The organism is Streptomyces chlorus (assembly GCF_042655885.1).
Lineage (GTDB): Bacteria > Actinomycetota > Actinomycetes > Streptomycetales > Streptomycetaceae > Streptomyces > Streptomyces chlorus.
In genome coordinates, this window is the sequence record NZ_JBHSOA010000044.1 from 1 (window position 1) to 113,185 (window position 113,185).

At 71.9% G+C, this 113,185-nt stretch carries 98 protein-coding genes and 10 pseudogenes (1 of these 108 cut by a window edge); 53 read left to right on the forward strand and 55 right to left on the reverse strand.

Features of this window, described 5'->3' with window-relative positions:
• Positions 1-181: 181 nt before the first annotated feature.
• The 4 genes and pseudogenes from ACFPZI_RS20985 to ACFPZI_RS21000 all read left to right on the forward strand — a co-directional run.
• Positions 182-435 (forward strand): annotated as a pseudogene (locus ACFPZI_RS20985) (hypothetical protein); the annotation flags it as partial.
• Between the two features lie 455 nt (positions 436-890).
• On the forward strand, positions 891-1,961 hold the full coding sequence (locus ACFPZI_RS20990; protein ID WP_381365083.1) for a zinc-dependent alcohol dehydrogenase family protein: 1,071 nt from the start codon (positions 891-893) through the stop codon (positions 1,959-1,961).
• Positions 1,962-2,822: 861 nt separating this feature from the next.
• The gene (locus ACFPZI_RS20995; RefSeq protein WP_381365086.1) at positions 2,823-3,692 is read left to right on the forward strand and encodes a universal stress protein; all 870 of its coding nucleotides are present in this window, start codon (positions 2,823-2,825) and stop codon (positions 3,690-3,692) included.
• A gap of 447 nt (positions 3,693-4,139) precedes the next feature.
• The gene (locus ACFPZI_RS21000; protein ID WP_381365089.1) at positions 4,140-4,358 is read left to right on the forward strand and encodes an EF-hand domain-containing protein; all 219 of its coding nucleotides are present in this window, start codon (positions 4,140-4,142) and stop codon (positions 4,356-4,358) included.
• A 1,396-nt stretch (positions 4,359-5,754) separates the two neighbouring features.
• Here the strand turns inward: ACFPZI_RS21000 and ligA are convergent.
• Positions 5,755-7,845: an NAD-dependent DNA ligase LigA gene (gene ligA / locus ACFPZI_RS21005; protein ID WP_381365092.1), complete on the reverse strand. Its 2,091-nt coding sequence runs from the start codon at positions 7,843-7,845 to the stop codon at positions 5,755-5,757.
• A gap of 314 nt (positions 7,846-8,159) precedes the next feature.
• On the opposite strand from ligA, the gene ACFPZI_RS21010 reads away from it, so the two are divergent.
• Together ACFPZI_RS21010 and ACFPZI_RS21015 are read left to right on the forward strand one after the other, a co-directional pair.
• Positions 8,160-9,143: a PstS family phosphate ABC transporter substrate-binding protein gene (locus ACFPZI_RS21010; protein ID WP_381365095.1), complete on the forward strand. Its 984-nt coding sequence runs from the start codon at positions 8,160-8,162 to the stop codon at positions 9,141-9,143.
• A 163-nt stretch (positions 9,144-9,306) separates the two neighbouring features.
• The gene (locus tag ACFPZI_RS21015; RefSeq protein WP_381365097.1) at positions 9,307-9,696 is read left to right on the forward strand and encodes an ArsR/SmtB family transcription factor; all 390 of its coding nucleotides are present in this window, start codon (positions 9,307-9,309) and stop codon (positions 9,694-9,696) included.
• Positions 9,697-9,744: 48 nt separating this feature from the next.
• Here the strand turns inward: ACFPZI_RS21015 and ACFPZI_RS21020 are convergent.
• Positions 9,745-10,157: pseudogene (locus tag ACFPZI_RS21020) on the reverse strand (arsenate reductase ArsC).
• An 86-nt stretch (positions 10,158-10,243) separates the two neighbouring features.
• Between ACFPZI_RS21020 and ACFPZI_RS21025 the strand changes: the two are divergent.
• Complete coding sequence (locus ACFPZI_RS21025; protein ID WP_381365100.1) at positions 10,244-10,531, forward strand: ArsR/SmtB family transcription factor; 288 nt, start codon at positions 10,244-10,246, stop codon at positions 10,529-10,531.
• A 72-nt stretch (positions 10,532-10,603) separates the two neighbouring features.
• Here the strand turns inward: ACFPZI_RS21025 and ACFPZI_RS21030 are convergent, their stop codons facing one another.
• Positions 10,604-11,011 (reverse strand): DUF6479 family protein, encoded by a 408-nt coding sequence (locus tag ACFPZI_RS21030; protein WP_381365103.1) that lies wholly within the window; start codon positions 11,009-11,011, stop codon positions 10,604-10,606.
• A gap of 109 nt (positions 11,012-11,120) precedes the next feature.
• Between ACFPZI_RS21030 and ACFPZI_RS21035 the strand changes: the two genes are divergently transcribed.
• The 4 genes and pseudogenes from ACFPZI_RS21035 (at position 11,121) to ACFPZI_RS21050 (ending at position 16,216) form a co-directional block, all read left to right on the forward strand.
• Positions 11,121-11,522 (forward strand): four-helix bundle copper-binding protein, encoded by a 402-nt coding sequence (locus tag ACFPZI_RS21035; protein ID WP_381365106.1) that lies wholly within the window; start codon positions 11,121-11,123, stop codon positions 11,520-11,522.
• Between the two features lie 141 nt (positions 11,523-11,663).
• Positions 11,664-11,831: pseudogene (locus ACFPZI_RS21040) on the forward strand (acyl-CoA dehydrogenase); the annotation flags it as partial.
• Between the two features lie 394 nt (positions 11,832-12,225).
• Positions 12,226-14,511 carry a serine/threonine-protein kinase gene (locus ACFPZI_RS21045; RefSeq protein WP_381365109.1) on the forward strand — a complete coding sequence of 762 codons (2,286 nt, stop codon included), beginning with the start codon at positions 12,226-12,228 and terminating at the stop codon, positions 14,509-14,511.
• Between the two features lie 142 nt (positions 14,512-14,653).
• The gene (locus ACFPZI_RS21050; RefSeq protein ID WP_381365112.1) at positions 14,654-16,216 is read left to right on the forward strand and encodes a phytoene desaturase family protein; all 1,563 of its coding nucleotides are present in this window, start codon (positions 14,654-14,656) and stop codon (positions 16,214-16,216) included.
• A 23-nt stretch (positions 16,217-16,239) separates the two neighbouring features.
• Here ACFPZI_RS21050 and ACFPZI_RS21055 read toward each other — a convergent pair whose 3' ends face one another.
• Positions 16,240-18,075 (reverse strand): serine hydrolase, encoded by a 1,836-nt coding sequence (locus ACFPZI_RS21055; RefSeq protein ID WP_381365114.1) that lies wholly within the window; start codon positions 18,073-18,075, stop codon positions 16,240-16,242.
• Between the two features lie 386 nt (positions 18,076-18,461).
• Between ACFPZI_RS21055 and ACFPZI_RS21060 the strand changes: the two genes are divergently transcribed.
• Entirely contained in the window at positions 18,462-19,958 is a 1,497-nt protein-coding gene (locus tag ACFPZI_RS21060) for an acyl-CoA synthetase (protein WP_381365117.1), read from the forward strand.
• Positions 19,959-19,992: 34 nt separating this feature from the next.
• Here ACFPZI_RS21060 and paaK read toward each other — a convergent pair whose 3' ends face one another.
• On the reverse strand, positions 19,993-21,288 hold the full coding sequence (paaK, locus tag ACFPZI_RS21065; protein WP_381365330.1) for a phenylacetate--CoA ligase PaaK: 1,296 nt from the start codon (positions 21,286-21,288) through the stop codon (positions 19,993-19,995).
• Between the two features lie 197 nt (positions 21,289-21,485).
• Entirely contained in the window at positions 21,486-23,330 is a 1,845-nt protein-coding gene (locus ACFPZI_RS21070; protein ID WP_381365120.1) for an alkaline phosphatase family protein, read from the reverse strand.
• Between the two features lie 343 nt (positions 23,331-23,673).
• Here ACFPZI_RS21070 and ACFPZI_RS21075 point away from each other — a divergent pair, with 343 nt between their 5' ends.
• From ACFPZI_RS21075 to ACFPZI_RS21085, 3 genes are all read left to right on the forward strand, one after another.
• Entirely contained in the window at positions 23,674-23,916 is a 243-nt protein-coding gene (locus ACFPZI_RS21075; RefSeq protein WP_042172421.1) for a DUF397 domain-containing protein, read from the forward strand.
• Positions 23,917-24,098: 182 nt separating this feature from the next.
• Entirely contained in the window at positions 24,099-25,004 is a 906-nt protein-coding gene (locus tag ACFPZI_RS21080) for a universal stress protein (RefSeq protein WP_381365123.1), read from the forward strand.
• A 127-nt stretch (positions 25,005-25,131) separates the two neighbouring features.
• Positions 25,132-25,629, forward strand: a complete 498-nt coding sequence (locus ACFPZI_RS21085; protein WP_381365126.1) for a hypothetical protein — start codon at positions 25,132-25,134, stop codon at positions 25,627-25,629.
• A gap of 69 nt (positions 25,630-25,698) precedes the next feature.
• Here ACFPZI_RS21085 and ACFPZI_RS21090 read toward each other — a convergent pair whose 3' ends face one another.
• Together ACFPZI_RS21090 and ACFPZI_RS21095 are read right to left on the reverse strand one after the other, a co-directional pair.
• The gene (locus tag ACFPZI_RS21090; RefSeq protein WP_381365128.1) at positions 25,699-27,690 is read right to left on the reverse strand and encodes an N-acetylmuramoyl-L-alanine amidase; all 1,992 of its coding nucleotides are present in this window, start codon (positions 27,688-27,690) and stop codon (positions 25,699-25,701) included.
• 340 nt (positions 27,691-28,030) lie between these two features.
• A complete protein-coding gene (locus ACFPZI_RS21095) occupies positions 28,031-29,170 on the reverse strand; it encodes an aminoglycoside phosphotransferase family protein (RefSeq protein ID WP_381365131.1) in 1,140 nt (379 codons plus the stop codon).
• Positions 29,171-29,404: 234 nt separating this feature from the next.
• Between ACFPZI_RS21095 and ACFPZI_RS21100 the strand changes: the two genes are divergently transcribed.
• The gene (locus ACFPZI_RS21100) at positions 29,405-30,898 is read left to right on the forward strand and encodes a DNA-binding protein NsdB (protein ID WP_381365134.1); all 1,494 of its coding nucleotides are present in this window, start codon (positions 29,405-29,407) and stop codon (positions 30,896-30,898) included.
• Between the two features lie 88 nt (positions 30,899-30,986).
• Here the strand turns inward: ACFPZI_RS21100 and ACFPZI_RS21105 are convergent, their stop codons facing one another.
• The 3 genes from ACFPZI_RS21105 to ACFPZI_RS21115 all read right to left on the reverse strand — a co-directional run bounded on the left by ACFPZI_RS21105 (position 30,987) and on the right by ACFPZI_RS21115 (position 35,545).
• Positions 30,987-32,411 (reverse strand): PP2C family protein-serine/threonine phosphatase, encoded by a 1,425-nt coding sequence (locus ACFPZI_RS21105; protein ID WP_381365137.1) that lies wholly within the window; start codon positions 32,409-32,411, stop codon positions 30,987-30,989.
• A 396-nt stretch (positions 32,412-32,807) separates the two neighbouring features.
• Entirely contained in the window at positions 32,808-33,902 is a 1,095-nt protein-coding gene (locus ACFPZI_RS21110; RefSeq protein WP_381365140.1) for a baeRF3 domain-containing protein, read from the reverse strand.
• A gap of 68 nt (positions 33,903-33,970) precedes the next feature.
• Complete coding sequence (locus ACFPZI_RS21115) at positions 33,971-35,545, reverse strand: alpha/beta fold hydrolase (protein WP_381365143.1); 1,575 nt, start codon at positions 35,543-35,545, stop codon at positions 33,971-33,973.
• Between the two features lie 272 nt (positions 35,546-35,817).
• On the opposite strand from ACFPZI_RS21115, the gene ACFPZI_RS21120 reads away from it, so the two are divergent.
• Complete coding sequence (locus ACFPZI_RS21120) at positions 35,818-35,985, forward strand: LPXTG cell wall anchor domain-containing protein (protein WP_381365146.1); 168 nt, start codon at positions 35,818-35,820, stop codon at positions 35,983-35,985.
• A gap of 48 nt (positions 35,986-36,033) precedes the next feature.
• Here ACFPZI_RS21120 and ACFPZI_RS21125 read toward each other — a convergent pair whose 3' ends face one another.
• The gene (locus ACFPZI_RS21125; protein ID WP_381365149.1) at positions 36,034-36,519 is read right to left on the reverse strand and encodes a nucleoside deaminase; all 486 of its coding nucleotides are present in this window, start codon (positions 36,517-36,519) and stop codon (positions 36,034-36,036) included.
• Between the two features lie 117 nt (positions 36,520-36,636).
• Between ACFPZI_RS21125 and ACFPZI_RS21130 the strand changes: the two genes are divergently transcribed.
• On the forward strand, positions 36,637-37,455 hold the full coding sequence (locus ACFPZI_RS21130; RefSeq protein WP_381365152.1) for a GNAT family N-acetyltransferase: 819 nt from the start codon (positions 36,637-36,639) through the stop codon (positions 37,453-37,455).
• A gap of 446 nt (positions 37,456-37,901) precedes the next feature.
• Here the strand turns inward: ACFPZI_RS21130 and ACFPZI_RS21135 are convergent, their stop codons facing one another.
• The 3 genes from ACFPZI_RS21135 to ACFPZI_RS21145 form a co-directional block, all read right to left on the reverse strand.
• Entirely contained in the window at positions 37,902-38,165 is a 264-nt protein-coding gene (locus ACFPZI_RS21135; RefSeq protein WP_381365155.1) for a GlsB/YeaQ/YmgE family stress response membrane protein, read from the reverse strand.
• 285 nt (positions 38,166-38,450) lie between these two features.
• Positions 38,451-38,891: an SPW repeat protein gene (locus ACFPZI_RS21140; RefSeq protein WP_381365157.1), complete on the reverse strand. Its 441-nt coding sequence runs from the start codon at positions 38,889-38,891 to the stop codon at positions 38,451-38,453.
• Between the two features lie 78 nt (positions 38,892-38,969).
• Positions 38,970-39,962, reverse strand: a complete 993-nt coding sequence (locus ACFPZI_RS21145; RefSeq protein ID WP_381365160.1) for a LysR family transcriptional regulator — start codon at positions 39,960-39,962, stop codon at positions 38,970-38,972.
• 137 nt (positions 39,963-40,099) lie between these two features.
• Between ACFPZI_RS21145 and ACFPZI_RS21150 the strand changes: the two genes are divergently transcribed.
• From ACFPZI_RS21150 to ACFPZI_RS21185, 8 genes are all read left to right on the forward strand, one after another.
• The gene (locus ACFPZI_RS21150) at positions 40,100-40,183 is read left to right on the forward strand and encodes a putative leader peptide (RefSeq protein ID WP_350851021.1); all 84 of its coding nucleotides are present in this window, start codon (positions 40,100-40,102) and stop codon (positions 40,181-40,183) included.
• Positions 40,184-40,358: 175 nt separating this feature from the next.
• Entirely contained in the window at positions 40,359-41,477 is a 1,119-nt protein-coding gene (gene sfnG / locus ACFPZI_RS21155) for a dimethylsulfone monooxygenase SfnG (RefSeq protein WP_381365162.1), read from the forward strand.
• A gap of 50 nt (positions 41,478-41,527) precedes the next feature.
• Positions 41,528-42,745 (forward strand): acyl-CoA dehydrogenase family protein, encoded by a 1,218-nt coding sequence (locus ACFPZI_RS21160; RefSeq protein WP_381365333.1) that lies wholly within the window; start codon positions 41,528-41,530, stop codon positions 42,743-42,745.
• A gap of 132 nt (positions 42,746-42,877) precedes the next feature.
• Positions 42,878-43,438, forward strand: a complete 561-nt coding sequence (gene ssuE, locus ACFPZI_RS21165; RefSeq protein ID WP_381365165.1) for an NADPH-dependent FMN reductase — start codon at positions 42,878-42,880, stop codon at positions 43,436-43,438.
• Positions 43,435-44,628, forward strand: coding sequence for an SfnB family sulfur acquisition oxidoreductase (locus tag ACFPZI_RS21170; protein ID WP_381365168.1), 1,194 nt, complete (start codon positions 43,435-43,437; stop codon positions 44,626-44,628). The genes ssuE and ACFPZI_RS21170 overlap by 4 nt, the downstream gene beginning before the upstream one ends.
• Positions 44,629-44,654: 26 nt before the next feature.
• Positions 44,655-45,803 carry an LLM class flavin-dependent oxidoreductase gene (locus tag ACFPZI_RS21175; protein WP_381365170.1) on the forward strand — a complete coding sequence of 383 codons (1,149 nt, stop codon included), beginning with the start codon at positions 44,655-44,657 and terminating at the stop codon, positions 45,801-45,803.
• Between the two features lie 268 nt (positions 45,804-46,071).
• Entirely contained in the window at positions 46,072-46,974 is a 903-nt protein-coding gene (locus ACFPZI_RS21180) for a glycoside hydrolase family 19 protein (RefSeq protein WP_381365172.1), read from the forward strand.
• Positions 46,975-47,096: 122 nt separating this feature from the next.
• Positions 47,097-48,476, forward strand: coding sequence for a PI-PLC domain-containing protein (locus ACFPZI_RS21185; protein ID WP_381365175.1), 1,380 nt, complete (start codon positions 47,097-47,099; stop codon positions 48,474-48,476).
• Between the two features lie 50 nt (positions 48,477-48,526).
• Here the strand turns inward: ACFPZI_RS21185 and ACFPZI_RS21190 are convergent, their stop codons facing one another.
• Positions 48,527-48,988: a pyridoxamine 5'-phosphate oxidase family protein gene (locus ACFPZI_RS21190; RefSeq protein WP_381365178.1), complete on the reverse strand. Its 462-nt coding sequence runs from the start codon at positions 48,986-48,988 to the stop codon at positions 48,527-48,529.
• Between the two features lie 154 nt (positions 48,989-49,142).
• On the opposite strand from ACFPZI_RS21190, the gene ACFPZI_RS21195 reads away from it, so the two are divergent.
• On the forward strand, positions 49,143-49,535 hold the full coding sequence (locus tag ACFPZI_RS21195) for a VOC family protein (protein ID WP_381365180.1): 393 nt from the start codon (positions 49,143-49,145) through the stop codon (positions 49,533-49,535).
• 87 nt (positions 49,536-49,622) lie between these two features.
• Complete coding sequence (locus ACFPZI_RS21200; RefSeq protein WP_381365183.1) at positions 49,623-50,699, forward strand: adenosine deaminase; 1,077 nt, start codon at positions 49,623-49,625, stop codon at positions 50,697-50,699.
• Here ACFPZI_RS21200 and ACFPZI_RS21205 read toward each other — a convergent pair.
• Positions 50,681-51,196, reverse strand: coding sequence for a mycothiol transferase (locus ACFPZI_RS21205; RefSeq protein ID WP_381365185.1), 516 nt, complete (start codon positions 51,194-51,196; stop codon positions 50,681-50,683). The genes ACFPZI_RS21200 and ACFPZI_RS21205 overlap by 19 nt on opposite strands.
• Before the next feature lie 105 nt (positions 51,197-51,301).
• Positions 51,302-52,186: a LysR family transcriptional regulator gene (locus ACFPZI_RS21210; RefSeq protein WP_381365188.1), complete on the reverse strand. Its 885-nt coding sequence runs from the start codon at positions 52,184-52,186 to the stop codon at positions 51,302-51,304.
• A 144-nt stretch (positions 52,187-52,330) separates the two neighbouring features.
• On the opposite strand from ACFPZI_RS21210, the gene mgrA reads away from it, so the two are divergent.
• The 5 genes from mgrA to ACFPZI_RS21235 all read left to right on the forward strand — a co-directional run bounded on the left by mgrA (position 52,331) and on the right by ACFPZI_RS21235 (position 58,181).
• A complete protein-coding gene (gene mgrA, locus ACFPZI_RS21215) occupies positions 52,331-53,323 on the forward strand; it encodes an L-glyceraldehyde 3-phosphate reductase (protein WP_381365191.1) in 993 nt (330 codons plus the stop codon).
• Positions 53,324-53,622: 299 nt separating this feature from the next.
• Positions 53,623-54,033: a hypothetical protein gene (locus ACFPZI_RS21220; protein ID WP_381365193.1), complete on the forward strand. Its 411-nt coding sequence runs from the start codon at positions 53,623-53,625 to the stop codon at positions 54,031-54,033.
• A gap of 68 nt (positions 54,034-54,101) precedes the next feature.
• On the forward strand, positions 54,102-56,435 hold the full coding sequence (locus tag ACFPZI_RS21225; RefSeq protein ID WP_381365195.1) for an ABC transporter ATP-binding protein/permease: 2,334 nt from the start codon (positions 54,102-54,104) through the stop codon (positions 56,433-56,435).
• 7 nt (positions 56,436-56,442) lie between these two features.
• A complete protein-coding gene (locus ACFPZI_RS21230) occupies positions 56,443-57,102 on the forward strand; it encodes a hypothetical protein (protein ID WP_381365197.1) in 660 nt (219 codons plus the stop codon).
• A complete protein-coding gene (locus ACFPZI_RS21235) occupies positions 57,099-58,181 on the forward strand; it encodes a serine/threonine-protein kinase (RefSeq protein ID WP_381365199.1) in 1,083 nt (360 codons plus the stop codon). The genes ACFPZI_RS21230 and ACFPZI_RS21235 overlap by 4 nt, the downstream gene beginning before the upstream one ends.
• A gap of 56 nt (positions 58,182-58,237) precedes the next feature.
• Here ACFPZI_RS21235 and ACFPZI_RS21240 read toward each other — a convergent pair whose 3' ends face one another.
• Positions 58,238-59,527: a streptophobe family protein gene (locus tag ACFPZI_RS21240; protein WP_381365201.1), complete on the reverse strand. Its 1,290-nt coding sequence runs from the start codon at positions 59,525-59,527 to the stop codon at positions 58,238-58,240.
• A 168-nt stretch (positions 59,528-59,695) separates the two neighbouring features.
• Here ACFPZI_RS21240 and ACFPZI_RS21245 point away from each other — a divergent pair.
• A pseudogene (locus ACFPZI_RS21245) lies at positions 59,696-60,880 on the forward strand (DUF6777 domain-containing protein); the annotation flags it as partial.
• A 97-nt stretch (positions 60,881-60,977) separates the two neighbouring features.
• Here the strand turns inward: ACFPZI_RS21245 and ACFPZI_RS21250 are convergent.
• Positions 60,978-61,424 carry a PRC-barrel domain-containing protein gene (locus tag ACFPZI_RS21250; RefSeq protein WP_381365204.1) on the reverse strand — a complete coding sequence of 149 codons (447 nt, stop codon included), beginning with the start codon at positions 61,422-61,424 and terminating at the stop codon, positions 60,978-60,980.
• Positions 61,421-62,005: a PRC-barrel domain-containing protein gene (locus tag ACFPZI_RS21255; protein WP_381365207.1), complete on the reverse strand. Its 585-nt coding sequence runs from the start codon at positions 62,003-62,005 to the stop codon at positions 61,421-61,423. The genes ACFPZI_RS21250 and ACFPZI_RS21255 overlap by 4 nt, the downstream gene beginning before the upstream one ends.
• A 201-nt stretch (positions 62,006-62,206) precedes the next feature.
• Here ACFPZI_RS21255 and ACFPZI_RS21260 point away from each other — a divergent pair, with 201 nt between their 5' ends.
• Complete coding sequence (locus tag ACFPZI_RS21260; protein WP_381365209.1) at positions 62,207-62,662, forward strand: ATP-binding protein; 456 nt, start codon at positions 62,207-62,209, stop codon at positions 62,660-62,662.
• 131 nt (positions 62,663-62,793) lie between these two features.
• Here ACFPZI_RS21260 and ACFPZI_RS21265 read toward each other — a convergent pair whose 3' ends face one another.
• Complete coding sequence (locus ACFPZI_RS21265; RefSeq protein ID WP_381365336.1) at positions 62,794-63,681, reverse strand: RNA polymerase sigma factor SigF; 888 nt, start codon at positions 63,679-63,681, stop codon at positions 62,794-62,796.
• Positions 63,682-63,867: 186 nt separating this feature from the next.
• On the opposite strand from ACFPZI_RS21265, the gene ACFPZI_RS21270 reads away from it, so the two are divergent.
• Entirely contained in the window at positions 63,868-64,290 is a 423-nt protein-coding gene (locus ACFPZI_RS21270; RefSeq protein ID WP_381365212.1) for a helix-turn-helix domain-containing protein, read from the forward strand.
• A gap of 24 nt (positions 64,291-64,314) precedes the next feature.
• Here ACFPZI_RS21270 and ACFPZI_RS21275 read toward each other — a convergent pair whose 3' ends face one another.
• Positions 64,315-64,917, reverse strand: coding sequence for a ClpP family protease (locus ACFPZI_RS21275; protein WP_381365338.1), 603 nt, complete (start codon positions 64,915-64,917; stop codon positions 64,315-64,317).
• A gap of 2 nt (positions 64,918-64,919) precedes the next feature.
• Positions 64,920-65,633, reverse strand: coding sequence for an ATP-dependent Clp protease proteolytic subunit (locus tag ACFPZI_RS21280; protein ID WP_381365215.1), 714 nt, complete (start codon positions 65,631-65,633; stop codon positions 64,920-64,922).
• Positions 65,634-65,909: 276 nt separating this feature from the next.
• Between ACFPZI_RS21280 and ACFPZI_RS21285 the strand changes: the two genes are divergently transcribed.
• Positions 65,910-66,392 (forward strand): VOC family protein, encoded by a 483-nt coding sequence (locus ACFPZI_RS21285; protein WP_381365218.1) that lies wholly within the window; start codon positions 65,910-65,912, stop codon positions 66,390-66,392.
• Positions 66,393-66,485: 93 nt separating this feature from the next.
• Here ACFPZI_RS21285 and ACFPZI_RS21290 read toward each other — a convergent pair whose 3' ends face one another.
• Complete coding sequence (locus tag ACFPZI_RS21290; protein ID WP_381365221.1) at positions 66,486-67,457, reverse strand: SGNH/GDSL hydrolase family protein; 972 nt, start codon at positions 67,455-67,457, stop codon at positions 66,486-66,488.
• 193 nt (positions 67,458-67,650) lie between these two features.
• Between ACFPZI_RS21290 and ACFPZI_RS21295 the strand changes: the two genes are divergently transcribed.
• From ACFPZI_RS21295 to ACFPZI_RS21320, 6 genes and pseudogenes are all read left to right on the forward strand, one after another.
• On the forward strand, positions 67,651-68,454 hold the full coding sequence (locus ACFPZI_RS21295; protein ID WP_381365224.1) for a VOC family protein: 804 nt from the start codon (positions 67,651-67,653) through the stop codon (positions 68,452-68,454).
• A 107-nt stretch (positions 68,455-68,561) separates the two neighbouring features.
• Positions 68,562-69,272 (forward strand): ribonuclease H family protein, encoded by a 711-nt coding sequence (locus tag ACFPZI_RS21300; protein ID WP_381365226.1) that lies wholly within the window; start codon positions 68,562-68,564, stop codon positions 69,270-69,272.
• A gap of 51 nt (positions 69,273-69,323) precedes the next feature.
• Positions 69,324-69,542 carry a hypothetical protein gene (locus ACFPZI_RS21305; protein WP_381365229.1) on the forward strand — a complete coding sequence of 73 codons (219 nt, stop codon included), beginning with the start codon at positions 69,324-69,326 and terminating at the stop codon, positions 69,540-69,542.
• A pseudogene (locus ACFPZI_RS21310) lies at positions 69,539-70,209 on the forward strand (TetR/AcrR family transcriptional regulator). Before ACFPZI_RS21305 ends, ACFPZI_RS21310 begins: the two are co-directional and overlap by 4 nt.
• A gap of 19 nt (positions 70,210-70,228) precedes the next feature.
• The gene (locus ACFPZI_RS21315) at positions 70,229-71,212 is read left to right on the forward strand and encodes an aldo/keto reductase (protein WP_381365232.1); all 984 of its coding nucleotides are present in this window, start codon (positions 70,229-70,231) and stop codon (positions 71,210-71,212) included.
• A gap of 163 nt (positions 71,213-71,375) precedes the next feature.
• Entirely contained in the window at positions 71,376-71,873 is a 498-nt protein-coding gene (locus ACFPZI_RS21320) for a DUF6328 family protein (RefSeq protein WP_381365234.1), read from the forward strand.
• Positions 71,874-71,924: 51 nt separating this feature from the next.
• On the opposite strand, the gene ACFPZI_RS21325 is transcribed toward ACFPZI_RS21320, so the two are convergent.
• Positions 71,925-72,350, reverse strand: a complete 426-nt coding sequence (locus ACFPZI_RS21325) for an SsgA family sporulation/cell division regulator (RefSeq protein ID WP_381365237.1) — start codon at positions 72,348-72,350, stop codon at positions 71,925-71,927.
• Positions 72,351-72,887: 537 nt separating this feature from the next.
• Here ACFPZI_RS21325 and ACFPZI_RS21330 point away from each other — a divergent pair.
• Positions 72,888-74,375: a serine hydrolase domain-containing protein gene (locus ACFPZI_RS21330; protein ID WP_381365240.1), complete on the forward strand. Its 1,488-nt coding sequence runs from the start codon at positions 72,888-72,890 to the stop codon at positions 74,373-74,375.
• On the opposite strand, the gene ACFPZI_RS21335 is transcribed toward ACFPZI_RS21330, so the two are convergent.
• From ACFPZI_RS21335 to ACFPZI_RS21380, 10 genes and pseudogenes are all read right to left on the reverse strand, one after another.
• Positions 74,334-75,965 (reverse strand): serine/threonine protein kinase, encoded by a 1,632-nt coding sequence (locus ACFPZI_RS21335; RefSeq protein ID WP_381365243.1) that lies wholly within the window; start codon positions 75,963-75,965, stop codon positions 74,334-74,336. The two genes, ACFPZI_RS21330 and ACFPZI_RS21335, sit on opposite strands and share 42 nt — an antisense overlap.
• 202 nt (positions 75,966-76,167) lie before the next feature.
• The gene (locus ACFPZI_RS21340) at positions 76,168-77,127 is read right to left on the reverse strand and encodes a threonine/serine dehydratase (protein WP_381365341.1); all 960 of its coding nucleotides are present in this window, start codon (positions 77,125-77,127) and stop codon (positions 76,168-76,170) included.
• Between the two features lie 135 nt (positions 77,128-77,262).
• Positions 77,263-77,940: an AIM24 family protein gene (locus ACFPZI_RS21345; RefSeq protein ID WP_381365246.1), complete on the reverse strand. Its 678-nt coding sequence runs from the start codon at positions 77,938-77,940 to the stop codon at positions 77,263-77,265.
• A 70-nt stretch (positions 77,941-78,010) separates the two neighbouring features.
• A pseudogene (locus ACFPZI_RS21350) lies at positions 78,011-78,235 on the reverse strand (hypothetical protein); the annotation flags it as partial.
• A gap of 52 nt (positions 78,236-78,287) precedes the next feature.
• Positions 78,288-79,736, reverse strand: a pseudogene (locus tag ACFPZI_RS21355) (NF041680 family putative transposase).
• A gap of 137 nt (positions 79,737-79,873) precedes the next feature.
• Positions 79,874-81,193, reverse strand: a complete 1,320-nt coding sequence (locus tag ACFPZI_RS21360; protein WP_381365247.1) for a CAP domain-containing protein — start codon at positions 81,191-81,193, stop codon at positions 79,874-79,876.
• 103 nt (positions 81,194-81,296) lie between these two features.
• Positions 81,297-82,568, reverse strand: a complete 1,272-nt coding sequence (locus tag ACFPZI_RS21365; protein WP_381365250.1) for a serine hydrolase domain-containing protein — start codon at positions 82,566-82,568, stop codon at positions 81,297-81,299.
• A gap of 207 nt (positions 82,569-82,775) precedes the next feature.
• Positions 82,776-83,120 (reverse strand): annotated as a pseudogene (locus ACFPZI_RS21370) (helix-turn-helix transcriptional regulator); the annotation flags it as partial.
• A 193-nt stretch (positions 83,121-83,313) separates the two neighbouring features.
• On the reverse strand, positions 83,314-83,667 hold the full coding sequence (locus tag ACFPZI_RS21375) for a UBP-type zinc finger domain-containing protein (RefSeq protein ID WP_381365253.1): 354 nt from the start codon (positions 83,665-83,667) through the stop codon (positions 83,314-83,316).
• A 321-nt stretch (positions 83,668-83,988) separates the two neighbouring features.
• A pseudogene (locus ACFPZI_RS21380) lies at positions 83,989-84,341 on the reverse strand (VOC family protein).
• 58 nt (positions 84,342-84,399) lie between these two features.
• Here ACFPZI_RS21380 and ACFPZI_RS21385 point away from each other — a divergent pair.
• Complete coding sequence (locus ACFPZI_RS21385; protein ID WP_381365256.1) at positions 84,400-85,272, forward strand: universal stress protein; 873 nt, start codon at positions 84,400-84,402, stop codon at positions 85,270-85,272.
• A 91-nt stretch (positions 85,273-85,363) separates the two neighbouring features.
• Here the strand turns inward: ACFPZI_RS21385 and ACFPZI_RS21390 are convergent, their stop codons facing one another.
• From ACFPZI_RS21390 to ACFPZI_RS21405, 4 genes and pseudogenes are all read right to left on the reverse strand, one after another.
• Complete coding sequence (locus ACFPZI_RS21390; protein WP_381365258.1) at positions 85,364-86,599, reverse strand: DUF4032 domain-containing protein; 1,236 nt, start codon at positions 86,597-86,599, stop codon at positions 85,364-85,366.
• A gap of 71 nt (positions 86,600-86,670) precedes the next feature.
• Entirely contained in the window at positions 86,671-87,417 is a 747-nt protein-coding gene (locus ACFPZI_RS21395; protein WP_381365344.1) for an MBL fold metallo-hydrolase, read from the reverse strand.
• Positions 87,418-87,465: 48 nt separating this feature from the next.
• Positions 87,466-88,731, reverse strand: a complete 1,266-nt coding sequence (locus ACFPZI_RS21400; RefSeq protein WP_381365261.1) for an acyltransferase family protein — start codon at positions 88,729-88,731, stop codon at positions 87,466-87,468.
• 132 nt (positions 88,732-88,863) lie between these two features.
• Positions 88,864-88,968 (reverse strand): annotated as a pseudogene (locus tag ACFPZI_RS21405) (alpha-ketoglutarate-dependent dioxygenase AlkB); the annotation flags it as partial.
• A 236-nt stretch (positions 88,969-89,204) separates the two neighbouring features.
• On the opposite strand from ACFPZI_RS21405, the gene ACFPZI_RS21410 reads away from it, so the two are divergent.
• Together ACFPZI_RS21410 and ACFPZI_RS21415 are read left to right on the forward strand one after the other, a co-directional pair.
• A complete protein-coding gene (locus ACFPZI_RS21410) occupies positions 89,205-89,858 on the forward strand; it encodes a TetR/AcrR family transcriptional regulator (RefSeq protein WP_381365264.1) in 654 nt (217 codons plus the stop codon).
• Positions 89,859-89,875: 17 nt separating this feature from the next.
• The gene (locus ACFPZI_RS21415; RefSeq protein ID WP_381365267.1) at positions 89,876-91,549 is read left to right on the forward strand and encodes an FAD-binding dehydrogenase; all 1,674 of its coding nucleotides are present in this window, start codon (positions 89,876-89,878) and stop codon (positions 91,547-91,549) included.
• Between the two features lie 88 nt (positions 91,550-91,637).
• Here the strand turns inward: ACFPZI_RS21415 and ACFPZI_RS21420 are convergent, their stop codons facing one another.
• From ACFPZI_RS21420 to ACFPZI_RS21430, 3 genes are all read right to left on the reverse strand, one after another.
• Positions 91,638-91,988 carry a DUF488 domain-containing protein gene (locus ACFPZI_RS21420; RefSeq protein WP_381365270.1) on the reverse strand — a complete coding sequence of 117 codons (351 nt, stop codon included), beginning with the start codon at positions 91,986-91,988 and terminating at the stop codon, positions 91,638-91,640.
• Between the two features lie 103 nt (positions 91,989-92,091).
• A complete protein-coding gene (locus tag ACFPZI_RS21425) occupies positions 92,092-92,337 on the reverse strand; it encodes a WhiB family transcriptional regulator (RefSeq protein ID WP_381365272.1) in 246 nt (81 codons plus the stop codon).
• 163 nt (positions 92,338-92,500) lie between these two features.
• On the reverse strand, positions 92,501-93,397 hold the full coding sequence (locus ACFPZI_RS21430; RefSeq protein WP_381365347.1) for a LysR family transcriptional regulator ArgP: 897 nt from the start codon (positions 93,395-93,397) through the stop codon (positions 92,501-92,503).
• 70 nt (positions 93,398-93,467) lie between these two features.
• On the opposite strand from ACFPZI_RS21430, the gene ACFPZI_RS21435 reads away from it, so the two are divergent.
• Positions 93,468-94,085: a LysE/ArgO family amino acid transporter gene (locus ACFPZI_RS21435; protein WP_381365275.1), complete on the forward strand. Its 618-nt coding sequence runs from the start codon at positions 93,468-93,470 to the stop codon at positions 94,083-94,085.
• Positions 94,086-94,162: 77 nt separating this feature from the next.
• A complete protein-coding gene (locus ACFPZI_RS21440) occupies positions 94,163-95,542 on the forward strand; it encodes an MFS transporter (RefSeq protein ID WP_381365277.1) in 1,380 nt (459 codons plus the stop codon).
• A gap of 41 nt (positions 95,543-95,583) precedes the next feature.
• Here ACFPZI_RS21440 and ACFPZI_RS21445 read toward each other — a convergent pair whose 3' ends face one another.
• Entirely contained in the window at positions 95,584-96,039 is a 456-nt protein-coding gene (locus tag ACFPZI_RS21445) for a cyclic nucleotide-binding domain-containing protein (RefSeq protein ID WP_381365280.1), read from the reverse strand.
• A 483-nt stretch (positions 96,040-96,522) separates the two neighbouring features.
• Between ACFPZI_RS21445 and ACFPZI_RS21450 the strand changes: the two genes are divergently transcribed.
• From ACFPZI_RS21450 to ACFPZI_RS21460, 3 genes are all read left to right on the forward strand, one after another.
• Positions 96,523-96,951 (forward strand): ATP-binding protein, encoded by a 429-nt coding sequence (locus tag ACFPZI_RS21450; protein WP_381365283.1) that lies wholly within the window; start codon positions 96,523-96,525, stop codon positions 96,949-96,951.
• A 204-nt stretch (positions 96,952-97,155) separates the two neighbouring features.
• Positions 97,156-98,001, forward strand: a complete 846-nt coding sequence (locus ACFPZI_RS21455) for a SigB/SigF/SigG family RNA polymerase sigma factor (RefSeq protein ID WP_381365286.1) — start codon at positions 97,156-97,158, stop codon at positions 97,999-98,001.
• The gene (locus ACFPZI_RS21460) at positions 97,998-98,429 is read left to right on the forward strand and encodes a hypothetical protein (RefSeq protein ID WP_381365287.1); all 432 of its coding nucleotides are present in this window, start codon (positions 97,998-98,000) and stop codon (positions 98,427-98,429) included. The genes ACFPZI_RS21455 and ACFPZI_RS21460 overlap by 4 nt, the downstream gene beginning before the upstream one ends.
• A gap of 34 nt (positions 98,430-98,463) precedes the next feature.
• On the opposite strand, the gene ACFPZI_RS21465 is transcribed toward ACFPZI_RS21460, so the two are convergent.
• From ACFPZI_RS21465 to ACFPZI_RS21500, 8 genes are all read right to left on the reverse strand, one after another.
• On the reverse strand, positions 98,464-100,782 hold the full coding sequence (locus tag ACFPZI_RS21465) for an FUSC family protein (RefSeq protein WP_381365290.1): 2,319 nt from the start codon (positions 100,780-100,782) through the stop codon (positions 98,464-98,466).
• Positions 100,783-100,911: 129 nt separating this feature from the next.
• Entirely contained in the window at positions 100,912-102,294 is a 1,383-nt protein-coding gene (locus ACFPZI_RS21470; RefSeq protein WP_381365293.1) for an NAD(P)/FAD-dependent oxidoreductase, read from the reverse strand.
• Positions 102,295-102,593: 299 nt separating this feature from the next.
• Entirely contained in the window at positions 102,594-104,354 is a 1,761-nt protein-coding gene (locus ACFPZI_RS21475; RefSeq protein WP_381365296.1) for a PP2C family protein-serine/threonine phosphatase, read from the reverse strand.
• Complete coding sequence (locus ACFPZI_RS21480) at positions 104,351-105,427, reverse strand: SpoIIE family protein phosphatase (RefSeq protein ID WP_381365299.1); 1,077 nt, start codon at positions 105,425-105,427, stop codon at positions 104,351-104,353. Before ACFPZI_RS21480 ends, ACFPZI_RS21475 begins: the two co-directional genes overlap by 4 nt.
• The gene (locus ACFPZI_RS21485; RefSeq protein ID WP_381365302.1) at positions 105,427-105,867 is read right to left on the reverse strand and encodes an anti-sigma regulatory factor; all 441 of its coding nucleotides are present in this window, start codon (positions 105,865-105,867) and stop codon (positions 105,427-105,429) included. The genes ACFPZI_RS21480 and ACFPZI_RS21485 overlap by 1 nt, the downstream gene beginning before the upstream one ends.
• Positions 105,867-106,286: an STAS domain-containing protein gene (locus ACFPZI_RS21490; protein ID WP_381365304.1), complete on the reverse strand. Its 420-nt coding sequence runs from the start codon at positions 106,284-106,286 to the stop codon at positions 105,867-105,869. Before ACFPZI_RS21490 ends, ACFPZI_RS21485 begins: the two co-directional genes overlap by 1 nt.
• Positions 106,283-107,182, reverse strand: a complete 900-nt coding sequence (locus ACFPZI_RS21495) for an STAS domain-containing protein (RefSeq protein WP_381365307.1) — start codon at positions 107,180-107,182, stop codon at positions 106,283-106,285. Before ACFPZI_RS21495 ends, ACFPZI_RS21490 begins: the two co-directional genes overlap by 4 nt.
• A gap of 223 nt (positions 107,183-107,405) precedes the next feature.
• Positions 107,406-107,813 (reverse strand): STAS domain-containing protein, encoded by a 408-nt coding sequence (locus ACFPZI_RS21500; RefSeq protein WP_381365310.1) that lies wholly within the window; start codon positions 107,811-107,813, stop codon positions 107,406-107,408.
• 264 nt (positions 107,814-108,077) lie between these two features.
• Between ACFPZI_RS21500 and ACFPZI_RS21505 the strand changes: the two genes are divergently transcribed.
• Complete coding sequence (locus ACFPZI_RS21505) at positions 108,078-108,482, forward strand: PRC-barrel domain-containing protein (RefSeq protein WP_381365313.1); 405 nt, start codon at positions 108,078-108,080, stop codon at positions 108,480-108,482.
• Between the two features lie 82 nt (positions 108,483-108,564).
• Here ACFPZI_RS21505 and ACFPZI_RS21510 read toward each other — a convergent pair whose 3' ends face one another.
• From ACFPZI_RS21510 to glgB, 3 genes are all read right to left on the reverse strand, one after another.
• Positions 108,565-108,999, reverse strand: coding sequence for an ATP-binding protein (locus tag ACFPZI_RS21510; RefSeq protein ID WP_381365316.1), 435 nt, complete (start codon positions 108,997-108,999; stop codon positions 108,565-108,567).
• A 148-nt stretch (positions 109,000-109,147) separates the two neighbouring features.
• Positions 109,148-111,052 carry an AMP-dependent synthetase/ligase gene (locus ACFPZI_RS21515; protein WP_381365319.1) on the reverse strand — a complete coding sequence of 635 codons (1,905 nt, stop codon included), beginning with the start codon at positions 111,050-111,052 and terminating at the stop codon, positions 109,148-109,150.
• A 275-nt stretch (positions 111,053-111,327) separates the two neighbouring features.
• A protein-coding gene (gene glgB, locus ACFPZI_RS21520; RefSeq protein ID WP_381365322.1) for a 1,4-alpha-glucan branching enzyme crosses the window boundary here: on the reverse strand, positions 111,328-113,185 show its 3' portion. Its footprint extends 368 nt past the window's final position; the window shows 1,858 of its 2,226 coding nt (coding positions 369-2,226); the start codon falls outside the window, past its right edge — the gene reads right to left on this strand; it ends in the stop codon at positions 111,328-111,330.

The following is a 113,185-nucleotide window of genomic DNA, read 5'->3' on the forward strand; positions in this document are numbered from 1 at the left end:
TCCTCGATCACCGGATCCATGACCGTGTCCCAGGCGATCTGTCCGGGGCCGTGGTAGACGAGTACTCGCATGATCACCCACTCCGTGGCTGATTCGGTCGCCTCCCTCCACACTCGCTTTCGGGAAAGGTCGGGGAACTGCGACCGTCGGACTCCTCAGGGGCGGCGGACTCTGAATTCGGTTGCTGACCGCCGGCGCCGGCCGTGCCGACGAGGGCCGGCGGGCCGCCGCCTCGCACACCGCGACCGCCGCCACGCGGACCATGACGCGCCAGGCCCTGTTCACCCAGGCCGGCATCACCGCCACCCGGTCGGTGGGCGAACTCCTCGAAACGGCGGCTCTGATGCACTCCCGCCACTCCCGGCTGGAAGCCGAGTCGCGATCGTCACCAACGCGGGCGGCGCGGGAGTCCTGGCCGCCGACGCCTGCGCGGAGGAGGAAGGGACATGAAGCGGTGGTCGACAAGCTCCCGCGGCGGCTGGACGACATGCGCGTGCGGCCGGACGATCCCGTGAGCAGAGTGTTACGTCCCCCCCTGCGGTCCGACCCGGTCCCACGGCCGAAAGAGCGGCGGTCGGCTCCTACCGGGCGGCAGCGTGGGATCGTCCGGTGCACCCCTCACGTCCAGCCTTGGACGGTTCGGCTCTGGTGCACAAGCGGTAGCCGGGGCTGCCATACCGGGCCCGACGGTCCGGCAACGGGGAGCGCCTGCCGATGCGGACGGCAGTCGTCACGGGCAGGCTGGACAGACGAGGTCACTCCGTTCGAGGTGGTGGCCACCCAAGGGTGTCCCGTCATCCTCGACGCCGACGGTTCCAGGGGCTGCGGGTGGCCGCGCGCAGGGCCCCGGCCGCTGGTGTGTCCACGACCGGTACCCGGAAGGGATCGTCATGAAAGCACTCGTGTTCCACGGCTCCGGCAAGTCCGCCTGGGAGGAGATCGCGGACCCCGTCCTGCAGGAGGCCACCGACGCGATCGTCCGGGTCGACGCCGTGACCATCTGCGGGACCGACCTGCACATCCTCAAGGGCGATGTGCCGGAGGTGCGCCCCGGCACGGTGCTCGGACATGAAGCCGTCGGCGAGGTCGTCGAGGTGGGCAGCGACGTACGCGGTGTCCGCCCCGGCGACCGCGTCCTGGTCTCGTGCATCACGGCGTGCGGCCGCTGCCGTTTCTGCCGGGAGGGGGCGTACGGACAGTGCCGTGGCGGCGGAGGCTGGATCCTCGGCCACCTGATCAACGGCACCCAGGCCGAGTACGTCCGTGTGCCGCACGCGGACCTGTCCGTGTACCCCCTTCCCGGCGCGGTGGACAGCAAGGACGCCGTCCTGCTGGCCGACATCTTCCCCACCGCCTACGAGGTAGGTGTTCTGAACGGGCGCGTACGGCCCGGAGACACTCTCGCCGTGGTCGGAGTGGGACCCATCGGGCTCGCGGCGATAACCACCGCCCGGCTGTACACGCCCGAGAAGATCATCGCCGTGGATCTCGCCACCTCTCGGCTGGAGGCCGCCAGGCGCCTGGGCGCCGATGCCGTGGCCGTCGCGGGTGAAGAAGCCGAGCAACTGGTCGCAGACCTCACCGAAGGGCTCGGCGCCGACGTGGTCATCGAAGCGGTGGGGGTGCCGGAGAGCTTCGAGACATGCATGCGCATGGTGCGGCCGGGCGGGCATGTGGCCAATGTCGGTGTGCACGGCAAGCCCGCGACACTTCACCTCGAAGACCTGTGGATCAAGAACGTGACGATCACCACCGGCCTGGTCGACACGCACTCCACTCCCGCGCTGCTGCGCATGATGGCCGCCGGCCGTCTGTCCGCGGCGTCCATGGTCACCCACACTTTCCCGCTGGACCATATGGAAGAGGCGTACGACGTCTTCTCACGGGCCGCCGACACCGGTGCGCTCAAGGTCGTTCTCGGCGGGCAGCAGCACGATGCCCTGACGGTCCGGGCGTCCTGAGAAGAAGAAGTGGACGTCCGGGGCCGTGTGCTGCGGTGGCGCTGGACCCCATGGCTGCGCGACGGCCTTGCAGAGACCGATCTGGCGGCGGTGCCGAGCGAGCACGACGACCGAGGTCCGACGGCGGGCCGCCAAGTACGTGCTCGCCCCGGGTGTTTCCCGCCGCGCCGGTCCTTCCTGAAAGTCGGTGCCCCGCCCGGATCCCACGGCTGTCACCGGGACCGCGTGGATCTCCTGCTGGGTGGCCGTGTGGGAGACCAGGAGGAGTTCGTCGTCGGCTCGGAGTGTGAAGGTCGTTGTGGGACAGTCGGTCGCCCACCCGGATCATCGTGGCGATGACGGTGCCGTCAGGCAGCGCCACATCGACGAGGGCGTGGCCCGCGGTACGGGGCTGCGGGGTGATGGCGGTTTCGATGACGTCGACGCCCGCCTTGCCCAGCCGGAGGAGGGCGACGGTGTCCATGGCACCGGTGGCCTCTTCGATGAGGGGGATCAGCGGGGTGGCGGGCGGCGACGGGTCGACCGGCGCTCGGGCGTCGCGCCGTCTCCGCAGCCCCCGCTGATGGGTACCGGCGGGAATCCGGCGAATGGCGCGGCCAGGATCGGGACCAGCTCGCCGACATGGGGCGGCGGGCGAGCCCGTCCAGGGAAAGAATGGAACGGGACAGGCCACATGCAGGACCTTCGGCCCCTGGACAGTGGCTTGCCGGTCCTGGCTCTCGTGCGGCCGCGATGACAGCGTGAACGGAGCGCCCCGTCCAAGCGTCACGGAAGGGGGCATGGCCGAGGGCACTTACGGTGATGCCGAGCCCACTCGTTGCAGTCCGTTGCCCATGACGGCATGAGGCGGCAGGAGGAGCCATGGAGAACACCGCTGTACGCAATGAGGTGATCGTCGGGATCGACCCGCGCGAGCAGTCCATTCCGGCGCTCACCTGGGCGGCCGACGAGGCTGTCCGCAGGCGGTTGCCCCTCCGGCTGGTGGTGGCGGTACCGCTCCTGCCCGGCGGGCAGCACGTCGGCACACCCTGGCGTCGCACGATGCTCCGGGTCCAGGGCGAAGGCGCGCTCGCCGATGCGGCCGCCACGGTGCGGGCGCTGTACGCGGAAGTGCCCCTGGCGACGGAACTGCTCGACGGCATGCCGTCGGTGGTGCTCTGCCAGAAGGCGGCGCAGGCCCGGATGGTCGTCGTCGGTTCCCGTCGGCTCAGCCGACCGGAGGAGCTCCTCAGCGCGGGCTCGGTGGCCGTTCCGGTGAGTGCCCGGGCGGACTGCCCGGTCGTCGTGGTCAGGGAGCCGGAGCACGCGGGGGAACGGCATCCCCGTCTCGTCGTGGGTGTCGACGGCAGCGAATCCTCGAGAGCCGCCGTGGAGTTCGCCGTGGAAGAGGCAGCGCTGCATGGCGCCGGCCTGCACGCCGTGTGGGTGTGGCGGCGGCCCGTCGTGTCCTTCGACGACGAAGTGGCGGGGCTTGATGAGCGGCGCCGGATCCTGTCCGAGACCGTAGCGGGATGGGGAGGGAAGTACCCGGATGTGAAGATCACCTGTGAGGTCCTGCGCGGCCACCCGGTGGAGGAACTGGCCCTCGCTTCGGTCGGTGCCCTGGTGGTCGTCGTCGGCAGACACGGGCGCGGGGGATATTCCGGCATGAGGCTGGGGTCGGTGGTACATGGCCTCCTGCACCGGGCGGAGTGCCCGGTGATCATCGTGCCTGAGTCCCGGCACGACTGACCGGTGGCGGACCGGCGAGTGAACCGGAACCGGACGGGAGAGCTCGTGTCATGCCGTCGGCCCGGCACCGCGCCGGCGCCGGGCGACCGTGACATCGGCCTCAGCCCTGGGTAGGCGGTACGTCGCCTGGCTCGGCGCGGTCCCAACGAAGTGGTCGCCGACCGCGCCGTCCCCCCTGTACGCACGAGCGGCGGCGCAGCTCCGTGATCCGCTGATCATGGTGCTGCCGGCCGCGACAACGCCGGTGCGCCGCTCCGGGCCGCTGCCGACTGGGATGCTCAGCCGGAACGCCCTGAACGGTGGTTGCTCAGGGCGGGGCGTGGCCTTCGCCACGATGTACGCGGACCGAGGGCGGCGTCCCGGGTGGGCTGGGGCAGCGCCCGCCTTTGATCCCGGGCGGACGGATAGTGTGGGCCCGTCAGCGAAGATCGTAGAAGGACGGAGCACATGGCGGACATCGTGGAGACGGCGGCGCGGAAGGTCTTCGAGCGCTACGACCTGGACGGGGACGGCCTGGTCACCGCAGACGAGTACCGGAAGGTCGTGGCGGAGCTGGAGGGTTCCGAGATCACCGAGTCGGAGGCCCAGGAACTGATCGATTCGCTCGACGCCAACGGCGACGGCCAGATGTCTTTTGAGGAGTTCTGGGCGGCCATGAACCGTTGACACCACTGGCCCGGCACGCGAGGGAAGCTGTTGGTGAATCCGGCGGACCCGGGGCATGAGTCCGCCGACCGTGACACTTTCCGGGAATGTGTCACGGTCGCGGCCGGAGCACCCGGCTCCGGCGTTCCGGGCTCGCGGAGCCCGGAACGCCAGGCCGAACCGACCAGCAGCGTCGCGAGGGTGCCGGGCCCGTCCCTTCCGCCCGCGTACCGTCGGGTGCCTCGGCCGATGCGGGTGTCGCCGCCGACGGGCGAGCGCATGCTCAGAGCCACGACTCGTAAGACCCGCTGCGGCAGAGCCGTCGGCGTGAGGCGGTCGCCCCAAGAAACGAGGCCCGTGCGAAGCAGACGGAGAGGCGCCGACGCCGATTTTCAACCCCCTCCGGAGAGACGCTGCGTGGCAGTGCGCAGGGGGATCGCCAGAGAACGTTCCCTAGCCAGGAGTACCGCCGGAACCCGGACCCCCGAGGCGGTCCAGCCTCCGCTGAGCGGCCAGAAAGGGGACCAGCCCGGAGGCGGGAGCGAATGGGTGCGCCGCGTCGATCCCTTCCGTATCTGGCCAGAAGTTCTCGACCTCGGCCCAGCTGTAGACGATCACACTTGCTGCCCGCGTTCCGTCCACGTGGACCCGGTAGACGCCCTTCTTGCTCCCGCCTCGCAACCGGTCCACTCCGACAACGTGGACCCCCGCACCCAGTGCCTCACGCACGATCCCCGACAAGGCTTCAGTCTCCGTGAACTGGTGCATCCGCCGACTTTAGCCTCGGCCCGGTGTGCTGTCGGGCCGCGGCTGCCTTCCAGCAAGTCAGCCGGCCTTGGCGGACTCTTCCTCTCGTGCCCGTCTCCCGTGCGGCCAGAACGAGTTCGGCGTGCTTGGTGGTGGCCGCCGACCAGCCGACGAGACGGCGGGAAAGGTGTCCACGACGAACGCGACGTAGACGACCCCGGCCCAGGTGGAGATGTGGGTGAAGTCCGCGACCCGGCAGCGGTTCGGCGCCTGGGCGAAGAAGTCCTGGTCGACCAGGTCGAGGGCCCGGCCGACGGCCGGGCCTTGGTGGCTGTCGGGTTTGCCCCTGTGCCCTCGACCGCCACTTCGGCCCCCGCCCGTATCCGGACGTCGATGACGGGTGTCTGCCTGTCTCCCCGTGGCGCCCCGGCATGAGCCGCTCCATGCTCATCCTGTTCCAGCACTGTGTGAAAGGCCCGGTCCATGACTGCCACTGCGGCAGCCACAGCCCGAGAACCTCCGAGTCGTCTCGGGGATCGGCGGGCCGGAGCTCTCCATGGACGGCGCGCTGCTGGTGGCCGGCCGGACGCCGCCGGCCGGCTGCAGGAGGTGGCCACAGGCAGGAAAACGCGCTGCTTCCCCGTACGCCGACGCGGTGTCGAGGTTCAGCTCACTCCAGGAGGGCCGCGACCAGCGTGGCGAACTCGTCCGGGGTGGCGAGGCGGATGCCGAGTTGTTCGGCCTTGGCGCGCTTGGAGCCGGCGCCTTCTCCGGCGACGACGAGGGTGGTCTTCCTGGAAACGCTGGAGGAGGAGCGGCCGCCGGCCCGTTCGATGAGTTCGTTCATCTCGTTGCGGGAGAGCTTCTCCAGGTTTCCGGTCATCGCACCGGTGACCACCACCGTCATGTCGGCCAGTGGGTGGTCCGCCCCGGGCGTCCCGGCCGTGTTCTGACCGTCGGGGGCGGCTTCGGCGGCCGGAGGCGGAGTGGCGCCGGGTTCTGTCATGTTGACGCCCGCCGCGACGAGCTTGTCGATGAGCGGGGCGAGTTCGGCGAGTTCCGCGACGACCGAGGGTGCCTTCTCCGATCCGATGCCGTCCACCCGCTGCATCGTTTCGGCGTCGGCGGAGCGGATGTTGTCCATGGTGGCGAAGTACCGGGCGATGCGCCGGGACATGGACCGGCCGGTGCCGCGGACGCCGAGCGCGCAGAGCACCCGCGACAGCGGCTGCTCCTTGGCCTCGGCGATCGCGGCGAGCAGATTGTCGGTACTGGTCTCGCCCATCCGCTCCAGGCCGAGCAACTGGTCGCGCCGGAGGGCGAACACGTCGGCGAGATCGGCGACGAGGCCCGCGTCGACGAGCTGGACGACACGGGTGGCTCCCAGGCCCTCGATGTCGAGCTGGTCGCGGCCCGCGGCGTAGGAGAGCGAGGCGACCAGGTGGCAGTTGCGGCCCTGCGCGCACCGCCAGCGCTCCCCGCTGGTGTCGATGTCCGATCCGCAGCGCGGGCACTGCTCGGGGAAGACGATGGGCTGCTCCTCGCCGGTGCGCAGGTGGGCGACGGGGGCCTCGATGCGGGGGATGACGTCACCGGCGCGATGGACCATGACGTGGTCGCCGAGCCGCAGATCGCGACGGGTGATGTCGGCCGGGTTGTGCAGGGTGGCGTAGGTGATGGTGGAGCCGTCGACGACCACTGGTTCGAGGACGCCGCGCGGGGCGATGATGCCGGTCCGCCCGACGTTCCACTCCACCTCCAGCAGCCGGGTGATCTTCTCCACGGCCGGCAGCTTGTACGCGATCGCCCACCGGGGCGCGCGGGAGCCGGAGCCGGCGTCCCGCTGGTCTGCGGCGAGGTCTGCCTTGGTGACGATCCCGTCGATGCCGAACGGCAACTCGGCCCGCACCGCGGCGATTTCCTTCACCCGGGACAGGACCTGCTCCGGCGACTCGGCGACGGATTCCGGGACCATGGTCGCGGCGGTGGTGTGCACGCCGAGCTCGGCGGCCAGGGACATCAGGTCGCTGTGGGGGAGCTCCGCCAGCCGCTCGGCAAGGGGGCCGTCGGTGTCGGGCAGCGGCAGCAGTCCGTAGCCGAAGAACGTCATCGGCACGGTGTAGAGCCGCTCCTTCGCCCGCAGGGTGCCCGCGGCCGCGTTGCGCGGATTGGCGAACGGCTGACCGCCATGGCCCGTGCGGGCCTCGTTCGCGTACTCGAACTGGGCCGCCGTCATCAGGACTTCGCCGCGCACCTCCACGGTGATCGGCTCGGCCAGCTGCTCGGGCAGCCCCACGACGGTGCCGATCGCGTGCGAGACGTCCTCCCCGGCGATCCCGTCCCCACGAGTGATCAGCCGGGTGAGGCGACCGTCGCTGTAACGGGCGACGATCGCGAGCCCGTCCAGCTTCGGGCCCACACTGAAACGGGTGACCTCACGGCCGATGCGTCGGGTCAGGGACGCCGTCCACGCCGTGAACTCCTCGGCCGAGAAGACGTTGTCGAGGCTGAGCATCGGCACCGTGTGCGGTATGTCGCCCTCCACCGCGCCGCCGGCGACCTTGCCGGTGGGGGAGTCGGGCAGGACCTCGTCCGGGTGCGCCGACTCCCAGGCGGCGATCCCGCGGACCAGCCGGTCGTAGGTGTCGTCGTCCAACGGCGAGGTGCCGCCCTCGTAGTAGGCGGCCGCCGCGCTCACCGCGTTCTCGACCGCCTGTGCGTAGGCGGCGGCATCCACGATCACTGCTGCGGGAGTAGTCATGACCGGCATCATGCCGCCCACCACTGACAACGGGCTCGGACGCCGGTCTGCACCGACCTGCTGCGGATGCTGTGATACCGACGGTGGCTCCGATTCCTCAAAACCGATTCCTCAGTCGACGCCGAGCCATGGCCTGCGGCACCGCTCACCAGGTACATCCATGGAGGTGGATACCTATGGTTCATGTGCCAGTGGTTGCTTGTATGCCCTCGGTTCGTATAGACGAGATTCGATCCAAGTGTCCCAATGGAGCGCATCGCGCACCTCATCGGCATGGCCGGGCACCCTCGGCGGTCACCAGGATCGAGAGACACGTGAACATTCCCACCTCGTTGCGCAGGGCCAAGACCCCTGTGGCCTTGACGGCAGCTGTACTGCTGGCCGTGAGCGCGTGCGGTAGCGCCGAGGCGGGGCCGGACGGCAGTGGCGGTGAGGACGAGAAGCTGTCGGGCACCGTCCAGGTGGACGGTTCCAGCACGGTGGCTCCGCTGTCGACGGTGGCGGCCGAGCTCTTCCAGGCGGAGAACGCCGACGTCGAGGTCACCGTCGGCACGTCCGGAACCGGTGGCGGTTTCGAGAAGTTCTGCCACGGCGAGACCGACATCTCCAACGCTTCGCGCGCGATCGAGGACGTCGAGGCGTCGGCCTGCAGGCTGAAGGGTGTCGAGTACCAGGAGCTCCAGGTCGCCGGCGACGGCCTCTCCGTCGTGGTGAGCAAGGACAACGACTTCGTCGAGTGCCTCACGGTGGATCAGCTGAGGATGATCTGGCAGCCCGGTTCGAAGATCGACAACTGGAACCAGGTCGATGCGGCGTTCCCCGACCAGGAACTGGAACTGTCCGGTCCCGGCACGAACTCGGGCACCTTCGACTACTTCACCGAGGCCGTCAACGGTGAGGAGGGCGCCTCGCGCACCGACTACGCGGCGAACGAGGACGACGACCTCATCGTGCAGGGTGTCTCGGGATCCGTGGGCGGCATGGGCTACTTCGGCCACTCCTACTACGAGGAGAACAAGGACAAGCTGAAGGCCCTGGCGATCGACAGCGGCGACGGCTGCGTCGCCCCGACCGTGCAGGCCGTCCAGGACGGCAGCTACAAGCCGCTGGCGCGACCGCTGTTCATCTACCCGAAGGCGTCCTCGCTGGAGAAGCCGGAGGTCGCGGCGTTCATCGAGTACTACGTCGAGAACAACAAGAGCATCGCCGAGAAGGCCCATTTCGTGCCGCTCAACGCGGAGCAGGATGCCGAGCTGCGCAAGGACCTCGACGCTCTCAAGGCGAAGCAGGAGTCCTGAGCAGGAGCGTCGACCCTTGCTCATCGCCCCGTGCCCGACGTCCAACGGCCCTGTGTGCGGGGTTGTTGGAGGGTCTGTGGCGCAGGCGAACCCCCGGTGAACAAGGGGGAAGGACCGGCTTCCCGCACCGGAGGAATCCCTGGCTCGCACCTATGCTGAACAGATGGTTATCTCTTCGTACGGCGTGCGGGCGGAGACGGTGCCGAGCGGCCCGGAAACGTGTGCGGCGGGCCTGGCCTACCTGTTGATCGATCGCAGTGAGGCCGAGCGGCTCGCCGCCGTGCTGAAGGCCATCGCCGACCCGACGCGACTGCAGTTGCTGCGCCTCATCGAGCGGGCACCCCAGGGAGAAGCGTGCGTCTGTGACCTCACGGGCTGCCTCGGCCTGCGGCAGCCCACCGTCAGTCATCACCTCAAGGTCATGACCGAGTCCGGACTGCTGAACCGCGAGCGGCGCGGCACCTGGGTCTGGTACTCCGTCGACCCCGCCGGGCTGCGCCGGGTGCGCGAGGTCCTGGAGCCCGTGAGCCCGCAGGAGCCGGCAGCGGTCTGACCCTCCTGTCCCGCCGGATCTGCTCGGGCAGGCCCTCGGGCCGACCTCTCAGGTCATCGGTTCCGGCGCGATCTCCGCGATCAGCTCTCGATCCGCTTCCTGATCTCCTCGCGGATCGGACGGACCGCCGCGACGCCCTGGCCGGCCGGGTCGTCCAGGGCCCAGCCCAGGTAGCACTTGCCGGGGAGGACGGGGCAGGTGTCGCCGCAGCCCATGGTGACGCAGACGTCGGACTCCTTGACCGCGTCCACGGTCAGCACCTTCGGAGTCTCGGCGGAGATGTCGATACCGACCTCGCGGATGGCCTCGACGGCGGCCGGATCGACCTGGTCGGCGGGGGTGGAACCGGCGGAGCGGATCTCGACGCGGTCCCCGGCCGAGTGGGTCAGCCACGCGGCGGCCATCTGGGAGCGGCCCGCGTTGTGGACGCCGACGAGGAGCACGGAGGGCTTGTCGGACATCGGAGGTCTCCCTCTCAGGAGCATCAAGGGCGGGTGATATCAGCACCCAGTGGTGTCAGTAGTCGCTGATGTGAAACTGTCGGCCCATGATGACGTCAGTCGACACCGACCTGATCCGGGTTCTCGCCGACCCGCTCAGGCTCCGAATCGTGACCCTGCCGGCCCAAGAGACGCTGTGCACCACGCATCTCGTCGAGCAGGCCGGCGCCCGGCAGACCAATCCCTCCAACCATCTGCGCGTGCTGCGCGAGGCCGGGGTGGTCGAGACGGAGCCGTGCGGCCGGTTCACTTACTACAAGCTGCGCCCCGACGTCATCGCCTCGCTCGCCGGCCGGTTCGCCGACCTGGCCGACACCGACGTAGGGCGTCACTGACGCGCCTGCTCGAGCGGCGGGCCGGGCCCGTGCCGCCGGCAGGCGGTACAGGCGGGGGCTTCGCAATCGGACCTAGATGCGGTCGTTCCCGTCCCAGCGCGGACGGTCCTGCGAGGTGCCGGTTCGGCTGCCGGAGCTGCCGCCGTGCAGGTCGTGCGGCCTCAGGCGGTCGCCGTCGCGGGGCATCTCGTCGGGCTCCCGGCGTTCGCGGACCTCGCGGACCGGGCCGCCCTCGGGCATCCGCGGCTGCTCGTCGGGGCGTGGCCTGGGGGACTCGCCGCGCCGGATCCGGCGGCTGCCCGACGCGAACAGGCTGATCAACAGGCCCACGACCAGCACGGCCACCACGACGAGCCCGATGCCGACGGCGCCGCGGCCGACGGCGAGATCGCCCGCGTGGGTCCAGGAGGAGTTCGTCGGGGCGTTCGGTGAGACGTTCGACGAGACATTCGGCAGGGCGTTCAGCACAGGGTTCGACATGGTGTGCGGGTACCCCCGACACCCTGATGTATCGGGCCGGACAGGTGGGACCGTCCGTGGTGCGACCATCCGTGGTTTGAGGGTCGGTGGCCAGGGCTACCCGCCAGGTGTGACGACGACATCCCAGGTACCCCAGGTGTCCCAGCAGGAGCTGTACCGGTATCTCGAGGACCGGTTCGCCTGCGCGCAGGCGTGTGCGGAATGCTCGCGGGCCTGCGCGGTACGGGCGAGCCTGGTGGATCCCGGCGGCGGCACACCCCGGGAACTCGTACGGCGCAAGGGCGTCATCTGCGCCGAAGTGTGCGATGCGACCAGCCGTGTGCTGTCCGAGGACAGCCAGGCGGACGAGGAGACCGTCCGGGCCCAGGTGGAATGGTGCCGACAGGCGTGTCTCGAGGGCGCGCACGCCTTCGACAGGCACCCCGGCGCGGAGCGCACGGCCGAGGTGTGCCGGACCTGCGCGCGGGCCTGCACGGACTTTCTCGACACACTGACCCCCTCGACGCCCTGACGTCCGCGACACGCTGAACCGACCGGCGGCGCGACCGTCACCGGTCGGGCGGGCGTTCGTCGTTCCCGATTTCTGCGACGCGTTCCACCGTGTGCGCCCACAGGACCGGCCCTGTGGGCGCCCGGAGGCGACGCCGGGCGTCTGGACCACACGCCCGAGCAACAGCGGCTGCGCACCGAACTGCGCGCCTGCTTCGCCGAACCGGCGCTCGACAACGTTCACACCCGGCACGCCGACCCGACCGCCGGGAAACGGTTCCACCGGGAGACCGGCCGGCGGCTCGGCGCCGACGGCCGGCTCGGCGTGGGCTGTCACATACCGAGGCCGGCTCGAGAGCGACACCGCTCGCGGGCCGGACAACGGCTCGGCGAATCCGCGGTCCCCGGCAGACCGGATGGGTTTCACAGCCTGGGCGGGAACCGGTGGCCGGGTGCTGATCGAGGCGTGGTCGGCGCCCGCGATGCCGGCAACGGTGCACGGCGGAGGGCCTTCGGCCTGGACCCATGTGCCAGGAAGGCTCGGCAGCCTGCCGGGTGTGATGCTGTGCCGGTCGGCGGGAGCACAGGTCATCGGGAGCGACAGGTGACGGGCGGCGGCTGTTCGCCGACGCGCGGCGGCGTCCGGCACCATACAAAATCGGGTGACACATCGCCATACTGGACGGGCCAGGGGAGGGCGCGTTGACCACTGACGGGGGCGGAAGATGGGGGACAGCAGGCTGATCCATGGCCGGTACCGGTTGGTCGATCCGATCGGGCGGGGCGGCATGGGGGAGGTGTGGCGGGCACGCGACGAGTCGCTCGGCAGAGAGGTTGCGGTGAAGTGCCTCAAGCCGGTGGGCGCACAGCACGACCACGCGTTCAGCCGGGTGCTGCGCGAGCGGTTCCGGCGGGAGGCCCGGGTGGCGGCGTCCCTGCAGCACCGCGGGATCACCGTCGTGCACGACTTCGGCGAGTACGACGGTGTGCTGTATCTGGTGATGGAGCTGCTCCAGGGCCGTGACCTCAGCCGGCTCCTGGAGGACAACAAGCAGCACCCGCTGCCGGTCGACGAGGTGGTGGAGATCGCCGAGCAGGTCGCCGCCGCCCTCGCCTACACCCATGACCAGGGCATCGTGCACCGGGACCTGAAGCCCGCCAACATCGTGCGGCTCGACGACGGCACGGTGAAGATCTGCGACTTCGGCATCGCCCGCCTCGGCCACGACATCGGGTTCACCTCCCGGCTGACCGGCACCGGCGTCGCGATGGGCACCCCGCACTACATGTCGCCCGAGCAGATCAGCGGCACCGAGGTCGACCGGCGCAGCGACCTGTACTCCTTCGGCTGCGTGCTCTACGAGATCGCCACCGGAGTACCGCCGTTCGACCTCGACGACGCGTGGGCCATCCTCGTCGGGCACCGTGACACCCCGCCCCGGCCACCGCGCGTCCACCGTGCCGAACTGCCCGAGCGCCTGGAGCGGATCATCCTCGACCTGCTGGCCAAGGAACCCGGCCGGCGCCCCGACAACGCACGCGAACTGGCCCGCCGGATCGGCGCACTGCGGGCCACGTCGGCGCCGCTGCCGGTGCCGGCCGCGGTGACGGCCAGGCCTCGCCCCGAGGGGACGCCCGGCGCGAGCGACCCCGCGCCCCCGTCACATCCGGCCGCCCGGCCCGAGCCGGTGGGGCGCGCGCCCCGGCTGCCGTCCTGGACGCGTGGCATGACCACCGGCCGCAAGGCGGCCGTCGCCGGACCGCACACCGCGCCCCCGGACCCGGCGGCCGGCCTGTCCGGCGAATGGATCGCCCGCCCCGCCACCGGCCGTGGCGGGCCGGCCCCGGCGAAGGAGCGGCCCGCCCCGTCCCCGGAGGCCCTGACCGCCCTGGCCGGACGGCACAACGCGGGCCTGAGCCTCGGCCGCCTGGGCCGCTGGACGGAGGCGGGGGAGGTGCACCGCGCGGTCGCCGCGGAGCGCGAGCACCTCCTCGGCCCGCACCACCCCGACACACTCGCCAGCCGTTACGAGGGCGCCTTCACCCTCAGCCGCACCGGCCGCGTCGCCGACGCCCTGCGTGAGTACAAGCACGTGACCGAGGCCCGTATCCGCACGCTCGGCTCCGAGCACCCCGACACCCTCGCCGCCCGTCAGGAAATGGCGTACGTCCTCGCTCAGCTGGGCCGGCCCCTCGACGCCCACCAGGTGTATCTGTCGGTGCTCTCGGCCCGCGAGCGCACCATGGGGGCCGAGCATCCCGAGACCCTGCGCTGCCGGCACAACCTCGCCTTCAACCTCAGCAGGCTCGGCCGTCTGGAGGACTCGTACAGCACGGCGTGCGAGGTGGCTGCCGCCCGCGCCCGGGTGCTCGGCCCCGAGCACCCGGACACCCTGGTCACCCGCTACGAAGTCGCTTACGCCCTCGGGCAGTTGGGGCGGTGGGCGGAGGCCCTGGGGGCCTACCGCGAGGTCGCCGAGGCCCGCGCGCGGGTGCTCGGCCCGGACCACGCCGACACCCTCGCCGCCCGCTACGAGATCGGCATCGGACTCGGCCGGCTCGGCCGCACCGCACAGGCCCTCGACCTCTACCGAGGCCTGGTCGACGACCGCACCCGGGTCCAGGGCCCCGCCCACCCCGAGACCCTGCGCGCCCGGCACGGCCTGGGCGTCAACCTCGGCCGGCTCGGCCGCTGGACCGAGGCCCTTGCCGAGTCCCGCGCCGTGTGCTCGCTACGCGAGAGCGCCCTCGGCGCCGACCATCCGGACACCCTGGTCAGCCGCCGCGAGGTCGCCGTCGGCCTGGGCTGGCTGGGCCGCTGGGCGGACGCGCTCACCGAGTACCGCCGGGTGGCCGACGCCCGTGAGCGCCTCCTCGGCGCGGACCACCGCGACACCCTCGCCGCCCGCAACGACGAGGCCCACTGCCTGGAGCGACTCGGGCACACAGACGTGGCCGCCGGGCTGTACCGCGAGGTGGCGGCGCTGAAACAGCGGCGGGCGGCGGGCTGAGCGCGACGGGCACGACGGGTGCGGTGACGGGCATGACGTACGACAGGTGTGCCGCTGCGACACGCGCGCCCGGTGGTGCCCCTACTGCCCGAACATCGCCCGCCGCCTGGCAGACCCGGATCTTCACGTGTTACGAATAACCGTGACCGCACACGAGGGAACCCGGACGTACGACGCCGTCATCGTCGGCGGAGGCCACAACGGTCTCGTCGCCGCCGCCTACCTGGCCCGGGCCGGACGCTCCGTACTGGTGCTGGAACGGCTGGACCACACCGGCGGGGCAGCGGTGTCCACCCGGCCGTTCCCCGGCGTCGACGCACGGCTGTCCCGGTACTCGTACCTGGTCAGTCTGCTGCCCCAAAAGATCGTCCGGGAACTGGGGCTCGACTTTCGGGTGCGTGCCCGCACCATCTCCTCGTACACCCCCGCCGAACGTGACGGACGGCCCACCGGGCTGCTCGTCGGCGGCGGTGAACAGCGCACCCGAGAGGCGTTCGCCCGGCTCACCGGCTCCGAGAGCGAATACCGGGCCTGGCAGCGCTTCTACGGCATGACCGGCCGCGTCGCCGAGCGCGTCTTCCCCACCCTCACCGGACCGCTGCCCACCCGCGAGGAGCTGCGCCGCACCGTCGACGACGAGAAGGCCTGGCGGACCCTGTTCGAGGAACCGATCGGTGTCGCCGTCGAGGAGAACTTCACCGACGACCTGGTACGGGGAGTGGTCCTCACCGATGCCCTCATCGGCACGTTCGCCGACGCCCACGACCCCGCGCTCGAGCAGAACCGCTGCTTCCTCTACCACGTCATCGGCGGTGGCACCGGCGACTGGGACGTGCCGGTCGGCGGCATGGGCGCCCTCACCGACGCGCTGGCCGCCGCCGCGCGCGACGCGGGCGCCGTCATCGCCACCGGTCACGAGGTGATACGCATCGACACGGACGGCCGCACGGCCGAGGTCACCCACCGTACGGCCGACGGCGAGGGCGTCGCCGCCGCCCGGCACGTCCTGGTGAACGCCTCCCCGAGGGAACTGGCGGCGCTCACCGGCGACATGCCCCCCGCCCCGGCCGAGGGCGCCCAACTCAAGGTGAACATGCTCCTCACCCGGCTGCCGAGGCTGCGCGACAGCTCCGTCGACCCGCGCGAGGCGTTCGCCGGCACCTTCCACATCGCCGAGGGATACGGGCAACTGGCCGCCGCTCACGCACAGGCCGCCGCTGGTGAACTGCCCGCCGCGCCGCCCTCCGAGATCTACTGCCACTCGCTCACCGACCCGACGATCCTCGGTCCGGAGCTCGCCGCCCAGGGTTACCAGACGCTCACCCTCTTCGGCCTGCACACCCCGGCCCGGCTGTTCGCCCACGACAACGACGCCGTACGCGAGGAACTCCTCGCCGCGACGCTCGCCCAGTTCGACGCCCATCTGGCCGAACCGCTCGCCGACTGCCTGGCGACCGACGCGGACGGGCGCCCCTGCCTGGAGGCGAAGTCCCCGCTGGACCTGGAACGCGATCTCGGGCTGCCCGGCGGGAACATCTTCCACCGCGCGCTGTCCTGGCCCCACGCCCAGGAAGGCACCGGCCGGTGGGGCGTGGAGACCCGGCACGCCAACGTCCTCCTGTGCGGCGCGGGCGCGGTGCGCGGCGGCGGGGTGAGCGGGGTGCCGGGCCACAACGCGGCGATGGCGGTGCTGGAGGCGGACTGACGGAGGCTGGGACCGGCCCCGGTTCAGTCGGCGGAGCGGGTCCATCCCGTCGCCTTGACGCGTGCGGCGTCCGCCGGACGGGCCTCGTCGAACAGAACGCGGCCGTCGGCCCGCACGCGCATCCCGTCGACGTAGACACCACGCCCCACGTACAGCCGGTCCGTCGCGTACCGCCAGCGCAGGGTGAGGCTCCGCGCGGCGGGCAGGCCGGCGGTGAGCCCGTGCCAGACCCGGCCCGACCAGCCCGTCGCGGTGCCCGCCGCATGCTGCTCCGGTGCCTCGTCCCGGCGCTCGGTGGCGAACGGCACCGGCTGCCAGGTGGTGCCACTGTCGGTCGTGGCTTCCAGGGTGAGGAGGTCGGCGTGTGGCTCGGTGTCCCACCACAGGGCACAGCGCAGCCGTGCCCCACCGGATGATGTGTCCAGCGCGGGCAGCGTGAGTGTCGCCGTCGTCGAACCGGCCATTCCGGAGAACCAGGACGTTCGTCCGTCCCGTCCGTCCCGTCCATCCCGCCCGTCGCGCCCCGGAGCCGGCCCGACCGGGACCGCGCGGGCCAGCTGGTTCGCGGCGGCGACCCGGGGAGCCGAGCCGGAGCGCCAACTACGTACCGGATGAACCGAGTTGCCCAGGACGACGAGGAACGAGTCGGTCGTCGGGTCGAGCACCAGCGAGGTGCCGGTGAACCCGGTGTGGCCCGCCGTGCGCGGGGTGGCCATCGCGCCCATGTACCAGTGCTGGTAGAGCTCGAAGCCCAGGCCGTGCTCGTCCCCGGGGAAGTCGGAGTTGAAGTCGGTGAACATCAGCTCCACCGACTTCGGTCCGAGGATGCGCGCCCGGCCGTAGCCGCCGCCGTTGAGCAGGGTCCGCCCGAGGACCGCCAGATCCCAGGCGCAGGAGAACACACCCGCGTGGCCCGCGACCCCGCCCAGGCTGTAGGCGTTCTCGTCGTGCACCTCGCCCCACACCAGCCCCCGGTCGAGGCCGGACCAGGGCAGACGGGCGTCCTCGGTGGCGGCGATCCCCGGTTTCCAGGAGGCGGGCGGGTTGTAGCGGGTGCGGTCCATACCCAGGGGGCCGGTGATCTCGTCCCGCAGGAGGACGTCCAGGGAGCGGCCGGTGACCTTCTCGAGCACCAGCTGGAGCGAGATCAGGTTCAGGTCCGAGTACAGATACGCCGTTCCGGGCGCGCTGACGGGTACCTCGTCGAGGACGAGCCGGACGTGCTCCTCGTAGGTGGGCGCCTTGTAGAGCGGGATCCAGGCGCGGAAACCCGAGGTGTGCGTGAGTAGATGACGGAGCGTCATGTCCGCCTTGCCGGCGCGGCCGAAGTCCGGCAGGTACGAGGCGACGGCCGCCTCCAGCTCCAGCGTGCCCCGCTCGATCTGCTGCACCGCGAGGACGGAGGTGAACAGTTTCGACACCGAGGCCAGGTCGAAGACGGTGTCCTCGGTCACGGGGATCTGCCGGTCCGCCGGAAACTCGACGCCGGTGTCGGTCTTCTCGTCGTACGCCTGGTAGCGCACCGCCATGCCGATGGGCCGGTGCAGGGCCACGGTGCCGCCGCGCCCGGCGAGGAGCACGGCGCCCGCGTACCAGGGGTGTTCGGGCGACGGGCCGAGGAACGCCTCGGCGTCGGTGACGAGTTGGTCCAGATGGCCGGCGAGCAGCCCGGCCCGCCGGGCCGGCCCACGCCGCAGGGTCGGGTGTCCACCGCCCGCCGCAGCCGATTTCGCCGAAGCCGGTGAGGCCGCCGAGACCGGGCCGGCCGGGAGGGCGGCGAAGGCCAGGGCGCCGCCCAAGGCCATTGCACGTCCGCCGAGTTGACGACGCGTAACGCCGCTCGACTCTTCGTCCACCATGGAGGGTTCCTCCCGTGTCGTAGCCGCGGCCGGCGGCCTGAAAGATTCTTTCGGGGATCGCCTTGCGGGGTGAAACTTTCCTGTCAGGTGCGGGATGTGTCAATGGGGTGTGCGTGGCCATGGAGGGTGGGCGGAGCGCGGCCGATCCCCTCGACACTCGCCTGACGAGACATCAGGAAAACCCTTCTGTCGTCCGAGACCGCATCCTGCGCCCATGCAGACGGAGCCGAGCAGTCCCTGGGAGCCGAGCACGCCGCCTTCGGCTTCACGCCGTTCCCCGCTGCCGCCGCGGGGCCGGCCTGGGGGTAGTCGGCACGGTCCACCCGGACCGTTCGGCCGGCCCGGTGACTTGACCTCCCCGGCCGGTGAACCGAGGATCGTCTTCCATGACGCCCGGACACACCAGCACGGTTGACGGACTCCTACGACGCAGCGCCCGCCGCACCCCGGCGCGCGTCGCCGTCGAGTACGGCGACCGCACCTGGACGTACGACGCACTCGACACCGCCGTCTCCCGCGCGGCGAGCGTCCTGCTCGGCACGGGACTGTCGCCCGGCGACCGGGTCGGCGCCTACGGCCACAACTCCGACGCCTACCTGATCGGCTTCCTCGCCTGCGCCCGCGCGGGCCTGGTGCACGTACCGGTCAACCAGAACCTGACCGGCGACGACCTCGCCTACCTCGTCGGCCAGTCCGGCAGCGGCCTGGTCCTCGCGGACCCCGACCTCGCCGGGCGGCTCCCGGACGGCATACGGACGCTGCCCCTGCGCGACGCCGACGGCTCGCTGCTCGACCTGCTGGCCGAGGCGCCCGCCCACGACGGTCCCGAGCCGCGCTCCGAGGACCTGGTGCAGCTGCTCTACACCTCCGGCACCACCGCCCGGCCCAAGGGCGCGATGATGACCCACCGCGCCCTGGTGCACGAGTACCTGAGCGCCATCACCGCCCTCGACCTCCGGGCGGGCGACCTCCCCGTGCACGCACTGCCGCTCTACCACTCGGCGCAGATGCACGTCTTCCTGCTGCCCTACCTCGCGGTCGGCGCGACCAGCGTCATTCTCGACGCGCCCGACGGCGACCGGATCTTCGACCTGATCGAGGCGGGCCGCGCGGACAGCCTGTTCGCCCCGCCCACGGTCTGGATCGGCCTGTCCCACCGCCCCGACTTCGCGACCCGGGACCTGAGCGGACTGCGCAAGGCGTACTACGGGGCGTCGATCATGCCGGTACCGGTCCTGGAGCGGCTGACCCGGCGGCTGCCGGACCTGGCCGTCTACAACTGCTTCGGGCAGAGCGAGATCGGCCCGCTGGCGACCGTCCTCGCCCCCGACGAGCACAAGGGGCGCATGGAATCCTGCGGGCGGCCCGTGCTGTTCGTGGACGCGCGGGTGGTCGACGAGGACGGCAAGGACGTACCCGACGGGACACCCGGTGAGATCGTCTACCGGTCGCCCCAGCTGTGCGAGGGGTACTGGGACAAGCCCGAGGAGACCGCCGAGGCCTTCCGCGACGGCTGGTTCCACTCCGGGGACCTCGCGGTGCGGGACGCCCACGGCTACTTCACCATCGTCGACCGGGTGAAGGACGTCATCAACTCCGGCGGCGTCCTGGTCGCCTCGCGGCAGGTCGAGGACGCGCTGTACACGCACGAGGCGGTCGCCGAGGCGGCCGTGATCGGCCTTCCCGACGACCGCTGGGTGGAGGCCGTCACGGCGGTCGTCGTCGCGCGGGGCGAGGCGACGGAGGAGGAGCTGATCGCGCACGCGCGCGAGCAGCTCTCCTCCTTCAAGGTGCCGAAGAGGGTGCTGTTCGTGGACGAGCTGCCGCGCAACGCCAGCGGGAAGATCCTCAAGCGGGAGCTGCGCGACCGCTTCACCGGGTGAGCGCGGTATCCGACTCGGCGTGAACCGGCGCGGCTCAGCGCGGACGCAGGTCCACGATCCGCCGGATCTTGCCCACCGACCGCTCCAGCGTCTCCGGATCGACGATCTCCACCCCGACCGACACCCCGATGCCGTCCTTCACGGCCGCCTCGACGGACCGGGCCGCCGCCGCGCGAGTGGCGGCGTCCGCGTCCGGCCGGGCCTCGGCGCGCACCGTGAGGGCGTCCATACGGCCCTCCCGGGTGAGCCGGAGCTGGAAGTGCGGCGCCACGCCCGGTGTGCGCAGCACGATCTCCTCGATCTGGGTGGGGAAGAGGTTCACGCCGCGCAGGATCACCATGTCGTCGCTGCGGCCGGTGACCTTCTCCATGCGCCGGAAGGTCCGGGCCGTCCCCGGCAGCAGCCGGGTCAGGTCCCGCGTCCGGTACCGGACGACGGGCATCGCCTCCTTGGTGAGCGAGGTGAACACCAGTTCGCCCCGCTCGCCCTCCGGCAGCACCTCACCGGTGAGGGGATCGACGACCTCCGGGAGGAAGTGGTCCTCCCAAATGTGCAGTCCGTCCTTGGTCTCCACGCACTCCTGCGCGACACCCGGTCCGATGACCTCCGACAGTCCGTATATGTCGACCGCGTCGATCGCGAACCGCTCCTCGATCTCCTGCCGCATCCGCTCCGTCCAGGGCTCGGCGCCGAAGATCCCCACGCGCAGGGAGGTGCCGCGCGGATCGACGCCCTGCCGCTCGAACTCGTCCAGCAGGGTGAGCATGTAGGACGGCGTCACCATGATCACCGCGGGCTTCAGGTCCTGGATCAGCTGCACCTGCCGGGCCGTCATGCCGCCGGAGGCGGGGATCACCGTGCAGCCGAGCCGCTCGGCGCCGTAGTGGGCGCCCAGGCCGCCGGTGAACAGGCCGTAGCCGTACGCCACATGTACCGTGTCCCCGGGCCGCCCGCCCGCCGCGCGGATCGAACGGGCCACCATGTCCGCCCACATGGACAGGTCGCCCTCGGTGTAGCCGACCACCGTGGGGCGCCCGGTGGTCCCGCTGGAGGCGTGCAGCCGGCGGAGCCGTTCGCGCGGCACGGCGAACATTCCGTACGGGTAGTTCTCCCGCAGGTCCGCCTTGGTGGTGAACGGGAACCGGGACAGGTCGACGAGGGAGCGGCAGTCGTCCGGGTGGACGCCCGCCGCGTCGAAGGACGCCCGGTAGAACGGCACATGGTCGTAGGCGTGCCGCAGTGAGGACCGCAGCCGCTCCAGCTGGAGTGCCCGCAGCTCCTCCACGCCGAGCCGTTCCGCCGAGTCGAGCAGGTCCACCGCCTGAGTCATCAGGAACTTCCCCTCGCTCATCGCACCCATCGCATCAATCATGCCAATACGGGCGACCGATCATTCGGTCGTTCCCGCAGGCATCAGTAATCCAGCCCGACCCCGCCCAAGGCAAGGGCCGGGGCGCACTTCTTCCGCGCGTCGGGGGTGCCGTGAGTGGGGGAGAGGGGAGCGGGGTGGGGCCGGGAGGTCTCCGCTCAGCCGGTGGCGCCGGACGCGCCGCCGCTCCCGCCGCCGTGCTTGCCTCCCTGCGGTCCGTACGCGGTCATGAAGCGGTCGCGGAACTCGTCCATGCCCCAGCGCGGGGCGTCGGGCGCGGGCTTGAGGCCGTCGGTCCAGTTCCAGTCCGCCACCCGGTCCAGGACCTTCTGGTCGCGGGCGACGATCGTGATCGGCACGTCCTTGTCGGTGCTGCCGGCGGTGACGGTCGGGACCGGCTGGTGGTCGCCGAGGAAGACCAGGACCGTGTCCTCGTCGCCGTACCGCTCCATCCACTCGGTCAGGCTGCGCAGCGAGTACTCGATGGACTTGCGGTACTCGGTGCGTACCTTCTCCGGGTCCTGCCAGACCTCCACGGGGTCGGTGCCCTCCTTCTTGATCTCGTGGAACACGGAGCCGTCGCCGAGGTCGTCCCAGTCGAGCATGCGGGCGTTGGGGGACCACGGGTTGTGGCTGGAGGCGAGGATGATCTCCGCCATGATCGGCTGCCGGTCCTTCCTGCCGTGCTCCAGACGCTCGAAGGCCTCCATGGTGAACTGGTCGGGCACCGGCGTCCAGCTGAAGTACGGGCCCTGGTAGCCGAGGTGCTCGGAGTCGTAGATGTGGTCCAGGCCGAAGTACTTGCCCTCCGGCCACGCCCGCCGCACCCCGGGCACGATGCCGACGGTCCGCCAGTCACCGGCCTTGCGGAAGTAGTTGGTGAGGGTCATGCGGTCGCTGGTGGTGAGGCTGCGGTAGCGCTGCTGGTTCTTGATCCACAGGCCGGACAGGAAGGTGGAGTGGGCGAGCCAGCTGCCCGCGCCCGTCACCGGCGACCTGAGCCAGCCGCTGCGCGACTCGAAACCGGCGGCCTTCAGGGTGCCGGTGCCCTCCTTCAGTACCGCGTCGATCGGCTCCGCCATCGCCGGATCGTCGATCGCGACCCGGCCGTAGCTCTCGACGAAGGTGAACAGGACGTCCTTGCCGCGCAGCCCGGTGAACAACTGGTCCGGTGGAGTATCGGCGAAGGCGTCGACGGCGGCCTCCTGCTCGAAGACCCGTGCGTCCCTGAGCCCCGCGCGCACCTGTTCCACGCGGTTGCCCAGCATCTCCGCGGTGCCCTTGGTGGCGAGCGGGACGCCGGTGATCTGCACGCCCAGGGTGACACAGGTGATCCACGCGATGCCGAGGACCAGGGTGGTGCGGACGGCGGCCGGACGGTGGCGGACCATCAGGTTCGTGATCCGCACCGCCGCCAGCGTCATCAGCACCAGCAGGGCGACGAACAGGACGATCACACCGATCACGGCGAGGATCTGCCCGCCCCGGCCGAACGACTCCCGGACGAACTCGGCCGCGTCGTCGAACAGGATCCAGTCGAGCACCAGGTCGAACGGCCGGGCCAGCACCTGGTAGAACCCCATGTCCACCATCTTCAGGACGGTGAGCAGACCGAGCAGGGTGCCCGAGACCACCGCCGTGATCCGCCGGGGCCTCGGCGGCAGCGCGAGCAGCAGCGTCGCCAGCAGGACACCCTCGGCCGGGATGCGGAGGAACGCCTCGGGGGACAGCCGCTCCACACGGTTCGGCACGAGGAGCGCGAACAGCAGCAGCGCTCCGGCCAGGACGGTCGTCCCTACGGTGACACCGCGGGCGGCGCGGGGGTGGTCGCGGCGCCAGCGGTCCCGTCGCGTGGGCGCCGGGCCGTCGGGGGTCTCCTCGAAGGGCTTCGGCGTGTCGGCGGGGGCGGTGGGGCTGTCGGTGGTTTCGGCCGGTCCGTCGTCCGGGTCCGCTCCGCTCTCGGTGGGGTCCGACAGCTGACGGGAGCGTGTGAAGAGCTGCACCCGGGGGTCCTTCCGTGCGGTATTGCGAGGGCATGGCACACCGGGCCCGTGAACGGGCCTGCCGCCACCAGTACGTGCGCACGTCATCCCGCGTTCAATCGTGCGGTCCGGAGTCCGCGGTCCGAAGTCCGCCGTCAGGACGCCGGCGGTCCCGGCGCGCGCGTCACGTGCGCCTTGCTCCGATCAGCCCCCCCGCCTCCTGACCCGTCCGCACCGCGTCCGTGTCGTGCCCGCGCCGAACCCGTGCCGTTCCTGTGGAAAGGCACTCCTGACATGACCTGTCGGCGGCCGGAACCGATCGCTAGGCTGGCCGCGGACAACGGAAATCGGGAGGAGCACGGACGTGGCCGAAAGCACCACCCAGCAGCGACCGCTCACCGGCTGGGACAAGCCCGACCTGGACCTGAGCAACGCACAGTGGCAGTCCAGCAGCCGAGGCCTGGGGGATGTCCAGATCGCCTTCGTGGAGGGCTTCATCGCCATGCGGAACAGTGGGCGCCCTCAGAGCCCTTCCCTGATCTTCACCCCGGCCGAATGGGGCGCCTTCGTGTCCGGAGCCCGGGAGGGGGAGTTCGACCTGACGTGAGCAGGGCGCGTACGCCCCGGGGTGCACTCCTTGGGGCCTGCCGACCGGTGAGCGGAAGGACCGCCGGGCAGGTGTTGCCGCCGATCTTCTGGACACACGACCAGGGATACTCTTCCAGGGCCGGGCCCGAGCCAGGCCGGCCCCGGAAAATGAGCGCCGTAGTCCGGAAGTGAGGAACCCCCATGAGCAGCCAGCCGGTCGTCGCGGCGGTCGACGGTTCGGACGACAGTCTGCGCGCCCTGGAGTGGGCCCTCGACGCCGCACACCGGCGCGAGGCCCCCCTGCGGGTGGCGCACGTACGTCAGTACGCCCTCTGGGGACGGCCCGACGCGGCGCCCGCCGTTCTTCCCGCAGCCGAGGACGACGCGGTCCTCGGTCTGGTCCGCGGCCGGCTGGAGGGCCGGACCGGCCTCCCCGCCGTCGACTTCGTCGCCCTGGACGGCGCTCCCGGCGCCGTCCTGCCCGAACTGGGGGCCACGGCACAGCTGCTGGTGCTCGGCTCCCGAGGTCGCGGCGGTTTCGCCAGCCTGCTGCTCGGCTCCAACTCCCTTGCCGCGGCCCGGGATGCCGAATGCCCCGTCGTCGTGGTCCCCCGGCCCGCCCGGGACAGCGGCACGCCCGCCGAGGCATCCGGGGCGGGTCCCGGCGTCGTCGTCGGCGTGAACGTCGACAGCCCCGACGAGGCCACCCTCGCCTTCGCCTTCCGTGAGGCCGCCCTGCGCGGCGCCGGGCTCCGCGTCCTGGCCGCCTATCCGTGGCCCCTGCAGACCTGGATGCTGCCGGGAGAGATGCCCGCGCCGCAGATCGACCAGAGCGCCGTCGAGCACGAGACCCGCATCCTCGCCGACGGCTTCCTCGCCCCGCACCGTGAACGGCACCCAGAGGTCACCACCGAGATCCGGGTGCTGCCCGGGGACGCCGCCGGGCACCTGGTCGCGGCCTCCGAGGGCGCCGGGCTGGTGATCGTGGGACGCCACCGGCGACGCCTGCTGGCACCGGCCCGCATGATGGGCTCCGTCACCCAGGCCGTCCTGCTCCACGCGGCGAGCCCCGTCGCGGTGGTCCCGCCGGCGCCGCCGGAGGAGTAGCCCCCGCAAAAAGCTGTGGGCCGTCCACAAGGACTGTCCGCAGGGCCGAGGACAACGGCGGACCGGGTGGGCGTGACGGGCGTCGCCCGGCCGTCCGCCCGCGGGTCCGGGCACGTACCATGGCGGCATGTCGTTCCTCCGCCGCCGCAGCGCCACTCCCGCTGGACCCGACTTCGACGTCCTGGCCATGGACCCGGGCGACTGGCCCGGGAATCTGGGCGCCGGGCTGCTGCCCGCCCCCGACTGCACCTGCCAGGGCGTCTTCCTGCGCTACGACCTGTTCGGCGGCCGCGGCCCCGCGATGATCATCGGCAATCTGCCGGAGGGCTCCACGGCCCGCGAGGTCCCCGAGGGCGAGGTTCCCTTCGAGGTCGGACAGCTGCTGTTGGCGCTGGAGAACGACGAGGAGGTGACCGTCGTCGGCACCGAGGACGTGCCCGTGATGCAGGGCGACAACCTGCTCATCGTGCGCCGGGTGAAGCTCTCCGAGAGCCGGATCTCCTGCGTGCAGTTCGACCGCAGCGACAAGGTGCTGGTCACCATCGCCGCCTGGGACCGCCCCATCACCGACGACCTGTACACCCTCCTCAAGCCGCTGCCCGCCGAACTGTTCCAGCAGGGCTGACCGGCTCGGACCGGCCCTTGTTCCCCGACCGGGAACAAGGGCCGGAACCGAGCCTCAGGGCGGCCGCCGCTACACCGTTTTCACCGTCACGTCCGCCGCCCGCACGAACGCGACCCGGTGGCCGAACTGGATCTGGTAGTACAGCTCCTTGCCCCGGACCACCTGGTGCGAGGACCGGTCGAAGGTCACCGCGTACAGGTACTCACCGGGCACCTTGCCCCCGGTGACGTACTGCTGGCCCTTCAGCAGCGTGTACGGCAGCGGGGACACGTCCTGTACGGGCACCCCCTCCGGGTAGGCGGCCTTCTCCGGGTAGGCGCGTCCGTACACCGGCACGGAGTCCAAGCCCCTTTTCGGGGTCACCACCCGGCCCGCGGCGGGCACCGCGGTGGGCTGCTCCTTCGGGTTCCTGAACCAGGCCTTCTGCCCCAGGTACCAGATCGCGGTCCAGCCGTCCCACCGGTCGGCGACCGCGTACTGCTGGCCGGTCGACACCCGTGAGGACAGGTCGTTCACCCCGGTCGTCGGGTTCGAACCCAGGCCGATGTCCCTGATCAGGGCGGACTTCTCGTCGTGATCGGAGTACAGCCGTACCGCACTGGACCCGTGCACCGCGCACGGCTCGCCCGCGGTCTCGCAGCCCGTGAACACCGGGCCGTGGGCGGCGTAGTCGGGGCGGATCGTCACCAGGCCGCCGTTCTTCCCGGCCGTGGCCTCGAACGGGCTGCCCAGCAGCTCGAAGTAGTGCGCCCAGTCCCAGTAGGGCCCGGGGTCCGTGTGCATGCCGGGCACGGTCGCCGCGGTCGTACCCGGCACGGTGTCGTGACCGAGGATGTGCTGCCGGTCCAGAGGGATGTCGTACTTCTCGGCGAGATACCGCACCAGACGGGCCGAGGAACGGTACATCGCCTCGGTGTACCAGGCGTCCGGTTCCGCCAGGAAGCCCTCGTGCTCCAGCCCGATCGACCCGGCGTTGACGTACCAGTTGCCCGCGTGCCAGGGCACGTCCTTCACCTTCACATGCTGGGCGATGTGACCGTCGGTCGAGCGCAGACTGTAGTGCCACGACACATAGGTGGGGTCCTGCACCATGCTGAGAACACCCTCCCAGGCGCCCTCGGTGTCATGGACGACGACGTACCGGATCGGCTGCGAGGCAGGACGGTCCGACAGATCGTGGTTGCCGTAGTCGCCGTCCCCGAACTCCTCGTACGGCGCCGGGATCCACTCGCAGGACACCGTCGCGGGACACTCCGTGGCGGTGGTGGAGCCGGCGGACACGGTCCGCAGACCGGTGCCGGGTAGCGCCGACCGGTTTGGGGCGAGGTCCGGACGGGCGGCCAGGGCGACCGGCTCTCCCGTGTCCGTGACCCGGTGCGCACCGGCGCGGATCACCTCGTAGACCTCGTCCGCGTACGCCGCCGCCGACGCGGTGTCATCCGCTCCGGAGAAACGGGCCACCGCGCCGTACCAGTCCGCCGGGTCCTCGCTCGGCGCCCCGCCGAGCTCCCGCTGGGACTCGGCCAGCAGCGCGGCGCCGCCCGCCACGTTCGCGGCCGGGTCGTCGCGCAGCCGCTCGGCGCTCAGCCCGGTCAGCTCGGCCGCCTTCGGCAGGGTGGCCAGCCGGTCCGGGAGAGAACCGGCGTGCGGCACGGGGGCCTCGGGGCGCAGCGGAGGCCGGGCGTCATCGCCGCGGGGGTCCTCCGTCCCCTCGTCGTGATGCGACGTCGCCGCCGCCAGCGCGGTGCGGACGTCCGTGAGGTGCATCGGACCGTAGCCGCCGGTCACACTCGGCGCGCCCTCGTGCGTGTCCCAGCGGGACTGGAGGTAGGAGACGCCCAGCAGCACGCTCCGCGGCACCTCGTACGCGGTGGCCGCGGCGACGAAAGCTTCCTGCAGCCGGGTCTCGCCGGACGGGGCGGCAACCGGTGGGGCAGCGGACGGGGCCGCGCCGAGCAGCGGCAGCGTGAGCGCTGCCGCGGCCAGGGCGCCGGCCGTACGGCGGGCAGGGCGGGAACCGACGACCGGCGCACGGCCGGGTCGGGTGGGGGATCCTCGCAACGCGGTCTCCTGGGACGATCGGGCGGGACGGTCCGTACGAGCCACAGGGCCGTACGGAGGCCGGCGGTGCGTCTGTGCTACCGGCTGGCCGATGATCCGTCAATCATGCCCAGGAGAGGAGTGATTCCCCTGCCACTCGGGGTCCACGGGACTTTCGTGGCGGCGGCCCGGAGACCTGCGGTACGTCAATGGCGTACACCGATGGCGCCGGGAACCGGCCGTGAAATTCCGGGAACGTGCCAACACCGTGCCGAGACCCGGGGGAACGCGCCAGGACGTGCGAAGGCCCGCGGCGCCTCCCCACCGGGAAGCACTGCGGGCCTTCGCACGTCCTGTGGGGTCAGCGCGTGCCGACCGCCGCGCGCACGGCCTTGCGGGCCAACTGACAGTCGTCGTGCAGCCGCCGCAGCAGCAGCCGCTGCTCCTCGCCGGACGGCAGCGCGCCCGGCTGGGCCGCGTTCGGCGCCACCGGGGGCGCATCGTGCATCGAACGCTGCACGGCCGTCTCGTAGGTACGGATCTCACGCGTCAGCACCAGCATCAGGTTCACCAGGAACGCGTCGCGTGAGGCATGGCCCGCCGACTGCGCGATCTGGCTGATCTGCCGCCGCGCCACCGGCGCGTCCCCGAGGATCGCCCACAGCGTCGCCAGGTCGTAGCCCGGCAGGTACCAGCCCGCGTGCTCCCAGTCCACCAGCACTGGACCGGCCGGTGAGATCAGGATGTTGGAGAGCAGCGCGTCGCCGTGACAGAACTGGCCCATGCCGTGGCGCCCTGCCGCGTGCGCGATGCCGTGCAGCAGCTTCTGCAGATCGCCCATGTCCCGGTCGGTGAGCAGACCCAGCTCGTGATAGCGGGCGATCCGCGCCGCGTAGTCCAGCGGGGCGTCGAACGTACCGGAGGGCGGGCGCCATGTGTTCAGCCGGCAGATCGCGCCGAGCGCGGCCCTGATGTCCGCCCGTGGTGGTGCCTCCACCGGGTGCCGCTGCAGTGCCGCCACCCGGCCGGGCATCCGCTCGATCACCAGGGTGCAGTTGTCCGGGTCCGCCGCGATCAGCCGGGGTGCCCGCGCGGGCGGGCGATGCCGGACGAACGAGCGGTAGACCGCTATCTCGTGCCGGAACCGCTCGGCCCAGGCGGGCGAGTGATCCGTTAAGCACTTGGCCACCGCGGTGCTCCGGCCGGTCGTACCGACCAGGAGAACGGACCGGCCGTTGCGGCGCAGTACCTGCACCGGCGCGAACTCCGGACAGATGCGGTGCACCGACGCGATCGCCGAGCGTAACTGGGCGCCCTGGGGGCCGGACAGGTCGAGCCGGCCGCTGAGCTGCTGGGGGCCGGAGCCCGGGGCGCGCCGTGTCTTGCCCGCACCGAGTACGGGGGCCACCTGGCGAGCGGGGGCGAGGTAGGGGCCGCTGTCCGCCGGACGCGGACGGAGCGGCCGGGGCGGGGCGGACACGGAGGACGATGCTGCGTACATGGGTGATACAGATCCCTTCGTGTGCCTGCGACGTCAGTGCACCACACGGCCCGGTCGCCCAGGCGCATCCTGGGGAATGCCCCGGCCAAGACCGGGTCGTGGTGGCGCATTCCTACTCGACACCCGATGACCCCTGGCACACCATCTGGCGCACCCTGGCGAACCCTGGCGAATAGTCGCCCGGCATCTTTCACCCGGCTACTGTCAACTCAGCCGAGAACCTGGGGGCTTGATGTGAGCGGACAACCCAACACCCGGCTCTCGGACCTGTTCGGCCTGGCCGGCTGGTCCAAGGGCGAACTCGCGAGGCTGGTCAACCGGCAGGCGGCGGCCATGGGCCATCCCCAGCTGGCGACCGACACCTCCCGAGTGCGGCGCTGGATCGACATGGGAGAGATCCCGCGCGATCCCGTCCCACGGGTGCTGGCGGCCCTGTTCACCGAGCGTCTCGGCCGTGTCGTGACCATCGAGGATCTCGGTCTGGTCCGGCACGGGCGTACGGGGAAACGGCAGAGCGGCGGGAGTACGGAACATCCCGACGGTGTGCCGTGGGCGCCCGAGCGGACGGCCGAGGTCCTCACCGAATTCACGGGAATGGACCTCATGCTCAACCGACGCGGCTTGGTGGGCGCGGGCGCCGCGCTCACCGCGGGATCCGCACTCACCGGCGCCATGCACGACTGGCTGCACACGGATCCCGCCCTGACCACTGACGCTCCCCGGCTCGACCATCCGCTGCACGCCGACTCCGCCGGGTACGACCGGTACGAGGCCGCCCCCATCGGGTCCCAGGAGATCGAGGAACTCGAGCGCTCCGTGGAGGTGTTCCGCGCCTGGGACGCCGCCCGGGGCGGCGGCCTCCAGCGCAAGGCGGTGGTCGGCCAGCTCAACGAGGTGGGCGGCATGCTCGCCTACCACCACCCACCCCATCTCCAGCGGCGCCTGTGGGGCGTCGCCGCCAACCTCGCCGTCCTCGCCGGGTGGATGTCGCACGACGTCGGCCTGGAACCCACGGCGCAGAAGTACTTCGTCATCGCCGCGCACGCCGCCCGGGAGGGCGGCGACCGGCCGCGCGCGGGGGAGGCACTGTCCCGCGCGGCCCGCCAGATGGTCCACCTCGGCCGGCCCGACGAGGCCCTGGACCTGCTGAAACTCGCCCACTCGGGCTCGGGCGAGGAGGCCCTGCCGCGCACCCGCGCGATGTTCCACACCATCGAGGCCTGGGCACAGGCGTCCATGGGCAAGGGGCGGGCGATGCGCCGCACCCTGGGCCGGGCCGAGGACCTGTTCGTCTCCGACCGGGGGCCGGACCAGGAGCCGCCGGACTGGATGCAGACCTTCAAGGACGAGGACCTGTACGGCATGCACGCCCTGGCCTACCGCACGCTGGCCGAGTTCGAGCCCGGCGCGGCGGTGCACGCCCAGCACTACGCGGAGAAGGCGCTGTCCCTGCGCATCGACGGCAGGGAGCGGTCGAAGATCTTCGACCACCTCTCCATGGCCTCCGCCTGCTTCATCGCCGACGACCCGGAACAGGCCGACCGGTACGCGCGTCTCGCACTGATGTCGATGGGCTCCAACTCCTCGCGCCGTACCTGGGACCGGCTGCGCGAGATGTACCGGCTCACCGCCGAGTACTCCTCGTATCCCAGGATCCAGGAACTGCGGGAGGAGATCAGGGCGGCCCTGCCGAGGCCCAGGGGCAAGGGGGGCAGCGCACGGGCGTAGCGGGGCCGGGGGAGCACGGGCGCTTCATCGCGAGGCCCGTTGTGCTTCTCGTACGAGGCGTCGACGCCGGATCAGAGGCTCAGGAGCCTTACGAGGCCACCCGGGCGACGAGCACACAGGCGTCGTCCTCGCGTTCTCTGTCACCGAACTCCCGCAGGACGGCCAGCAGACACTCCTGCGCGGTACGGCTTTTCGTGAACTGCGGGGCCAGGTCGACCAGTCGGCGGACGGATGCGGCCCCGGCCCGTCCGGGCACCAGCCCGTCGGTGTGCAGCAGCAGCAGGTCGCCGGCCTCGAGGGTCTCCTCGGCCTGCCCGTAGGAGGCGGCCGGGGCGGCGCCCAGCAGGACGCCGTCCGGGGCGTCCAGCGGGCGCCCCGTTCCGCTGCGGAACAGCAGGGGGACGGGGTGTCCGGCCTGCGCCCACACCAGGGAGCGTGTCTCGGGCCGGTAGCGCAGGCAGAGACCGCTGCCGAGGGCGGGCTGCCCGGTGGCGTCCAGTAACCGGTTGAGGCAGGCCATCAGCGGTCCGGGCTCGGTGCCGGACATCGCCATGCCCCGCATGGCGCCGAGCAGCATCGCCATGCCCGAGGCCACGCCGACGCCCTGCCCGGTCAGCTCGCCGACACTGAGCAGGGCGGTGCCGTCGGACAGTTCGAGGGCGTCGTACCACGCTCCGCCGGTCGCCGCACCCGTCGCCGACGGGAGGTGCCGGGCGGCGACGTCCAGGGTCCGGGGCCCCCTTCGCGGGAGCCGCAGGGAGTCGCGCCACGCCGGCAGCACGGCTTCCTGCAGCTCGACCGCGAGCCGGTGCTCGCTCCGCGCCGCGTCCTGTCCCGGGTGGCGCAGCGAGTCACGGGTCTCGCTGACCGCCCGTCGGTACCGGCGCAGTTCGCTGACGTCCCGCAGCACGGCCCACATCGAGGCGGTACTGCCGTCGGTCCCGAGGACCGGTTCGCCCATCATGTGCACGGTCCGGACGCTGCCGTCCGGGCGTATCAGCCGGAACTCGCCGTCGATGGGCCGGGCGTCGACGAGACAGCCCGTGACCATCGCCGTGAGCCTCGGCCGGTCCTCGTCGTGCACCAGCGACGGCAGCTCGTCGAGGGTGAGCGGCGGAGCGGCCGGGTCGCGGTCCAGGATGCGGTACAGCTCCCCGGACCAACTGGCCTCGTCCGACAGCAGGTTCCACTCGGCACTGCCGACTCGGCTGAGCAGGGCGCCCTGCCTCGGCGTGGACTGCGTGGTGGGCGCGGGCCCGGCCGGCGCGGGTACGGGCAGCGGGCCGTCCCGCAGCTGGGCCAGGTGCTCGTCCAGGTCGTTGAGCTGGTGCAGTGCCAGGTCGTACAGTGCGCGCTGCCAGCGGTCCTGCGGGTCCGATGTGTCCGCCGGGGTGCCGCGCCGTACGGCGTCCACGTCGTCCTTGAGCCGCCGGGTCTGCGAGATGAGCGCGTCGACCGGGCCGCGTCCTGGCGGCTGGGCTTTTGAGCGGTCAGCGGAGAGGTGGGGCGGCATGACGCACTCCGATGTGGGACGGTTCGGGCCAGAGTCGGGTGGGGGGGCCGTTACGACTGTGGCACAGCCCGCCACGCCCTGTAAGGGATTCGGCAAGACACCTTGAGGTCATGCCCATGGCGTATGCCACCGTCTTCGCGGAGCTACTCGGGGGCATGTGCCGGGTACCGAATTGGCAGGCCAAATCCCTTGGGGCGCAAGTGACTTGATGAGGATTCCGGTCGACACCGACCGCACGCACGCATGTTCGACGGACAGGTGTTTGTTCGCAGAAGCGATCCGCGCCGCCCTCATCCCGGGGTGCCCGACCGGATTCCGGCCGGGCACCCCGGGACGGGACAGGCACCTCGCGACGGAACGTGCGGCAGCCCCTGGGGCCTGCCTGCTCCGCCTGCCTCAGTACCGCAGTACGCCCGCGATCCGGTCCGCGTCCCCGAGAGCGCCGTCCGGGACGAAGCGGACCTCGGCGCCCGTCTCCAGGCACTGCTCGACCAGCTCGTCCACGATGTCCTCGCGGGCGTCCAGGTCGCCGGACTCTGCGGCGACCAGATGCTCGCCCGCGTCGCGCACCGTCACCCGGAAGTTCTCCTCGACGGCCAGCAACTGGACCCGCCCGTCCCGGGTGTTCTGCCACAGCTCGTCGACCCCGGCCGCGAACCTCTTGCGCCCGCGGGCCGTCTCCAGGGCCCGGCGGACGTCCTCGGTGCTCTTGCGGGCCTCGCTCTCGAGCACGGGGCGCAGGGCCTGCCACACCGCGTCGGGCGTGCCGTGCGCAAGGCCGCCGTGCTGGACGTGCACCGCGTCCCGGGCCACACCGCCGGCCTCGCCCAGCAGGGACAGCGCGGCCGGCTCCCCGGTGACGTACAAGGGCCGCGGATGCTCGCGCAGGATCGCGCCCATCGCGGTGTCGGTCTCGCGCAGGAACCGGCGGGTGCCTTCGTCCCGGAAGGCGCTCGGCTGATCGCCGATCTGCTCCACGCGCTCGGGGTCGAAGTTCTCCACGGTGCGGATCAGGGGGAAGGCGCCGGCGTGCTCCTCGGTGACCCGGTCCGTGCCGCCGTTCCACAGCGTGGCCCGGTCCGGGGAGACGGACAGCACCCAGAAGGGGCGCTCCGCCGTGTGGGCGGACACCAGGTTGCGGGTGAGGAAGGTGTCCGAGAGCACCACACGCTCCGGCACCGACCGGGCGAGTGACCACACCTGGTGCTCGCCCGGGGCGGCGAAGATGACCAGGCCGTCCTCGGTGTGCGTCAGGTCGACCTCGGCCAGGGCCCGGTCGAGCTGCAGCTCCACTTCTCCACGCCGGTCCCGGGTGACCGCGGGATCGGCCTCCAGCTGTTTCTTGGCCTCGGCCACCACATTGCGCAGCCGGACCGGATCCTGGGCGTTGAGGGGATCGCGCCGGTGCGTCGGTGTCAGCACCGACACCGCGGGGTAGGGGCGCGGGCGTCGAAGCTCGGCAAGGGTTGCGGGACTCAGATCGTGCTCCATGACAGCACCATAGAGCCGAATCGCGGATCGGGCATTTGGGGCATTCGTTGCGTCGTTCGGGTAGGGGCTCATGGGCGGGTGCCGTCCTCGGCGCCGCAGGAGCTGCCGCTGGGCGGCAAGGTGCCGTAGAGGAGGAAGTCGTCGATCGCGCGGTGGACGCAGTCGGACGATCCGTAGCCGGTGTGGCCCTCGGCCCGGTTGTCCAGCACCACGGCCGACGGGCCGAGCCGCTCGGCCGTCTCCACCGTCCACCGGTACGGCGTGGCCGGGTCGCCCCGGGTGCCGACCAGCAGCATCTTCGGAGTGTCGACGTCCTTGACCTTCGCTCGGATGAAGTCGGTCCCCTTGGGGCGGCCGTGGCACATCAGCACCTGGGCGAGCCGGTAGCGGCCGAAGACCGGGGAGGCATCCTCGTAGGCGGTGCGCAGCCGGTCGAGGTCCCGGGTCACCTGCTCGGCGGCCGGGCGGTCGGGATCGTCCGCGCAGTTCACCGCCATCAGCGCGGCCGGCAGGTTGTCCAGCGGCACCTCCTCCTCGTCGACGAGCGGATCGTCGGCGCGATGCGGCAGGGGGAGTGTCACCCCGCCGGTGGCGAAGGCCTCCACCCCGCGTGTGTCCCCGTCCTCCATCAGCTCCGCGAGCGCCCGTTGCAGCAAGGGCCACAGTTCCCTGCTGTAGAGGCCCTGGCCCAGGGCGACCGCGAGGTCCTGGCCGGTGAACGCGTAGCCGAAATCGGTCGGTACGGGGTTCTCGTCGAGCGAGTTGACCAGCTTCACGGCCAACTGCCTTGCCTTGCGCGGGTCCTGGCCGAACGGGCAGGCGATGCCCTCGGTGCACCAGGTCAGGAAGTGCTCGAGCGCGGTCTGCTGGCCCCGTACGCTCGCCAGCCCCTGTTCGGCCAGCGGTTCGGTCAGCGTGTCCACCCCGTCCAGTACCAACCGGCCCACCCTCTCGGGGAACCGGGCCGCGTACACCGCGGCCAGCCGGGTTCCGTAGGAGAAGCCCAGGTAGTTGAGCTTCTTGTCGCCGAGCGCCTGCCGCATGACGTCCAGGTCCCGTGCGACGTTCACGGTGCCGATGTGCGGCAGGACCGGGCCCGAGCGCCGGGTGCACTCGGCCGCCACCTCGCGCAGCTGAGCGAGCGTTTTCCGCGGATCGGCCAGGTCCTCGCCGCCGGTTGCTTCCAGCGCCTGACCGGTGGCCTTCGTGCCGCAGCTGACCGGTGAGGAGCGGCCGACACCGCGCGGGTCGAAGGACACCACGTCGTAATCGTCGGTGAGGCCCATGAACTCCTTGCCGCCGTGGGCGAGCCCGAGGACCCCCGAACCGCCCGGCCCGCCGAAGTTCAGCACCACCGAGCCACGGGGGTCACCCGTGCCGCGGTAGCGGGCGAGGGCCAGTTCGAGGGCACCTTTGCCGGGTTCGGCGTAGTCGACCGGGACGGTGATCTTCCCGCACTGCAGGTCCTCGGGCAGGTCCGCGCCCTCGCACGCCGACCACTTGATCTTCTGGTCGTAGAACCGGTCGAGGCCGGGGTTCTCGGTGGCGGCCGCCGGGAGACCTGCGCCCAGCAGGGCCAGTCCGGCCGCCCCGGTGACCGCGCAGCGCCGGACCGGGAGTCGCATGGAGAGCTTGGCCAGCATCGATGCCTCCAGGGGCGCCCCACAGCGGACCGGGAACCGGCGCCCTCGATCACGATACGGGGACCCCACCGGCCCCGCCTGTCGGCCGGACGGCGCCCTGCCGTGCCCGGCCTGGCGCCCTGGAGCCCGTCGCCCCGTGTCTCCGTTCGGCAGCCGGTGCCGGAGTTCGAGCGGCGGGCGCTCCGCGGAGTGAACGGTGTGCGACTTTCGGACAAGCCATGATCCGGCCGGCGTGCCCGCGTTCTCTCCGGTGCGGGTGCGTGCCCGCGACCATGTCCGGAAGGCAGGCAACGGTCGCCCCCGTCGGCTCGAGCGCCCTCGCCGAAACGGGCGCGGACCAGACTTTCCCGGTCCTCGCCACCGGAGTGGCGCTCTTCCTCGGCGGGGTCGCCCTGTACCGCCGCTCCCGCCTGGGAGCGGGCACGGGCACGCAGGCCTGAGGCCGACGGGGGACAGGGCCCTTGGGACGGCGCCCCCCCCACGCCGGGTCAGCCGCCCGCGCGGTGGAACCTGTGGTGCAGCTGCCGCACGGCCTCCGTCAGTTCGGGGACGGGCCCGTCCACGGTCACGCCGGGGGCGATCTCGCTCACGGGCAGCGTCCGCACCGGCGGCGCGGGCACGCCCAGCTCGGTGAGCCAGGAACCCAACTGGGCGGAGGAGGCGACGTACACGATCCGGCCGAGGCCCACCCAGGCGTGCGCGGCGGCACACATCGGGCAGTGCTCGCCGGAGGTGTACACAGTGGCGGCGGCCCGCTCACCGGGCGTCATCCGGGCCGCCGCCCAGCGCGCCAGCTCGAACTCGGGGTGCCGGGTACGGTCCCCGGAGGCCACCCGGTTGTGGTCCTCGGCGAGTACGGTGCCGTCGTCGGCCACCAGGACCGAACCGAACGGCTCGTCCCCGGCCTCCAGCGCCTCGGTGGCCAGCTCCACGCAGCGGCGCAGATAGGGCAGTTCGGTGTCCTTCACAACCATGGGGCGAGGCCTTTCTCCCGGGGAGTGGGTAGACGGCAACCCTATGCTCGGGCGCCGTGCGGACGCGATGCCAAATCCCGTTGCCAGGCCGGGCGGTCCCGTGTTGGGGTGTGCCGTATGGATCACGCCGCGGTACTCGCCCTGTTCGACCGTGAGCTGCGCGAAGGCGCGCGGCCGGACGGCCCCGACGCCCGCGTCGAACGCATCGGCCCGGTGGTGCGCCAGACCGCCCCGCGGCACGGCTGGAACGGCGTCGTCTGGTCCGGCCTGGGCGGGGCGGCGGAGGAGCGGCGCGAGGGCGGCCCGGACCCGCGGGGGACGGATGCGGACGTGGTGATCGCCGCGCAGATCGCGTACTTCACCGGGCTGAACCGCGAGTTCGAGTGGAAGCTGTACGGCCATGATCTGCCCGCGGACCTCGGGCAGCGGCTCGTGGCGGCGGGGTTCACGCCCGGACCCGAGGAGACGCTGATGATCGGCGAGATCCCCGAGCTGCGCCTCGACACCGAGCCCCCCGAGGGCGTCCGGATCGTGCCCGTCACCGACCGGGCGGGCGTCGACCTGGTGGTCGACGTGCACGAGAAGGCGTTCCGGGCCGACGCTTCCTGGCTGCGGCACCAGCTGCTCGACCGGCTCACCGCGGCGCCCGACACCGTGGTCGCCGTGGTGGCCCTGGCCGGCCGGGATCCGGTGAGTGCGGCCCGGATGGAGCTCGTGCCCGGCACCCGGTTCGCCGGTCTCTGGGGTGGAGGCACCGTCGATGCCTGGAGGGGCAGGGGCATCTACCGCGCGCTGGTGGCCCACCGGGCACGGGTCGCCGCCGAGCGCGGCTGCCGCTACCTCCAGGTCGACGCCTCCAGCCAAAGCCGCCCGATCCTGGAACGCCTCGGCTTCGCCCCGCTCACCACGACGATCCCGTACGTGTACGCCCCGTAGTATCGGCCACCACCAGCATCCTGCCCAGGTCCGCCACCCGTTGGGAGCTCCGTGTGTCCGTGTCCTCTGTCGGCTCCGCCGTGCTGTCGATCGGAGCCGTGGCCACCGCGGCGGGCGCTCTCCTGTACGTCCTTCCGGGCCCTGGCCTTCCGGTCCTCGCCGCGGGACCGACGCTCATGGCCGCCGGGGCTGCGGTACGGATCTGCGGCCGTCGTCGTCGGTCCTGAGAGCCCAGTCCTTCGAGGATCACCGCGGGGCACAGTGTCGCGCTGCCTTCGGATCAACTGAGCCGCCGCTGAAGTACCCGCCCCGATCACCTCGTAGGCGCTCCGGCATCCGGGGACACGAACGGGTCCGGCGGGGACACGCACTCTCGCGGCGTGTTCCCGCCGGACCCGTGCCGGTGCTGTTCTCCGTGTGCGCCCCGAGCCGCCGGACCTCTCGCGTCAGCGGCGCATCTTCACCCGGTCCAGCGCGGCCACACCCAATGCGGCGAGGCCGATCTGGATGAGCCACTCGACCCAGTCGACGCCCTTGGTGTCGGCCACCCCGAACGCCGAGGCGATCGCCGAGCCGATGAGCGCGGCGACGATGCCGACGAGGATCGTCCACAGAATCCCGATGCGCTGGCGACCCGGGACCACGAGCCGGCCCAGGACTCCGATGACAATGCCGATGATGATGGCACTGATGATGCCGCCGATCTCCATCTCGCCCCTCCTCCTCGAAACAACTCGCTTGCAGAGCTTGTGCCCACGGTCGGCGGGGGCATTCCCCCGACATCCGGGCCCCGGGCCCCGCGCGCTCGCCCGGCCGCTTCGGGCATGCCCGTCCGGTACGGACGAGCGGGCCGGGTCCGGAGACGAAGGAGCCGGTCCGCGGTGAACGCGGCCCGGCCCGTGCTCGTTCGGTTTCCTTCTGCGGCCGGGAGCCCGGGGTCTGTCGTGTGGATGATGCCGGACCCTACGAGCCCGGCATCATCCAGACGGAAAACCCTAGGTCCTCGGGGCGCTCCTGGACGCCGTGCCGGCGCACATGATGCCGAGCACCAGGGTCAGGGCGCCGATGATGATGTTGTTCCAGATGACGCCCGCGTCCGGATTGGTGCCGACGATCCACGGCGAGACGATCATCCACACGCCGAGGGCGCACATGGCTCCGCTGAGGCCGTACATGCGCGACGGCGCGGCGGTGAAGCCGAGGGCGAGCAGACCGATCGCGATGCCGACGATCAGGTTGTGGGGCACGAGAGCGGGCTGGCTCGTCGTGTAGTGGAGTATCCAGGGGGACACCGCACAGTAGAGGCCGAGCAGGAACACCGGTCCGTCCACCAGGACCACATCACGACCGCCGATCATACGGTCGTACCGTGCCCGCATTTCTGGGGCATCGGGGTGGCTTGTGATGTCACCACGGCGATGCGAGACGTTGGCCATGAGTCGTCTCCTTTGACTAGCAGGCCTGACCGCTTCTGGGGCGGTATACGGTAAGCGCCGCTTGGATTCATTCTGCACTTATTTTCCCTTTATGTGTAGAGGTCGGAATGGGGCGTCCGCCCCGCCCCGTCCTGCCCCGCCCCGCTCCTCCCCACGGGGCTCGGCCGATGTCGCCCGCAGCGCCCGGGCCCGGTGCACGAAGAGGTCGTGCAGGGCGCTGGCCGCCAGCGGCACAGCCTCCGACCTGCGCCTTCGCAGCATGAGCAGCACCCGCACCCGGTCGCCTGCCAGCGGCCGGCACACGATCGCACCCTGCCGCTCCAGCGGATCCCCGACGACACTGAACTCCGGCAGCACCGTCACGCCGAGCCCTTCGGCGACCATCAGCTTGCCCATCTCCGCGCCGTCGGTGGAGTACGCGAACGCCGGCGAGCGGCCCTCCAGGAGCCGGTGCACATAGCGGTGCATCACATAGCCCGAGCGCATCGCGATCAAGGGCTCGGTGAGCAGTTCGTCCGCCGACACCTCCGCCCGCGCCGCCAGCGGGCTGTCCGCCCGCAGGCACACCACGGGCCGACCGCGCAGCAGCTCGGTGGACTCGAACTCGGCCGGCATGTCGTCGCCCTCCAGGTGGTTCACCAGCCCGAGATCGAAACCGCCCTCCAGCAGCGCCCGGTGAATGTCCGTCTGCTGCGCGCCGACCACCTCGACCTGTGTGAGCGGATGCTCGGTCCGGAACTTCCGCACGACCGGCATCAGCAGGGGCACGGTCGCCGCGTTGACCGTGCCGACGCGCACCATCCGCCGGATGCGGTGCTGTTCGCCCGCTGCCGCGCGCAGCCGGTCCACCGCGTCCAGGATGTCGACGATGTGGGGCAGCAACTCCTGCCCCGCCGCGCTCATCGTCGCCCCGGAGCGTTTGCGTTCCAGGAGAGCGACGCCCAGTTCGCGTTCCAGATTCCGTACGGTCTCGCTCAGCGCGGGCTGAGAGAGCCGCAGTTCCTCCGCCGCCCGGCGCAGCGAACCCAGCCGGGTCACGGCCGCGATGTATTCCAGCTGTTCCGTCCGCATGGCGACAGAATGCGGACGCATTCCCGGCCTGTTCAAGGGTTTCCCTGTCACAGGTTCGTGAAATTCAATGGCCCGTCATGCGAGATCTGTCGGGTTTCCCTTGACGGTGACGACCGGGGGCTGCCACGATCGACGGCATGACGAAGCGACTGGACCTCACGCGGCGACGCCACGTCGACCTCGCGCGCGTTTCCAGCGCCTCCTGTCGCGTCGCGGCCTGATCCACCCGATCCGCCGCCCGTTCCGCACGTCGCAGCCGCCTTCGGGGCCACCGCGCGTGCTCTCCCCCCACGCCTGAATTCCGTGCCCTTTCGCGCTGAGTGAATTCGGCGTGCTCACACGCCTGCCTCATACCCCTGACATGCACACCTCTGTATTCCGCAACAGGAGTTCCGCATGCCCGCAGATCCCGTGAAATTCGCCTACTGGGTCCCCAATGTCAGCGGCGGCCTGGTCACCAGCACCATCGAACAACGTACCGACTGGGGATACGAGTACAACCGGGAACTCGCTGTCCTCGCCGAGAACAACGGCTTCGACTACGCCCTCAGCCAGGTGCGTTACATGGCCAGTTACGGTGCTGAATACCAGCACGAGTCCACCGGTTTCAGCCTCGCGCTGCTGCTGGCCACCGAGCGTCTGAAAGTCATCGCCGCCGTCCACCCCGGGCTCTGGCACCCGGGTGTCCTGGCGAAGTTCGGCGCAACCGCCGACCATCTGTCGAACGGCCGCTTCGCGGTCAACGTGGTCAGCGGCTGGTTCAAAGGCGAGTTCACCGCCCTTGGCGAGCCCTGGCTGGAGCACGACGAACGCTACCGCCGCTCCGAGGAGTTCATCCGCGCGCTGCGTACCATCTGGACCGAGGATCACGCCGAACTCGCCGGTGACTTCTACCGGTTGCGTGACTTCTCGCTCAAGCCCAAGCCGCTGAACACACAGGAGCGTCCGCACCCGGAGATTTTCCAGGGCGGCAACTCCACTGCCGCCCGCGCCATGGCCGGCCGGGTCTCCGACTGGTACTTCTCCAACGGCCGGAACCACGACGGGGTCGTCGAACAGATCGCGGACGTCCACCGGGCCGCTGCCCTGGCCGGGCGCAGGCCCCCGAAGTTCGGCCTCAACGGATTCCTCATCGCCCGCGACACCGAGGCCGAGGCCCGCGACACCCTCCGGGAGATCGTCGCCAAGGCCGACTCCGAGGCTGTCGAGGGCTTCGGTGCTGCCGTCAAGCAGGCCGGCAGGTCCACGGCCGACGGCAGGGGCATGTGGCAGGACTCCACATTCGAGGACCTGGTCCAGTACAACGACGGCTTCCGTACCGGGCTGATCGGCACCCCGGAGCAGATCGCCGAGCGGATCGTCGCCTACAAGCGGCTCGGCGTGGACCTCCTTCTCCTCGGCTTCCTGCATTACCACGAGGAGGTCGAGTACTTCGGCCGCCGCGTCCTGCCCTTGGTGCGCGAACGGGAGGCCGCCCTTCCCGCCGCCACCGACTCCGTACGCGTACACGCCTGACCGCACCCACGAACACCCCCACCAACACGCCCATGAGAAAGGCCGAACCGATGAGCACCGCCACACCCACCGACTGGCACGTCCGCCCCGCTCCGCGCACCGCCGAGGACTGGATCGCCCGTGCCGCGGCCGTCGCCGCCGTCCTCGCCACGGATGCCGCCGCCCGCGACCGTGCGGGCGCCGCTCCGCACGAGGAGGTGCGGCTGCTGAAGGACTCCGGCCTCGTCACCCTGCTCGGTCCCGTCGAGCACGGCGGCGGAGGCCAGAACTGGATCACCGCCTACCGGGTGATCCGGGAGATCGCCAAGGCCGACGGTTCCCTCGGTCAGCTCCTCGGCTACCACTACCTGTGGAACTGGGCGGCCCGGTTGGTCGGCACCCGTGAGCAGTGGGAGCACGTGGAGGCGGAGGCCGCTCGAAACCGCTGGTTCTTCGGCGGCGCCGTCAACCCGCGCGACCGGAATGTCGTGGTCACCGAGGACGGCGACGACCTGGTCTTCACCGGCCGCAAGTCCTTCTCCACCGGCAGCAGGATCTCCGACGTCACCGTTCTGGAGGGTGTCCTGGAGGGGACCGACCAGCACGTCTTCGCGATCGTGCCCTCGGACAGCGCGGGACTGACCTTCCACGACGACTGGGACAACATCGGCCAGCGGCTCACCGAGAGCGGCAGTGTCACCATCGACGGGGTCCGCACCCCCTGGTCGTCCGCGGCCGGATACGTCGGCAAGGAGTTCCGGCCGCGCGTCTACAACACCCTCAACGTCCCCACCATCCAGCTGGTCTTCGTCAGCTTCTACCTCGGCATCGCGGCCGGCGCGCTGGAGACGGCGGCCACCTACACCCGTACCAGGACCCGGTCCTGGCTGCACGGCGGCCACGACCGCGCGGTCGACGAGCCGTACGTCGTCGACACCTACGGCGACCTCACCGCGAAGCTGTGGGCGGTCGAGGCCCTGGCCGACGCCGTCGCCGCCGAGGGACAGAAGCTGCACGACGACCCCGACGCGGTCACCGAGCAGGCGCGCGGCGACTTCGAGGTGCGGGTGGCCGCGGTCAAGGCCCGCGCCACCGATGCCGCCCTGGAGATCGCGAGCCGCGTCTTCGAGGTGACCGGCGCCCGCTCCACCACCACGGCCGAGGGACTCGACCGGTTCTGGCGCAACATCCGCACCCACACGCTGCACGACCCGGTCGCCTACAAGCGCCGGGAGGTCGGACGCTGGGTCCTCGAGGGCGAACTGCCCGAACCCACCTGGTACTCCTGACGCCCCGGGGCGTCCGCCGGTCGCGGGCGCCCCGCACCTCCTGGCCTCCGGGTCTTCGGGTCTCCCGAAAACCTCACGGAGCCTGCGTGAGTCCTGAGCCTTCCGAATCCCGAGTCTTCCGAAAGAGGACCCATGGCCACCGTCCTGTCCGTCTCCGGCAGTCCCTCCGCCGCCTCCCGTACCAACAGGCTGCTGCGCCACCTGGACCAGCGGCTGACCGCGCAGGGTCACGAGGTGATCCCGCTCGACGTGCGCACCCTCCCTGCCGAGGCGCTGCTCGGCGCGGACTTCCGCCACCCGGCCGTCGTGGAGGCCGCCGAACTGTTCGCCCGTGCCGACGGCGTGGTCGTCGGCACTCCCGTCTACAAGGCGTCGTACTCCGGTGTCCTCAAGGCGCTCCTCGACCTGCTGCCGCAGTACGCGCTGACCGGCAAGACGGTGCTGCCGCTGGCCACCGGCGGTACCACCGCCCACGTCCTGGCCATCGACTACGCCCTGCGCCCGGTCCTGAACTCCATGGGTGCGGCCCACATCGTGCAGGGCTGGTTCACCCTCGACAAGGACATCACCGTGCACGACGACGGCTCGCTGGCCGTCGCCCAGGGCGCCGCCGAGGCCCTCGCCCAGGTGGTCGACCAGTTCTCGGCGGCCCTGCGCCCCACCGCGCCGGCGACGCTGGCGGTCGCGAGTTGACCGGGGGCGCCGCGCACGTCATCGCCGGCGACGCGGAAGCGCTCGCCGTCGCCGCCGCCCTGGCCGAGGAGTTCCGCGCGGAGGCCTCCGCGCGTGATGCCGAACGCAGGCTGCCGCGTGCGGAGGTGGACCGGCTCGCCTCGTCCGGTCTGCTCGCCGTCACCGTCCCGGCCGAGTACGGCGGGGCGGACGTGAGCCAGGAGACCCTGGCCGAGATCTTCCGGCTGCTGGCCGCGGCCGACGCCAGCCTCTCCCAGATCCCACAGAGCCATTTCGTCTACGTCAATGTGATCGCCCGTCAGGGAACCGACGTGCAAAGGGCGTTCTTCTTCGAAGAACTACTCGCGGGCCGCCAGTTCGGCAACGCCCAGTCCGAGGCGGGCACCCGCCACGTCCAGGACATCCGCACCCGCCTGGAGCCCCGGCCGGACGGGTCGTACGTCCTCAAGGGCGTCAAGCACTACGCCACCGGGGCCCTCTACGCCGACTGGATCCCCGTCCTGGCCCGCGCCGAGGACGACAACCTGCACGTCGCCTTCGTCCCGCGGGACGCCCCCGGCCTCACCGTGATCGACGACTGGGACGGCATGGGGCAGCGGACCACGGCCAGCGGCACCGTGCGCCTGGACGGTGTCCCGGTGGCCGCCGACCGGATCTTCCCGCACCATCTCACCTTCCGGGGCCCACAACTGCACGGAGCTGCAGCCCAGTTGCTGCACGCCGCGATCGACACGGGGATCGCCGGGGGAGCGCTGGCGGAGGCCGCCGAGTTCGTCCGGACGAAGAGCCGCCCCTGGTTCGAGAGCGGCTTCGACGCCGCGGCAGACGATCCCCTGCTCGTCCAGCGGTTCGGTGAACTCGCCATCGGTGTAAGGGCGTCGGAGGCGCTGCTGCGGGAGGCCGCCCGTGCCGTGGACACCGCCCGCGCCGGTCTCACCGATGCCTCGGCCGCCGAGGCGTCCATCGCGGTGGCCGCCGCGAAGGCGCACGCCGCCGACACCGCGGTCGAGGTGGCCGGCGCGCTCTTCGAGGTCGCCGGCACCCGCGCGGCCCTCAATTCCCTGAATCTGCACCGGCACTGGCGCGACGCTCGCACCCACACCCTGCACGACCCGGTGCGCTGGAAGATCCAGCACATAGGCCGGTACGTGCTGAGCGGGACCCCACCGCCCCGCCACGGCCTGCTCTGACGAACGCACTTGATCGGAGACCCCTCGTGTCCCTCACCTTCCACTGGTTCCTGCCCACCAACGGCGACAGCCGCCATGTCGTCGGCGGCGGCCACGGCACCCCGGCGTCCGCCTCGGGCCGGGACCGGCCGCCGACCGTCGCCTATCTGAGCCAGATCGCCCGTGCCGCGGAGCAGCTCGGCTTCGTGGGTGCCCTGACCCCCACCGGCGCATGGTGCGAGGACGCCTGGCTGACCACCGCCATGGTCAGCCAGCACACCGAACGGCTGAAGTTCCTGGTCGCCTTCCGGCCCGGGTTCGTCTCGCCCACGCTCGCCGCGCAGATGGCGTCCACCTTCCAGCGGCAGACCGGTGGACGGCTCCTGCTCAACGTCGTCACCGGCGGTGAGAGCCATGAGCAGCGCGCCTACGGCGACTTCCTCGACAAGGACGCCCGCTACCGCCGAACCGGCGAATTCCTGCGGATCGTAAGGGACTTGTGGGGTGGTGAGACCGTCACCCTGGACGGGGAGCACCTGAGTGTGCAGGACGCTTCCCTGGCCCGGGTGCCCGACCCGGTGCCCGAGGTGTATTTCGGCGGTTCCTCGCCCGCCGCTGTGGAGGCGGCCGCCCGGCACGTCGACGTCTATCTCACCTGGGGCGAGCCGCCCGCGCAGGTCGCCGAGAAGATCGAACGGGTTCGGTCGGCCGCCGCCCGCGAGGGCCGCACCCTGCGGTTCGGCATCCGGCTGCACGTCATCACCCGAGACACTGCCGAACAGGCCTGGTCCGAGGCGTTCCGGCTGCTCGACGGATTCGATCAGGAGACCGTGCGCTCCGTACAGGCCGGACTCGCCCGGAGCGAGTCCGAGGGGCAGCGGCGCATGCTCACCCTGCACGGTGGCAGCCAGGGCGGGCTGGAGATCCACCCCAACCTCTGGGCGGGTATCGGGCTGGTGCGCGGAGGAGCGGGCACCGCCCTGGTCGGCAGCCACGACGAGGTCGTCGAGCGGATCAGGGAGTACCACGCCCTGGGCATCGAGGAGTTCGTCCTCTCCGGCTATCCGCACCTGGAAGAGGCGTACTGGTTCGGCGAGGGCGTCCTGCCCCGCCTCGCGGCACAGGGGCTGTGGCGACCCCCCTTCCAGGAGGCCGTGGAGCCCGCAGTCCCCGCCCAGGTGCCGTTCGCGCGCTAGAGGAGGACGTGGCGGAAGGGGGCACGGCGGGCTCTTTCGGGACGGTCAACCGGCCTTTCTCCAGTGGGCAATTGGCATCCGGGACGGGGCCTCGAGGGTCGGCCGGTCCACACGCTTGACTGGTACAGACCAATGCGGTTGAGTGAGGGTGACACCCCCCACCACGGCCGCCCCACCCCGTGGCCGGCCCCGCCGGCGCGTGCGGCGAGACTCCGCTCCGGCATGCCCTCGCTCGGGAGCGGCCGTGTCCCGCATAGGAGTTGATCCCTTGTCGAGACGCCGCATTTCCAGTGTCCTGGCCGCCGCCGTCATCGCCGCCGGCGCACCGGTGCTCCTCCCCGCCGCGACCGCCACCGCCGCCTCGGCCGCCGCCGCGTGTTCCAGCTACCCGAACTGGGTCGCCGGGCAGTGGTACAACGCCGGTGACATCGTCCGCTACACCGACGGCCGGGCGTACATCGCCGAGCACGGCAATCCGGGCTACGACCCGATCATCAGTACCTGGTACTGGGAGCCGTACTCCTGTGACGGCGGCCCCGGAACCCCGGTCGGTAACTTCGTCGTGACCGAGGCGCAGTTCAACCAGATGTTCCCGAACAGGAACCCCTTCTACACGTACAGCGGGCTCACCGCCGCCCTCAGCGCCTATCCCGGCTTCGCGAAGACAGGCAGCGACACGGTGAAGAAGCAGGAGGCCGCGGCCTTCCTCGCCAACGCCAGTCACGAGACCGGCGGCCTGGTACACGTCGTGGAGCAGAACACCGCCAACTACCCGCACTACTGCGACTGGAGCCGGCCCTACGGCTGCCCGGCCGGCCAGGCCGCCTACTACGGGCGCGGGCCGATCCAGCTGAGCTGGAACTTCAACTACAAGGCTGCGGGCGACGCGTTGGGCCTCGACCTGCTGGGCAACCCCTGGCTGGTGCAGAACGACTCCTCCGTGGCCTGGAAGACGGCCCTGTGGTACTGGAACACCCAGACCGGCCCCGGTTCCATGACCCCGCACAACGCCATGGTCAACCAGGCCGGCTTCGGGCAGGCGATCCGCAGCATCAACGGCTCCCTGGAGTGCGACGGCCGCAATCCCGCACAGGTGCAGAGCAGGGTGACCAAGTACCAGCAGTTCACCCAGATCCTCGGGACGTCACCCGGCGGCAACCTGTACTGCTGACACAGGACGTCCGGGCATGGTGTCATGCCCCTGACCATTTGTGACCCGGCCGCGTGCCGCCCACGTTCCCTCCGCGTACGTGGGCGGCACGCGGCCATCCTTCGGACTGAAGGGCACCCGCCATGCGCACCCCCCACGCCCTGCTCGCCGCGACCGTCACGACGACCGCGCTGGTCGCGGCGGTCGTGACGCCCACCCCCGCCGCGGGGGCCGACGCGGTACCGGCGCCCGGCACCTTCTATGTGCAGAGCGCCGCCACCGGTCTCAACGCGGCCGCCGGCGCCGGGGCCGTCGAGCAGCACCGGCCTCGCGGCAACGAGGACCACCAGCAGTGGAACCTGAGGGCGAGCGGCTCCTCGCACCTCCTGGAGAACACGGACACCCCGGGCACCTGCCTGGGCCGCGCCGGCGACCAGGCCAGGACTGTCCCTTGTGCGAGCGCCGACGCGGCCTGGGACATCGCTCCCGCCGGCGCCGACCGGTACACGCTCGCCGCCCCCGGCACCGACCGGCGCCTCGCGGTCGCCCCCAGACCCTCCGGCGCCAACCACCCCGCCCAACTCGCCGTCTCCGCAGGATCCTCGGACCTCGCCCACTGGTATCTCACCCCGGTCTCTCCCGTCACCCGGCCCATGCCGCCCCAGGACAGCCGCACCCTGGACCAGGTCACCTTCCTCACCTCGCACAACGCCTACGCCAACGGAGTCGACGGCGGCTTCGCCCCGCCCTTCGTCAACTTCTTCCCCAACCAGACGCGAGGCATCGAACGCCAACTCGCCGACGGGGTGCGCGGATTCATGCTGGACATCCACCAGGCCCCGGACGGCGCGATCCTCTGCCACAACAGCTGCACCCTGGTCAGCAGGCCCGTCGCGCTCTGGGTCGACCTCCAGCGCATGGTCGACTTCCTCAAGGCCCGCCCCGACCAGGTCGTCACCGTATTCCTGGAGGACTACGTCGACCCCGGCGTGCTGCGCGCCGAACTCGCCCGCGTCAACGGCCTGTCGGACGTGCTCCACCGGCCGGACCGCACCGGCGTACGGGAGAAGGGGTGGCCGACGCTGGCGGACATGACCGCCACCGGGCAGCGACTGCTGATTTTCAGTGACCACAGCCGCTCCGCCGATCAGTCCGCCGGACTGACCCGGGACAGCTTCGGCGTCATGTACCAGCGCGAGTGGACCGTCGAGAACCACTGGTCCATGGGCTCGGGCGTCGGCGCCTCCGACTGGTCCTGCCACAGCCGCTGGTACGACGCCGGCACCAACATCCCGCTCACCCGTACCGAGCCGGGGTTCCGTCCGCTCTTCGTCATGAACCACTTCCGGGACGCCCCGGTCGCCGACACGGCCGGCACGGACAACAGCAAGCTCGCCGACCGCGCCCGCAGGTTCTGCCAGCCCGCCGCCCGCAAGAAGCCCAACTTCCTCGCCGTGGACCGCTACGACCTCGGCAACCCGGCGGAGGCCGTCGACGCCCTCAACACCTACACATATCCGTAACCCGGTGCGGAGCGAGGAGGGCCGATGCGGGTCCGGCGCCGCAAGGCGCCCTACAGCAGCCAGATTCCGTCCCGCATGAGATGCCGCTTCGGCAGTTCGTGTTCCTCGCACCAGGCCTGCACGGCCCGGGGGCGCACCCGGAAGAACGCGTAGCCGGCCCGGTCCGCGCGCGGATCCCATCCGGTCTTCTCCCGGAACGCCTCCGCCGCCACCGGCGGCACCTCCCGTGCGTCGTACGTCTCCACCACGCCGTCGATCAGGACGACGTCCCGCGTGTCGCCGAACGCCAGCCGGGTTCGGCCGCCCTCCCGCAGATTGCGGCCGGTGGGGTTGGCCGGCCGGGTCGCCAGCCAGACGGCTTCGCCGTCCCACGCGAACCACAGCGGTACCAGGCAGGGCAGCCCCTCGGCGTCCGCCGAGGCCACCCAGATGTCCTTCTCCCGCTCCAGACGGTCCAGGACATCGTTTCTGCGCTGCTCCCGACTCCGCTGCGGTGGCTTGATGATCTTCATGTGCGGACAGTAGCCGAGCGATCCACCCGGACGCCTCGGGCCGGCGTCGTAGGTCTTCGGGCCCAGGGCCTGGGCACTGCCGGGAGGAGAACTGGCGCATCCGTACGTTTTACGTATAACCTCTGCCGATCGATCCCACCCCGAAGAGGTCCCGATGAGACGTGTCGCCCTGGTCACCCTGGTCGTCGACGACTACGACGAGGCGATCCGCTTCTACACCGAGACCCTCGGCTTCCGGCTCGCCGAGGACACCCCCCGGCCCGACGGCTCCCGCTGGGTCGTCGTCGCACCGGACACGGGCAGCACCGGCACCGGCCTGCTGCTCGCCCGCGCCAAGGGTGACGGCCAGCGCGCCCGTGTCGGTGACCAGACCGGCGGGCGCGTCGGCTTCTTCCTGCACACCGACGACTTCGCACGCGACCACGCCCGGATGGCGGCCGCGGGCGTGACCTTCCTGGAGAGTCCGCGCCACGAACCGTACGGCTCGGTCGCCGTCTTCCAGGACCTGTACGGCAACCGCTGGGACCTGCTCCAGCCCGCCGACTGATCCCGCACACCGGCATCGCCACCGATTCAGCCCCCGCTCCGCCCTCACCTCCGACACCGACACCGAACCGCTGAGGAACGCCCGCCCATGACCGCGCCCCGCATCACCCCCGACACCGACACCCTCCGCCGGCTGCCCAAGGCCGTGCTGCACGACCACCTCGACGGCGGACTGCGCCCCGCCACCGTGGTGGAGCTCGCGGACACGGTCGGCCACACCCTGCCCACCACCGACCCGGACGAGCTCGCCGCCTGGTACGTCGAGGCCGCCGACTCCGGTGACCTGGTGCGCTACATAGCCACCTTCGAGCACACCCTCGCCGTCATGCAGACCCGCGAGGGACTGCTGCGCACCGCCGAGGAGTATGTGCTGGACCTCGCCGCCGACGGTGTCGTCTACGGCGAGGTCCGCTACGCCCCCGAGCTGATGACGAAGGGCGGACTGACCCCGTCCGAGGTGGTCGAGGCCGTGCAGGAGGGCCTCGCGGCCGGTATGGCCAAGGCCGCCGCCGCGGGGACGCCGGTGCGGGTCGGAACGTTGCTGTGCGGCATGCGGATGTTCGACCGGACGCGGGAGATCGCCGACCTGGTGGTGGCGTTCCGGGACGCGGGCGTCGTGGGCTTCGACATCGCCGGCGCCGAGGACGGCTTCCCCGCCGCCGATCACCTGGACGCCTTCGAGCACCTGCGCCGCGAGAGCGTGCCGTTCACCGTTCACGCCGGCGAGGCCCACGGCCTGCCCAGCATCCACCAGGCCGTCCAGCTGTGCGGCGCCCAGCGCATCGGTCACGGCGTGCGGATCACCGAGGACATCGTCGACGGCAAGCTCGGCCGGCTCGCGGGCTGGGTCCGCGACCGCCGTATCGCGCTGGAGATGTGCCCCACCTCCAACCTCCAGACCGGGGCCGCCGGTTCGATCGCCACGCACCCCATCACCGCGCTGAAGGACCTCGGCTTCCGGGTCACCCTCAACACGGACAACCGGCTGGTGTCCGGCACCACGATGACCCGTGAGATGTCCCTGCTGGTGGAGCAGGCCGGCTGGACCGTCGAGGACCTGCGGACCGTCACGGTGAACGCCGTCAAGAGTGCGTTCCTCCCGTTCGACGAGCGCAACGCCCTGCTCAGGGACGTGGTCCTGCCCGGCTACGACTCCGTGCGCTGAAGCAGTCCCCGTACGTAGGCGGCCTGTCCGGCGTGCTGGAGATCGTCGGACAGGACGCTGACCAGGCGCACCCCCAGGCTCACCGGCGGGTCCCAGCGCTCGTCCACGATGCGCTCCAGATCCTTGGCGGCCAGTGCGCGCAGGGCGTCCACGGTCTGCTCGTGCACCGCGTCGTAGTAGCCGGTGAGGAGGTCGCCCGAGTCGACCCGTACCTCGGCGACCCGCTCCGGGGTGTGGCCGTACCCGGTGTCGTGGCGGGGCAGGCCGAGCGCGAACCGCTTCTCGAAGCCCTGGGCGAGCCACACCTGGTCGAGCCCGAAGGCGTCCGCGACATGGTCGTCCTGGACCCGGGTGAGGTGCCAGACCAGCCAGGCGACAGAGTTGGCGCCCGGGGCCGGCGAAGTGTTCAGGGCACCGGGGCCGAGCCCGGTCACGGCGGCGTGGACCTCTTCGCGGATCCTGCCGTAGCCGTCGATGAGGATATCCTTGGCAAGCATGGGACCACCCTCGCGCATCCCGCCGTCGTACGCGCCCTGTTTGCCCCCATGGGTGCCCCGCCGACCGTGCGCGGGCACGCGCCCTCCTTCTCCGTGCGCCGGTCGCTACGCCTCCCCGCCGTCCAGCAGAGCCATCAGTGCCCGCGCCGCCGGGCTGGTCGCCTCCTCGGGCGGGACCAGCACCACACTTTCGTACACCGACTCACGGGTGTCCTTCAGCGGCAGCGCGGTCAGCGCCGCGCGCTTGTGCCGGAAATGCTGGGGGACGACGGCGATGCCGAGGTTCTCGTCGACCAGGTCCAGCAGACTGTGCACGTCGTTCACCTCCAGCGCCACCGTGCGCCGTACGCCGGCAGCGGCGAACGCGGTGTCGGTGACGCGGCGCGGGCCCCAGTCGGGATGGAAGTCCACGAACACCTCGCCGCCCAGATCGTGCGGGGCCGGCGGCGCCCCGGCCCGTGCCAGGCGGTGATCGGGATGGCAGAGCACGGTCATCGGCTCGCTGGTGAGGGCCACCGACCGCAACTGGTCGGGGTCCGTGTGGGTCCGGTAGGCGAAGGCCAGGTCGAGGCGTCCCGCCGCGACCTCCTCCGCCAGTGCCGCCGAGCCCCCTTGCCGCAGCCGGATCTCCACGTCCGGATGGCGCCGCCGGAAATCGGCCAGCAGCTCCGCCGGATGCACCCCGGCGATGCACTGCTCGGCGCCCAGGGCGAGCGTGCCGCGCAGCACTCCCTGTACCGCGGCCACCGCCTCGTGCGCCGCCCGCACCTGCGCCAGGATCCGCTCGGCCTCCACCAGCAGCGCACGTCCGGCCTCCGTGAGCGTCACCCTCCGGGTCGTCCGTACGAACAACGGCGTCTGCAGCTCGCGCTCCAGGGAGCGGATCGACGCCGAAAGACCCGACTGGGAGACCAGTAGCCGCTCCGCCGCGCGGGTGAAGTGCTGGTCCTCGGCGACGGCGACAAAATGCTGAAGGTGACGCAGTTCCATGATTGAGAAGCGTATTCGCTGAATTCCATCGGATTCTTCTGTTGGACCGCTGCCCGCGGACCACGACAGAGTGGAACCCGGTTCTGGTTCCACGGAGCCGGACACCCGTGCACCCCCTCTGTGTACCAACCCCCTGGAGTCGCGTTGTACACCCCGCACCCCGACCGTTACGCGGACCTGCCCTACCGGCGCACCGGACGCAGCGGGCTCAGGCTTCCCGCGCTCTCGCTCGGCCTGTGGCACAACTTCGGTCCCGACCGCCCCGCCGAGACCCAGCGCGCCATCCTGCGCCGCGCCTTCGACCTCGGTGTCACCCACTTCGACCTCGCCAACAACTACGGCCCGCCCCCCGGTGCCGCCGAGTCCGCCCTCGGTGAGGCCCTGCGTGCGGACTTCGCGCCGTACCGCGACGAGCTGGTGATCTCCACCAAGGCCGGCTATCTGATGTGGCCCGGTCCGTACGGCGAATGGGGATCCCGCAAGTCCCTGCTGTCCTCGCTGGACCGGAGCCTGGGCCGCATGGGCCTGGATTACGTCGACGTCTTCTACTCGCACCGCTTCGACCCGGACACTCCGCTGGAGGAGACGATGGGAGCCCTGCATTCGGCGGTCCAGCAGGGCAAGGCGCTCTACGTCGGTGTCTCCAACTACTCCGCGGAGCAGACCCGCGAGGCCGCCCGCATCCTGGGCGAGCTGGGCACCCCGCTGCTGATCCACCAGCCCCGCTACTCGATGCTCGACCGGCGCCCGGAGGACGAGGGTCTGCTGGACGCCCTGGACGAGCTCCGGGTCGGTTCCATCGCCTACTCCCCGCTGGAGCAGGGTCTGCTGACCGCCCGTTACCTCGACGGCATCCCCGAGGACTCCCGGGCCGCGAGCGACAGCCCGTTCCTGAACACCGACGCCGTCACCGGTGAGCTGGTGGAGCGGCTGCGCACGCTGAACGGGATCGCCGAGTCCCGCGGCCAGACCCTCGCGCAGATGGCGCTCGCCTGGGTGCTGCGCGGCGGCCGCGTGACCTCGGCCCTGGTCGGGGCGAGCAGCCCGCGGCAGCTGGAGGACAGTGTCGCGGCCACCCGCAACCTCGACTTCGACGCGGACGAACTGGCCCGCATCGACGCCGTCGTCAAGCAGTAGGGCCGGCGCCCGGGCAGATCCTTTCCGGCCGTGTCGTCGACGTCATGACGGCGCGGCCGGCGCCGTGCCAGGTCGCTCCCTGCCGTGCCGGGTACCGCGCACACACCATTCTGGCCAACAGGAGAGGCGAATATGCCAGGAGAGTGGCCGGAAAGGCATGGTGACAGTGATTCAGCGGTGAACATACTCGACAACGAGAGCGCTTCACCCCGCGCAATGGCGCCCTCACGCACAGCACGCGACCCACCGGAGAGCGAGCCCGGTCGGCCGACGGGCAACGCAACCGGGGGGAGAGAATCGTGCACGACGAGTTCCTGTGCCACGTCACGGCGTACGGAGTCTGCGACGGCCGCCGCATCGGTGTACCCCTCGGCACGTACCGCGCTCCCACCCTGGCCCTCGCCCTGTGGTGGCTGCGCGACCGTGCCTCCTGGATCGCCGAGCGCCTCGACCCGCAGCCGGAGGCCGAGCACTTACCTCCGGGTGCGCTCGTCCCCGTCGCCGACGGGGTGCCCGACGTGCCCGCCGTGCTGCGTGCCTGGTGCGGCGACGTCGCCCGACAGGAGGAAATGGCCGAGTCCCTGGCCGCCGGACAGATGGTGCGCCTCGCCACCGGCGACGACACCACCGAGTACGAGCTCCTGGCCGAGTCCGTGGACGCCCTGCGGATGCAGCGCGCGGCCCCGGTCCTGAGCGTCCCCGTCGCCTGATCCACGCCCCCGCCCGGCCCCACCCGCCACGTCAGGCACTCGAACGGGCTAATCGGTAGAATCCAGGCATGGTCGAGCGGCCGGTCGCACCGGAGCTCCTCGTGGAGACCGACAGCGGCTCCACCCTGATGAGCCCGGTCCGCGACTACCACGTCGGACGCGACCCGTTGAGCGACATCGTCATGGACGACGCCCGGGTCTCCTGGCACCACGCGGTGCTCCACCCCGGTGACGGCCACTGGACCATCGAGGACGAGCGCAGCACCAACGGCACCTACACCGACGGCCACCGCGTACACGTGAGGGACGTGGGCCCCGGCAGCGTCATCCGCTTCGGCAGTCCTCAGGACGGACCGAGTGCCGTCCTGATCGACCGGCCGCCACCGCCCGCACCCGAACGCCCCTCCGCCGTGTCGAGCCCCGCCCTGACCGGCACCTACCGGCGGCCCAGCACCGTACGGCCGCTGCCCGCCCGCACTGCCCGTATCGGCCGCGCCGCCGACAACGACCTCGTCATCGACGATCTCGTGGTCTCCCGCCGGCACGCCGAACTGAGGGCGCTGTCCGACGGGACGTACGAGATCGCCGACCTCGGCAGCCACAACGGCACCTACCTCAACGGCAGGCCCGTCACCAGCGCCCCGGTCGGCCCCGGTGACATCGTCGGCATCGGCCACTCCGCGCTCTGCCTCGTCGGCGACGAACTCCAGGAGTACGTCGACACCGGCGAGATCTCCCTCGACGTGCAGGACCTCACCGTCGCCGTCGACCACGGCCGCAGGACCCTGCTCGACCGGGTGTCGTTCCCGGTGGGGGAGAAATGCCTGCTCGCCGTGGTCGGCCCGAGCGGCGCGGGCAAGTCCACCCTCCTCAACGCCCTCACCGGACAGCGTCCCGCCGACCACGGCACCGTCCTCTACGACGGCCGCGACCTCTACCGCGACTACGCCGAACTGCGCCAGCGCATCGGCCTCGTCCCACAGGACGACATCCTGCACGCCCAGCTCACCGTCCGCAGCGCTCTGTCCTACGCCGCCGAACTCCGCTTCCCGCAGGACACGGCCAAGGCCGAACGCCGCGCCCGGGTCGACGAGGTCATCCGCGAACTCGGCCTGGAAGAGCGGGCGGAGCAGCCCGTGCACAGCCTCTCCGGCGGTCAGCGCAAACGCGTCAGCGTCGCCCTGGAACTCCTCACCAAGCCGTCCCTGCTGTTCCTCGACGAGCCGACCTCCGGTCTGGATCCGGGGATGGACCGCTCGGTGATGCACATGCTGCGCGCCCTGGCCGACGACGGCCGCACCGTCATCGTCGTCACCCACAGCGTGCTCAGCCTGGACGTGTGCGACCGGCTCCTCATGCTCGCCCCCCAAGGGCGCGTCGCCTACTACGGACCGCCCGAGGACGCCCTCGCGTTCTTCGGATTCGAGCAGTGGCCGGAGGCCTTCGAGGCCTTCGAGCGCGACCGGGACCGCGACTGGGCGGGCGACTACCGTGCCTCGCCCTTCCACGGCAGGTACATCGCCGACGCCGCCGCCCAGCCCCGGCAGCAGACGGCCGGACCGGTCGCCGTCGCCCCGCCGCCCCGGCCGCGCAGCCGCACCGCGCAGCTCGGCACCCTCGTACGCCGGTACACCGCCGCGCTCAGCGCGGACCGCACGTTCCTCGCCATCATGATCGCGCTGCCCTTCGTGATGGGAGCGATGGCCCGTGCCCTGGCCGGCGGCACCCTGACCCGGAGCACCGCGATGAACGCCCTGCTCATCCTGTGCGTCGGCGCCGTCCTCACGGGCGCCGCCAACGCCGTGCGGGAACTCGTCAAGGAACGCCCGATCCACCGGCGCGAACGGGCCGTCGGCCTGTCCAGATCGGCGTACCTGATGTCGAAGATCATCGTGCTGGGCACGGTCACCGTGCTGCAGGCGGTGGTGCTCACCCTGGTCGCCCTGCTCGGGGTCGACCTCAACGCACCAGACGGTGAAGGCGTGTTGATGCCGCCCCTGGTGGAGATCACGGTGGCCGTGGCCCTGCTCGGCTTCACCGCCATGATGCTCGGCCTGCTCGTCTCCGCGCTGGTGCGCAAGGAGGAGGTGACGATGCCGCTGCTGGTGCTGCTGGCCATCGTCCAGGTCGTCTTCTGCGGTGCCCTGCTGAAACTGGACGGCGTGCCCGTCCTGGAACAACTGTCCTGGCTGGTGCCCTCGCGCTGGGCGTTCGGCGCGATGGCCGGCACCGTCGACCTGGCCGGGATCACGCCGGGGGAGGCCACAGCGGACCCGCTCTTCCAGCACTCCCCGGGAGTGTGGCTGCTCAATGTGGCGATGCTGCTGGTCCTGTCGGCGCTGTTCGCGTTCGCCGTGTCGCGGCTGCTGCGCCGCCACGAACCCGCCGTGATGCGGAGGTAGCCGGCCCATGACGACCCCGTCCACGCCCGGATTCCGGCCCACCCACGTCGTGCCGGGCGACGGCATGCCGGCCTGGGAGGCGCCCGACCCCGCGGGGCCCACCGTCGGCCTAGACCCGCTGCTGCCAGTACGGCTGGTCGAGCGGCGCGGGGACTGGGGTCAGGTGCTGTGCTCCAACGGCTGGTCGGCCTGGGTCGACGGCCGCCTGCTGGTCGCGGTGCCCCAGGACCCGCCCGCCTCCGAAGAGCCCCGGGCCCGCACCGCCGACCCCCAGCCGCTGCTGACCCGGACCGAGGAGGCCCTGGCCGGCTACCGGGCGGCCGTCGAGGCACTGGCCGACGGCCGCCTCGACGGCGAGGGCTTCCATGCGCGCACCCGGGGACTGCGCGTCGGCCTCGTCGTCGACGGGGAGTCCCTGTGGCTCTACGACTCCGAACACGGCCGCTGGGTCTACACCGACGGCACCCGGCTGCACACCTACGCCGCCGACGACCCGCCCGCCGTCGACCCGTCGCGCGCCCCCGACATCTCCGAGGCCCCCGACGCCTCCGCATCTCCCGGACACGCCCCCGCCCGGGCCGTGCCTGGCGAACCCACCAGGGACGTACCCGCCGAACCCACCCGCGTCGTCGCCTCGGGCCCTTCCTCGGACCGTGACGTCCGATGACGCACGACACCAGCCTGTTCGCCGGCCGGCCCTCCGAACTGACGGGACAGCAGGTCGCCGGCTACCGCATCGAGCGCGAGATCGGCCGTGGCGGCATGGCCGTCGTCTACCGCGCCCGGGACCTGCGCCTGGACCGCACCGTCGCCCTGAAACTGCTCGCCCCGGAACTCGCCCGCAACGACGTCTTCCGCCGCCGCTTCACCCACGAGTCCCGCACCGCCGCCGCCATCGACCATCCGCACATCGTCCCCGTCTTCGAGGCCGGGGAGACCGACGGCATCCTCTACATCGCCATGCGGTACGTCGAAGGCAGCGACCTGCGCCACCTCCTCGACCGTGAGGGGCCCCTGCCGTCCCGCACCGCGCTGCGCATCGCCGCGCAGGTGGCCTCGGCGCTCGACGCCGCCCACGAGCACGGCCTGGTCCACCGGGACGTCAAGCCCGGCAACATCCTGGTCGCCCGCGGCACCGACAGCGACCACCCCGAGCACGTCTACCTCACCGACTTCGGCCTGACCAAGAAGTCTCTGTCCCTGACCGGGTTCACCACTGCCGGCCAGTTCGTCGGCACCCTCGACTACGTGGCCCCGGAACAGATCTCCGGGCGTCCGGTCGACGCCCGCTGCGACGTCTACGGGTTCGCCTGCGTCGTCCACGAGACCCTCGCCGGCCATCCGCCCTTCCGCCGGGACGACGACATGGCCCTGCTCTGGGCCCACCAGTACGACGACCCGCCGCCCCTGACGGCCGAACGCCCCGATCTCCCTCCGCAGACCGACGCCGTCCTCGCCAAGGCACTGGCGAAGAGTCCCGACGACCGGTACGCGTCCTGCCTGGACTTCGTCGCCGCGCTGCGCACCGCCGTCACGGGGGGCGCCACCACGACCGCCCCCGAGGGACACCCCGCCACCCGCGTGGACCTGCGCGGAGGCCGGAACGGGAGCACGGATGGAGACGGGAGCGGAAACGCCGTCGGGGACCGGAGCGGAGCCGTGCCCGCGGGGGAGGAGACGGAGCGGGACGCGCCGCAGCCCCCACCGGCCTGGGCGGAACCGGGGTTCGGGCCGGTGCGGACCTAGGGCCCTTCGGGAGTCCCCGTCCGGTCCCGTCCGTCCCCGTCAGCCGTCTGCCCCCGTCAGCCGGTCCCGTCCGTCCCCGTCAGCCGGTCCGACCGGCCCCGGCGGCGCGTCCCCCGGGCCAGCAGCGCGCCCGCCAAGCCGGCGACCAGACCCCACAGGAGGGCCAGCCCCAGCGCGACCGGCAGACGTGGTTTCAGCAGGACCTGACCGGAGAGCCCCGTGCCCAGGTCACCGATGCCGAGCACGGACAGGCCGAGTCGGGCGGAGATCCGGCCGACCAGACAGATCGTCAGGACCGCCAGTGCGAGCGCTACCGCCAGGTGCACCGCGTGCTGCCAGGCCCGGACCCCGGCCGGTGACAGGGCCGCCATCACGAACGCCACGGCCAGCAGCAGGACCGCGTCGGCCACCAGCAGCCACCACACCCTGCCGTCGTGCTCGGCGAGCGTGCTCAGATTCAGCGCCGAGACGTCCTCGGTGCGCAGTACCTCGTCGAGGACGTGCGGCACGGGCAGTCCGAAGGGGCCTTCCACCCTGCCGTCCCAGGTGGCGCCCAGCCCGATGGTCAGAGCGAGCCAGGTCACGTTGGGCAGGCCGAGCAGGAGCACGGCGAACGTCTCCGCCGGGCGCCCCCGCGTCGCCGCGACGACCAGCGCGATCACGACACCGATGACGACGAAGGCGAGCAGCAGTTGCAGCATCGCGTGCGCCGCGGGCCGTACAGCCGTCTGGAACCGGAGCAGCCGGCCCGGCAGCGGGGCGCCGCGCGACACCAGCAGGGCCAGCACCAGGACACCCGCCAGCCAGAGCAGGCCGACGAGAACGGTCAGCGGCACATCGGCGGCGAAGCCGACCTCGGGGGAGAGCCCGAACAGATGACCGAGATCACCCAGGGCGCCTTCCCCGAGGGAGATCTTGAACGTGTGCCGGGCGGCGAATGCCAGGCAGAGCAGGGCGATCAGCCACAGGGCGACGATCCTCGCGGCCCACCCGGCAAGCTCCGGCGCCCCGGTGACGGCCCGGTGGCGCAACGGGCGAAGAAAGCCCCAGCCGATGAACAGGGCGCCGGTGAGAGTGACGGACAGCGGCATGACGGTCAGGCCACCCTCCGCGCCGGCCAGGTCGCCCGCGTCGCCGGTCAGGTCCACCGACCCGCCGACGGCCGTGACGACGGTCGCAGCGAGCACCATGGGGAACGAACCGTCCGGGAGATCCGCGGCACCGGCCGCCCACAGTCCGAGCGCGGCCACGAGGCCCATGGCGATCAGCCCGCCCAGCACCGTGAAGAGGGCCTGCGCCCAGCCGTGGCGGGCGACCGCCAGGTCGGAGAGGGTGCGTGAACTCACCACTGCACGCTAAGCAGCCTCCGCACAGGGCGCCTGCCGGGAGGTCCGTCCGCGCCGGCTTGCGGCGGGTGTACCAACGGGGCACACAATGAACGCATAACGGAAGAATCGTTATGTCGACATTGGCCTGATGGTCATCTCCTGAAGCCGCGCTGGGAAGAGGGACCCGTGACCGTCGAACCGCCGTCCTCGGGCCGGCCCACCGGACCCCCCTCCGGGCCTCTGTCGGGCTCCTCCCCGCCTCCGTCCCCGGGCCCGCCCCCGCCGCCACCGCCGGGCGGAACGGGCGGGGGAGACGGTGACAGCGGCACTGGGCCGTCCGGGCGAGGCCGGCGGCCGTGGTGGAGGTCCGTACCCGGTCTCGGGATACTCGTCGCGGCCATGGCGGTGGCCGTGGTCCTCGCCGTGGTGCTCACCCGCACCGAGCGCGGATCCGAGGCGGGCGGCGGCGAGGTCTTCCTCCAGGCCGCGAACGAGACCGGCCCCGACCCGTTCAGCGAGTCGACGGCCGAGAACGGCTCCGCGCCCCCCACGACCTCCGCCCCGCCCACCACCGAAACCCCGTCCACCGGGTCGGCGTCCCAGTCCTCTCCGGCCACCGAGGTGCGCGGTGTCCGCGGTGGCGAACCCGGCCTGTACGGCGGCACCCGCAATGTCTCCAGCTGCGACGTGGAGCAGCAGATCAGGTACCTCCGGGAGGTGCCGGCGAAAAACGAGGCGTTCGCCCCGGTGGCCGGCGTCGAGCCCTCCGAGGTCCCCTCGTACCTGCGCTCGCTGACTCCGCTGCAACTCCGGCTGGACACCAGGGTCACCAACCACGGATACGGCGACGGCGCCGCCACGGACTATCAGGCCGTCCTCCAGGCGGGCACGGCCGTGCTCGTCGACGATCGCGGCGTCCCCCGGGTCCGCTGCGCCTGCGGCAACCCGCTGACCAAGCCGGTCGAGCAGTCCGACCCCCGCTACACCGGCACCCCCTGGCCGGGCTACTCCCCCTCGAAAGCCGTCGTGGTCGACCCGGCTCCGCGGGACATCGAGAAGTTCGTGGTCCGCGACGCCGACGGCGGCTGGTTCGAGCGGGACCGGGGCGACACGGGCGGCAAGGACCACCCCACGAAGCCACCGGACGGGCAGAGCCCGTCGCCGGGCGACACGACCCCCTCGTCCCCGTCGACCCCGCCGGCCACCCCGTCCACCCCCGGCTCCGGACCGACGACGGGCGAGGACGATACCCCCGGCGAGCCACCGTCGAGCAATCCCGGGGACAGCGCCCCGACGACCGGCGAGCCGCCGCCGTCCGACTCCCGGACGCCGCCACCGGCCGAGTCCGGCACCACGAACGACGCGCCGAACGGCACCGCCGACAACGGTACGGGCGGCGTCACGGGCGATGCCACGAGTGGTGCCACCCAGGGATTCAGCGGTGCCGCCCAGGGATTCAGGGGAATGGTCAACCGGACCGACCAGGGTCGCGCACTGCCCCGCGCCCCCGTACCACCAGAGCGTGGTCGCCCAGCCCCAGGAGACGCTCGGCCGGCAGCTCGCCGATCGTCGTCAGGATCGCCTCGATACGGGCGGTGAGCGGATCGAACGCCGCGTCGAGCACGGTGCCGCGCTCCTCGCCGTCCTCGGTGAGCACCCTGCGGCCGAGCAGATCGTGATGCGACGGGGCCACGGCCAGGGCGGAGGACGGGGCCGCGATCAGCATGTCCGGGCCGGCGGCGTCCAGGGCGTCCCAGGCCAGGACGGCGTCCCTGCGCAGCCGTCCGCGCCGTACCCGTACGTGCGTGACGGTGCCGGACGCCGCGTCGACCGTCAGCGCCCGTACGACGCCCAGACGGATCCCCTCGCCCGGGGTCAGCACCGGAAGCCCTCGCACCCGGGAGAACAGCATCACGGCAGTACGCCCGTCCGCCGGGCGTGGAACGCGCCGACCCGTGCCACGAAGTCCGGCAGATCGTCGGTGACGTAGGTGGTGGCGTGCGCGGGGATGACCAGCGACCGGCCGGAGACCGACACCGCCCCGCCGCGCGGCACGTACACCCGGTGCCGCCAGTGCCTCGAACCCGGCACCAGCTCCCGGTGCGCGGCGAGCCGGAAGGCGACGATCCGGCCGCTGGTGCCGCCCTCGACCAGGACGTCGAGCACCGTGCCGAGCCGGTCGCCCTCGTCGGTGAGGACCTGCACGCGGAGCAGCCGCCCGCGCAGGGCGTCGCGGCGGGCCACCGACAGGGGCAGATCGCACAACGCCTTCTCGTCGCGGACCATCACCGCGTGATGGCCGAGGGCGTGCACCACAGGCCAGGGCAGGTCGCGGGGGAGCGGACCCGACAGCAGGGTCCGGCCGGTGAGGGTGAAGCCCGTGATACACCCGGCCTCGGCGTCGAGGACGGTGTCCTTGACGTGGGCGACGGCATCGCCGCCCAGCGTCACCACGGGCAGCGTCGACAGGCTCCGCACCGCCAGAAGCTCGCTCATCGGCCGCCTTCCCGTTGCCGCCCCTTTGCCGTCGTCCTTCCCGCATGCCTCGGAACCCGTCCACGCCCCCGTTGGGACCGGGTTCCCGCTCTGTGGCGCGGCGAACACGGATCAGGGGACTGAGCAGCCGGACTCGGGGTACGTGCACCAGTGCAGATCGTCCGGCTCGTCCGGCCGGCCCGGCTTCGCAGAGAGAAGCGCATGATCGATCACCTGGACGGGGCAGTGATACCGATTGGTTTCGACGTACCCGTGGAACCGCTACGGCGGGCAACACACTTCACCGGCGAGCCGGGATGCATCGCCGAGGCGCGCGCCTTCGCGTCGCTGTTCCTGGAGCAGCTCAGGACCGAGTGGTGCGCCACGATCGGCGAGCGGACCGACGGCGCGGCACTCCTGGTCGTGAGCGAACTGGTCACCAACGCCGATCGGCACAGCAACGGCCCGTACATCCTGGAGCTGGAGGGCACGGACGAAGTGATCACGGTCGCCGTCTACGACAGCAGCGGCACGCTGCCCCGCATCTATTCCCGCGATCCCGAGCGCATCGGCTGCCACGGCCTGGAGATCGTGCAGGCTCTGGCGCGCGACATCCTCGTGGAGCGGGTACCGGTCGGAAAGTGTGTCCGCGCGGTGCTGAGCTTCGGCGCCGGCTGAACGGTACCAGCGGCCGGCGCGCGTCCCCGGACGGTCTGCACGCGCCGAACCCGGCACCCCGACGTGACGGAATGCGGCTGCCGTCCCACCCCCGGGGGTGGGACGGCAGCCGCATTCCGTGTCCTGTGCCGTCAGGCGCAGCCGAGCTCGCCCAGCATGCCCTCGCGCAGACGGCCGATGATCCGCTTGATCAGGCGGGAGACATGCATCTGTGAGCACCCGAGCCGTTCGCCGATCTCCGCCTGGGTGGCCTCCTCCACGAACCGCATCCGGATGATCTCGCGGTCGCGGTCGCTGAGCTCGGCCATGAGCGGGGCGAGCGCGTGGAAGTCCTCGACGAGCCGCAGCCCCTCCTCCTCCACGCCGATGAAGTCGGCCAGGACGGACTCGCCGTTCTCGGGGCCGTCACCGGTGAGGGCGGCGTCCAGCGACGACGAGTTGTAGCCGTTCGCGGCCAGCCGGCCCTCGTTGACCTGCTCCTCGGTGATGTTCATCAGCGTGGCGAGCTCGGCGACCGTGGGCTCGCGGTCCAGCCTGCTGGCGAGCTCCTCGCGGGCCTTGGCCAGTTCCACCCGCAACTCCTGGAGCCGGCGCGGCACATGGACCGCCCAGGTGGTGTCACGGAAGAAACGCTTGATCTCGCCGACGATGTACGGCAGCGCGAAGGAGGTGAACTCGACCTCGCGCGACAGCTCGAACCGGTCGATCGCCTTGATCAGACCGATCATGCCGGTCTGGACGATGTCCTCCATGTCGTCGCCACGGCCGCGGAACCGTCCGGCCGCGAACCGCACCAGCGACATGTTCATCTCGATCAGGGTATTGCGCGCGTACTGGTACTCGTGCGTGCCCTCTTCCAATTCCGCCAGGCGACGGAAGAACTGACGGGACAGCTCCTTGGCATCGCGCGGAGCGACGGTCCGAGGGTCGACGACCCCAGGCAGGCTTCCGTCACCCGTCCCGGCCTCGGCGTTTCTTGCGACGACCTGCGCCTGCGAACGGATCACGGCGGTCTCCATTACCTCTCCCCACGAAAGTCCGATGGACATGTGCCTTGGTCCTTCGGGGTTGCGACTACCCAGCTCCGTTCCGAACACTCCCCCCGACTTTCGAGAACCTCCGCGGTGACGCGCGGTGCTGCCTCCTTCACTCAGGGCGGAATACCACTCCCTTCCCCTCGGGGCGAGGATTCCTACGCTGGAGGGGTGAGAAAACAAGCGCCCCTCGACGCCCGTGTCATCCCCCTGCGGCCCGCGCCCGCGCGCCACGCCGCCGCCCCACCGGCCCCGGCTCCAGCCCCCGTTCCCGCCGCCCCCACTCCCAAGGAGCCGCTGTGGCGCGACCTGGTCGGTGACGTGCTGCGCCGGGAGCGGCTCGCCCAGGAGCGGACGCTGAAGGACGTCGCCGACACGGCCCGGATCTCCATGCCGTATCTGTCGGAGGTGGAGCGGGGCCGCAAGGAGGCATCCTCGGAGGTCCTCGCGGCCGCCGCCCAGGCCCTCGGCCTGGGCCTGGGCGACCTGCTGTCGCGGGCCCAGGGAGAACTCGTCCGCATCACCAGCAGGCGGGCCCCCGCGAGCCGGAGCACGGCCCGCGCCTCGTACGACGGACTGTGCCTGGCCGCCTGACGCGACCGTGCCGCAGCCGGCGCCTCACACACCCACGAGGCGCCGGCTCAGCACCTCGTCGGCCAGGCCGTACGCCACAGCCTCCTGCGCGGTGAACACCTTGTCGCGGTCCATGTCCGCCCGCAGTGTCGCCACGTCGTGGTGCGTGTGCCGGGACAGGACCTCCTCCACCTGGGCACGGATCCGCAGCATCTCCTTGGCCTGCAGCGACAGATCGGAGACCGTGCCCCGCTGCCCGCCCGTGGCCGGCTGCCCGAGGAGCACACGCGCGTGCTCCAGCACGAACCGGCGCCCCGGGCCCCCGCCGGCCAGCAGCACCGCCGCCGTGGACGCCGCCTGACCGACGCAGTACGTCGAGATCGGCGCCTGTACGAACGCCATGGTGTCGTAGATCGCCATGAGCGAAGTGAACGAGCCGCCCGGGGAGTTGATGTAGACCGCGATCTCGCTCTCCGGCGCCGACGACTCCAGATGGAGGAGCTGCGCGATGACGACGTTGGCCACCCCGTCGTCGATCTCGGTGCCCAGGAAGATGATCCGCTCGGACAGCAGCCGGCTGAACACGTCGTAGGACCGCTCGCCCTGCGGGGTGCGCTCGACGACGTTCGGAATCGTGTACGTCCCCATCGTCACAGCCCCATCCTGCGTCGCGTCGCGGCCGGACGGACGTCGTCGAGCGACTCCACCACCCGATCCACCATCCCGTACTCCCTGGCCTCCTCGGCCGTGAACCAGCGGTCGCGGTCGCCGTCCCGGGAGATCGTCTCCGCCGACTGGCCGGTGTGCTCGGCGGTGATCCGCTCGATGGTCCGCTTGGTGAACTCCAGGTTCGCCGCCTGGATCTCGATGTCGGCGGTGGTGCCGCCGATCCCGGCGGACGGCTGGTGCATCATGATCCGCGCGTTGGGCAGGGCGTACCGCTTGCCCGGTGCGCCGACGCTCAGCAGGAACTGACCCATGCTGGCCGCGAATCCCATGGCGAGCGTCGACACGTCGTTGGGGATCAGCCGCATCGTGTCGTAGATCGCCAGGCCCGCGTGCACGGACCCGCCGGGGCTGTTGACGTACAGGCTGATGTCGGTGCGCGGGTCCTCCGCGGAAAGGATCAGCAACTGCGCGCACACCCGGTTGGCGGAGACCTCGTCGACCTGCGTCCCGAGCAGGACGATCCGCTGGGCGAGGAGCTGGGCGGCCAGATGGTCGTCGAACCGGGTGGGAGGGGTGTCGCCCTCCTCGGCCCGGGGCAGCGGGACCGGCGGCAGGCCGGCGCTGAGCCCGGCCGCGAGGCCGGATGCGCGTCCGGTGGTGGATCCGGTACTGAGTCCGGTACTGAGTGGAGACATCGGTGCTCCCGGGGGTGTCGGTGTGTGGCTGTCCGGTTGTGCGTGTGTGCCTGTGTGCCTGTGTCGTTCGTCGGTACGCGGCCTGTGCGACCGCGCGCCTCCACTCTTGACCGGCCGCGGGGACCCGCGGGGATTTCTCTGCCCGCGGCAGATTCGCCACGGGCAGAGGCTCTTCCCGGCCCCGTGGCCCCGTGGTTGCTCCGCCGCCGACCGATGAGTTCCGGGGCCCGGACCGGTCGACCCCTATGACCGCGTTCCACGCCCCAGGAGGTATTCATGGCCACCGACGGATTCACCACGTGTCTCTGGTTCGACGGCCAGGCCGAGGAGGCCGCGAACTTCTACGTGTCCGTGTTCAAGAACGCCGGCGTCGGCCGCACCCTCCGGTACACCGAGGCCGGGCCCGGACCCGAGGGTTCCGTCCTCACCGTGGACTTCACGGCCAACGGTCAGAGGTTCGTCGCGCTGAACGGCGGACCCGAGTTCAAGTTCACCGAGGCGATCTCCCTGCAGATCGACTGCGCCGACCAGGGTGAGGTCGATTTCTCCTGGGACAAGCTCGTCGAGGGAGGCGGCGAGCACGGGCCCTGCGGCTGGCTCAAGGACCGGTTCGGCGTGTCCTGGCAGGTCGTTCCCGCCCGGCTGACCGAGATGATCGCCGACTCGGACCCCCAGAAAGCGGCCCGCGCCATGAAGGCCATGATGTCGATGGGCAAGCTCGACATCGCCGCCCTGGAGAAGGCCTACGCGGGCGAGTGACCCACCGTGCGCAGTGGGGCGGGCAGCGGGACGGCCCCGCCCCACTGCCCGAGCCCTCGTCGCGTCCTGCCTGTGCCGCGACGCCTCGTCCCGTCAGCGTGAGCGGGCGTGCTCCCCGACCACCCGGGTGATCTCCTGCGCCATGCGCAGAATGCCGGGCGAGCGGACCGGGCAGGGCTTCGGCGTCGACGTCGTGGGTGCCCGACAGAAATGCAGGTAGTCGTCGTCCCGGTGCAGGGCCGTCCGGTCACGGCCCCGCTGGGTGCAGTACTCGGGATGGGCCCGCTCGTAGGCGTTGCAGGGCAAATACTGCGCCCAGGTGTAGCGCGCCCCCGCCGGACTCACCGCCTTGCCCACGTCGGCCAGGAGGCCGCCCGACGCGGCGGCCCGCTCCTCGTAGAGCGCGTTCACCCGCCGGACCCGGTCGGGGGTGATCGGGTCGGGGCCCTGCAACACCCAGACGATGCGCGGCGGTCGGGCCGCGCCGGCCGCGGTGATCTGCTCGGTGAGGCGACGCGCGTCGGTCGCGTACCGCTCGAGGTACCGCTCGCGGGCGGCGTCGTAGGTGATCCCGTCCATACAGGGGGTGTAGTCCCAGGCGTTGCCCCAGAACTGCAGCACCACGTAGTCCGGCCGCACCGAGCGCACCAGTGCCGCCGCCTTGTCCGCCGCCGGGACCAGGGACCGCTCGGCCGAACCCTCCAGGTAGTCGCACAGGGTGGTGCCCGAGTAGGGCGCGCTGGTGTACCGCGCGCGCAGATCCCCGCGCAGCTCCCGCCCGAGGACCTCCTGGTTCTCCATCGCGAGCGAGTCGCCGAGGTACAGCACGGTGGGCGGCTTCCCGGATCCGGCGCCGGACGACGACGTGACACCGGGAGAGGGGGCCTCGGAGGAAGCCTTCCCGGAGGAACCCGTGCCCGGGGAGGCCGCGGGACGCTGGTGCGTGGTGGCCGACGCCTCGGGGGCGGCGGCCGGCGGCTCGGCGGACGGATCGGACGACGGGTCCCCGCACGCACCGAGCAGCACGGCGGCCAGCGCCACTCCCACGATCCACGGCTTGCGCATACCTGACTCCCACCCCGCCCGGCCCAAACGGCACCCCAGGCAAGCACAGCCCGGCCCGGAGGGGAAGACACGCTTCAGGACAGGCCGTTCACCGCGGCTCGGCGGCCGCTCGGGCGGTTCGGCGCGCGGGTCCGGGTACGGGTGATTAGCGTGAAGGAAGGAGCGACCACCCGTCCGGAGAGGGCACGCCATCATGGCCGTACAACCCGAGGGAACCCCCTGCTGGGCCGACGTGATGTTCAACGACGTCGAGGGGGCCAAGAGTTTCTACGGAGACGTCCTCGGCTGGACCTTCGGCGGGTCGTCGTCGGAGTTCGGCAACTACACCCAGGCCTACGCCGACGGCAAGGCGGTGGCGGCCGTCGTCCCGCCCATGCCCGGCCAGGAGGGCCCGTCGCAGTGGTGCCTCTATCTCGCGGTCCGGGACGCCGCTGCCACCGCCGTCCGTATCCGGGACAACGGCGGCGAGATGCTGATGGAGCCGATGAGGGTCGGCGACTTCGGCACGATGTGCCTGGCCCGCGAGCCTGGTGGCACCGTCTTCGGCCTCTGGCAGGCCGGCACCCACGAGGGCTTCGAGGCGACCGGTGTATCCGGCGCGTACTGCTGGGCGGAGGTCTGCACCCGGGACCCGGAGAAGACCGACGCGTTCTTCCCCGCCGTCTTCTCCTACAGGTCGAGGCAGCTCGAGGACGACTCGGTCGACTTCCGGCTCTACGAACTCGGCCAGGAGACCGTGCTCGGCCGGATGGCGATGACGGAGGACTTCCCGCCCGAGGTGCCGTCGTACATGAACGTCTACTTCGCCGTCGAGAACTGCGACGAGGCGGTGACCAGGGCCACCGAGCGGGGCGGCACCCTGCACTTCGGGCCGATCACCACTCCCTTCGGGCGGTTCGCCGCACTGAGCGACCCGCAGGGCGCGAACTTCTCGGTGATCGACGTCACGACCATGGAGGGCGAGACGCCCGGCACCACCGACGTGCCGAACGACTGACCTGATCGCCCGGATCGCGTCGGCCATCGGGATCGCCCCGGGGAGCGGCCCGACGGGCTCTCCCGGGCAGGCGCACCGCGCGGCCTGGCACCCCGCCAGGCCATGGCATGATCGGGCGCATGCGTGAACGTGTTGTGGCCGCGTGCGACGGGGCTTCCAAGGGCAACCCCGGACCCGCCGCCTGGGCCTGGGTCATCGCCGACGCCTCCGAGACCCCGGTCCGCTGGCAGGCGGGCGCGCTCGGCAGAGCCACCAACAACGTCGCCGAACTCACCGCGCTGGAGCGGCTGCTGGCGGCGACCGACCCCGACGTGCCGCTCGAGGTCCGGATGGACTCGCAGTACGCGATGAAGGCGGTCACCACCTGGCTGCCCGGCTGGAAGCGCAACGGCTGGCGGACGGCGGCCGGTAAACCGGTCGCCAACCAGGAACTCGTCGTCAGCATCGACGACCTCCTGCAGGGCCGCTCGGTCGAGTTCCGCTACGTCCCCGCCCACCAGGCCGACGGAGACCGCCTCAACGACTTCGCCGACCGCGCCGCCAGCCAGGCGGCCGTCGTCCAGCAGGACGCGGGCAGCGACGCGGGCTCGCCCGAGCCGCCGCCCTCCCCGGACACCCCGCCCGCCGGTGCCGCCAAGCGCAGGTCCACCGGGGCGAAGACGTCGTCCCGTCCGCGCGGTGGCTCCTCGAACCGCACGATCAAGGCGAAGTTCCCGGGCCGCTGCCTTTGCGGCCGGCCCTACGCGGCGGGCGAGCCCATCGCCAAGAACGACAGCGGCTGGGGCCACCCCGAGTGCCGCACGGCCGAGAGCGCCTGAGCACGGCCGAGCCCGGTCCCGCGAGCAGCGTCGCGGAACCATACCTTCGCCGTGGCCGCCGTCCTGGTGCACCACACCAGCCCGGTCGCCGGGCTGCCCGCACCCACCCCGCACGGCTACCTGCCGGTGTTCGCGATGGCCTGTGCGATCGCGCTCGCGGCCTGTGCGACCGCGCCGGCCATGCCCCGTGACCCGGACGGGGCCGGGACCCGGCGGGCCTTCGGCCGCGGCGGCAAAGCGGGCGGGGACCGGGCGAGGGAAGGAGCATGAACGCCATGAGCACCCCACCCGCCCCACCCACGCCGCCCACTCCGGCCGCGCCACCCGTTCCGGCCGCCCCGGTCCGCCGGGACGACGAGGCCGGCAGGGCCGCCGTCCTCCGGGCGGCCCGCCATCTCCTGGCCCGGCACGCACACGCCGACATCACGCTCAAGGCGGTCGCCGAACGCGCCGGGGTGAGCCCGCCGTTGATCCTGAAGTGCTTCGGCAACAAGGACGCGCTCCTCGCCCGCCTCATGTCCTTCGAGACGGACGCCGCCGCCCTGCTGGACGCGCCGCTGGAGGACCTCGGACGGCACATGGTCCGGCAGGTGGTGGTCAGCCGGTCCGAGCACGGCACCGACCCACTGCTGCGGATCGTGTTCGCGCCCCTGCACGGCCCACAGGGCGACATCATGCGCGCCGACTTCCGCGCTCAGGTGACCGAGCGGCTCACCGAACGCCTCACCGGCCCCGAGGCGGGCCTGCGTGCCGAACCGGCCGTCGGCGCCCTGCTCGGCATCGGCGTCTGTACGGCATCGTCCGCGGCACCCATGTGCGTTCCACCGCCGTCGACGTCCCGGTGGACCGGTACGCGCCCGCCCTGCACAGACCCATCTCACCCCCTGGCCGGCCGGGACGGGCGGGCCGGGGCCGCCGATCCCGCACCCGGCCGTGACGGATGACAGACTGACGCCATGGACGAGCGCACATTCGACAGGTCGGGTCAGCACGCCTCCGTGATCGGTCTCGGCACCTGGCAACTCGGTGCGGACTGGGGGGATGTCGACGACAAGCAGGCCCTCACGGTGCTGGAGGCCGCCGCCGAATCCGGGGTCACCTTCTTCGACACCGCCGATGTGTACGGCGACGGGCGCAGCGAGCAGACCATCGCGTCGTTCCTGAGCGGACGGCCCGATCTGCACGTACTGGTCGCCACCAAGATGGGCCGCCGGGTCGAACAGATCCCGGAGAACTACGTACTGGACAACTTCCGCGCGTGGAACGACCGCTCGCGCCGCAACCTCGGCGTCGACCGCGTCGACCTGGTGCAGTTGCACTGCCCGCCGACCCCCGTGTACTCCACCGACGAGGTCTTCGACGCCCTTGACACCCTGGTCGCGGAGGAGCGGATCGCCGCGTACGGGGTCAGCGTGGAGACCTGCGCCCAGGCACTGACCGCGATCGCCCGGCCGAACGTGGCGAGCGTGCAGATCATCCTCAACCCGTTCCGCATGAAGCCGCTGCGCGAGGTGCTCCCGGCGGCCCGCGCGGCGGGCGTCGGCGTCATCGCCCGCGTCCCGCTCGCCTCCGGTCTGCTGTCCGGCAGGTACACCAAGGACACCGTCTTCCCCGAGAACGACCACCGCACCTTCAACCGGCACGGCGAGTCCTTCGACCAGGGCGAGACCTTCTCCGGCGTCGACTACACGACCGGCGTCGAAGCCGCCGCCGAGTTCGCCGCGCTCGCCCCCGAGGGATACACCCCGGCCCAACTGGCCCTGCGCTGGATCGTCCGACAGCCCGGTGTCACCACCGTCATCCCCGGCGCCCGTTCGCCCGAGCAGGCCCGGGCCAACGCGCACGCCGCCCGGCTCCCGGAGCTGTCCGAGCAGACGCTCACCGCGATCGACGACCTGTACGAGCGGCGGATCAAGAACCAGGTGGAGGGCCGCTGGTGACGCACCGGGCGGCAGCCCGGCGGTGAAGGGCCGGGCGGGCGCCTGCCGGTGACGGACCCGGTGGAGCCCGCTCGTGCGCGACCGTGAGGCGGTAGGAGCCCCGGACGGTGGGCACCCGAGGGAGAGACGGGTCGAGGCCGTTCTTCACCCCAGGAGGCGCACCGTGTCGCACACGCAGCAGGACAAGAGCGGGCGCAGAGGCCGCGACGAGACCGCGGACGAGCGGGCGGACCGGATGTGGCAGGAGGTCATCCAGGAGGTCCGCGTCGCCCAGATGGGCGTCCAGATCCTCTTCGGCTTCCTGCTGACCGTCGTGTTCACGCCCAAGTACGAGGAACTGTCCGACGCCGACCAGACGATCTACATCGTCACGGTCGTCCTCGGGGCCTGTGCCACCGGTGCGCTCATCGGCCCCGTCTCGCTGCACCGGCTGGTGTCCGGGAGGAGGATCAAACCGCAGGCCGTCCGGTGGGCTTCCCGGCTGACCCTGCTCGGCCTCGTCCTGCTGCTCGCCACCACCTGCGCCTCACTGCTGCTGATCCTGCGGGTCGCCACCCACGACGGCTTCGTCCCGTACCTGGTCGCCGGAGTGGTGGCCTGGTACCTGCTGTGCTGGTTCGTGCTCCCGCTGTGGACCCGGTCCCGGCACACGACCCCGTGACGTACGCGGCCGCGGGTTCACCGGATCGGGAGAGGGCCGGTGACCCGCGGCTCAGCGGCCCGTGAGGACCTCCGTGAGGAAGTCGTCGAGGCGGGTCTCCTCGCCACCGGCCGGGACCGAGCGGAAGGTGCTGCTCAGGAAGTCCCCGACCGTCCCGGCCCACGCGAACACCACCGCGTGGTGCCGGCCGCCGTCGGCGTGGGGCTCACCGAGGAACTCCATCCGCAGCTCCCGCCCTATCCCTCCGGACTCCGGACGCAGCCGCACGTCACCGGTCCCGACCGGGCGGGTGAGGCCGTCGGCGAGCATCTCGCGGTCCAGTCGCCAGCGCGCCAGGACCCGGCCGTCGTGGCTGAAGACCAGCGTGACCGCGAACGGGTCGGCGGGGTCGTAGCTCAGGTGGGCGAGCACGGGGAAGCGGTCCGTGACGCCCGCCTGGAGCTCCACCACCAAGGTCTTGTGCACCGTCGAGTTCACGAGAGGCCTCCTGGCTGTACCGGCGTAGGGCCCTCTCCTACCCGAGGCCACGGGAAATGCTCAGCCGTCCGGGGGATTGATCCGCCCCGCCCCGCTCCGCCCCGCTCCGCCCCGCTCCGCTCCGCCCCGCTCCGCCCTGCTCCGCTCCGCTCCGCTCCGCTCCGCCCCGCCCTGCTCCGCTCCGCTCCGCCCTGCTCCGCCCCGCTCCGCCCCGCTCCGCCCCGCTCCGCCCCGCCCCGCTCCGCTCCGCCCCGCCCCGCTCCGCCTCGCTCCGCTCCGCTCCGCCCCGCTCCGCTCCGCCCCGCTCCGCCCCACCTCGCTTCGCCTCGCTTCGCCCCGCTTCGCCCCACCTCGCTTCGCCCCACCTCGCTTCGCCCCACCTCGCCTCGCTTCGCTTCGCCCCACCTCGCCCCGCTTCGCTCCGCCCTGCCTCGCCCTGCCTCGCTCCGCTCCGCTCCGCTCCGCCCGCCGGCCCTCGCCCGACCACCGGCCGCCTGACGGTGCATCGAGTCCGGGTGGCCGGGCAGGATCCACCCCATGACTGCCCACCCGCTGCCCACCGACGCCCCCGCCGCGCTGGGCGTCGACGCCTCCGGTGTCCACGCCTTCCTCGACGCCCTCGACGACACCCCGGACATCGAGCCGCACAGCCTGATGATCCTGCGCCACGGCCGGCAGGCCGCCGCCGGCTGGTGGGCTCCGTACACCCCCGAGCGGCCGCACCTGCTGTACTCGCTCAGCAAGAGCTTCACAGTCACCGCCGCCGCCCTCGCCGAGGCCGAGGGGCTGATCGACTTCGACGCCCCGGTGCTCTCGTACTTCCCCGAGTTCGAGGCGGACATCGCCGACCCGCGCAGCCGGGCGATGCTGGTCCGGCACGTGGCGTCGATGGCGAGCGGCCACGAGACCGAGACCGTGGACGCGGCCTACGCGGCCGACCCCGCCGAGCCGGTACGCGGGTTTCTGCTGCAGCCGCCCGACCGCGACCCCGGCACGGTCTTCGCGTACAACCAGCCCTGCACGTACACGCTCGCCGCGATCGTGCAGCGGGAGACGGGACAGTCGCTCACCGACTGGCTGCGACCCCGCCTGCTGGACCCGCTCGGCATCGGCGAGGCGCTGTGGCAGTGCGACCGCACCGGCCGTGAGATCGGCTTCAGCGGGCTGCACGCCACCACCGACGCGATCGCCCGGCTCGGCCTGCTGTACCTCGACGACGGGATGTGGGACGGCAAGCGCCTACTGCCCGAGGGATGGGTCACCAGGGCCTCGCGTCCGCACATACCGACCGCCGGGGCCATGGGGGAGACCGGCCGGCAGGACTGGGACCGGGGCTACGGCTTCCAGTTCTGGACGTCCCAGCACGGATTCCGGGGCGACGGGGCGTACGGACAGTTCTGCCTCGTCCTGCCCGAGCACGACGCCGTGGTCGCCACGACGGCGGCCACCGAGCAGATGCAGCAGTACCTGGACCTGGTCTGGCGGCATCTCGTACCGGCCTTCCGCCCCGGCCCGCTCACCGGGCGGGAGGCCGAGGACCGGGTCCTCGGCGAGCGTCTCGCCCGTCTCGCCCTGCCGCCGGCCGCGGGTGGCCCGGTACCGCCGGAGCGGGCGCGGGACCGGTCCGCCGTACGCTTCACCCCGTACGGCGGGGGCTGCGCGGACCAGCCGACGCTCACCGCCGCCGAGGTGACGGCGGACGCCGGCGGACGCTGGAGGCTGAGCCTCGTGGACGACGGCCACCGCCTCGACCTGCCGCTCGGCGGCGAGGGGTGGGCGGTCTCCGACCAGCCCTGCCCGACCGCGGTGAGCGGCGGCTGGACCGACGACGGCACCTTCGCCGTGGACGTGGTGTTCCTGGAGACCCCGCACCGTCTCCGGGTCACGTGCTCCCTCACGGACCGGACCTTCACGGCCCACTGGCGCACCCGCCCGCTGCACCGGGCGCCCCTGCGCCGGCTGCGCGCACCGCGCGGCGCAGCCTCAGCCGGAGGACGGCCAAAACGTCCGCAGGAACGTCCGTAGCGCCTCCTGGTTCGCGGGGTCCGCCCAGTCGGCGGCCGGGGTCGTCCAGCGCAGCGAGAAGCCGCGTCCGCCGCCCAGCAGGAACCCGCGGCCGAAAGTGTGGACCCGGGTGCCGTCATCCGCCGAGAGCCACTCCATGTCGGCGGCCTCACGCCCCTGGTAAGTGGTCGCGCGGATCGCGCCGATCCGCTCGTAGCCGGCCGTCCGCTCCAGGGGCGGCTCGACTTCGTCCCGCCACACGGCCACCGGGTCGGTCCCCACCCGCTCGCTGTAGGTGACCGCGAGGGTACGGGTGCCGCCGTCCGTGCCGAAGGTGACGCGGTAGGCCAGGTCGGAGACGCGGGAGGTGTCGAGGCGCTCGAAGTTCTCGGGCAGCGCGACGGAGAAGCCCTCCGGCGCGCGCAGGAGGCCGTAGCCGGGCGGGAGATCCCCCGACCCCGAAGGAGCCGGGGTGGTCGGGGCCGGTGTCGGCGCCGGCTCGTCCCGGTCGTCCGGGTCACCGGACGCCCCGGGCGCCCGGGGCACGTCCGGCGGGGAGGCCGGAGCGGCGGCGGAGGTGGGCGGCGCGCTCGGGGTGTCGGCGGCGGACCCGGAGTCGGTGCCGGGCAGCCCCCGGGGGGCCGCGGTGAGCACGGCGACCGCGACGGTGACCACGGCCAGGGTGGTGCCGAGGACCGCCGTCCGTCTGCTCCCGTCGCGGCCGAGTTCTCTGAGGACGGTGGGGTACGCGCGGCGCAGCCGAGGGCGGTCCGGCACGGCATCAGGAGCCGTGCCGGGGTTCTCCTCCGTGAGAACACGGCCGAGTGCCTCGCGGACCACCTGCCCGGTCAGCCGTTCCGCCGCGTCCTTGCACAGCAGCCCCTGGACGACCTGGGTGAGCGGTCCCGCTCGAAGGGGCCCGCGCAACGGCAGCCGGTCCACTCCCTTCAGCGTGGCCTCCGGCCGCCCCCGGTCACGGAAGGGCGGGCGCCCCTCGACCATCGTGTGGAGGAGCGCGCCCAGCGCCCACAGGTCCGCCTCGGGTCCGGCGTCCTCGCCACGGGCCTGCTCCGGCGCCGCGTACGACGGCGCCGTGAGCCGGAGGGCCGGGCCGGTGCCCGCCAGGCCGAACCCGGTGACCACGACCGGACCGGTCTCCCGCACGAACACCTGGCCGGGGCCGAGTTCGCCGTGCGTCACGCCCGCGCTGTGTGCGGCGTCCAGTACGTCGAGCAGTTCCAGCCCGATGCGCGCGGCCCGGATGAAGGTGAACGCGCCCTGTTCGGCGAGGAGTTCACCGAGAGGGGTGCCGTCGACCCAGGCGGCGGCGGTCCACAGGAAGCCGTTCTCGTCGACGGAGTCGACGACCGTGGCGATTCGGCCGGGACACAACCGCGCCATCGTCCCGGTCGCATGCAGGACGCGGGAGGGGGCGTGACGCGCGGCCTCGCCCGGATCCCCGGGCAGCGCGACCTGTGTGACCAGGCAGGGGCGGCCCGTCCCGAGGTCGTCGGCGTACCAGCAGACGTGGTTGGTCTCGCGGTGGATGATTTCGACCAGCCGGTACCGCCCGGCGACCGGCTGGTGTGTGGAGACGTGCGCCCTGCCCATGGCCATCCCTCGTCGAAGCCGCTGCTGTCCGCCTTTCTCAGTGGTACGCGGGACCGCACGGCCTTCGTTCAAGAGGCGGCGCCCGAATCCCGGTTCCGACGCATTCCTGTCCTTCGGTCAGACTCCGGGTCGGTCTTCGAGCCCGGTCCCGCGTCGAGGGAGGGCGGCGGACAGGGCGTCACGGGCGGCCCGGCCGCAAGGATCAACGCAGTCCGAAGCGGGACGCCCAGGCGATCATGTCGCCGGTGGCCGCATTGCCTCCGCACACCACCAGCCCGATCCCGGCCCCCTCGCCGACCCGCTCCAGCACTTGTCGCGCGGCAGGCAGCAGACAGCCCGCGGCCGGCTCGGTCCACACCTTGGCATGGTCCGCCAGATCGAGCGAGCCCCGCACGGCCTCCCGGTCGGACACCACCAGCACCTCGGTGACCAGCTCCGACACATGCTCGTACGTCAACTGCGACACGGCCGGAGCGCTGAGCGTGGAGACGATCGAGGACAGCCCGACCGGCACCGGTCCGCCCGCCAAGAGGGCCTCGGACATCGCCTGGGCGCCCTCCGTCTCCACCCCCCAGATCCGGATTCCGGGCCGCCGGGCCCGCAGCGCCGCCGCCACACCGGAGACCAGCCCGCCGCCCCCGATGCTCACCAGGACGTCGGTCAGGTCACCGGCGTCCTCGGCGAACTCCAGTCCCACCGTGCCCTGTCCGGCGATCACCACCGGGTCGTCGAAGGGGTGGACGAGGGTCAGCCCCTCCTGCTGGAGCCGCGTCGTCAGCGCGAACGCGCCCTCCATGTCGTCGGCCAGCCGCACCGACGCGCCGGCGGTCTCCGCGACCTCCACCGACCGCGCGGGCGCCGACCTCGGCATCACCACCGTGGACTTGACGTCGAGGGCGGCGGCCATGACCGCGACGGCGATCCCGTGATTGCCGCCGCTCACCGCCACGACCCCGGCGGCCCGTTCCGCCTCGTTCAGCGACAGCAGCTTCGCCACCGCGCCGCGTGCCTTGAACGAGCCGGTGCGCTGCAACAGTTCCAGCTTCGCCGTGACCGGGGCGCCCAGCAGCGCCGACAGCCCGGGGCTCGGCACCGTCGGCGTCCGCACCACGTGCCCGGCGATCCGCCCGGCCGCGGCCTCGATCTCCGCCATCCCGATCACCACAACCACCCTCCCTGGCACGGGGACATGATCCGCACCGGGACGAACCCTGACCCGGCCGGACCACCGAGGTCAACACGGTGTGCCCAAAGGCGCGGCCGCACCGAAGCCGGAGCGGGTGTTCGGGGACGGACCTCAGTGCTGCTGCGCCTTCGTCGGCGTGGCCTCGCTGGGCCGCACGATGACGTACCCCTCGCCCTGCAGCACCAGTTGCACCGCCTCGCCCGAGCCGCCGCGCAGCATCGAACCGAGCGACTGCGAGCGGTGCAGGGAGGTCGACAGACCTGCCGTCCAGCCGACGATCGCGTCCGTGTCGACGTGGACCGGGTACTGCGGGGACACCGGGAGGACCAGCGGGTCGCCCTCGCACACCAGGCCCAGGAGGCCGTGCCCCGTGAAGACACTGTTGAACAGGCCGCCACCGGTGATGCCGGCGCCCTTCACGGTCGCGATGCGGTACGACAACGTGGAGTCGAAACACAGGACGTTGCGGCCGTTGACGGTGAACTCGTCGCCGGAGTCGACCTGGACGATGAAGCAGTTCTGCGCCTCGTGCGCGAACCAGGCCTCGCCCTGCCCCCGCACCGCCATCAGCGGCAGCCCTTCGCCGGTCACCGCGCGCTTGAGCATGCCGCCCACGCCCTGGCCCTTGCGCTCGAACTGGAGGCCGCCACGGTAGGCGATCATCGCGCCCTGCCGGGCGTGCATCTCGCCGTTGACCACGTACCGGATGCATTTGGCGTTCTCGACCGTCATGCCCGGAGCCGAGGCGGGCTGCACCATGTGCCGGCTGGAAAAAAGATCACCCTTCATGCAGGCATCTTCACCCGGATGGGCCCCCTCCGCCAAGGCCCGGTTGCACGGCTGGGGTCTTTCGTTCGGGTCATGCCGGGGCCCGCGAGCCCGGCATGACCCGAACGAGAGGCCCTGAGAGCCCCGAACAGAGTGCTCGGACGCGCCGGTACAGGATGAGGCAGACCGCCAACTGCAGGAAGCCGTCATGGATGTCGTCCCGGCGCTCCCAACGGATCCTCAGATGCCGGAAACCGTGCAGTCACGACAGCCCACGCTCGACCACCCACCGGTGAACGCCGAGGCCCGAGCCGTGCACCTGTCCGCTTTTGTTCGGGGCTCTGAGCTTGCCGTAAAACCTGGGGTGGTCAGCGGGGTCCTTGTTCGGTTGCTCGCTTGTCTGTCTGATCTGCTGTGCCGAGCAGGGCGTTTCCGACCTCGTAAGTTGGCGCCTTCCGTATGTTGCGTCGGCCGGGCGGATGGCCGGGACCGGGACGGGAAGGTTTCGGCGCGTTCGTGAGGACGGGCAGTGATCTGCGAACTTGACGAAACCCCCGGCGGACGCGGCCGGGGGTGAGCTGGTGGGCAGCCAGGGGTTTCTCTCAGGGGCGCTTGAGGTCGGCGGCCAGGGGCCGGGCCAGGCGTAGTTGGGTGTAGACGGCCAGGACGAGAGCGGTCCAGCGATCGGCTGCGGCAGGAGAGCGCAGGCAGATGCTCGTCCAGCCCAGGTGTTGCTTCCAGTAGCGGAAGGTGTGCTCAAGATCGAATCTGCGCAGGAAGCACGACCAGGCGCTGTCGGCGAGGTCGGCGTCCGCGCCGGTGCGTGACCACCACAGCCACAGGGGCTTCGGGCTGCCGCCGGAGGGCAGACGGTCGACGTCCAGGCGGATCACCGTGCCCGGGACGATGGGCAGTTCGGGTTCGGGGTGGTGCTGCCAGATCGTCTGCCGGTTGAGCTTGGGGTGCAGGCGCTCGAAGCAGCGCACACGGACGTTCCCGTACTTGTCGAGGGTGCGGACGGTGTCGTGGGCGGGTGGTTGCCAGGTGTCGGGGTGGTGGAACTCGAAGCGCTCGCCGTGGCGCCGGGGCCGGCCGCCCTTCGCGCCGACGCCTCCGCCCGGGGGCGCGTCTTGGTAGAGGACGCGGTCGCCGCGCAGGCGTACGCAGACCTCGACGGGCAGGTCGGCGAGCTGGTGGGCGAGGTAAGGGCCGTCGTAGCCGCAGTCGGTCACGATCCGGATCGGTGGGTCGCCCACCGTCCAGCGTCCGAGGGCGACGATCCGGCTCACGACACTGCGCAGCTGGTGGGCGGTGACCTCTTGGAGGTGTTCGCCCGGGCGTAGGCGGCGGGCATCCAGGGGTGCGGTCCAGGAGGTGGGGCCGCTGGTCAGGGCGGCGACGACGGAGTAGCACCAGCCGGGGATCGTCTCGTGGGCGCCCTCGGCGCGGCCGTAGGTATGACAGAAAGTGCGCTGGTCACTGGTGCCGGCGTCCGGGCGTGGCCAGGGGGTGGTGTCCACGGCGAGCACGATCCCGCCGCCGGGGCCACGCGGCAGGTCGTGCAGGGCGAAGGACCAGTTCAAGCGCTCGACGTCGACACGGCCGTTGTTCATGGCGCGCTGAATGGAGCCGTGGGAACGGGCGTGTTCGGGCACGAGGCTGAGTTCGGCCAGGTTGCGTACCGGTCCCTCGCTGCACAGCACTGCATCGGCGATCTCGAAGAGCGCATCGCCCCATCGCGTGAGGCAGGAGCGGACATCGACGCGGAACTCCTTGAGTTCACGCAAGGCCGCGTCGCGGGCACTGGGATCGGGCACACTGGGAACGACGGCCGCGTCGGCCTTACTCGGTGTCACAACCTCAGGATTACGGCGTGGCCGTCGCCTTGTCCGGCGTTTTCCCATGCGAGGAGCTCGAACAACGCCTGTTCGAGACCGCCAGGTTTTACGGCAAGCTAAGCGCCGAAGAGCTGGGTCCAGTACGTGCCGGCGCGGCCGCCGCCCGCGAAGCCGACGCCGATGTGGGTGAAGTCGGGCTTGAGGATGTTGGCGCGGTGGCCGGGGCTGTTCATCCACCCTTCCACCACCTCGGCGGCCGAGCGCTGGCCGCAGGCTATGTTCTCGCCGATGGTCCGGCGCGCGGAGCCCGCGGCGGCGGCCCGGTCCCAGGGACGGCTGCCGCCGGGAGCGGTGTGGGAGTAGAAGTCGCGGGCCACCATGTCGGCGCTGTGCGCCTGCGCGGCCGTGACGAGGAGCGAATCGACGGCCAGGGGCGGCAGCCCGGCCCGGGCGCGTTCCCGGTTGGTGAGGTCGACCACGTCCGTCACCGTCCGGGTCAGGCCGGCCGGGGTGAGCGGAACGGCCCACAGCGCCGTCCAGTAGACGTCACCGGCGGGGCCGTCGCCCGCGTACGCCAGACCGGCGTGGGTGAAGGCGGGACCGTGCAGGGTGCGCCGGGACGGCTCGTTGCGCAGACAGTGGGCGACGAACTCGGCGGGGGTGCGCGGACCGGACACCAGATGCTCGCCGACGGTGAGATACGCGTATCCGGCGGCGACGACCCGCTGGTGGACGGAGACACCGTCCCGGCTCTCGACGGCGAGGTGTCGCTGCGCCGCCATGGCCTCGGCGTGCGCACGGGCCGCCGACATCAGCCGCGCGTCGAGCGCGATCGGAGGCGAACCCGCCTCGGCCCGCGCGGAGTTGACCGGACCGAGGTAGCCTGCCGGATCGGGGACGGCCGACGGCGCCGCCGCAGCCGGAACCCCGGCCACCCCGGCCACCCCGGGCTCCGCCTCGTCGAGCACGTCGACGCCGAAGTCCCGGGCCAGACCGGCCAGTCCGTCGGCGTACCCCTGGCCGAGGGCGCGCAGCTTCCAGCCCTCGCCGCGCCGGTAGATCTCCGCGAGGAGCAGCACCGACTCCTGCCCGGGGTGCGCCGGTGAGAACCGGGCGAGGGGGCGCCCGCCGGCGTCGGTGACCTGGAGGACGGGCGGGGGCAGGTCGCTCAGTGGGATGGTGGGGTCTGCGGCGCTGACGGCCACCGTGACCCGGACGGCGCCGGGCCGCAGGGCGCTCGGGTCGACGGTGAGCGTGTCGCCGTGCAGGCGGGCGCCGGGGGCGGACGGCTGATTGAAGAACACGAAGTCGGCGTCGTCCCCGACCTTTCCGCCGTCGTCGGTGATCAGCGCGGACACGTCGTAGGGGCCCGGCACCCGGACGGTCACCGTGCCGCCCGGAAGGGCCAGATTGCCGCCGGGGACCAACTCGCTCATCGCGCCGCCCTGCTGTCGTCAGCCGTCAGTGGTCCGTCGTCGTCACGGACCGGTGGGGGGTGCCCGGACAACGGTTGGCGACGGGCGCGGGTTCCCGGGGCGGTCAGCCGGGCGAGGTCCCCGTCGCCGCGGGTTTTGTTCCCCCCGGCTGCGTCCCCGCCGTGGTGTCCTCGTGCCACTGCGCCGGAGCGGAGCCCCGCCGGACCGTCGCCCCCTTGCCGCAGAAGGCGGACTCCAGTGTGCCCAGCATCGTGCTCATCACCGGGGCGTTGTTCGAGGTGGTGGCGAGCGCGGTGAGGCTGCGCCCGCCGTCCTTCGAGGTGAACGCGTAGGTGTAGTAGCCCTGGACGGCGCCGGTGTGCCCGTACACGGACACCCCGCACGACAGATCGCGGCGCCGCAGCCCCAGCCCGTACGCCTGACCCGTGCCCGCGGGGACCCAGCGCTGCATCTGCGCCAGGCCGGCCGTCGAGGTGAGCCGGCCGGCGAGCAGTGCCGACAGGAAGGTGTTGAGGTCCCGTGTGCTCGAGACGACGGCGCCTGCGCTCTGCGCCCAGGACACCGTCTGCTCAGTGGCGTCGACGAGCTCCGTCGCCGGTGCGTCCGGGGTGAGGTAACCGCGCGTGTGGCGACCGGGGATCGTGGTGCGGGGATGCGGGTAGGACGTGTCGCTCAGCCCGAGAGGGTCGATGATCCGGTTGCGGTACTCGGTCGCGAGGGAGTGGCCGGTCAGCTTCCTGATGAGCAGGCCCGCGACGACGAAGTTGGTGTTGGAGTAGTTGTAGGCGCCGCCGGGGGCGGTGGTCCGGGGACGTTCCAGCGACAGTTCCACCAGCCGGCTCAGGGTGAAGGTCTTGGTGCGGACCGCCTCGAAACCGGGGACCGTCCACGCGAACAGGTCGTTGGTGTAGTCGTACAGACCGCTGCGGTGGCTCAGCACATGGCGGACGGTGATCCGGTCGTCGGGCAGCAGTTCTGGCAGGTGGTGGTTGACCGGGTCGTCGAGCTTCACCTTCCCCTCGTCGACCAGTTGCAGGACCACCACGGCGGACATGATCTTGGTGACGCTGCCGATGCGGAAGCGGTCGGTGGTCGCGATGGCCCGCCCGGTCCCGCGGTCGGCGAGGCCGAAGGACGTCCGGTGCACCGTGCCGTGGTCGTCGATCCGGGCCAGGGCGCCGGGCGCGCCCTGCGACCGTGCCGTGCGCAGCACGCTCCCGAGGCCGGCCAGGTCGGGGGCGGGCAGCGCCGTGGCCACCGAGGGTCGGGCCGTGTCCGGAACCGGGAGAGCGGCATGTGCCGCAGCTGCCTGGAGGGTCAGGGCGGCCACCGCGGCGGCGGCCGCCCCCCTGCGCATCGTCGTCGCTGAGACCATTCGGCTGTTCTCTCCCGCTTCCGCCGACCATCCGTCATCTGACTGTCGGCAGCCCACAGTTGCCCACTGTGCCGGACGTACCGGGTGCGACCGATCAGCACAGTATTGCTGCGATATCCGTTCAAAGCGGTTATTTGGGGTGGGTGTGAGGAGTGTCGGGAAGGGCGGGAACAGCGGGAGTGGCGATACGGCCCGCTACGACGACGGCGCGACGGCAGCGGTCCGCAGCACCCGCTGGGCGGTCTCGGAGAGCTGTTCGATCCGGATGAGGAGCACGTCGGCCAGCCGGCTGGGTACCCCGCCCGCGAGCAGTTCCTCGGCGTAGAAGGCGTTGCCCTCGGCACGCTCGACGATCCGGCGGACCGTGGCGTCCGGCAGCGGCCACTGTTCGAGGGCGCGCACCAGCCGGGCCACGTCGGGGTCGGGCAACGGTCGCAGCTCCAGCCGCTCCACCGAGGGCAGCCGCACCAGTTCGGCCAGCAGGGGCCGGAGCGGGTGCCGGCGGGGCAGGTCGTCCAGCAGCCTCGTCCTGCCCGCCCCGGCGCCCCCGGCGATCAGCGCGGCTCACCCCCGCGGGCGCGCTCCAGCACCCCGGCGAGCCGGGCGAGTTCGTCGTCGCGGCCGACGAGCGGACCGGCGAAGGAGATCTGCGGCACGCGTCCATCCTGGCACGCGCCACCGGCCGCACCTTCTCCGCCGGCGATCTCCGCGGAGGGGCCGGCCCCGCCCCGGTCCCGTGGGCCCCTCAGCGACGCAGCTTCTGCTCCCAGTCCTCCGGGACCCGCCCCGACGGGCCCGGAACCGGCTGGTCGGCCGGACGGCTCGCGGGCGGGGCCAGGTCCGGGCCCGACTCGTACAGCTCCTCCGTGGAGTAGTTCCAGAACCAGGCCTCGCCGGGCTCGTAGGTGCGGACCACGGGATGCCCGGTGGCTTTGAAGTGCGCCGTGGTGTGCTGCCCGGGCGAGCTGTCGCAGCAGCCGACGTGTCCGCACCGCGCGCAGCGCCGCAGATGGAACCACCAGCCGCCCACGGCGTCGCAGTCGGAGCATCCCGCGCCGCTCGGCACGGCACCGGGATCGATGGCCTGGTCGCTGGTCATGCCGGCTCCTAGGGAGGTCGTCGGAGCTCCGGCGGGGAGCGCGAGCGACACCGGAGAGCGGGCGTCGCCGTCCGGTACCCGGCGCCACGGAAACACCACCGGCAGCCGGTCCATCGTAGGTTCGAACCAGGCGTTGCGCGCGGCGAGGCTCAGCCTGAATCCACCGACGAAAACCGGACCCGAGCAGCCTTCGTCCAGGTCAGCGGCCCGATTGAGCCGTTCCGCGCCTTCACCTCTCAGGTGAAGATCGACTACCACCCGAAGGACTGGTTGACCTGGGAGGACACAGTCTGCCCTCCATGATCATCGGTGGATCCAGGCTCAGACAGCGTGTGAGGAGAGCACGCGGAACTCGTTGCCCTCGGGGTCGGCGAGGACCCGCCACGGCTGCTCGCCCTGGCCGACGTCCGCCGGGCGGGCACCGAGGGCGAGCAGGCGGGCGACCTCCGCCGCCTGGTCGTCGGGCCGGAAATCCAGGTGGAGGCGGTTCTTCACGGTCCGCTCGTCCGCACCGGCACGAAGACGAGCCCCGGCAGACGGTCCCGCTCCGGCCGGATCCCGTACTCGTCGGGCGAGTCGCTCCGCACCACCCAGCCGAGGGCCTCGGCCCACCAGCGTCCCAGCGCCACCGGATCGGCCGAGTCCACCACTACCTGCTCCCAGGTCAAGGTCATGCAAGAAGGTTAGGGAAGACTGGACCGTGCGTAGTGGACACGACACAGGAGGAACCGCATGACACGCCCGATCACGGCAGGGGTCGACGGAACCGAGGAGAGCCTCGCCGGACTGGCCTGGGCGGCGAGGGAAGCGGTCCGCCGGGGGCGGCCGTTGCGGGTGGTGCACGCCTGGCGCTTCCAGACGCACGAGGCGGTCGACGCCGGCGACGCCGCCACTCAGGAGCGGTGGGTGCGCGACGCGGTGGCCGAGTCGGTCCGCCAGGTCACCGAACGGCACCCCGCTCTCGCGGTGACCACCGATGTCCTGGAGGGGGACGCCGTCGGGGTCCTGACCGGCGCCTCGGCGGACGCCGAGATGCTGGTGCTCGGCTCCCGCGGGCACGGGCGGATCGTGGGCTTCCTGGTCGGCTCGGTCGGCCAGCAGGTGATCGTCGAGGCCCGGCGGCCGGTGGTGTTCGTACGGGCCGAGGACACGCCGTCCGGCGAGGTCGCCGGGCGGGAGATCGTCGTCGGCCAGCAGGGCGACCCGGAGGACAGCGCCGCCGCGCTGGAATTCGCCTTCGAGGCCGCAGCCGCGCGGGGGGCCACCCTGCGCGCCGTACGCGCCTGGGCCCTGCCGCCGATGTTCGCCTACAGCCCCGACACGCTGCGTCTCATGGACGAGGCCGGGGGCCTGGAGCCGTACGAGCAGAAATCCCTGTCGGACGCCCTCGCGCCGCTGCGTGAGCGCTATCCGCAGGTGCGCGTCGTCGAGCACGTGGAGATGGGCAGCGCCGGGCAGGTGCTGCTGTCGGCGTCCGGCACGGCTCAGCTGATGGTCGTCGGCCGCCGCGCGCGCCGCAGTGCTGTCGGGGCCCGGATCGGCTCGGTCGCCCACGGCGTCCTGCACCACGCGGACTGCCCGGTGGCGGTGGTGCCGCACGGCTGACCCGCCCGGCCCCGGCGGCCGGGGCCAGGGCCGGGCGTGGCTGCCACCGCCGGTGGCGCCCCGGTCGCTGCCCTGCCCTGCCCTGCCCGGCTCAGTCGGTCGTGGGCCGCAGCGTCTCCCGGGCCTTGGGCAGGATGTTCCTGATGTAGTCCTCGACCGCCGTGTCGAGACCGATGTCGTGCTGGGCCCGCTCGGACAGGTACCAGCGGTGCTCCAGGAGTTCGTGGTAGATCTCCGCCTGGTCCATCGCGCCGCGCAGTCCGGGCGGCACGGCACGCACGGTCGGGCGGAACACCTCCCGCACCCAGCGGTGGGCGAGGACCTCCGGGCGGGCGCCGGGCAGGGCGCCGTCGGGGGTGTAGTCGTCCTGGGTGGCCATCCAGCTCTCCAGGTCGTTCAGCAGCCGCCTGGCCTGGTTCTCCTCGGCGTCCAGCCCGGTCAGGCGCAACAGCTGGCGCTGGTGGTGCCCGGCGTCGACGACCTTCGGCACGAAGGTGACCGTGTCGCCGTGGGAGGCGTGCTCGATCTGCATCTCGGCCACGTCGAAACCCAGATCGTTCAGCCGGCGGATCCGGCGCTCGATGTAGTGGTACTTGCCCGCCGGGTAGACGGAGGTACGGGTCAGCTCCCGCCAGAGGCCCTCGTAGCGGGCGCAGATCTCGGTGCCGAACCCGATGGGGTCCACGGACGGGTGCAGCGCTCCGGAGGCCTCCAGGTCGAGCAGCTCGCCGCTGATGTTCACGCGGGCGAGGTCCAGGTCGTACGCGCGCTGGCCGGGGCTCAGCTCCGGGTGCAGCTCACCGGTCTCGGCGTCCACCAGATAGGCGGCGTAGGCACCCGCGTCCCGCCTGAACAGCGTGTTGGACAGCGAGCAGTCGCCCCACGCGAACCCGGCGAGATGCAGCCGTACCAGGAGCACGGCGAGCGCGTCCATCAGCCGGTGCATGGTCGCCGGACGCAGCGTCGTCTCGAACATCGACCGGTACGGCATCGACCCGCTGAGATGCCGGGTGATCAGCACGCTCTCCAACGGCTCCCCGCCGGTGCCCGCGCGGCCGGTGACCACGGCGAGCGGATCCACCGCGGGGATGCCGATCCGGTCCAGGTCGCGCAGCAGCTCGTACTCGCGCAGTGCGGGCCGCCGGGCGAGTTCCTTGACGGCGATCACCTCGTCACCGGCGCGGGCGTAGCGCACCACGTGCCGGGAGATGCCGCGCGGCAGCGGTACCAGGTACTGCTCGGGCCACTCCTGGAGCGGCAGGTGCCAGGGCAGTTCCAGCAGGAGCGCGGGATGCTCCGGGTTGGTCGCGCTGATCTGCAGGGCCATGACTCGGGTGTCCTCGTCTCGCGGGCGGACGTCTCCGGAGCGATGGTCACACCGGTGGTCGCCCGCTCACCCTATTGCGCGCGTTCGCGGGCCAGTTCCGCCGCGCCCGCCAGGGACCCCCGGTGCGCGGGGCCGTGTCCGGGCAGCGTCAGGTCGCCCGCCAGCTCGGCCAGGATGTCCAGCGAGCCGATGGCGGTGGCCCGCTCGTGGTGGAACATGCGGGGCAGCAGCTGCGGTCCGTCGATCCGGGACGTCGGGTGGGCGCTCACCAGGGCGTCGCCGGACACCACCACCCCGAGGTGCGGGAGATGGAAGACACAGTGCCCGTCGGTGTGGCCGGGCGTGTGCACGGGCACCGGGCGGCCGGGCAGGTCCAGCGGGCCGGACCGCGGGAACGGCTCGGGTGCGGCAACCGGCACGTGCGCCGTGCCGCCGGAGCGCACCACGTGCAGTGCCCAGGGCAGCACACCCGGCCGCCAGCTGTTGCGCAGGACCTCTCCGACGGTCACCTGCTGGAGGAAGTCCCGGCGCGCATGGGGGACTTCGGCCTCGTGTGCGTACACGGGCGTGCCGTACGTGGCCCGCAGGTACTCGGCGGAGCCCAGGTGGTCCGTGTGGGCGTGAGTGATGAGGACGGCCGCGACCGATTCCGGTGAACCGCCCACCTCCGCGAGGGAGGCGAGGAGCTGTTCGCGGTCACCGGGGTACCCGGTGTCGATCAGTGTGACGGCGTCCCCCTCCTGGAGAATCACCCAGTTGGTGTGGGAGCCGTGCACCAGGTGGGTGCCCTCGGCCACCTGCCGTACCTCTGCGCGCATGATCGCCCCGAGTCCGTCGTCCCTGTCGGAAGCCACCAGGAAAGCAGATCAGGACGTCGTCGGAGGGGGTGGTCCCGTTCGTGTCGCAGCCGGTACGGGACGGGCCGGGGATACGGTGCGCATCCCGAACAGGAAGCGCGTCACCCGGGTTCTGCGCACCCCGAACTCATGGATGGTGAAAATGACGGCCAGTGAGGAGAGCACGATCACGGCGTACTTGACCGCCGCCGGCACGGACCAGCCGACCACTCCGTAGGCGAAGACGACCACGACCGGCTGGTGCAGCACGTACAACGGCAGCGCGGCAAGCGCCCCGTACCGTAGGGCGCGGTGGAGGATCCGGTCCCTGCCCCGTGTCCCCTCGGTCCCGCCCCCTGCCCTCGCCGTCCCGTTCCGGGGCCGGTCCAGCAGGCCGAGGATCGCGAGCACCCAGCACCAGCCCGCCGCCCCGAACAGCGCCCGGGTGAACAGCGCGAACGGCGTCCACGCGGTGAACGGGTCGTCCCCGGCGACGAATCCGGGCGCCGTCCCGGCGAAGAGGACCAGTCCGAGCACGCCGACGGGGACGGCCGCGCGGCGGGTCAGGGCGCGGACCTGTTCGTCGTCGGCGAGGGCGAACCCGAGGAGGAGGAACAGGAGGTAGGCCCAGCGGTTCCAGCCGGCGAAGCCCTCCTCCATGCCCAGCAGGGCGTTGACAGCGGTGAGCGGCAGCGCCGGAAGCAGAAGCAGGACCGGGTGGCGGCGCAGCGTGGGAACGACGTACCCGGCCGCGGCCGCCAACTGCCGTGCGACCGGCGCGAGCAGCAGGCAGAAGGCCAGCAGCAGTACGACGAACCACAGGTGCCCGGTCTCGAAGTGGTCCCCCTCGAGTACGAAGGGAAAGTCGGCGAGATCCGGGCGTACGGTGAGGAAGCGCGGCCAGAACCGCCAGTACGGTTCGTCGTACCCGGAGTCGGCCGCGCGCAGCCGCAGCCACTGCGGGAGCGGGCACAGGACGAGGGTGCCGAAGACCAGCGGGACGCCGAGCCGCAGCAGGCGTTCCCGGGCGAACCCGGCGGGTCCCCGGTGACGGATCGAGTGCCGGGCGCCGAGACCGGCGACGAGGAACAGCATCGGCATCGCCCACACCACCCCGAACCCGGCGAGAACGGTCACCGCGCCGCTGGTCTGCGGGTTCTTGACGTAGAAGTCGTCGTCGGGGGAGAACACCAGGGCGGCGTGGAAAAAAACCAGACCGAGGACAACGAGGGCGCGCAGCACATCGAGTTCACTGCGCCGGCCGGCGCCGACAGGTGGCTCGGTGTCCGCGCTCATCGGCCCTCCCCGCAGGTGTGCGGTCCAGTGTGGGGGAGCGGGTCGGGGGACGACAGGCTTCCGGCGAGGGCGAGGGCGAGGGCGAGGACAGGGCGCACGCATAGGCAGGGGCGGTCGGGCGGTCGGTCGGTTCACGCCGTGTGGGCGGAACCGGACGCTGATGCGCGGTCCGGCCGCACGGGTGCTCCTGGGTATGCGGTGTTCCCGGGCGCGCCGGCAGGAGCCGCCCTTGACGACAGCAGCCGGGGCACGTCGACGACGCGGTCGTACATGGTGCGCCGCTCCGCCCGCCAGGGCACCTCCGCGGCCGGCGGGCCGAGTAATGGCTCTTATTCGAACGAACGTTCCGCTTGGTGGCGGGGGCCTCCTTGGGAGGCCCGGGAAGCCCGAGGAATTCGGGAAGTTCCCGCCGCCCGGGCCTATGGATACATCGATGTATCGGATACGTTCGCGTATCGAACGGAGGTGGCGGGATGGCCGCGGACGGCAGTACCGGGCGTGTGGCCCGGCGGGTGACCGGACGCCGCGTCCGCACGCGCGCCGACCTCCTCCGGGCGGCGTTCGCCGTGTTCGCGACTAAGGGCTTCGGGCACGTCTCGATCGAGGAGGTCTGCGAGGCCGCCGGATACAGCAGGGGCGCCTTCTACTCGAACTTCGCCACCCTGGACGAGTTGTTCTTCGCCCTGTACGCGGAGCGCGCCGAGCTCATCGCCGAGCAGGTCTCCGGAGCCCTCGCCGTGGGCGGCTCCGACCTCGACGTGCCCGCCACCGTGGACCGCGTCACCGAGGTGCTGCTGCTCGACCGGGACTGGCTGCTGGTGAAGACCGACTTCCTGGTGCGTGCCGCCCGCGACCCGGAAGTCTCCCGCACCCTGCTGGAACACCGCGCCAGGCTGCGCCGCGCCATCGCGGACCACCTGGGCCGGGCCCGCGGCCACACCGAACTGCCCGCCGTTCTCGGCACCGCCGAGGGCGCCGCGCACGCCGTGGTCGCCGCGTACGACGGAGTCACCACCCAACTGCTGCTGGACGGGGACGCCGAGCACGCCCGCGCCTGGCTGAAGCAACTACTGACCGCGCTGCTGACCGACGGCAGCGCCGAACCGGCCGCGCACCGACGCGGATGAGGAAGGGACTTCTCGCCATGGATGCCGACGTCATCGTCGTCGGAGCGGGTCTCGCGGGCCTGGTCGCGGCCCACGAACTGACCAGCCGGGGCCGCAGGGTCGCCCTCGTCGACCAGGAGAACGCCGCCAACCTCGGCGGGCAGGCCTTCTGGTCCTTCGGCGGGCTGTTCCTCGTCGGCTCCCCGGAACAGCGGCGCCTCGGCGTCAAGGACTCCTTCGACCTCGCCTGGAGCGACTGGCAGGGCAGCGCCGGATTCGACCGGCTCGAGGACGAGGACACCTGGGCGGTGCGCTGGGCGCGCGCCTACGTCGAGTGGGCGGCGGGGGAGAAGCGTTCCTGGCTGACCGGGCACGGCATCTCCTTCCTGCCCACCGTCGGCTGGGCCGAACGCGGTGACCTCCGCGCGGACGGGCACGGCAACAGCGTGCCCCGCTTCCACGTCGCCTGGGGCACCGGTACCGGCGTCGTCGAACCCTTCGTCGGCCACGCCCGGCAGGCCTCGCGCGACGGTCTGCTCACCTTCCACCACCGGCACCGGGTCGACGAACTGGTCGTCCGGGACGGCGCCGTGAGCGGAGTGCGGGGCGCCGTCCTGGCCCCGGACGACGCCCCGCGCGGCGTCGCCTCCAGCCGCGAGGCGATCGGCGACTTCGAACTCACCGCCCAGGCCGTGATCGTCACCAGCGGCGGCATCGGCGCCGACCACGACATCGTCCGCCGTCACTGGCCCGAGCGGCTCGGCACCCCGCCCCGCGAGATGGTCACGGGGGTCCCCGCCCACGTGGACGGGCGGATGCTCGGCATCAGCGAGCGCGCGGGCGCACGCCTGGTCAACCGGGACCGGATGTGGCACTACACCGAGGGCGTACGGAACTGGGACCCGGTCTGGCACGGTCACGGCATCCGCATCCTGCCCGGACCGTCCTCGATGTGGTTCGACGCCCTCGGCCGCCGGCTGCCCGAGCCCTGCCTCCCCGGCTACGACACCCTGGGCACGCTCAAGCACCTGCGCACCACCGAGGACATCGCCGGGTACGACCATTCCTGGTTCATCCTCACTCAGAAGATCATCGAGAAGGAGTTCGCACTGTCGGGCTCCGAGCAGAACCCCGACATCACCGCCAAGGACCGGACCGGGTTCCTACGCGAACGCGTCCTGGGCAAGGGCGCCCCCGGCCCGGTCGACGCCTTCCTGCGCGAGGGCGCGGACTTCGTGACCGCCCCGGCCCTGGAGCAGCTCGTCGAGAGGATGAACGCCCTCACCGACAAGCCGCTCCTCGACGCGGCCGCCGTCCGGCGCCGGATCGAGGCCCGCGATCGGCAGCTCGGCCATTCCTTCAGCAAGGACGCCCAGGTGCAGGGCATCCGCAACGCCCGCCGCTACATGGGCGACCGCCTCGGCCGCGTGGCCACCCCGCACCGCATCCTCGACCCCGCCGCCGGCCCGCTGATCGGCGTCAAGCTGCACATCCTCACCCGCAAGACCCTCGGCGGCATCCAGACCGACCTCGACTCCCGCGCGCTGGACGGCGAGGGCAGGCCGGTCGAGGGGCTGTACGCGGCGGGCGAGGTCGCGGGCTTCGGCGGCGGAGGCCTCCACGGCTACAACGCCCTGGAGGGCACCTTCCTCGGCGGCTGCCTCTTCTCGGGCCGCGCGGCGGGCCGGGCGGCGGCGCGGCAGACGGCGTAGCCGATTCGGGGCGGGCCGCAGGGACACGGCTGCTGCCCGCCACTTTGGCCCCTCGGACACACCGGAGCGGCCGGAGAACGCAGCCGTGTCAGTCGTCGAGGAGGCGGGCCAGCACCTCGGCATGGCTGGTCTCCGGCTCCCTGGCCGCGGTCACCAGCGTCACCCGGCCCTGCGTGGCCAGATCCCGCACATGGTCGAGGAGTTCGGCCGCCTCGGGAGCGGCGAGCTCCTTCTCGTAGCGCCCGCGGAACTCCTCGTACGGCCGCTCGCCCGTGTGGTACCAGCGGCGCAGGTCCGTCGACGGCGTCAGCCCCTTGGGCCACTCGTCCACGCGGGCCAGGTCCTTCGCCAGGCCACGCGGCCACAGCCGGTCGACCAGGACACGGATCCCGTCGTCCGGCTCGGGCTGTTCGTAGACACGACGCACACGCACGCTCATGATCGGCCCCTTCCCACGCTCTCCTGGCGAGCCTAACGCCGCTCACCGGGCCGGGCACGGCGGGCGGAACGGCGGACAGGCAGGGCGGAACCCCGGGCCTGCCTCAGGCGCGTCGCGCCTTCAGACGGCGCTTCAGCGCGCGCCGCTCCGTCTCGCTCGTGCCGCCCCACACCCCGAGGGACTGCCCCGTGTCCATCGCCCAGTCGAGGCACTGCTGCTGGACAGGGCAGCGTCGGCACACCCCCTTCGCCTGTTCCGTCTGAAGAAGGGCCGGGCCGGAGGTCCCGATCGGGAAGAAGAGCTCGGGATCCTCGTTCCGGCAGGCCGCGCGGGTCCGCCGGTCGTCCATGGAAAATCACCTGATTCGGAGTGGATACGCATCCTTGGGATGCCGTGCTCCGTTACGGGTCACCTGTCGACACGCGATGAAACAGCGGCCTCGGTGGTGTGCGTCACCGCGGACACCACCGGCCGGCCGACGACGAGCGCGACGAGGGCACGGTACCCACCCCTCAACTCCGCAGCGCCGTCGCCGCAGTTGCCGCCACGGCCTCGGCCACCGCTGCCAGGGCCGGGGAATCCAGCTTCCACTGCTGCCAGTACAGGGGCGCGTCGGCCGCGCGGTCCGGGGCGAAGACGGTGAGCCGGCCGGCCCGCAGCAGGGGGCCGGCCTGCGTCTCGGGGACCATGCCCCAGCCCAGGCCCGCGGCGACTGCCTCGGCGAACCCCTCCGAGGTCGGAATGAGGTGCCTGCCCGTGTTCGCCCCGGTGCGGCCGCGGGTGAGCCGGCGGACGAAGGCATCCTGGAAGTCGTCCCGCCGGTCGAAGGTCACCACGGGCGCCCGCGGCAGCGTCTCCTCCAGCGGCCCGGCGAGGTACCGCGCGGCGAACTCCGGGCTGGCCGCGGGGAGATAGCGCATCCGCCCCAGCAGTCGTACGGAGCAGCCCGGCACCGCGTCCGGCGAGGAGGTCACCGCGGCCATCACCACCCCCTCCCGCAGCAGCGTGGCGGTGTGGGACTCGTCCTCGCGGCGCAGTTCGAAGCAGAGGCGCAGCTCGCCCGGGACGCGGGTGAGGGCCCCGAGGAACCAGGTCGCCAGCGAGTCCGCGTTCACCGCCACCGAGACCCGGGTCGGCTCCCCGGCCGAGCTCAGCCCCAGCTCCGCGTACGCGTCCCGCTCCAGCCGGGCCACCTGGCGGGCCAGCCGCACCAGCACCTCGCCCGACTCGGTCGGCCGGACCGGGCGGGTCCGCAGCAGCAGCACCCGACCGGTGCGCTGCTCCAGCGCCTTCACCCGCTGGCTGACCGCGGAGGGCGTCACATGCAGGGCCGCGGCCGCCGCGTCGAAGGTGCCCTCGTCCACCACGGCGAGCAGGGTCCGCACCTGGTCCAGCGGAAGGTCGTCCATCACACCGGCTAAGGGTACGTAAGAATCATTAGCTGTACTGCAGCCGGACGTGGCCTCTAGCGTCCTGTGCATGACCGCCGCCCTGACCACCGCCGCCGCCGGATTCGGCACCGGCCTCTCCCTGATCGTCGCCATCGGCGCCCAGAACGCCTTCGTCCTGCGCCAGGGCGTCCGCCGTGAGGCGGTGCTCGCCGTGGTGGGCATCTGCGCGGTGTCCGACGCGCTGCTCATCGCCCTGGGCGTCGGCGGGGTCGGCGCGCTGGTCGTGGCGTGGCCCGGCGCGCTGACGGCGGTCGGCTGGATCGGCGGCGTGTTCCTGCTCGGTTATGGCGTCCTGGCCGCGCGGCGGGCGGTCCGGCCGGTCGGGACCGGGCTCGAGGCGGAGGGCGAGGCCGTGACCTCGCGCCGCCGGGCCGTACTCACCTGCCTGGCGATGACCTGGCTCAACCCGCACGTCTATCTCGACACCGTGTTCCTGCTGGGCTCCGTGGCCGCCGACCACGGGCCGCTGCGCTGGACGTTCGGGCTCGGCGCGGTGCTGGCCAGCCTCTGCTGGTTCGCCGTCCTCGGCTTCGGCGCCCGGCTGCTGAGCCGCTTCCTTGCCCGTCCCACCGCCTGGCGGGTCCTGGACGGCCTGGTCGCGGCCACCATGATCGTCCTCGGCTGCACACTCATCGCCGGAAGCTGAGGCGGCGGGCGAGTGCTGCCGCGGGTGCTGCCATAGTGATCCCCGGCAACAAGATGTAGTCACCAACCGGGACGGTCGTGGACCCCAGCGAGAACAGCACCGAACCCCGGGCCGAGGAACCCGCACCCAAGCGGGCCGTGCCCGAACCGGCCATGTCCGCGCCGGCCGGCCCACCCGGGCCGTCCGTGTCCGGACCGGCGGAACCGGCCGCACCGCCCCGGCCGCACGGCCTGCGCCGCTGGGCCATGGACACCCGGCCCCTGCGCCGCCCGGCCTACCGCCGGCTGTGGACGTCCACCATCGTCACCGCGGTCGGCAGCCAGCTCACTGCCGTCGCCGTGCCCAAGCAGATCTACGACATCACCGGCTCCTCCGCCTGGGTCGGCGCCGCAAGCCTGGCAGGCCTGCTGCCGCTGATCGTGTTCGCGCTGTGGGGCGGCGCGATCGCCGACGCCATGGACCGCCGCACCCTCCTGCTGATCACCAACACCGGAATCGCCGTCACCTCGGTGCTCTTCTGGGCGCAGGCCGCCGCCGGGCTGGAATCCGTCGCCGTGCTCATGGTCCTGCTCGCGGTGCAGCAGGCGTTCTGGGGACTGAACGCCCCGGCTCGCAGCGCCTCCATCGCCCGCCTGGTCCCCGAGGGTGAACTGCCCGCCGCCAACGCCCTGGGCTCCACCGTCATGCAGACCGGCCAGGTCGCGGGACCGCTGCTCGCGGGCGCGCTCATCCCGGTCGTCGGGCTGGCGGAGCTGTATCTGATCGACGCGCTGGCGCTGTGCGTCACCGTCTGGGCGGTGTACCGGCTGCCCGCCCTGCCACCGCTCGGGGCCGCGGTGGCGCGGCGCGCGGGCATCCGGGAGATCGTGGACGGGTTCCGCTACATCGCCGGGCACGCGGTACTGCTGCTGTCCTTCCTCGCCGACATCGTCGCCATGGTCCTCGGCATGCCCCGCGCCCTGTTCCCGCAGCTCGCCGCCGAGACGTACGCCCCCTACGGTGAAGGGTTCGCGCTGGGGCTGCTGTTCGCCGCGATCCCGATCGGCGCGGTGCTGGGCGGACTTTTCTCCGGCACGTTCTCCCGGGCCCGCCGGCACGGCTGGATGGTCATCGGGTCCGTGATGGTGTGGGGCGTCGCCATCACGGGGTTCGGGCTCAGCGACAGCCTGTGGATCGCCGTGGCCTTCCTCGCTGTCGCCGGCATCGCGGACATGGTTTCGATGGTCTTCCGCGGGGCCATCCTGCTCTCCGCCGCGACCGACGAGATGCGCGGCCGGATGCAGGGCGTCTTCACGGTCGTCGTCGCGGGCGGCCCCCGGCTCGCCGACGTCCTGCACGGCACCGCCGGTTCCTCCCTCGGCCCCCGTACGGCCGTGGCGGGCGGCGGGCTCCTGGTCGTCGTGGTGATGCTCGCCCTGGCCGCCGCGATGCCGGCGCTGCGCCGTTACCGGGTGTGAGACGAGCGCGCCCGGCTCCGGCAGGATCCGCCGGACAGGCCTCAGAAGGCTCCGCGGATGCGCGTCGTCTGCTGTTCCATCAGCCGGCCCCGCGTCGCCTCCAGCCGGTGCGCGAGAATCTCGGCGACGCAGCGCACCAGCGTCAGCCCGAGCGCCGGATCCTCCTCGCACAGCTGCAGGACGGCCGCCGCGTCGAACTCGTAGGCGCGGACCTGGCTGAAGGCTTCGGCGCCGAAGTCCCACTCGTGGGGCGGGAAGAGCCAGGACCAGCCCAGCAGGTCGCCCGCGCCGAGCGTGGCGACCGTGACCCGCTGGAGCTCGTTCACCCGCTGATCGAGCGACACCGCCCCGGAGCGGACGACCCAGAAGCGGTCGGCGGTGGTCCCGGCCTCGAAGATCCGGGTGTCCTCGGGGAAGGACACCTCCTGTGCGAGCGCCATCAGGCGCTCCCGCTGCGGCGGGGGCAGGGCGGTCAGGAGTTTGATCGCTTTGGTCATGGGCGGGACTCCTCGCCGGGCCATCGGATGGTCCTACGTCCATTGGAGCCGCTGCCGCCGTCCGGGGCACCTCGGCGATGGCGGAGGTCGTGTTCCGGGGTGTTGAAAGCCCTGGCTGGACGGGGGAAACCAGCCAGGGCCGCAAAAGGTGGTCAGGGAGGACGGTTCGTCGACTCCGTCACCACTTATGTGTGAACGATAAACCATTTCTTGGGGCTCGTGTCGCCTGAATCGGGTCGGGTGACCTGTTTCACTCCGGGCGGCGGTCGCTCCATCCGTCAAGCCGACCGGCTGCCCCGGTGCGCCGTGGAGATGGCAGCCGCTCCGGAACGGGCCGAAAGGTTTGCCGGTGCCATGAGGGGTCAGCCGGAAGGGGGTGACCTTTCTCATCGAACAGGGAGCCGAACAATGTGCGAAGAGCACATGTTTTCAGCCGACACAGAACCGTCCGACACGGAACCCCCCGACACGGAACCCCCCGACATGGAAGGGCCGTACATGGAACCGCCCGGCACCGTCCGGGCCGCACCCCACCGCCCTTACCGGCCGGCCCAGGTGCGTGAGGCCGTGCAGCGGGCGGTGTGCGAACGCTGCCGCGCCACGCACACCCCGTGCGACGCCGCCGCCCTCGCGGACGCCCTGCTCGTCGCCTCCGAACTCACCACGAACGCGATTCTGCACGGCGGCGGCGTCACCGACGTCAGGGTCGACGTCGCCGGACCCGGCGTACGGGTGTCGGTGAGCGACCGCAGTACGGAACTGCCCGTCGCCCGGCCGGCGGCCGGCCCGCAGGGACGCCTCACGCCCGGCGGTCACGGCTGGCCCCTCGTCTGCCTGCTGTCCCGCGACATCCGCGTCCGGGACCTGCCCGCGGGCGGCAAGTGCGTCAGCGCGCTGGTCCCCCTGCCCTGAACTGCCGCCAGACCCTTTCCGTTGATTTGTTCACTGAAGTGGAGTTTGCGCCATCGGGCACCGGGCAGTCGGAGGGTCGTGCTTCGGACCGACGGCGCACCAGCGGGAGAGGCATGGCTGCTGTGGTACTCACTCCGGACGTCCTCACAGCGGCCGCCCCACGGTAGATCGCCCATGACAACAACTGTTCGGGAGCGAAACCGCATGCTCATAGACACGTCCACCGACCGCCCCGACACCCCCGCCCCCACGGCCGCAGGAGGTCGCAGGCGGCACGACGACGCCCCCGACACCGCCGCCCTGTTCACCCGGCTGGCCTCCCTGGAGGACGGCCCCGAGCGGGACGCCGTGCGCGACGAACTCGTCACCGCGTGGCTGCCCATGGCCCACCGCATCGCCGGCCGTTTCCGCGACCGCGGCGAATCCGTCGAGGACCTGCGCCAGGTGGCCGCACTCGGCCTGGTGAAGGCGGTGGACCGCTTCGACCCGGACCGCGGAGCCTTCGAGAGTTATGCCGTCCCGACCATCACCGGAGAGGTCAAGCGGCACTTCCGGGACCGGATGTGGGCCCTGCGGGTGCCCCGCCGCGTGCAGGAACTGCGGAACAAGGTACGGATCGCCCGGCGGGACCTCACCCAGACGCCCGGCAGTCCCGAACCCACCCCGGCGGACATCGCCCGGCACACGGGACTGACCGAGGAGGAGGTCGCGGCCGGACTGGAGGCGCTGGAGAGCTTCAGCACCCTGTCGCTGGACGCGGAGATGTCGCCCGACGACGACGGCTACAGCCTGGCCGACACCCTGGGCGCCTCGGACGCGTCCTACGACGTCGTGGTCGACCGTGAGTCCGCCAAGGAGGGCCTGCGTCGTCTGCCGGAACGCGAGCGGACCATCCTGTACATGCGATTCTTCGAGGACATGACACAGAGCCGCATAGCCGACCAGCTGGGGATCTCCCAGATGCACGTCTCCCGGCTGATCAGCCGAAGCTGCGCCCGGGTACGCGCCGACGCCATGGGCGGCCGCATGAGGGGAGCACGGAGCCGATGAGTGAATCCGAGATTCCGCCGGACGACGGACGGCCCGTCGATGTCTACCTCGACCTTCTGAGCATCCGGATGGACACCGAGGACTACCGCCTGCTGCTCCGCGTGGTGGAGCCGGTGCTCCGGGCGATCGAGGAGCACCGGCTGTCCGGTCCCGACCTCGCCCTGGACGGCGGTGACGAGGAACTGCCCCAGGAGGTCCGCGACGAGGCCGCCCTCGTCATCGCCACGGCCGTCACCGGCCGCATGGACAACGAGGTGGTCGAGCTGGAGGTCGACGAGAGCGGACCGGTCAGGGTGGTCACCGACGCGACGACCGCAGCCGATCCCTCCCGCCTCGAGGAGATCGCCGACTACATCAGGCAACGCCACCGGCAGAACGACGAACTGCGCGGCATCGCCGAGGCCAGCGGCCTTCCCACCGACTTCTGAACCCGCAGCCACCGGCTCCTGGACCCGCCACCCGCTACCCACGATGTCCGGGCGTGTCGCTTCCGTCCTTCGAGCGCGCCGCCTTCACCGCTCGGTCGTCGCTCGCCAGCGGGACGTCCAGCGGACGGGCGAGGCCCACCACCGCCTCGTCCAGCCGCTCCAGATGCCGTAGCACCCGGCCGGTGATCCGGCCGTAGCGCGACGCGCCGTCGCCGCCGGAACCGCCCAGCAGTGAGGCGAAGCTCGGCCCCGTCTCGATCCCCGCCGTGGCGTCCTCGCCCGCGACCCGGGCAGCGATCGTCGCGATGTTGCGCACGGTGCGCGCCGCCGCCCCGCGCAGCCGGGGATCCGCCGCGATCGACGGATGCGTCGGCAGCAGTTCGGCCGTTGCCGCCAGCGAGCGCGCGTGGTACGCACAGGTCTCCAGGAGCGCGACGACGTACCGCGCGGTGTCGCGCCTGCCCCGCAGCGGAGTGACCGGATGGGTGAGCGGCTGGGTCGCGGCGCGCAACTCGCCCAGCGCCTTGTCCAGCTCCCGCGCCCGGTCCAGCAGATCGGCGGCGGGCCCGCCGCTGAGCTGGTCGACGGCGGCCTCGGTGACCTCGGTGAGCCGTTCCAGCACGGTGGCCAGCAGCTCGTTCGTCCGCCGATCCGTACGCACCGGCAGGACCAGGGCCGCGGCAAACACCCCGCAGGCGGCACCCAGCGCGGTCTCGGCCACGCGCAGGACCAGCACCTCCCAGCTGTAGGTGTGCAGCAGCGTGTACAGCAGCCCCACCATCGCGGTCACGAAGAACGACATCAGCGTGTACGAGAGCGGTGCTGTGAAGGCCATCGCGAAGATCAGCACGAGGATCAGGGCGAACACCGTCCAGGCGTGCCCGCCGACCAGTGTCGCCAGCGCGATGCCGGCGACGACGCCGAGCACCGTCCCCACCAGCCGCCGGTAGCCCTTGACCAGGATCTCGCCCGTCGACTCGGTGTTGATGAAGACGAGCCAGCAGGTCAGGACCGCCCAGTACCAGCCCTGGGAGGACAGCAGCTCACCGCCGGCGATGGCCAGCGACGAGCCCACCGTGACCTGGACGGCGGCCCGGGTGGTGGGCCGCCGCAGCCCCGTGGCCTGCTCGGCCGGCTCGCCCTCCTCGCCGGCGTCGATGGCGGCGTCCTCGGCGTCCAGCTCCTCCCGGGAGAGGGCCGTCGCGGGGGTGTCGTCCGACTCGTCCTGCGGACCGCCCAGAGCGATCCGCAGCCCCATCACCGCGCGGGCCGCCTCGCCGATGACCCGGAACACATCCTGGAGAGCCGGGGGGCAGGCCGGCAGGTTCTCCTCGTCCCGGTAGGCGAGCAGCCGGTTGCGCACGTGGGCGATCGAGGTCCCCTCCACTCCGGGCCCGGCGTACAGGACCTGGGAGCGCAGGGAGAGCAGATCGCGGCGCAGCGCCGCGGTGGCCTCGTCCGGCGGGGACATCCGGCCGGCCTCCGGGGCGGGCGCGCCCGGCAGATACAGGGTCAGCGTGTCCGCGCGTTCCGCGCTGCGGGCGGTCAGCAGCAGCAGACCGAGCCGCTCGGCGGTGATCTCCGCGTCCGCGATCCGGCGCTGCACCAGCCGCGCCGACGACGCGTCGGAGGTGCCCTGCTCCAACCGGGTCTGGATCATCAGGGCCGTCTCGTGCAGCCGGGCGGTGCCCGTGCGGACGTCCGCCAGGGCCTCGTCGACCTCGTCCGCGTCGGCGTCGAGCAGCGCCACCTGCGCCGTCACGAGCTGCGCCAGCCGGGCACGGAAGGCCTCCCGCAGTCGTGCGAGGAGCCCGGCCGGGGTGACGGGGACGACGGCGAACCGCATGACGGCACTGCACGCGAACGCGACGGCCAGGGCGGCCCAGAGCCCCGGCAGTTCATCGGCGGAGGCGCCGATGAACAGGGACAAGAAGTAGACCTGGAAGCCGATCAGCCCGAGGGCGGTCCCGCGGTCGCCGAACCGGCGGGCGTACACCGCGCAGAAGATGAGGGCGACGAAGAAGACGTCCCCGACGGCCACCCGCTCGTTCAGCGCCGCGCCCAGCGACACGGACACGAGCGCCACCGGCAGTCCGAGAGCGAGCGTGACGGCCTGCGCGCCGCGCTGCCTCTCCCGGATGGCGAAGGTGGCGACCGTCGCCGTCATCGCCCCCGCCACCAGCTGGGCGACGCCGGCCCCTGCCAGGGCGAGCACGGCCAGGACCAGCGCGACGGAGCCCACCATCCGCAGTCCGGCCGTCAGCCGCAACAGCCCGGGATCGGACGCCGCCAGACGGTCCCGCAGCCGCGTCCGTACCGAGCGCCCCGCCGCCGCCTTCACGCCGCCGCACACTCCCCGTCGCTCGCGTTGATCAGGACGCAAGCATGGCACGGGCCGTCACGGACCCGCCGGGTGGCTCCCACCGGCCGGAGCGCCGGCCGGGCCGGCCCGCGGAACGGCGGAGCCGCCCCGGAGGCCGGGTCACCGCACGGGCAGGCCCGCCTCCTCGACGTGCGCCCGCACCTGCTCCGGAGTCAGATAGGCGTCCGTGTACTCGAAGTCCTTCAGCTTGGCGGGCCGGCGGGCCTGGAAGCCGGTCCGTACGAAATCGTCACCGGCGATCGAGTTCAGCAGCCAGCTGGTCATGACCCTCGTCTTGGCGACATTGGTGCGCAGCGCCGACCAGTGGTACCCGCGGGCCGCCACCTGAGCGGGCAGGCCCCGCAGCTCCACGCCGAGCGGCTTGGAGACGGCGTCGGTGCCGCCGAGGTCCACGACCAGCCCGAGGTCCCTGTGGTGGTACGGCTGAAGCGGCCGGCCGGCCAGCGTCGCGATGATGTTGTCGGCGACCTGCTTGCCCTGCCGGGTGGCGTGCTGCGCGGTCGGCGGGCACACCGCGCCCTCCACACCCTTGGCGTTGTCGGGCACGGCCGCGGCGTCCCCGAGGGCGAACACCCCGTCCTCGCCCGGCAGGGACATGTCCGCGGTGACCGCGAGCCGCCCGCGCACGGTTTCCGCGCCGAGCGTGGCGATCAGCGGGCTGGCGACCACGCCGGCCGTCCAGATGAGGGTGCGGGTGGGCACCACCCGGCCGTCGGTGAAGGTGACCTCCTCGGGCCCCGCCTTGGCGATGGAGACGCCGAGCGAGATCTCGATGCCGCGCCGGGTGAGGATCTCCTGCGCGCTGCGCCCGAGCTTCTCGCCCAGTTCGGGCATGAGCTTCGGCGCGATGTCGATCAGGTGCCACTTGATCAGGCCCGGGTCCAGCCGTGGGTAGCGCTCGACGGCGGCATGGGTCAGCCGCTGCAGACAGGCGGCGGTCTCGGTACCCGCGTAGCCGCCGCCGACCACCACGAACTGCAGCCGGGAGGTCCGCTCGGCAGGATCCTCGCTCGCGTCGGCGAGATCGAGCTGGGCGATGACGTGGTCGCGGATGTAGGCGGCCTCGGCCAGTGTCTTCATGCCGAACGCGTGGTCCGTGAGCCCGGGGATGTCGAAGGTACGGGTGACACTGCCGGGGGTCAGCACGATGTAGTCGTACGACTCGTTGACGATCCGGCCGGTGATGCCGCGAATGACGCAGACCTTGGCCTTCAGATCCACGCCGATGGCACCGCCCGGGATGATCCGGGTGCGGTACTTCGCGCTGCGGCGCAGCGACAGGGCGACCGACTGCGGGGTCAGCACACCGGAGGCGACCTGGGGGAGCAGCGGCAGATAGAGCTGGTAGGAGAGCGGTGTCACCAGGGTGATCTGGGCATCGTCAGGGGAGAGCTTCCGCTCCAGTCGGCGGACGCACTCCACTCCGGCGAAGCCTGCGCCCACCACCAGGATCCTGGGTCGTGTCCGTGTCACGGTGTTCATCCCTTTCTGCGGCTCCGCCCGGTCCGTTTCGAATGCCGAGGCCCCTTCACCTGCCCTTGGATCGGCTGCCTTGCACCTCCTTGATCGCAACGCATCGCGATCGCGGCAACGCTCCACGCCGGGTCCGGACGCCGATCCGGCATGCGCACACGTTCAGCACCACGATGCCCGCACCGGCGCCGGAGCGCACCGGGAGAACCGTGGTGCGGGTCGGTCCGTGTGTTCCGGCGCCCCTGCGGTGGGTGCCCCGCCGTCCGGCGGGTACACCTGACCGGTGACCTGTAGGAGGCGGCCGGCGATCAGCCCTGCAGATGGCAGAGCAGCAGACAGACATCGTCGTCGCGCTCGGAGTCGCTGAGGAGAGGGTTCAGGATCCGGTCCGCCGCGTCCTCCAGGCCCGTGTCGAGCTCCGCGGGGCCGAACGAGCCGAGCGAGGCCGAGAGCCGTTCGATGCCCGGATCGATGCCCTCGGCACGTCGTTCGACCAGTCCGTCCGTGTAGAGCGCCAGCGTCGAGCCGGGCGCCACCTGCTCGGTGTGGTCGGCGATCTCCTGCTCCAGCGGGATGCCGAGCATCGCGCCCGGCTTGGCGTCCAGGGTGCGCACCCGCCCGTCGGGCAGCCGCAGCACCGGAGGCGGATGCCCCGCGGCGGCCCACGTCAGCGTGGACTCGTCCGGGTGGAACCGGGCGATGACCGCTGTGGCGTACAGATTCGGCTGGAGCTGGTGCAGGAACTTGTGCAGCCGGGTCAGCAGCCGGCCGGGGCTGCCGTCGTCGACGGCATAGGCGCGCAGCGCGGTGCGCAACTGGCTCATCATGACCGCCGCGTGCAGCCCGTGCCCGGTCACGTCGCCGATGACCGCGATCAGACTCCCGTCCGGCCGGTGGAAGGCGTCGTACCAGTCGCCCCCGACGTTCATGCCGTGGGTGGCCGGCAGGTACCGTGCGGCCAGACTCAGCCCCGGCGTCGTGGGCAGTTCGGTGAGCAGGGCGCGCTGCAACGTCTCGGCGATGTCCCGGTTGTGCTCGAAACGGCGGGCGTTGTCGATGGCGATACCGGCCCTGCGGGTGAGTTCGAGCAGCATCACCGTGTCGTCCGGATCCCAGCGCTCATCGGGCGGCGAGAGCGTGAGCACGCCCAGCGGCGCCCGGTGCGTCAGCAGCGGGACGCACAGCAGGGGCCGGTCGGGGTGGAGCACGGAGGGCGGCTGGTCGTCCACGCCGCGCAGCCCGCCGGGATGGTCGGCGGCGTACTGCGGCCGTCCGGTGCGGGCCGCGCGCACCGTCGCGGCCGGACGGGGCAGGGGGCGGTGCGGATCGTCCTCCTCGTCGAACAGCCATACGTTGACGTGGGCCGCGTACCGCGGCACCAGCAGGTCGGGCAGTCGGCGCACGATCTCGCCGTGGTTCAGCGAGGTGTTCAGCACGGCGCTGGCGTCCGCCAGGAAGGTCAGCCTGCGGCGGGCGTTCTCCGCCTCGTTGCGCGCCAGGCGCTCGGCGGCGAAGGCCTCCCGCTGGGCGCGGCCCGCCGCGTCGAGCTCGGCGTGCAGGGCCAGGACGCCCTGGTTGGTCTGGTGCAGCTCCTCCCGGTGGAAGGCGACCAGCGCCTCCTGCTCGGCGAGCAGGTCGAGCACCAGGGCGGTGTCCGCGTCGGCGCTCATCAGCGCCCGGGACAGGGCCGCCGGATCGTCGCCGGGCACCATGTCGCTGTCGCTGTCGCTGTCGCTGTCGCTGTCGCTGTCGCCGGTGCCGCCCGGCCGGTCCGCCAGGGGCAACGGGATCGTCGTCTCCCATGGTGTTCCTTCTCCGGCAGCGGACGCGTCCGGCGGGGGCGCCAGTACGGCGTGCAGCTCACCCTCGCCGCTGTCCGTGCCACGCACCCCGAGGGTGAGCCACCAGGTGCCGCCCTCGGCGAGGCACTGCCGCATCCGGGCGCCGAGCGCCGCGGCCCATCGGGCCCGCTCGACGGCCGGAATCCCGTGACGGGCGGCGAGCCGGGCGGCTGCCGCACGCGCGGCTGCCGCATCGGTCACGCTGTCGATCTGCCATGCGTTCGTCATGGATGGTCCGGTGGTGAGGAGGTCATGACGGCCACCGCGGTGTCGTCCCGCACGGGGCGGGCGGCGCTTCCCGCGTCACGGACCGCCACGGCGGCCGTCACGGCCGGGTCGGCTGCCGCCGTACCCGGGTCCGACGGCGGGGTCCAGCGGCTGGGGAGGCCGTCGGTGTGAAGGAACAGTACGCTGTCGGCGGACCACGCGAACTCGTCCTCGCGCACGGTGCCGGGCCGGTGGACCCCGACGATGCCGGGCCTGGAGAGCAGGGCCCGCCACCGGTCGCCCTCCCGCATCCGGGCCCCGATGTTGCCGATCCCGGCGAACCACAGCCGCCCGGACCGGGCGTCCAGCTGGGCCACCGCGACGGCCGCGCCCCGGGTGGCGCCCAGCTCCGTATGCAGCAGGCGCAGCATCTCGGCGGGACCGAGATGAGGCCGGCCGCGCACCGCGTCCACCGCGGCGGTCGAGGCGCGGGCCGCCTCGGGGCCGTGGCCCAGCCCGTCGGCCAGCATCAGGGTGTGCCGGTCCCCGGACCTGACCCAGGTCCAGGCGTCCCCCGAGTGATCGGCCCCTGCGTAGGGGACATTGACCCCGCCGGCCCGGATCACCGGCACCTGCGGACCGCCGTCCCGACCGCCCCCGCAGGGCGCCGGGGAAGTGCCGTGCCCCACGCGGGCCACCGCCACCGTGCCCCGGCCGAGGACGCTGTGCAGGCCGAAGTCGTCCGAGAGCCGTCGGCAGGTGCCGAGGCCCGCGCCCAGCGAGCGGGTCGTGCTGAACCCGTCCCGCAGCGCCCCGGCCACATCGGCGATCCCGGGCCCGTGGTCGATCGCCGCGATCTGTACGACCCGCGCCTGCCCGCCCTCGCGCAGCACCGGAGGCTCCACCACGTCGACGAGCACCTCACCGTCCCGCGCGTGCTTGAGGAGATTGGTGGCGAGCTCCGTGGCCACCAGGGACACGGCCGCGGTGCCCCGCTCGTCGAGACCGGCCAGGGCCGCCGCGTCCTCGGCGGCGACGCGGACGTCCCGTACGCGGGTGGAGTCCCGCACCGGCACGTCCCAGACGCGGGGCATCAGACCTCCTCCCGCGCCCGGGGCGGCCGGTTCACCCACGAGGTCACCCGCACCGTGGTTCCCGACCCTGTCGCACTCTCGACCTCGAACTCGTGCACAAGGCGCCGGGCACCGCCCAGGCCCATCCCCAGCCCGTTGCCGGAGGTGAAGCCGTCACTGAGCGCGCGGTCGAGGTCGGGAATGCCCGGCCCGGTGTCACTGAACGTCAGCCGCAGCCCGCGGCCGAACCCGGCGGTCACCGTGGCGGCGTCCATCTGTCCGCCCCCGCCGTGCACCAGGGTGTTGCGTGCCAGCTCGCTGGCCGCGGTGACCAGCTTCGTCTGGTCCACCAGGCCGAAGCCGAGCAGGGCGGCTGCCTGCCGCACATGCTGGCGCACCCACACCAGGTCCATGTCCGAACGGATGGGCAGGCATGCCTCGATCTCCGAGGCGGTGGGCATCACGCACGCTCCCGGCGCATACCGCCCACGCGCGTCAGCACGACGGGCTGCTCGAGCAGTGCCATCGCCGCCTGGGTGTCGAGCGCGGTACGCAGCCCCGGCAGCGTCAGTCCCAGTTCCACCAGCGTGATGGCGACCGCGGGCCGCATCCCGGCCACCACGGTCCGCGCGGCGAGCAGCGAGGCCTGCGCCGCGATCTCGGCGAGCACCCGCCCGAGAAAGGAGTCGACGATCTCCACGCCGGAGATGTCGATCACCACCCCCGTGACCCCGGCGCTCACAATGGTCTCCGCCAGGTCCTGCTGGAGCTGCTGAGCCGTACTGTCGTGCAGGTCGCCCTGGAGGGTCACCAAGAGAATGTCGCCAAGCCTCAGCACCGGCACGTGTCCCGCTTCGGGGCGGGAGTACGCCTCGCTCACCGGCGGACCGCACTGCCGGCCGCGGGACTCGAGACAGCGACTCCCAGCTCGTGCAGGCAGTAGCCCAGCGCGTCGGCGAGGCTCGCCCGGGTGAGTACGGAGCCGAGGTCGAGGCCCAGGTGGACCATGGTCTGCGCGATCGCCGGGCGGATACCGGAGACGACGCACTCCGCGCCCATCAGCCGGGCCGCCGCGACCGTCTTCATCAGGTGCTGCGCCACCAGCGAGTCGACCGTCGGCACCCCGGTGATGTCGAGGATCGCGAACCGCGCGTGCTGGTCGACCACCGCGTTCAGCAGCGTCTCCATCACGACCTGACTGCGGGCGCTGTCGAGTGTCCCGATCAGCGGGACCGCGACGATCCCGTCCCACAGCCTGATGACCGGCGTCGCCACCTCCAGCAGCTGCAGACGCTGCCGGTCGATGAGTGCCTGTCCCTCGCTCAGCGCCGTCTGCATGGCCACCACACGCAGGGTACCCATGAGCGTGCTCAGCGTGGTCGTGCAGGCCCGCAGCTCCTCGGCCGATATCTCCTCCAGTTCGGCGGCGAGGAGCTTGTCGACCGGCGGCCACAGGGCGGCCAGCTCGTTCGACACCTGCGTGGTGGACAGCCCCGCCCGGGAGCGGGACGAACTCATCCGAGCCAACTGCTCCCGCACACCGGTGAATCCGGCGGCGTCCGAGTCCTCGACCCGCTGCGCGTCGGCGACTTGGACCAGGGCGTCGACAATTGCCTTGCCGGCCTCGACCGCTTCGTCGCGCGAGAGGGTGAACACCGTACGGAACAGGGGTTCGTCCGCCCACCGCTGCGCGATCTGCTCGCGCCTGCGCCGCAGGAAGTCCCTGACCTCGAGCGTCGGCGCTCCCAGCGGTCCGTCCGCTTCGTGCTCAGGCACCTGCGTCTCCTCGTCGTCGTTTCCGCACCGATACCGCGCCGGGTCACGAAAGGGTGCCGAGACCTGGCCGGACGACCACTCTAACGACGCTCCGGGCCCGTGCGGCATCTCGTGCCGGAGTCGGGATTTCGCAGGCGGCGGGCGCCGCGCGCCGGGCACCGCCGCCCGCGCGAGAGCCGCGGAGGTCCGACGCGATGGTGCACCGGGCCTCCCCGGACTCGGCTCAGGACTTCGGTCGTCCTGGTTTTGGCCGTGGTGATGCGCCGGGCGTGCCGTCCACCCGCTCCAGCGCCTCCTCGGCGCTTCGGGACACCGGGACCGTGATGCTCACGCCGGTCAGGTCCAGGATGCGGCGCACCGCGGGCGCGGGGGAGATGATGTGCACGCTGCCCGGCAGTTCCCGGGCTTCCTGGTAGACGCGCAGGACGATGTTCATTCCGGACGAGTCCATGAAGGGGACCGCCGCCAGGTCCAGCAGGAAGTGCCGACGCCCGTGATGGAGCTGGTTGGCCAGGTGATGCTGGAACTCGGTCGCGGTGTCGGCGTCCAGGTCGCCCTGCACCGTGAGCAGGGTGACATCCTCCCGGACCACGGTCACCTCCACGGACAGCGGGTTCAGGGCCATGGACACACATACCTCCCACATCGAGCCGACGGCCGGGTCCGGCCGCACGGGCAGCCGCCTACCCCGGGAGCACCACGTCATGCCGGTCAGTCCGCGCAGGTCCGATGGATGAGACTTTCGGAACAAGTCTGGACCTGTGCAGGTTTTGTGTCTTCGCCGGCCGAATGCGCCCGCTCCATGCGGGTAGTTGGCTGCTGTGGAGACGGGTGGAGCCGGAGAGCGAATCCCGCCCGCTCCGGGATCGTCACCAGCAGGGAGACAAGGAGCAGCGTGCCCACGGACAGCATCTGGTCATACGCGCCGGAGCCGGGTCCCGCCCAGGGGCAGGATCCGGACCTCACGGGATACACCGTCGTTGCGAGCGACGGCAACACCATCGGTCATGTGGACCGGCAGGCCGACCATCACGCCATGCGGCACCTGGTCGTCGACACGGGCGTCTGGGTGTTCGGCCGGAGTCTCCTCGTACCGGTCGGCGTCGTCACCGCCGTCGACACCGGTGAGCGGAAGATCACCGTGTCCTGTACCAGGCCCGAGGTGAAGGCCGCGCCCCGGTTCAGGACCGACAGCGAGACCATGGACCCGGGCTACCTCACGACGGTCGGCGACTACTACTGGTCGCTGAAACGGCCCGGGCCCCCGCCCAGGCACGCTCCCGGCACCCCGGCCGGATGACCGTCGCCCGGTGATCCCCGTACCGGACGCCGGCCGGCACCGTACGGAGCCCGGCGCGGGCGGTCACCGGGGCAGGTGGCTGTCACCAGGGCAGGAACACATGGATGTCCTTGCCGTCGGCGGTGCCGACCACGCTGACCTGATCGCACAGTGTGTGGATCAGATGCCAGCCGATCCCTCCCCCGCCGCGGCTCGGACTGAAGGGCCGGGGCGCAGGCTCGGTGGTGCTCGTGTCGTGCATCACCACATGCACCCCGTCGAACGTCCTGCGCAGCCGCATCCGGAACGGTCCCGGCGCGTACTGGACCGCGTTGGCGGCGAGTTCCGTGACCACCAGGAGGATGTCGTCCCAGTGCTCCGGGGCCGTCGGCGGGGAGATGCGGGCCAGGTCGAAGAGAAACCCCTCCGCCACCAGGCGTGCGTCGGTGACATCGTGCAGCTCCCCGGGGAAGCCGACGACGCGTTCCGTGATCTCCTCTGCGGCCAGTGACCTGTCCCTGTGCGGCTCGGATGCCATGTCGCCTTCCCTGCCCCGGCTACCACGGGCCAGTCGTTCAAGTACCGTGCGTTCCTTCGTTCTCCTGGTCTGTGGGTTCCCGGGTCGCCGGACCCTACGCGCCCGTATCCGAGTGAGCCGGGGGTGACGGGCACGTCACCCCCGGCGGTCAGCGGAAGACGTTGTCCGAGTCGTCCCAGACCGACGGCTCCTCCGGCACCGGCTCCCGCTCCGGACGCGAACGGGAGTGGTACATCGCGTCGATCTCCAGGGCGTAGCGCTGCACGATCTCGTCCCGGCGCAGCTTCATCGACGGTGTCAGCAGCCCGTTGCTCACGTCGAACGGCTCCGGCAGCACCCGGAACACCCGGATCGACTCCGAACGCGACACGCTGCTGTTCGCCGCGGCGACCGCCCTCGCGATCTCCTCACGCAACGCGTTCTCCTCCCGGGCCTCGCGCGTGGGCGCGTCGCCCGGCAGCGAAAGCGCCCCGCACCAGTGCGTGAGGAACTCCGGGTCCAGCGTGATCAGAGCCCCCACACAGGGCCGGTCGTCGCCCACCACGACGGCCTGGTGGATGAGTGGGTGCATCCGCAGGCGTTGTTCCAGGGCCGCGGGCGCGACACTTTTGCCGCTGCTGGTGATGATGATGTCCTTCTTGCGGCCGGTGATCGTCAGATAGCCCTCCGAGTCCAACCGGCCGATGTCCCCCGTGGCCAGCCAGCCACCGGCCAGTGCGGTCAGGGTGGCGGCCTCGTCGCCCCCATAGCCCTGGAACACCGACGGCCCGCGCACCAGGATCTCCCCGTCGTCGGCGACCCGGATCTCGTTGCCCGGCAGCGCCCGCCCGACGGTGCCGGACTTCTCCCGGCCGAGCGGCTGCATCGTCACTCCGCCGCTGGTCTCGGTGAGCCCGTAGCCGTCGTGGACGTAGATGCCGATGCCCTCGTAGAAGAGGGACAGATCGCGGCTGAGTGTCGAGCCGCCCGAGGTGGCCCTGCGCACCCGGCCGCCCAGCGCGGCCCGCAGCCTGCGGTACACCGTCCGCTCGTACAGGGCGTGCTGCAGCCGCAGGTCGAAGCCGGGCCCCGGGCCCCGGCCCAGCCGCTGCCGCTCCACGGCGGCGGCGAAGTCACGGGCCGTGTCGGCGGCCCGCTCGAACAGGGCCCCGCGGCCCGCCTGCTGCGAGGCGCGCAGAAAGTTCTTGTAGATCTTCTCCAGCAGCGAGGGGACCGCGTACAGATAGGTGGGCCTCAGGGTGCGCAGGGCCGAGGACAGGGCCTCCGAGCCGAGATCGGGCTCGTGCCCCATCAGCAGGCCGCCCCGCACACACAGACCCTGGATCATCAGCCCGTACACATGGGAGAACGGCAGGAAGGCGAGGACCACGCCCTGCTCGCCCGGCTCCGCCACTGTCCGGGACCAGCCCTCCAGCAGGGTGTCGCAGGGGGCGGCCAGGTTGCGGTGGCTCAGCGCGCAGCCCATCGCCTGCCCCGAGGTGCCGGACGTGTAGGCGATCACGGCCGTGGAGTCCGGCAGCACGATCCGGCGCAGCGAGTCGACCGTGGCCGGCGGTATGTACTCGCCGCGCGCCACCAGCTGGTCCAGCGCACCCGAGTCCAGCTGCCAGACGTGCCGCAGTCGCGGCAGCGCGGCGCACACGGACCCGACAGTCATCACACCCTGCTCGTCCTCGACCACCACGGCCACGCATCCGGAGTCCCTGAGAATCCACTCCACCTGCTCCCGCGACGAGGTCGGATAGATGGGGACGACCTCGGCGCCCACGGTCCACAGCGCGTAGCACAGGACCGTCCACTCGTAACGGGTCCGCGCCATGATCGCCACGCGGTTGCCCGGGGACAGCCCGGAGGCGACCAGTCCCTTGGCCAGGTCGACGACCTGGTCGCGGAACTCCAGCGCGGTGACCTCCTCCCAGGACGCGGAGGCCGGGTCGGCGCGGCGGGCGAGCATCGGCAGATTCGGGCTCTCGGCCGCCGTCTCGAAGAGGCTGTCCGCGAGGCCGCCCGTCAGGGGTGAGGCGGCCTGGGGAGCGAGAGCGAGGTCGCGCATGCACTGCTCCTGACATGTACGGGCTGTGACTCGGCCGACGAGCGGAGTCATCGGCGGTGCCTGAATGTAGCCGAGCCCGAGCGTTCCGGGGCCGGATCACCGGAACTGTGGCCACACTGATGATCATGTCACCCCGGTGGCCCGAGCCTGCCCGTACATTTTGCCCGTATTCCCTGCCCGCGCCTTCCGCCCCGGCATTGCGCCGGTACGCACCGTACCCGCGCCGGTCGCCGTCCGGACGCGGGTACAGGGCGGGGGCGGGAGGACCGCCGGGCTCACAGGTCGTGCGGCACCAGCCACACCGTCGCGAGGGGCGGGAGGGTGATGCCGACGCTGCCGTCCTCGGGCTTGACCGGATCAGGATTGGTGACGTCACCGCCGCCGTAGCGGGCCGCGTCCGTGTTGAGGACCTCCCGCCAGGCGACCACGTCGTCGGGCACCCCGAGCCGGTGGTCGTGCCGGACGACGGGGGAGAAGTTCGACACCGAGAGCAGCGGCCGGCCCCCGGTGTCGTACCGCAGGAACGCGAGCACGTTGTCCTCGGCCGCGTCCACCGACACCCAGCGGAAACCGGCCGGATCGGTGTCCCGCTGCCACAGCGCGTCCGTCGCTCGGTAGCGGGCGTTGAGGTCGCGCACCAGGTCCTGTACGCCGCGGTGGTCGCCCGCGGAGTGGTACGCGTCGTCCAGCAGCCACCACTCCGGGCCGTGCTCCTGGGACCACTCGGCGCCCTGCGCGAACTCCTGCCCCATGAACAGCAGTTGCTTGCCGGGATGGGCCCACATGAAGCCGAGATAGGCCCGGGTGTTCGCCCGCCGCTGCCACCAGTCTCCGGGCATCTTCGACACGAGGGCCTGCTTGCCGTGCACGACCTCGTCGTGGGAGATCGGCAGCACGTAGTTCTCGCTGTATGCGTACACCATCGAGAACGTCATCTCGTGGTGGTGGTACGTGCGGTGGACCGGCTCGTGGCTCATGTACTGCAGCGAGTCGTGCATCCAGCCCATGTTCCACTTCAGGCCGAACCCCAGGCCGCCGATGTCGGTGGGCCGGGTCACCCCGCCCCACGCGGTCGACTCCTCCGCGATCGTCACCACTCCCGGGCACCTCCGGTACACGGTGGCGTTCATCTCCTGCAGGAACGCCATCGCCGCCAGGTCCTCCCGGCCGCCGTGCGCATTGGGCTCCCACTGGCCGGAGTCCCGCGAGTAGTCCAGGTAGAGCATCGAGGCGACGGCGTCCACCCGCAGCCCGTCGATGTGGAACTCCTGGCACCAGTACACGGCGTTGGCGACCAGGAAGTTGCGTACCTCGGTCCGGGCGAAGTCGAACGTGTACGTCCCCCAGTCCGGGTGCTCCGCCCGCCGGGCGTCCCCCGGCTCGTACAACGGGTCCCCGTCGAACCGGGCCAGCGCCCAGTCGTCCTTCGGGAAGTGGGCCGGCACCCAGTCCATGATCACGCCGATCCCGGCCCGGTGCAGGGCGTCGACCAGGTACTTGAAGTCGTCCGGGGTGCCGAGGCGGGCCGTGGGCGCGTAGAAACCGGTGACCTGGTAGCCCCAGGACGGGCCGTAGGGATGCTCGGCGACCGGCATCAGCTCGACATGGGTGAAGCCGAGGTCCTTGACGTAGGCCGGCAGCTCCTCGGCAAGCTCGCGATACGTCAGGCCCGGCCGCCAGGACGGCAGATGGACCTCGTACACCGAGAAAGGCGCCTCGTGAACGGGCACCTGGGCGCGGTGCTCCAGCCACTCGGCGTCGTCCCACGTATAGTGCGAGGCCGTCACGATCGACGCGGTGTTCGGCGGTTCCTCCGCGCGGCGCGCCATCGGATCGGCCTTGAGGGTCCGCCCGCCGTACCGGGAGTGCACCTCGAACTTGTAGCGGGCGCCCTCGCCGATCCCCGGCAGGAACAACTCCCATACGCCGGACGAGCCGAGCGAGCGCATCGGGAACGCCGTGCCGTCCCAGCAGGTGAAGTCGCCCGCCACCCGGACGCCCTGCGCGTTCGGCGCCCACACGGTGAAGCGGGTGCCGGTCGCTCCCTGGTGGGTCATGGGATGCGCGCCGAGCACCGTCCACAGCTCCTCGTGGCGCCCCTCGCCGATCAGATGGAGATCCAGTTCGCCGAGC

Excerpts from the sequence above, each read along its gene's own strand:
- ACFPZI_RS21060 (WP_381365117.1), top strand. The coding sequence starts at position 18,462 with ATGACGCCCGGACACACCAGCACGGTTGACGGACTCCTACGACGCAGC.
- ACFPZI_RS21475 (WP_381365296.1), bottom strand. The coding sequence starts at position 104,354 with ATGACGAACGCATGGCAGATCGACAGCGTGACCGATGCGGCAGCCGCG.
- ACFPZI_RS21210 (WP_381365188.1), bottom strand. The coding sequence starts at position 52,186 with ATGGAACTGCGTCACCTTCAGCATTTTGTCGCCGTCGCCGAGGACCAG.
- ACFPZI_RS21435 (WP_381365275.1), top strand. The coding sequence starts at position 93,468 with ATGACCGCCGCCCTGACCACCGCCGCCGCCGGATTCGGCACCGGCCTC.
- ACFPZI_RS21290 (WP_381365221.1), bottom strand. The coding sequence starts at position 67,457 with ATGCGCAAGCCGTGGATCGTGGGAGTGGCGCTGGCCGCCGTGCTGCTC.
- ACFPZI_RS21470 (WP_381365293.1), bottom strand. The coding sequence starts at position 102,294 with ATGAACACCGTGACACGGACACGACCCAGGATCCTGGTGGTGGGCGCA.
- ACFPZI_RS21260 (WP_381365209.1), top strand. The coding sequence starts at position 62,207 with ATGATCGATCACCTGGACGGGGCAGTGATACCGATTGGTTTCGACGTA.
- ACFPZI_RS21275 (WP_381365338.1), bottom strand. The coding sequence starts at position 64,917 with ATGGGGACGTACACGATTCCGAACGTCGTCGAGCGCACCCCGCAGGGC.
- ACFPZI_RS21390 (WP_381365258.1), bottom strand. The coding sequence starts at position 86,599 with ATGGCCCTGCAGATCAGCGCGACCAACCCGGAGCATCCCGCGCTCCTG.
- ACFPZI_RS21410 (WP_381365264.1), top strand. The coding sequence starts at position 89,205 with ATGGCCGCGGACGGCAGTACCGGGCGTGTGGCCCGGCGGGTGACCGGA.
- ACFPZI_RS21120 (WP_381365146.1), top strand. The coding sequence starts at position 35,818 with ATGTCCGGAAGGCAGGCAACGGTCGCCCCCGTCGGCTCGAGCGCCCTC.
- ACFPZI_RS21375 (WP_381365253.1), bottom strand. The coding sequence starts at position 83,667 with ATGACCAGCGACCAGGCCATCGATCCCGGTGCCGTGCCGAGCGGCGCG.
- sfnG (WP_381365162.1), top strand. The coding sequence starts at position 40,359 with ATGCCCGCAGATCCCGTGAAATTCGCCTACTGGGTCCCCAATGTCAGC.
- ACFPZI_RS21420 (WP_381365270.1), bottom strand. The coding sequence starts at position 91,988 with ATGAGCGTGCGTGTGCGTCGTGTCTACGAACAGCCCGAGCCGGACGAC.
- ACFPZI_RS21200 (WP_381365183.1), top strand. The coding sequence starts at position 49,623 with ATGACCGCGCCCCGCATCACCCCCGACACCGACACCCTCCGCCGGCTG.
- ACFPZI_RS21080 (WP_381365123.1), top strand. The coding sequence starts at position 24,099 with ATGAGCAGCCAGCCGGTCGTCGCGGCGGTCGACGGTTCGGACGACAGT.
- ACFPZI_RS21030 (WP_381365103.1), bottom strand. The coding sequence starts at position 11,011 with ATGTCGAACCCTGTGCTGAACGCCCTGCCGAATGTCTCGTCGAACGTC.
- ACFPZI_RS20990 (WP_381365083.1), top strand. The coding sequence starts at position 891 with ATGAAAGCACTCGTGTTCCACGGCTCCGGCAAGTCCGCCTGGGAGGAG.
- ACFPZI_RS21195 (WP_381365180.1), top strand. The coding sequence starts at position 49,143 with ATGAGACGTGTCGCCCTGGTCACCCTGGTCGTCGACGACTACGACGAG.
- ACFPZI_RS21205 (WP_381365185.1), bottom strand. The coding sequence starts at position 51,196 with ATGCTTGCCAAGGATATCCTCATCGACGGCTACGGCAGGATCCGCGAA.
- ACFPZI_RS20995 (WP_381365086.1), top strand. The coding sequence starts at position 2,823 with ATGGAGAACACCGCTGTACGCAATGAGGTGATCGTCGGGATCGACCCG.
- ACFPZI_RS21425 (WP_381365272.1), bottom strand. The coding sequence starts at position 92,337 with ATGGACGACCGGCGGACCCGCGCGGCCTGCCGGAACGAGGATCCCGAG.
- ssuE (WP_381365165.1), top strand. The coding sequence starts at position 42,878 with ATGGCCACCGTCCTGTCCGTCTCCGGCAGTCCCTCCGCCGCCTCCCGT.
- ACFPZI_RS21460 (WP_381365287.1), top strand. The coding sequence starts at position 97,998 with ATGAGTGAATCCGAGATTCCGCCGGACGACGGACGGCCCGTCGATGTC.
- ACFPZI_RS21510 (WP_381365316.1), bottom strand. The coding sequence starts at position 108,999 with ATGGCATCCGAGCCGCACAGGGACAGGTCACTGGCCGCAGAGGAGATC.
- ACFPZI_RS21285 (WP_381365218.1), top strand. The coding sequence starts at position 65,910 with ATGGCCACCGACGGATTCACCACGTGTCTCTGGTTCGACGGCCAGGCC.
- ACFPZI_RS21110 (WP_381365140.1), bottom strand. The coding sequence starts at position 33,902 with ATGGAGCACGATCTGAGTCCCGCAACCCTTGCCGAGCTTCGACGCCCG.
- ACFPZI_RS21315 (WP_381365232.1), top strand. The coding sequence starts at position 70,229 with ATGGACGAGCGCACATTCGACAGGTCGGGTCAGCACGCCTCCGTGATC.
- ACFPZI_RS21430 (WP_381365347.1), bottom strand. The coding sequence starts at position 93,397 with ATGGACGACCTTCCGCTGGACCAGGTGCGGACCCTGCTCGCCGTGGTG.
- ACFPZI_RS21300 (WP_381365226.1), top strand. The coding sequence starts at position 68,562 with ATGATCGGGCGCATGCGTGAACGTGTTGTGGCCGCGTGCGACGGGGCT.
- ACFPZI_RS21115 (WP_381365143.1), bottom strand. The coding sequence starts at position 35,545 with ATGCTGGCCAAGCTCTCCATGCGACTCCCGGTCCGGCGCTGCGCGGTC.
- ACFPZI_RS21235 (WP_381365199.1), top strand. The coding sequence starts at position 57,099 with ATGACGCACGACACCAGCCTGTTCGCCGGCCGGCCCTCCGAACTGACG.
- ACFPZI_RS21360 (WP_381365247.1), bottom strand. The coding sequence starts at position 81,193 with ATGAGCGAGTTGGTCCCCGGCGGCAATCTGGCCCTTCCGGGCGGCACG.
- ACFPZI_RS21455 (WP_381365286.1), top strand. The coding sequence starts at position 97,156 with ATGCTCATAGACACGTCCACCGACCGCCCCGACACCCCCGCCCCCACG.
- ACFPZI_RS21280 (WP_381365215.1), bottom strand. The coding sequence starts at position 65,633 with ATGTCTCCACTCAGTACCGGACTCAGTACCGGATCCACCACCGGACGC.
- ACFPZI_RS21135 (WP_381365155.1), bottom strand. The coding sequence starts at position 38,165 with ATGGAGATCGGCGGCATCATCAGTGCCATCATCATCGGCATTGTCATC.
- ACFPZI_RS21185 (WP_381365175.1), top strand. The coding sequence starts at position 47,097 with ATGCGCACCCCCCACGCCCTGCTCGCCGCGACCGTCACGACGACCGCG.
- paaK (WP_381365330.1), bottom strand. The coding sequence starts at position 21,288 with ATGACTCAGGCGGTGGACCTGCTCGACTCGGCGGAACGGCTCGGCGTG.
- ACFPZI_RS21125 (WP_381365149.1), bottom strand. The coding sequence starts at position 36,519 with ATGGTTGTGAAGGACACCGAACTGCCCTATCTGCGCCGCTGCGTGGAG.
- ACFPZI_RS21160 (WP_381365333.1), top strand. The coding sequence starts at position 41,528 with ATGAGCACCGCCACACCCACCGACTGGCACGTCCGCCCCGCTCCGCGC.
- ACFPZI_RS21085 (WP_381365126.1), top strand. The coding sequence starts at position 25,132 with ATGTCGTTCCTCCGCCGCCGCAGCGCCACTCCCGCTGGACCCGACTTC.
- ACFPZI_RS21515 (WP_381365319.1), bottom strand. The coding sequence starts at position 111,052 with ATGCGCGACCTCGCTCTCGCTCCCCAGGCCGCCTCACCCCTGACGGGC.
- ACFPZI_RS21255 (WP_381365207.1), bottom strand. The coding sequence starts at position 62,005 with ATGAGCGAGCTTCTGGCGGTGCGGAGCCTGTCGACGCTGCCCGTGGTG.
- ACFPZI_RS21450 (WP_381365283.1), top strand. The coding sequence starts at position 96,523 with ATGGAAGGGCCGTACATGGAACCGCCCGGCACCGTCCGGGCCGCACCC.
- ACFPZI_RS21330 (WP_381365240.1), top strand. The coding sequence starts at position 72,888 with ATGACTGCCCACCCGCTGCCCACCGACGCCCCCGCCGCGCTGGGCGTC.
- ACFPZI_RS21095 (WP_381365131.1), bottom strand. The coding sequence starts at position 29,170 with ATGTACGCAGCATCGTCCTCCGTGTCCGCCCCGCCCCGGCCGCTCCGT.
- ACFPZI_RS21045 (WP_381365109.1), top strand. The coding sequence starts at position 12,226 with ATGGGGGACAGCAGGCTGATCCATGGCCGGTACCGGTTGGTCGATCCG.
- ACFPZI_RS21415 (WP_381365267.1), top strand. The coding sequence starts at position 89,876 with ATGGATGCCGACGTCATCGTCGTCGGAGCGGGTCTCGCGGGCCTGGTC.
- ACFPZI_RS21130 (WP_381365152.1), top strand. The coding sequence starts at position 36,637 with ATGGATCACGCCGCGGTACTCGCCCTGTTCGACCGTGAGCTGCGCGAA.
- ACFPZI_RS21190 (WP_381365178.1), bottom strand. The coding sequence starts at position 48,988 with ATGAAGATCATCAAGCCACCGCAGCGGAGTCGGGAGCAGCGCAGAAAC.
- ACFPZI_RS21025 (WP_381365100.1), top strand. The coding sequence starts at position 10,244 with ATGATGACGTCAGTCGACACCGACCTGATCCGGGTTCTCGCCGACCCG.
- ACFPZI_RS21445 (WP_381365280.1), bottom strand. The coding sequence starts at position 96,039 with ATGACCAAAGCGATCAAACTCCTGACCGCCCTGCCCCCGCCGCAGCGG.
- ACFPZI_RS21230 (WP_381365197.1), top strand. The coding sequence starts at position 56,443 with ATGACGACCCCGTCCACGCCCGGATTCCGGCCCACCCACGTCGTGCCG.
- ACFPZI_RS21385 (WP_381365256.1), top strand. The coding sequence starts at position 84,400 with ATGACACGCCCGATCACGGCAGGGGTCGACGGAACCGAGGAGAGCCTC.
- ACFPZI_RS21295 (WP_381365224.1), top strand. The coding sequence starts at position 67,651 with ATGGCCGTACAACCCGAGGGAACCCCCTGCTGGGCCGACGTGATGTTC.
- ACFPZI_RS21480 (WP_381365299.1), bottom strand. The coding sequence starts at position 105,427 with ATGCCCCGCGTCTGGGACGTGCCGGTGCGGGACTCCACCCGCGTACGG.
- ACFPZI_RS21335 (WP_381365243.1), bottom strand. The coding sequence starts at position 75,965 with ATGGGCAGGGCGCACGTCTCCACACACCAGCCGGTCGCCGGGCGGTAC.
- ACFPZI_RS21105 (WP_381365137.1), bottom strand. The coding sequence starts at position 32,411 with ATGCCGCCCCACCTCTCCGCTGACCGCTCAAAAGCCCAGCCGCCAGGA.
- ACFPZI_RS21000 (WP_381365089.1), top strand. The coding sequence starts at position 4,140 with ATGGCGGACATCGTGGAGACGGCGGCGCGGAAGGTCTTCGAGCGCTAC.
- ligA (WP_381365092.1), bottom strand. The coding sequence starts at position 7,845 with ATGACTACTCCCGCAGCAGTGATCGTGGATGCCGCCGCCTACGCACAG.
- ACFPZI_RS21345 (WP_381365246.1), bottom strand. The coding sequence starts at position 77,940 with ATGAAGGGTGATCTTTTTTCCAGCCGGCACATGGTGCAGCCCGCCTCG.
- ACFPZI_RS21225 (WP_381365195.1), top strand. The coding sequence starts at position 54,102 with ATGGTCGAGCGGCCGGTCGCACCGGAGCTCCTCGTGGAGACCGACAGC.
- ACFPZI_RS21055 (WP_381365114.1), bottom strand. The coding sequence starts at position 18,075 with ATGGTGGACGAAGAGTCGAGCGGCGTTACGCGTCGTCAACTCGGCGGA.
- ACFPZI_RS21150 (WP_350851021.1), top strand. The coding sequence starts at position 40,100 with ATGACGAAGCGACTGGACCTCACGCGGCGACGCCACGTCGACCTCGCG.
- ACFPZI_RS21400 (WP_381365261.1), bottom strand. The coding sequence starts at position 88,731 with ATGAGCGCGGACACCGAGCCACCTGTCGGCGCCGGCCGGCGCAGTGAA.
- ACFPZI_RS21265 (WP_381365336.1), bottom strand. The coding sequence starts at position 63,681 with ATGGAGACCGCCGTGATCCGTTCGCAGGCGCAGGTCGTCGCAAGAAAC.
- ACFPZI_RS21485 (WP_381365302.1), bottom strand. The coding sequence starts at position 105,867 with ATGCCCACCGCCTCGGAGATCGAGGCATGCCTGCCCATCCGTTCGGAC.
- ACFPZI_RS21365 (WP_381365250.1), bottom strand. The coding sequence starts at position 82,568 with ATGGTCTCAGCGACGACGATGCGCAGGGGGGCGGCCGCCGCCGCGGTG.
- ACFPZI_RS21395 (WP_381365344.1), bottom strand. The coding sequence starts at position 87,417 with ATGCGCGCAGAGGTACGGCAGGTGGCCGAGGGCACCCACCTGGTGCAC.
- ACFPZI_RS21145 (WP_381365160.1), bottom strand. The coding sequence starts at position 39,962 with ATGCGGACGGAACAGCTGGAATACATCGCGGCCGTGACCCGGCTGGGT.
- ACFPZI_RS21015 (WP_381365097.1), top strand. The coding sequence starts at position 9,307 with ATGGTTATCTCTTCGTACGGCGTGCGGGCGGAGACGGTGCCGAGCGGC.
- ACFPZI_RS21140 (WP_381365157.1), bottom strand. The coding sequence starts at position 38,891 with ATGGCCAACGTCTCGCATCGCCGTGGTGACATCACAAGCCACCCCGAT.